This window comes from Rhodococcus sp. 24CO (assembly GCF_050586165.1).
Lineage (GTDB): Bacteria > Actinomycetota > Actinomycetes > Mycobacteriales > Mycobacteriaceae > Rhodococcus_F.
On the sequence record NZ_JAZFNF010000001.1, the window covers coordinates 1 to 115,343 of the forward strand.

108 protein-coding genes, 2 pseudogenes and 1 riboswitch (1 of these 111 running past the window's edge) are annotated in these 115,343 nt (G+C 62.3%); of the genes and pseudogenes, 75 read left to right on the forward strand and 35 right to left on the reverse strand.

What is annotated here, in order from left to right; genetic code table 11:
- The coding region (locus tag V2B23_RS00005; protein ID WP_430948467.1) for an alpha/beta fold hydrolase at positions 1-1,338 on the forward strand (1,338 nt) is incomplete at its 5' end.
- Here V2B23_RS00005 and V2B23_RS00010 read toward each other — a convergent pair.
- Both V2B23_RS00010 and V2B23_RS00015 read right to left on the reverse strand, forming a co-directional pair.
- A complete protein-coding gene (locus tag V2B23_RS00010) occupies positions 1,222-1,548 on the reverse strand; it encodes a DMT family transporter (RefSeq protein WP_430948468.1) in 327 nt (108 codons plus the stop codon). The genes V2B23_RS00005 and V2B23_RS00010 overlap by 117 nt on opposite strands.
- Entirely contained in the window at positions 1,545-1,895 is a 351-nt protein-coding gene (locus V2B23_RS00015) for a DMT family transporter (RefSeq protein ID WP_430948469.1), read from the reverse strand. Before V2B23_RS00015 ends, V2B23_RS00010 begins: the two co-directional genes overlap by 4 nt.
- A 38-nt stretch (positions 1,896-1,933) precedes the next feature.
- Between V2B23_RS00015 and V2B23_RS00020 the strand changes: the two genes are divergently transcribed.
- From V2B23_RS00020 to V2B23_RS00030, 3 genes are read left to right on the forward strand one after another with little or no spacing between them, the layout of a single operon-like run.
- A complete protein-coding gene (locus tag V2B23_RS00020) occupies positions 1,934-2,128 on the forward strand; it encodes a hypothetical protein (protein WP_430948470.1) in 195 nt (64 codons plus the stop codon).
- Between the two features lie 29 nt (positions 2,129-2,157).
- Positions 2,158-3,015: a type I methionyl aminopeptidase gene (gene map / locus V2B23_RS00025; protein WP_430948471.1), complete on the forward strand. Its 858-nt coding sequence runs from the start codon at positions 2,158-2,160 to the stop codon at positions 3,013-3,015.
- A 2-nt stretch (positions 3,016-3,017) separates the two neighbouring features.
- Positions 3,018-4,532 (forward strand): cobyric acid synthase, encoded by a 1,515-nt coding sequence (locus V2B23_RS00030; RefSeq protein WP_430949139.1) that lies wholly within the window; start codon positions 3,018-3,020, stop codon positions 4,530-4,532.
- 14 nt (positions 4,533-4,546) lie between these two features.
- Here V2B23_RS00030 and V2B23_RS00035 read toward each other — a convergent pair whose 3' ends face one another.
- The 4 genes from V2B23_RS00035 to V2B23_RS00050 form a co-directional block, all read right to left on the reverse strand.
- Entirely contained in the window at positions 4,547-5,407 is an 861-nt protein-coding gene (locus V2B23_RS00035) for a PhzF family phenazine biosynthesis protein (RefSeq protein WP_430948472.1), read from the reverse strand.
- A gap of 74 nt (positions 5,408-5,481) precedes the next feature.
- Positions 5,482-5,862, reverse strand: coding sequence for a hypothetical protein (locus tag V2B23_RS00040; RefSeq protein WP_430948473.1), 381 nt, complete (start codon positions 5,860-5,862; stop codon positions 5,482-5,484).
- A 99-nt stretch (positions 5,863-5,961) separates the two neighbouring features.
- Positions 5,962-6,459, reverse strand: coding sequence for a hypothetical protein (locus V2B23_RS00045; RefSeq protein WP_430948474.1), 498 nt, complete (start codon positions 6,457-6,459; stop codon positions 5,962-5,964).
- Between the two features lie 116 nt (positions 6,460-6,575).
- A complete protein-coding gene (locus tag V2B23_RS00050) occupies positions 6,576-7,379 on the reverse strand; it encodes a hypothetical protein (protein WP_430948475.1) in 804 nt (267 codons plus the stop codon).
- A gap of 153 nt (positions 7,380-7,532) precedes the next feature.
- Here V2B23_RS00050 and V2B23_RS00055 point away from each other — a divergent pair, with 153 nt between their 5' ends.
- Positions 7,533-8,288: a tryptophan-rich sensory protein gene (locus V2B23_RS00055; RefSeq protein ID WP_430948476.1), complete on the forward strand. Its 756-nt coding sequence runs from the start codon at positions 7,533-7,535 to the stop codon at positions 8,286-8,288.
- A gap of 119 nt (positions 8,289-8,407) precedes the next feature.
- Complete coding sequence (locus tag V2B23_RS00060; protein ID WP_430948477.1) at positions 8,408-9,328, forward strand: NAD-dependent epimerase/dehydratase family protein; 921 nt, start codon at positions 8,408-8,410, stop codon at positions 9,326-9,328.
- A 142-nt stretch (positions 9,329-9,470) separates the two neighbouring features.
- Here the strand turns inward: V2B23_RS00060 and V2B23_RS00065 are convergent, their stop codons facing one another.
- From V2B23_RS00065 to ctaD, 3 genes are all read right to left on the reverse strand, one after another.
- A complete protein-coding gene (locus V2B23_RS00065) occupies positions 9,471-9,773 on the reverse strand; it encodes a hypothetical protein (protein ID WP_430948478.1) in 303 nt (100 codons plus the stop codon).
- A gap of 106 nt (positions 9,774-9,879) precedes the next feature.
- Positions 9,880-10,284 (reverse strand): YtxH domain-containing protein, encoded by a 405-nt coding sequence (locus V2B23_RS00070; protein ID WP_430948479.1) that lies wholly within the window; start codon positions 10,282-10,284, stop codon positions 9,880-9,882.
- A gap of 122 nt (positions 10,285-10,406) precedes the next feature.
- The gene (gene ctaD / locus V2B23_RS00075; RefSeq protein WP_430948480.1) at positions 10,407-12,137 is read right to left on the reverse strand and encodes an aa3-type cytochrome oxidase subunit I; all 1,731 of its coding nucleotides are present in this window, start codon (positions 12,135-12,137) and stop codon (positions 10,407-10,409) included.
- A 152-nt stretch (positions 12,138-12,289) separates the two neighbouring features.
- Here ctaD and V2B23_RS00080 point away from each other — a divergent pair, with 152 nt between their 5' ends.
- The 4 genes from V2B23_RS00080 to V2B23_RS00095 are packed head-to-tail and all read left to right on the forward strand — an operon-like array spanning position 12,290 to position 15,201.
- Positions 12,290-12,736, forward strand: coding sequence for a PPOX class F420-dependent oxidoreductase (locus V2B23_RS00080; protein WP_430948481.1), 447 nt, complete (start codon positions 12,290-12,292; stop codon positions 12,734-12,736).
- Positions 12,737-12,761: 25 nt separating this feature from the next.
- Positions 12,762-13,379 (forward strand): TetR/AcrR family transcriptional regulator, encoded by a 618-nt coding sequence (locus V2B23_RS00085; protein ID WP_430948482.1) that lies wholly within the window; start codon positions 12,762-12,764, stop codon positions 13,377-13,379.
- Complete coding sequence (locus V2B23_RS00090) at positions 13,376-14,389, forward strand: TIGR03617 family F420-dependent LLM class oxidoreductase (protein ID WP_430948483.1); 1,014 nt, start codon at positions 13,376-13,378, stop codon at positions 14,387-14,389. Before V2B23_RS00085 ends, V2B23_RS00090 begins: the two co-directional genes overlap by 4 nt.
- Positions 14,386-15,201 carry an enoyl-CoA hydratase/isomerase family protein gene (locus V2B23_RS00095; protein WP_430948484.1) on the forward strand — a complete coding sequence of 272 codons (816 nt, stop codon included), beginning with the start codon at positions 14,386-14,388 and terminating at the stop codon, positions 15,199-15,201. Before V2B23_RS00090 ends, V2B23_RS00095 begins: the two co-directional genes overlap by 4 nt.
- A gap of 22 nt (positions 15,202-15,223) precedes the next feature.
- Here the strand turns inward: V2B23_RS00095 and V2B23_RS00100 are convergent, their stop codons facing one another.
- Together V2B23_RS00100 and V2B23_RS00105 are read right to left on the reverse strand one after the other, a co-directional pair.
- Entirely contained in the window at positions 15,224-16,255 is a 1,032-nt protein-coding gene (locus V2B23_RS00100; protein WP_430948485.1) for a phosphotransferase family protein, read from the reverse strand.
- The gene (locus tag V2B23_RS00105; RefSeq protein WP_430948486.1) at positions 16,248-17,393 is read right to left on the reverse strand and encodes a hypothetical protein; all 1,146 of its coding nucleotides are present in this window, start codon (positions 17,391-17,393) and stop codon (positions 16,248-16,250) included. The genes V2B23_RS00100 and V2B23_RS00105 overlap by 8 nt, the downstream gene beginning before the upstream one ends.
- A gap of 99 nt (positions 17,394-17,492) precedes the next feature.
- Here V2B23_RS00105 and V2B23_RS00110 point away from each other — a divergent pair, with 99 nt between their 5' ends.
- From V2B23_RS00110 to katG, 3 genes are all read left to right on the forward strand, one after another.
- Positions 17,493-18,122 (forward strand): TetR/AcrR family transcriptional regulator, encoded by a 630-nt coding sequence (locus V2B23_RS00110; RefSeq protein WP_430948487.1) that lies wholly within the window; start codon positions 17,493-17,495, stop codon positions 18,120-18,122.
- Between the two features lie 201 nt (positions 18,123-18,323).
- Positions 18,324-18,767 carry a Fur family transcriptional regulator gene (locus tag V2B23_RS00115; protein ID WP_430948488.1) on the forward strand — a complete coding sequence of 148 codons (444 nt, stop codon included), beginning with the start codon at positions 18,324-18,326 and terminating at the stop codon, positions 18,765-18,767.
- A gap of 36 nt (positions 18,768-18,803) precedes the next feature.
- Positions 18,804-21,029 carry a catalase/peroxidase HPI gene (katG, locus tag V2B23_RS00120; protein WP_430948489.1) on the forward strand — a complete coding sequence of 742 codons (2,226 nt, stop codon included), beginning with the start codon at positions 18,804-18,806 and terminating at the stop codon, positions 21,027-21,029.
- Between the two features lie 84 nt (positions 21,030-21,113).
- Here katG and V2B23_RS00125 read toward each other — a convergent pair whose 3' ends face one another.
- Both V2B23_RS00125 and V2B23_RS00130 read right to left on the reverse strand, forming a co-directional pair.
- Positions 21,114-22,919 (reverse strand): alkyl/aryl-sulfatase, encoded by a 1,806-nt coding sequence (locus tag V2B23_RS00125; RefSeq protein ID WP_430948490.1) that lies wholly within the window; start codon positions 22,917-22,919, stop codon positions 21,114-21,116.
- A gap of 130 nt (positions 22,920-23,049) precedes the next feature.
- Entirely contained in the window at positions 23,050-23,631 is a 582-nt protein-coding gene (locus tag V2B23_RS00130; protein WP_430948491.1) for a helix-turn-helix domain-containing protein, read from the reverse strand.
- Between the two features lie 96 nt (positions 23,632-23,727).
- Here V2B23_RS00130 and V2B23_RS00135 point away from each other — a divergent pair, with 96 nt between their 5' ends.
- From V2B23_RS00135 to V2B23_RS00150, 4 genes and pseudogenes are all read left to right on the forward strand, one after another.
- Positions 23,728-25,182: an MFS transporter gene (locus tag V2B23_RS00135; protein WP_430948492.1), complete on the forward strand. Its 1,455-nt coding sequence runs from the start codon at positions 23,728-23,730 to the stop codon at positions 25,180-25,182.
- A gap of 43 nt (positions 25,183-25,225) precedes the next feature.
- The gene (locus V2B23_RS00140) at positions 25,226-27,133 is read left to right on the forward strand and encodes an alkyl/aryl-sulfatase (protein ID WP_430948493.1); all 1,908 of its coding nucleotides are present in this window, start codon (positions 25,226-25,228) and stop codon (positions 27,131-27,133) included.
- A gap of 26 nt (positions 27,134-27,159) precedes the next feature.
- Positions 27,160-28,139 (forward strand): annotated as a pseudogene (locus tag V2B23_RS00145) (linear amide C-N hydrolase).
- 81 nt (positions 28,140-28,220) lie between these two features.
- Positions 28,221-30,524, forward strand: a complete 2,304-nt coding sequence (locus tag V2B23_RS00150) for a serine/threonine-protein kinase (protein ID WP_430948494.1) — start codon at positions 28,221-28,223, stop codon at positions 30,522-30,524.
- Positions 30,525-30,545: 21 nt separating this feature from the next.
- Here V2B23_RS00150 and V2B23_RS00155 read toward each other — a convergent pair whose 3' ends face one another.
- Positions 30,546-30,854: an amphi-Trp domain-containing protein gene (locus V2B23_RS00155; protein WP_430948495.1), complete on the reverse strand. Its 309-nt coding sequence runs from the start codon at positions 30,852-30,854 to the stop codon at positions 30,546-30,548.
- A gap of 161 nt (positions 30,855-31,015) precedes the next feature.
- Here V2B23_RS00155 and V2B23_RS00160 point away from each other — a divergent pair, with 161 nt between their 5' ends.
- A complete protein-coding gene (locus V2B23_RS00160; protein WP_430948496.1) occupies positions 31,016-31,561 on the forward strand; it encodes an alpha/beta fold hydrolase in 546 nt (181 codons plus the stop codon).
- Positions 31,562-31,656: 95 nt separating this feature from the next.
- On the opposite strand, the gene mtr is transcribed toward V2B23_RS00160, so the two are convergent.
- Positions 31,657-33,033, reverse strand: coding sequence for a mycothione reductase (gene mtr / locus V2B23_RS00165; RefSeq protein WP_430948497.1), 1,377 nt, complete (start codon positions 33,031-33,033; stop codon positions 31,657-31,659).
- Positions 33,030-34,061, reverse strand: coding sequence for an alpha/beta hydrolase (locus V2B23_RS00170; RefSeq protein ID WP_430948498.1), 1,032 nt, complete (start codon positions 34,059-34,061; stop codon positions 33,030-33,032). The genes mtr and V2B23_RS00170 overlap by 4 nt, the downstream gene beginning before the upstream one ends.
- Before the next feature lie 146 nt (positions 34,062-34,207).
- Here V2B23_RS00170 and mqo point away from each other — a divergent pair, with 146 nt between their 5' ends.
- From mqo to V2B23_RS00220, 10 genes are all read left to right on the forward strand, one after another.
- Positions 34,208-35,746, forward strand: a complete 1,539-nt coding sequence (mqo, locus tag V2B23_RS00175) for a malate dehydrogenase (quinone) (RefSeq protein WP_430948499.1) — start codon at positions 34,208-34,210, stop codon at positions 35,744-35,746.
- Between the two features lie 11 nt (positions 35,747-35,757).
- A complete protein-coding gene (locus tag V2B23_RS00180) occupies positions 35,758-36,234 on the forward strand; it encodes a GNAT family N-acetyltransferase (RefSeq protein ID WP_430948500.1) in 477 nt (158 codons plus the stop codon).
- Positions 36,235-36,286: 52 nt separating this feature from the next.
- Positions 36,287-36,433, forward strand: a riboswitch (adenosylcobalamin (AdoCbl) riboswitch).
- A 36-nt stretch (positions 36,434-36,469) separates the two neighbouring features.
- A complete protein-coding gene (locus tag V2B23_RS00185) occupies positions 36,470-38,386 on the forward strand; it encodes a magnesium chelatase subunit D family protein (protein WP_430949140.1) in 1,917 nt (638 codons plus the stop codon).
- Positions 38,387-38,409: 23 nt separating this feature from the next.
- Positions 38,410-39,024: a cob(I)yrinic acid a,c-diamide adenosyltransferase gene (gene cobO / locus V2B23_RS00190; RefSeq protein WP_430948501.1), complete on the forward strand. Its 615-nt coding sequence runs from the start codon at positions 38,410-38,412 to the stop codon at positions 39,022-39,024.
- Complete coding sequence (locus V2B23_RS00195; protein ID WP_430948502.1) at positions 39,018-40,394, forward strand: cobyrinate a,c-diamide synthase; 1,377 nt, start codon at positions 39,018-39,020, stop codon at positions 40,392-40,394. The genes cobO and V2B23_RS00195 overlap by 7 nt, the downstream gene beginning before the upstream one ends.
- Positions 40,387-40,827, forward strand: coding sequence for a cobalamin biosynthesis protein (locus V2B23_RS00200; RefSeq protein WP_430948503.1), 441 nt, complete (start codon positions 40,387-40,389; stop codon positions 40,825-40,827). Before V2B23_RS00195 ends, V2B23_RS00200 begins: the two co-directional genes overlap by 8 nt.
- Positions 40,824-42,050: a uroporphyrinogen-III C-methyltransferase gene (gene cobA / locus V2B23_RS00205; RefSeq protein WP_430948504.1), complete on the forward strand. Its 1,227-nt coding sequence runs from the start codon at positions 40,824-40,826 to the stop codon at positions 42,048-42,050. The genes V2B23_RS00200 and cobA overlap by 4 nt, the downstream gene beginning before the upstream one ends.
- 11 nt (positions 42,051-42,061) lie before the next feature.
- Positions 42,062-43,573, forward strand: coding sequence for an MFS transporter (locus V2B23_RS00210; protein ID WP_430948505.1), 1,512 nt, complete (start codon positions 42,062-42,064; stop codon positions 43,571-43,573).
- Positions 43,574-43,652: 79 nt separating this feature from the next.
- Complete coding sequence (locus V2B23_RS00215) at positions 43,653-44,081, forward strand: CBS domain-containing protein (protein ID WP_033234926.1); 429 nt, start codon at positions 43,653-43,655, stop codon at positions 44,079-44,081.
- A 38-nt stretch (positions 44,082-44,119) separates the two neighbouring features.
- Entirely contained in the window at positions 44,120-45,628 is a 1,509-nt protein-coding gene (locus tag V2B23_RS00220) for a protein adenylyltransferase SelO (RefSeq protein WP_430948506.1), read from the forward strand.
- Between the two features lie 73 nt (positions 45,629-45,701).
- Here V2B23_RS00220 and V2B23_RS00225 read toward each other — a convergent pair whose 3' ends face one another.
- Both V2B23_RS00225 and yaaA read right to left on the reverse strand, forming a co-directional pair.
- Positions 45,702-46,568 (reverse strand): AraC family transcriptional regulator, encoded by an 867-nt coding sequence (locus tag V2B23_RS00225; protein ID WP_430948507.1) that lies wholly within the window; start codon positions 46,566-46,568, stop codon positions 45,702-45,704.
- Between the two features lie 417 nt (positions 46,569-46,985).
- Positions 46,986-47,729: a peroxide stress protein YaaA gene (gene yaaA, locus V2B23_RS00230; protein WP_033234924.1), complete on the reverse strand. Its 744-nt coding sequence runs from the start codon at positions 47,727-47,729 to the stop codon at positions 46,986-46,988.
- A 55-nt stretch (positions 47,730-47,784) separates the two neighbouring features.
- Between yaaA and V2B23_RS00235 the strand changes: the two genes are divergently transcribed.
- The 5 genes from V2B23_RS00235 (at position 47,785) to V2B23_RS00255 (ending at position 53,462) form a co-directional block, all read left to right on the forward strand.
- Positions 47,785-49,530, forward strand: coding sequence for a proline--tRNA ligase (locus V2B23_RS00235; protein WP_033234923.1), 1,746 nt, complete (start codon positions 47,785-47,787; stop codon positions 49,528-49,530).
- A gap of 79 nt (positions 49,531-49,609) precedes the next feature.
- Positions 49,610-50,281, forward strand: coding sequence for an O-methyltransferase (locus V2B23_RS00240; RefSeq protein WP_033234922.1), 672 nt, complete (start codon positions 49,610-49,612; stop codon positions 50,279-50,281).
- A gap of 22 nt (positions 50,282-50,303) precedes the next feature.
- Positions 50,304-50,954, forward strand: a complete 651-nt coding sequence (locus V2B23_RS00245; RefSeq protein ID WP_430949141.1) for a rhomboid-like protein — start codon at positions 50,304-50,306, stop codon at positions 50,952-50,954.
- A gap of 1 nt (position 50,955) precedes the next feature.
- Positions 50,956-52,686: an acyl-CoA dehydrogenase family protein gene (locus V2B23_RS00250; RefSeq protein WP_430948508.1), complete on the forward strand. Its 1,731-nt coding sequence runs from the start codon at positions 50,956-50,958 to the stop codon at positions 52,684-52,686.
- Positions 52,683-53,462 carry a nuclear transport factor 2 family protein gene (locus V2B23_RS00255; protein ID WP_430948509.1) on the forward strand — a complete coding sequence of 260 codons (780 nt, stop codon included), beginning with the start codon at positions 52,683-52,685 and terminating at the stop codon, positions 53,460-53,462. The genes V2B23_RS00250 and V2B23_RS00255 overlap by 4 nt, the downstream gene beginning before the upstream one ends.
- Positions 53,463-53,517: 55 nt before the next feature.
- On the opposite strand, the pseudogene V2B23_RS00260 reads toward V2B23_RS00255, so the two are convergent.
- Together V2B23_RS00260 and V2B23_RS00265 are read right to left on the reverse strand one after the other, a co-directional pair.
- Positions 53,518-53,950 (reverse strand): annotated as a pseudogene (locus V2B23_RS00260) (pyridoxamine 5'-phosphate oxidase family protein).
- A gap of 50 nt (positions 53,951-54,000) precedes the next feature.
- The gene (locus V2B23_RS00265) at positions 54,001-55,401 is read right to left on the reverse strand and encodes a PLP-dependent aminotransferase family protein (protein ID WP_430948510.1); all 1,401 of its coding nucleotides are present in this window, start codon (positions 55,399-55,401) and stop codon (positions 54,001-54,003) included.
- Here V2B23_RS00265 and V2B23_RS00270 point away from each other — a divergent pair.
- Positions 55,400-56,413: a DMT family transporter gene (locus V2B23_RS00270; protein WP_430948511.1), complete on the forward strand. Its 1,014-nt coding sequence runs from the start codon at positions 55,400-55,402 to the stop codon at positions 56,411-56,413. The genes V2B23_RS00265 and V2B23_RS00270 overlap by 2 nt on opposite strands.
- On the opposite strand, the gene V2B23_RS00275 is transcribed toward V2B23_RS00270, so the two are convergent.
- The 3 genes from V2B23_RS00275 to V2B23_RS00285 form a co-directional block, all read right to left on the reverse strand.
- Complete coding sequence (locus V2B23_RS00275; protein ID WP_430948512.1) at positions 56,375-57,205, reverse strand: SDR family NAD(P)-dependent oxidoreductase; 831 nt, start codon at positions 57,203-57,205, stop codon at positions 56,375-56,377. The two genes, V2B23_RS00270 and V2B23_RS00275, sit on opposite strands and share 39 nt — an antisense overlap.
- Positions 57,202-57,699, reverse strand: coding sequence for a nuclear transport factor 2 family protein (locus V2B23_RS00280; RefSeq protein WP_430948513.1), 498 nt, complete (start codon positions 57,697-57,699; stop codon positions 57,202-57,204). The genes V2B23_RS00275 and V2B23_RS00280 overlap by 4 nt, the downstream gene beginning before the upstream one ends.
- Positions 57,700-57,792: 93 nt before the next feature.
- Complete coding sequence (locus V2B23_RS00285) at positions 57,793-58,428, reverse strand: TetR/AcrR family transcriptional regulator (RefSeq protein ID WP_430948514.1); 636 nt, start codon at positions 58,426-58,428, stop codon at positions 57,793-57,795.
- Positions 58,429-58,498: 70 nt separating this feature from the next.
- Between V2B23_RS00285 and V2B23_RS00290 the strand changes: the two genes are divergently transcribed.
- Positions 58,499-59,911: a DHA2 family efflux MFS transporter permease subunit gene (locus V2B23_RS00290; RefSeq protein ID WP_430948515.1), complete on the forward strand. Its 1,413-nt coding sequence runs from the start codon at positions 58,499-58,501 to the stop codon at positions 59,909-59,911.
- 12 nt (positions 59,912-59,923) lie between these two features.
- Here the strand turns inward: V2B23_RS00290 and V2B23_RS00295 are convergent, their stop codons facing one another.
- Entirely contained in the window at positions 59,924-60,370 is a 447-nt protein-coding gene (locus tag V2B23_RS00295) for a ferritin-like domain-containing protein (protein WP_430948516.1), read from the reverse strand.
- Positions 60,367-60,867, reverse strand: coding sequence for a hypothetical protein (locus V2B23_RS00300; protein WP_430949142.1), 501 nt, complete (start codon positions 60,865-60,867; stop codon positions 60,367-60,369). Before V2B23_RS00300 ends, V2B23_RS00295 begins: the two co-directional genes overlap by 4 nt.
- A 271-nt stretch (positions 60,868-61,138) precedes the next feature.
- On the opposite strand from V2B23_RS00300, the gene rimP reads away from it, so the two are divergent.
- The 11 genes from rimP to truB all read left to right on the forward strand — a co-directional run bounded on the left by rimP (position 61,139) and on the right by truB (position 72,316).
- The gene (rimP, locus tag V2B23_RS00305; protein WP_430948517.1) at positions 61,139-61,744 is read left to right on the forward strand and encodes a ribosome maturation factor RimP; all 606 of its coding nucleotides are present in this window, start codon (positions 61,139-61,141) and stop codon (positions 61,742-61,744) included.
- Positions 61,741-62,772, forward strand: a complete 1,032-nt coding sequence (gene nusA / locus V2B23_RS00310) for a transcription termination factor NusA (RefSeq protein WP_430948518.1) — start codon at positions 61,741-61,743, stop codon at positions 62,770-62,772. Before rimP ends, nusA begins: the two co-directional genes overlap by 4 nt.
- Positions 62,773-62,816: 44 nt before the next feature.
- Positions 62,817-63,167: a YlxR family protein gene (locus V2B23_RS00315; RefSeq protein ID WP_045067292.1), complete on the forward strand. Its 351-nt coding sequence runs from the start codon at positions 62,817-62,819 to the stop codon at positions 63,165-63,167.
- Positions 63,168-63,275: 108 nt separating this feature from the next.
- Positions 63,276-66,278 (forward strand): translation initiation factor IF-2, encoded by a 3,003-nt coding sequence (infB, locus tag V2B23_RS00320; protein ID WP_430948519.1) that lies wholly within the window; start codon positions 63,276-63,278, stop codon positions 66,276-66,278.
- Positions 66,279-66,417: 139 nt separating this feature from the next.
- Positions 66,418-66,708, forward strand: a complete 291-nt coding sequence (locus V2B23_RS00325) for a DUF503 domain-containing protein (RefSeq protein WP_033234909.1) — start codon at positions 66,418-66,420, stop codon at positions 66,706-66,708.
- A 149-nt stretch (positions 66,709-66,857) separates the two neighbouring features.
- Positions 66,858-67,346 (forward strand): 30S ribosome-binding factor RbfA, encoded by a 489-nt coding sequence (gene rbfA, locus V2B23_RS00330; protein ID WP_430948520.1) that lies wholly within the window; start codon positions 66,858-66,860, stop codon positions 67,344-67,346.
- Between the two features lie 12 nt (positions 67,347-67,358).
- Positions 67,359-68,363 carry a DHH family phosphoesterase gene (locus V2B23_RS00335; protein ID WP_430948521.1) on the forward strand — a complete coding sequence of 335 codons (1,005 nt, stop codon included), beginning with the start codon at positions 67,359-67,361 and terminating at the stop codon, positions 68,361-68,363.
- Positions 68,364-68,373: 10 nt separating this feature from the next.
- Positions 68,374-69,786 (forward strand): MATE family efflux transporter, encoded by a 1,413-nt coding sequence (locus V2B23_RS00340; protein WP_430948522.1) that lies wholly within the window; start codon positions 68,374-68,376, stop codon positions 69,784-69,786.
- Positions 69,771-70,694 (forward strand): metallophosphoesterase family protein, encoded by a 924-nt coding sequence (locus V2B23_RS00345; RefSeq protein ID WP_430948523.1) that lies wholly within the window; start codon positions 69,771-69,773, stop codon positions 70,692-70,694. The genes V2B23_RS00340 and V2B23_RS00345 overlap by 16 nt, the downstream gene beginning before the upstream one ends.
- Before the next feature lie 14 nt (positions 70,695-70,708).
- A complete protein-coding gene (locus tag V2B23_RS00350) occupies positions 70,709-71,368 on the forward strand; it encodes a 4'-phosphopantetheinyl transferase family protein (RefSeq protein ID WP_430948524.1) in 660 nt (219 codons plus the stop codon).
- 24 nt (positions 71,369-71,392) lie between these two features.
- On the forward strand, positions 71,393-72,316 hold the full coding sequence (truB, locus tag V2B23_RS00355) for a tRNA pseudouridine(55) synthase TruB (RefSeq protein ID WP_430948525.1): 924 nt from the start codon (positions 71,393-71,395) through the stop codon (positions 72,314-72,316).
- 22 nt (positions 72,317-72,338) lie between these two features.
- Here the strand turns inward: truB and V2B23_RS00360 are convergent, their stop codons facing one another.
- Complete coding sequence (locus V2B23_RS00360; protein WP_430948526.1) at positions 72,339-73,100, reverse strand: metal-dependent transcriptional regulator; 762 nt, start codon at positions 73,098-73,100, stop codon at positions 72,339-72,341.
- Between the two features lie 140 nt (positions 73,101-73,240).
- Between V2B23_RS00360 and V2B23_RS00365 the strand changes: the two genes are divergently transcribed.
- The 22 genes from V2B23_RS00365 to V2B23_RS00470 all read left to right on the forward strand — a co-directional run bounded on the left by V2B23_RS00365 (position 73,241) and on the right by V2B23_RS00470 (position 96,356).
- Positions 73,241-74,221 (forward strand): bifunctional riboflavin kinase/FAD synthetase, encoded by a 981-nt coding sequence (locus tag V2B23_RS00365; RefSeq protein ID WP_045067300.1) that lies wholly within the window; start codon positions 73,241-73,243, stop codon positions 74,219-74,221.
- 157 nt (positions 74,222-74,378) lie between these two features.
- The gene (gene rpsO, locus V2B23_RS00370) at positions 74,379-74,648 is read left to right on the forward strand and encodes a 30S ribosomal protein S15 (RefSeq protein WP_283303849.1); all 270 of its coding nucleotides are present in this window, start codon (positions 74,379-74,381) and stop codon (positions 74,646-74,648) included.
- Positions 74,649-75,075: 427 nt separating this feature from the next.
- On the forward strand, positions 75,076-77,346 hold the full coding sequence (locus V2B23_RS00375) for a polyribonucleotide nucleotidyltransferase (protein ID WP_430948527.1): 2,271 nt from the start codon (positions 75,076-75,078) through the stop codon (positions 77,344-77,346).
- 127 nt (positions 77,347-77,473) lie between these two features.
- Positions 77,474-78,877 (forward strand): M16 family metallopeptidase, encoded by a 1,404-nt coding sequence (locus V2B23_RS00380; protein WP_430948528.1) that lies wholly within the window; start codon positions 77,474-77,476, stop codon positions 78,875-78,877.
- Between the two features lie 29 nt (positions 78,878-78,906).
- Positions 78,907-80,019: an alcohol dehydrogenase catalytic domain-containing protein gene (locus tag V2B23_RS00385; protein WP_430948529.1), complete on the forward strand. Its 1,113-nt coding sequence runs from the start codon at positions 78,907-78,909 to the stop codon at positions 80,017-80,019.
- Positions 80,020-80,200: 181 nt separating this feature from the next.
- The gene (locus V2B23_RS00390; RefSeq protein WP_430948530.1) at positions 80,201-81,901 is read left to right on the forward strand and encodes a cutinase family protein; all 1,701 of its coding nucleotides are present in this window, start codon (positions 80,201-80,203) and stop codon (positions 81,899-81,901) included.
- Between the two features lie 140 nt (positions 81,902-82,041).
- Positions 82,042-82,371: a hydrogenase maturation nickel metallochaperone HypA gene (gene hypA, locus V2B23_RS00395; protein ID WP_430948531.1), complete on the forward strand. Its 330-nt coding sequence runs from the start codon at positions 82,042-82,044 to the stop codon at positions 82,369-82,371.
- Positions 82,372-82,373: 2 nt separating this feature from the next.
- A complete protein-coding gene (hypB, locus tag V2B23_RS00400; RefSeq protein WP_430948532.1) occupies positions 82,374-83,174 on the forward strand; it encodes a hydrogenase nickel incorporation protein HypB in 801 nt (266 codons plus the stop codon).
- Positions 83,175-83,338: 164 nt separating this feature from the next.
- Complete coding sequence (locus V2B23_RS00405) at positions 83,339-84,412, forward strand: hydrogenase expression protein HypE (RefSeq protein ID WP_430948533.1); 1,074 nt, start codon at positions 83,339-83,341, stop codon at positions 84,410-84,412.
- A 52-nt stretch (positions 84,413-84,464) separates the two neighbouring features.
- Positions 84,465-86,258, forward strand: a complete 1,794-nt coding sequence (locus tag V2B23_RS00410; RefSeq protein ID WP_430948534.1) for a nickel-dependent hydrogenase large subunit — start codon at positions 84,465-84,467, stop codon at positions 86,256-86,258.
- Positions 86,259-86,369: 111 nt separating this feature from the next.
- Positions 86,370-87,254 (forward strand): NifU family protein, encoded by an 885-nt coding sequence (locus tag V2B23_RS00415; RefSeq protein WP_430949143.1) that lies wholly within the window; start codon positions 86,370-86,372, stop codon positions 87,252-87,254.
- A gap of 14 nt (positions 87,255-87,268) precedes the next feature.
- Positions 87,269-87,871 (forward strand): DUF5947 family protein, encoded by a 603-nt coding sequence (locus V2B23_RS00420; protein ID WP_430949144.1) that lies wholly within the window; start codon positions 87,269-87,271, stop codon positions 87,869-87,871.
- Positions 87,868-88,506, forward strand: coding sequence for a DUF6084 family protein (locus V2B23_RS00425; RefSeq protein ID WP_430948535.1), 639 nt, complete (start codon positions 87,868-87,870; stop codon positions 88,504-88,506). The genes V2B23_RS00420 and V2B23_RS00425 overlap by 4 nt, the downstream gene beginning before the upstream one ends.
- Complete coding sequence (locus V2B23_RS00430; protein WP_430948536.1) at positions 88,503-89,918, forward strand: hypothetical protein; 1,416 nt, start codon at positions 88,503-88,505, stop codon at positions 89,916-89,918. The genes V2B23_RS00425 and V2B23_RS00430 overlap by 4 nt, the downstream gene beginning before the upstream one ends.
- Positions 89,915-90,034, forward strand: coding sequence for a DUF6893 family small protein (locus V2B23_RS00435; RefSeq protein ID WP_430948537.1), 120 nt, complete (start codon positions 89,915-89,917; stop codon positions 90,032-90,034). The genes V2B23_RS00430 and V2B23_RS00435 overlap by 4 nt, the downstream gene beginning before the upstream one ends.
- Before the next feature lie 6 nt (positions 90,035-90,040).
- Positions 90,041-90,544 carry a hydrogenase maturation protease gene (locus V2B23_RS00440; protein ID WP_430948538.1) on the forward strand — a complete coding sequence of 168 codons (504 nt, stop codon included), beginning with the start codon at positions 90,041-90,043 and terminating at the stop codon, positions 90,542-90,544.
- Positions 90,545-90,546: 2 nt separating this feature from the next.
- Positions 90,547-90,822, forward strand: coding sequence for a HypC/HybG/HupF family hydrogenase formation chaperone (locus tag V2B23_RS00445; protein WP_430949145.1), 276 nt, complete (start codon positions 90,547-90,549; stop codon positions 90,820-90,822).
- Positions 90,819-93,119 (forward strand): carbamoyltransferase HypF, encoded by a 2,301-nt coding sequence (hypF, locus tag V2B23_RS00450; RefSeq protein ID WP_430948539.1) that lies wholly within the window; start codon positions 90,819-90,821, stop codon positions 93,117-93,119. Before V2B23_RS00445 ends, hypF begins: the two co-directional genes overlap by 4 nt.
- A gap of 16 nt (positions 93,120-93,135) precedes the next feature.
- A complete protein-coding gene (locus V2B23_RS00455) occupies positions 93,136-93,435 on the forward strand; it encodes a HypC/HybG/HupF family hydrogenase formation chaperone (RefSeq protein ID WP_033234887.1) in 300 nt (99 codons plus the stop codon).
- Positions 93,432-94,544 (forward strand): hydrogenase formation protein HypD, encoded by a 1,113-nt coding sequence (hypD, locus tag V2B23_RS00460; RefSeq protein WP_430948540.1) that lies wholly within the window; start codon positions 93,432-93,434, stop codon positions 94,542-94,544. The genes V2B23_RS00455 and hypD overlap by 4 nt, the downstream gene beginning before the upstream one ends.
- The gene (gene hypE, locus V2B23_RS00465; protein ID WP_430948541.1) at positions 94,534-95,604 is read left to right on the forward strand and encodes a hydrogenase expression/formation protein HypE; all 1,071 of its coding nucleotides are present in this window, start codon (positions 94,534-94,536) and stop codon (positions 95,602-95,604) included. Before hypD ends, hypE begins: the two co-directional genes overlap by 11 nt.
- Positions 95,604-96,356: a DUF6390 family protein gene (locus V2B23_RS00470; protein WP_430948542.1), complete on the forward strand. Its 753-nt coding sequence runs from the start codon at positions 95,604-95,606 to the stop codon at positions 96,354-96,356. Before hypE ends, V2B23_RS00470 begins: the two co-directional genes overlap by 1 nt.
- A gap of 53 nt (positions 96,357-96,409) precedes the next feature.
- On the opposite strand, the gene V2B23_RS00475 is transcribed toward V2B23_RS00470, so the two are convergent.
- Positions 96,410-96,565 carry a hypothetical protein gene (locus V2B23_RS00475; RefSeq protein ID WP_430948543.1) on the reverse strand — a complete coding sequence of 52 codons (156 nt, stop codon included), beginning with the start codon at positions 96,563-96,565 and terminating at the stop codon, positions 96,410-96,412.
- A gap of 268 nt (positions 96,566-96,833) precedes the next feature.
- On the opposite strand from V2B23_RS00475, the gene V2B23_RS00480 reads away from it, so the two are divergent.
- Positions 96,834-97,883 (forward strand): lipoate--protein ligase family protein, encoded by a 1,050-nt coding sequence (locus V2B23_RS00480; RefSeq protein WP_430948544.1) that lies wholly within the window; start codon positions 96,834-96,836, stop codon positions 97,881-97,883.
- Positions 97,884-97,915: 32 nt separating this feature from the next.
- Here V2B23_RS00480 and V2B23_RS00485 read toward each other — a convergent pair whose 3' ends face one another.
- A complete protein-coding gene (locus tag V2B23_RS00485; RefSeq protein ID WP_430948545.1) occupies positions 97,916-99,076 on the reverse strand; it encodes a hypothetical protein in 1,161 nt (386 codons plus the stop codon).
- Positions 99,069-100,028: a metal-dependent hydrolase gene (locus tag V2B23_RS00490; protein ID WP_430948546.1), complete on the reverse strand. Its 960-nt coding sequence runs from the start codon at positions 100,026-100,028 to the stop codon at positions 99,069-99,071. The genes V2B23_RS00485 and V2B23_RS00490 overlap by 8 nt, the downstream gene beginning before the upstream one ends.
- A 188-nt stretch (positions 100,029-100,216) precedes the next feature.
- Between V2B23_RS00490 and V2B23_RS00495 the strand changes: the two genes are divergently transcribed.
- On the forward strand, positions 100,217-100,840 hold the full coding sequence (locus V2B23_RS00495; RefSeq protein WP_430948547.1) for a TetR/AcrR family transcriptional regulator: 624 nt from the start codon (positions 100,217-100,219) through the stop codon (positions 100,838-100,840).
- Positions 100,841-100,913: 73 nt separating this feature from the next.
- Here V2B23_RS00495 and V2B23_RS00500 read toward each other — a convergent pair whose 3' ends face one another.
- The 3 genes from V2B23_RS00500 to V2B23_RS00510 form a co-directional block, all read right to left on the reverse strand.
- Positions 100,914-103,046: a hypothetical protein gene (locus V2B23_RS00500; RefSeq protein WP_430948548.1), complete on the reverse strand. Its 2,133-nt coding sequence runs from the start codon at positions 103,044-103,046 to the stop codon at positions 100,914-100,916.
- 78 nt (positions 103,047-103,124) lie between these two features.
- Positions 103,125-103,859 (reverse strand): energy-coupling factor transporter transmembrane component T family protein, encoded by a 735-nt coding sequence (locus tag V2B23_RS00505; protein ID WP_430948549.1) that lies wholly within the window; start codon positions 103,857-103,859, stop codon positions 103,125-103,127.
- Entirely contained in the window at positions 103,856-105,889 is a 2,034-nt protein-coding gene (locus V2B23_RS00510; protein WP_430948550.1) for an ATP-binding cassette domain-containing protein, read from the reverse strand. Before V2B23_RS00510 ends, V2B23_RS00505 begins: the two co-directional genes overlap by 4 nt.
- A gap of 103 nt (positions 105,890-105,992) precedes the next feature.
- On the opposite strand from V2B23_RS00510, the gene dapB reads away from it, so the two are divergent.
- Both dapB and V2B23_RS00520 read left to right on the forward strand, forming a co-directional pair.
- Positions 105,993-106,757, forward strand: coding sequence for a 4-hydroxy-tetrahydrodipicolinate reductase (dapB, locus tag V2B23_RS00515; RefSeq protein WP_430948551.1), 765 nt, complete (start codon positions 105,993-105,995; stop codon positions 106,755-106,757).
- A gap of 28 nt (positions 106,758-106,785) precedes the next feature.
- Positions 106,786-107,253, forward strand: a complete 468-nt coding sequence (locus tag V2B23_RS00520; protein WP_430949146.1) for a hypothetical protein — start codon at positions 106,786-106,788, stop codon at positions 107,251-107,253.
- A gap of 6 nt (positions 107,254-107,259) precedes the next feature.
- Here V2B23_RS00520 and V2B23_RS00525 read toward each other — a convergent pair whose 3' ends face one another.
- The 3 genes from V2B23_RS00525 to V2B23_RS00535 all read right to left on the reverse strand — a co-directional run bounded on the left by V2B23_RS00525 (position 107,260) and on the right by V2B23_RS00535 (position 110,195).
- Positions 107,260-107,910 (reverse strand): DUF3105 domain-containing protein, encoded by a 651-nt coding sequence (locus tag V2B23_RS00525; RefSeq protein WP_430949147.1) that lies wholly within the window; start codon positions 107,908-107,910, stop codon positions 107,260-107,262.
- A gap of 55 nt (positions 107,911-107,965) precedes the next feature.
- Complete coding sequence (locus V2B23_RS00530; protein ID WP_430949148.1) at positions 107,966-108,913, reverse strand: hypothetical protein; 948 nt, start codon at positions 108,911-108,913, stop codon at positions 107,966-107,968.
- Between the two features lie 121 nt (positions 108,914-109,034).
- Positions 109,035-110,195 (reverse strand): isochorismate synthase, encoded by a 1,161-nt coding sequence (locus tag V2B23_RS00535; protein WP_430948552.1) that lies wholly within the window; start codon positions 110,193-110,195, stop codon positions 109,035-109,037.
- Between the two features lie 154 nt (positions 110,196-110,349).
- Here V2B23_RS00535 and V2B23_RS00540 point away from each other — a divergent pair, with 154 nt between their 5' ends.
- From V2B23_RS00540 to V2B23_RS00550, 3 genes are all read left to right on the forward strand, one after another.
- Entirely contained in the window at positions 110,350-110,580 is a 231-nt protein-coding gene (locus V2B23_RS00540) for a phosphopantetheine-binding protein (protein WP_430948553.1), read from the forward strand.
- Between the two features lie 40 nt (positions 110,581-110,620).
- Entirely contained in the window at positions 110,621-111,073 is a 453-nt protein-coding gene (locus tag V2B23_RS00545; protein ID WP_430948554.1) for a flavodoxin family protein, read from the forward strand.
- 243 nt (positions 111,074-111,316) lie between these two features.
- Positions 111,317-115,343, forward strand: the beginning of a protein-coding gene (locus V2B23_RS00550; RefSeq protein ID WP_430948555.1) for an amino acid adenylation domain-containing protein. The gene runs 8,432 nt beyond the window's last position; the window shows 4,027 of its 12,459 coding nt (coding positions 1-4,027); its start codon is at positions 111,317-111,319; its stop codon lies off the right edge, out of view.

A 115,343-nucleotide genomic window follows, 5' to 3' on the forward strand; every position in this document is an offset into this window, starting at 1 on the left:
GAACCGTCTGTGAGCCTGGATGCTTCGGAGATTGTGGATTGTATGGCGGAGCGTGTGGTTCGGCAGATGGTGCCGGCTGCGGTGGTGGTGGTTGACGAGTTGCCGGTGACGCCGAATGGGAAGATCGATCGGGATGCGTTGCCCACACCCGACTTCGAAGCCCAGCGCGCAGAATATCGTCCGCCTCGAGAAGGCGCGGAAACCGCCGTTGCCGCGGCGTTTGCGGATGCACTGGGTATATCGCGAGTGGGTGCCGACGACAATTTCTTTGCGCTGGGGGGCAATTCGTTGACAGCCACCGCCGTGGCTGCACGATTGCAACAATCGATTGAGGTCGCGGTGCCGGTTCACTGGATTTTCACCGAGTCGACCCCCGCGGCCTTGGCACACCGAATTTCGACGGGCACAGCGGAGGCGAACGACGCGGTCGGGGTACTGCTTCCCCTGCGGGCCACGGGGAATCGTGATCCGCTGTTCTGTATCCATCCCGCGATCGGGCTGGCGTGGTGTTTCAGCGGACTGGTGCAGTATGTGGACAGTGACCGCCCGATCTACGGAATCCAATCACCCGCACTGACAGATTCATCCGCGCAGTTCGATTCGCTCGACGATCTTGCGGCCCGCTACGTCCATGAGATTCGATCCGTACAGCCACACGGGCCCTATCATCTGCTCGGATATTCGGTCGGTGGCCAGATTGCACACGCAATGGCGGCCAAGCTTCGCCATGACGGTGACGAGGTTGCAACGCTCGCGATGATGGACAGTCGCCTGATGACCGAGATCGACGCTCCGATGCCGTCTGTGGCGCGATTGGTCGCCGAGTTCGCCGAGGTTGATTTCCCCGACGCGTTCGAGGAAGTCCCCACATTCGATCAGGTCGCGGAGTTCCTGCGCCGCAAGGGCGGATTTTTTGCGACGCTGACGGCAGATCACCTCGAGACGTTGTACGGGCAGTACTGCAAGCTGGTCGATGACGCCGTGGCGCACAATCCGTCGAACCTTGATCTCTCCGAACTTCTCTACTTCAGCTCCGTGGAATCGCGCGAAGCCGACAGAAACGGAAGACCCGAAGGCTCGATCGGGGCGTCGGACTGGAAGGCCTACATTGTGGGCGACATCCGCGAGTACAAGATCCCCACGACGCATGAGCAGATGACGAGCCCTCCAGGTCTGGCAGTCATCGGTCCGATCCTGAATCGCCACCTTGCTTCGGCTGACCTAGTGGCCGGCGCCGAGTTCGATGAGGACAACACCGGCGGCAATCAGCGCAATGCTCGCCGCCATGAGCTTCGTCAAGGCTTCGCGAAACAGGATTCGGGACGCAAGGGCAGTTAGCGCCACCCCGCAGGCCGTCCAGATTCCGTACGCCACTCCGAGGGCAAGGCCGGCGTCGAGCGCGAGTGTCAGGAACGCGAAGGAGGCCACGTAGCCCACGCCCACCATGACGAACCACTTCTTGTTGCTTCCCTGTTGTGAAGCCATGCGCAGCGCCAGGGTGGCGGAAACTTCGCACAGGATCGCCGCGATCAGAAATATCCATGTCACGCGGGGTCACCCGATTCTCGGGTGGCGGCCGCTTGCGAGCCGAGTTCGACACAGAGGACTCCACCGATGACCAAGGCGATACCCAGTCCCATCGTCGCAGTCAAGGGATCGCCGAAGAGGATCGTCGCGAGTATTGCCGTCAGGACAACTCCGGTCGCTCCCCAGATTCCGTATGCAACACCAAGTCCCATACCTGCGCGGAGAACGAACGACAGGGCGGTGAAGGCTGCGACGTATCCCACAGCGACCACTACGTACCAGGCAGGATGATCGAGAGCGGCGCGCAACGAGAGCGTGGCGGAGACCTCGGTCACGATCGCAGCAATCAGTAGTAGCCATTTCTTCACAAGCCGTGATTCTGTCAGAGCTATGGCCGGGCGGTGACGTGGACGCGGATCGTGCAGCCAACGACTTGCCGTCCGATACTGCTCCGATCGAGCCGTTGACCAACTCGGGAACCGAGACGCTCTTCGACGCAGTAGCTCGGGCGCCGATCACATGGACAGGTGCGGGTTCGATGTGTTGGCCGACCAGAACGGTTGTCGATCCCGTGTTCCGGAACTGGAGTGCGTCCGGCTAGTGCCATGCTCGGGGGCTAGGCTGTTCGGCATGTCTGTGCGTACACCGTTGGTCCCCGGAACCGTCTCACCTGTCCTTGCTGTGCCCTCGAAGATCGAGCGGCCCGAGTACGCGTGGAAGCCGACAGCCAAGGAAGGCAACGAGCCTTGGGTCCAGTCGCCGGAGACCATCGAGGCGATGCGCGTCGCGAGCAAGATCGCCGCGCGGGCGTTGCAGGAAGCGGGCAAGGCTGTTGCTCCCGGCGTCACCACCGACGAGCTGGACCGCATTGCTCACGAGTACATGATCGATCACGGCGCATACCCGTCGACGTTGGGCTACAAGAGCTTTCCGAAGTCCTGCTGCACCTCACTGAACGAGGTGATCTGCCACGGAATCCCCGATTCCACGGTCATCCAGGACGGTGACATCGTCAACATCGACGTCACCGCATACATCGGCGGCGTGCACGGCGACACCAACGCCACCTTCCTCGCCGGTGACGTATCCGAGGAGCATCGCCTTCTTGTCGAGCGCACCCACGAAGCCACGATGCGGGCAATCAAGGCCGTCAAGCCGGGCCGCGCGCTCAACGTGATCGGTCGGGTCATCGAGTCTTATGCTCACCGATTCGGATACGGCGTCGTGCGTGATTTCACGGGCCACGGCATCGGCGAGACCTTCCATAACGGCCTCGTGATCCTGCACTACGACGAGCCCGGCGTCGAAACGATCATCGAACCCGGAATGGTCTTCACCATCGAACCGATGATCAACCTCGGTGGCATCGACTACGAGATCTGGGAAGACGACTGGACCGTGGTCACCAAGGACCGCAAGTGGACGGCTCAGTTCGAGCACACCCTGGTTGTCACCGACACCGGTGCCGAGATCCTGACGCTGCCTTGACCCTGCGCGGTGCCCTGCTCGTAGCGGGTACGACCTCCGACGCGGGCAAGAGTGTCCTTGTCGCCGGGTTGTGCCGGATGCTGGCGCGTCGCGGTGTACGTGTCGCGCCCTTCAAGGCGCAGAACATGTCCAACAATTCCGTCGTCACGCTCGACGGCGGGGAGATCGGCCGCGCGCAGGCACTTCAAGCCCGCGCCTGTGGTTTGGAACCGAGTGTGCGGTTCAACCCGGTGCTGCTCAAGCCGGGAAGTGATCGGACGTCTCAATTGGTCGTTCGTGGCAAGGCGATGACAACTGTCGGTGCGCGGGATTACATGCAGCACCGTGCGTGGTTACGCGGGGTCGTCGCGGAGGATCTGGCGTCGTTGCGCGGCGACTTCGACGTCGTGATTTGTGAGGGTGCCGGGTCACCGGCCGAAATCAATTTGCGGGCAACCGATCTCGCGAACATGGGATTGGCGGAAGCCGCTTCCATTCCGGTGATCGTGGTCGGCGACATCGATCGCGGTGGTGTGCTGGCTCATCTGTTCGGAACGGTTGCGGTCCTCTCGCCGAGCGATCAGGCCTTGATCGCCGGCTTTGTGATCAACAAATTCCGCGGTGACGTCGGGTTGCTCGAGCCAGGCCTCGAACAACTCCGCGAACTGACCGGACGCCCTACGCTTGGCGTCATCCCGTTTGCCGACGATCTGTGGCTCGACGCGGAGGACTCGCTGGGCGTAACCGGTAATGCACCGGTGGGTCGCCCCGGACAACCCGTCGGTTCGGCGTGGTTGACGGTGGCAGCAGTTCGGTTGCCGCGCATTTCCAATTCGACGGACGTCGAAGCGCTCGCCTGCGAACCGGGGGTTGCGGTTTCGTGGATCACCGACCCGGCCCGTATTCGTGACGCGGATCTCGTGGTGATTCCGGGCAGTAAGTCCACGGTGAGTGATCTCGAGTGGTTGCGCAGCACGGGCCTGGCCGACGAGATCATCGCTCGAGCAGGTCGTGGCCAGGCTGTCCTGGGAATCTGCGGCGGCTATCAGATGCTGGGCAAGTCCATCGTCGACGACGTCGAATCAGGATCGGGCACTACTGCCGGACTAGGATTGCTCGACCTCGACATCGAATTCGCCGCGGACAAAGTGCTGGCTCAGGTCGACGGTCATCACGACGGTATTCCGTTGTCCGGGTACGAGATTCATCACGGCCGGGTTGTACGCAACAACGATCTACCGTTGCTCACCGCTGCCGACGGTTCGCCGGAGGGAAGTGTTCGAGGGTCGGTCCGCGGCACTCACTGGCATGGACTTCTGGAAAGCGACGCCTATCGCCGCACCTTCCTGACGGACATTGCCGGTGCGGGGTTTGTCGTGGCGCCGGATACCTCGGTGGCTGCCGTCCGTGAACAGCAACTCGACCTCCTGGCCGACCTCGTCGAGAAGTACCTCGATCAGGACGCACTCGAGGAACTGATCGGCGGCGGAGTCCCGAATGGATTGCCCGTCATCACCTCTCACCTGAATCGCGTCTGACGCTCGCTAGCTTCTTACGCGGTGATCGGGACAGCTGTTCCCGTTACCGCGATGCCTCCCTGTGTCGGAATATCGACGAGGAGGACGCTCGGACGGCCGACGTGTCTGCCCTGGTGGATCGTGATGCGCCGGGGAGTGTCATCGGGATTGAGTGCCCGCAGATATCCGCCAGTAGAAGCCGCTGCAGATCCCGTTGCCGGGTCTTCGGTGATGTTGCCCACCGGGAAGAGGTTGCGGGCTTCGAAAGTGTTGGCGTCCAATTGATGGAGGAAGGTCACGGTTCCGGCCCAGCCCTGTGCGTCCATGAGTGTGCGCATTGCCGGGGGGTCGAAGGTGAACTGGTCGAAGGTCGATTTGTCGCCGAGGACCACGACGGGGTGGGTGTTTCCGGCATACGACAGCTGCGGCGGAAAGTTGGTGTCGATTGCCGACGAGTCGATGCCCACGAGTCCGAGCAGTGCAGTGAGCACGGCATGGTCGATGGGCGAGGTTGCAGGTTCCACGCTGGTGAAGGTTGCGAGAATGCCTGATGAGTCTGTTGTGGTCGCGATCGACACCGGTCCTACCGATGTCTCGAAGGTGAAGGTTCCGGCGCCGTCTCGTTCGGTGAGCGCCACCGCAGTGGCAATGGTGGCGTGACCGCAGAACGGAATCTCCGCAATGGGGGAGAAGTATCGAATAACGTTGTGCTGCTTGTCCTCCTCGGATCCAGGTTTGGTGACAAATGCAGTCTCCGCGTATCCGATGTCCGTTGCGATGACCTGCAAATCCGCGTCGCTTATGCCTCGCGCGTCCAGTAACACTCCTGCCGGGTTGCCGCCGGCGGGATCGGAACTGAACGCGGTGTAGCGCAGGATATCGGGTGCGAGGGCCATGAAGCGATCATCCCTCGTGGACGTGCCGGCACGAAAGAGCCGGATGGTCCGCACTGGACCGGACGGCGTTTCGATCAGCCTGCGTAGCGGCCGCTGTAGGCACACAGCAAGCCCCAGGCGGCGGCGAATCCAGCGACCTTGAGCCGCGTTGCCGCGTCGGGAAGCGTCGATCCGAAGATTGCGGCGTCACCGAGATCGGCTGCGGCTCGGAACGCGACAGCGCCGCGACGCGCAGGCCCGTACGGTGCCATGGCCATCAGAAGTCCGCTCGCGGCATCGCGTGCTCCAACCGCCCTGATCACGGTCGCTACCTCAGGCGCGACGCTGCCGTCAGCCTTGGTGAGTTTGCACGGCTTCGCAAGAATGCGGGGTGAGAGGACCAGAGCGGCGCTGTAAGCGGCGGTCAGGACACCCAGAGCTTGAGGGAGTAGGCGCGCGGTGGGGATTGACGTCATGATGTCTGTGTACCCACAATCCGTTGTCCTACCTCCGTCGCACATACCGTCTGTTTGTGCTGAGGACTCCAGCTGGACGCTCGTCGTCCGTGGATGGAATCAGGGGTCGGCCTTCAGTGTCATGTCCATGGTGACGGTCACAGCCCACATCTGGGTAGGGCCTGCGACTGCGGACGGACACTGCTCCAGAGCGACGCTGTCCACCAGCGTTTGCAGAACGAACCAACTGAATGAGGTTGTGCTGGTGTCGACCATTGCCGACGTCGTCCCGGTGAGGATCACCGACACGCCGCCCGTATCGGCTCCGACGGTGCACGTGAGAGTGCTGCAGGTGAGCGTGTGGCGCAGAAGAGTGCTCGCTGCTTCGTCGACCGCGAGAACAAGATCTGCCACCGTGTCGGCCGACAGATCGTGGTGCATGCCCCTCGACCGGACGAGAGCCCGCAGGATGCGGAGCTGATCAGCGGAGGCGGCTACGGAAAGTGAAGGTATGGAGAAAAACTCGTCGACAACCATGGAGGCTCCTACGATGCGGTTACCGTGTCTGGTCAGGAAGTAGCGGCGGCGGACCGTCCTGATGACTACCAGTGCGCGCATCAAAGGTGCTCTTTCCAGTGGCCGCCCGCCGAAACGATTCGGCAGGGTCAGGCCAGATGCCGTCTGTAGTGCATTCGTAGCCGGATCGAATGCGGATGGGTCGGACTCGAGAAAGATCAGGTGTCGAACTCGGCAGCGAGATCCCTGGCCTGTGTCAGCGTCGTCGCCGCCCGCTCCGCGGCTTCCTCGGCGGTGCGCCGAGCTGACTCGGCAAATCGGGACTCCTGCTCGGCTCGTGACAAAGCCTCTCGGAGTTCGGAGACCTTCTGTGCCGCGTCGTTCACCCTCGCCGTAGCTGCTTCGAGTTCCGAAGTAGCCCGATGCGCAGCAGTTTCGGCGTCGCTGACGCGAGCCTCAGCCTGTTTCCGCGCGGCCTCACTCGGCTGTTTTTTCGGCTCGGTCTCGGAAGGCATTGGTGCCGCCGGCTCGGGTACCGACGCGAGCGCGGCAGGGCCGAAGCCGCTGTACGACACTGAGCCGAGCATCCGACCGCGACGTAGATCGGCACCGATATCGGGTTCGGCGAGCGCCGCCGACAGTGACTGGCCGATCTCGCGCAGCACGCTCTCCGGTAGTTGGCGCCCGCGGTCCCTTGCCGCGGATGCGGCTCGGTCGGTCAGTGCTGACAGTACGGCCGCTCGCCGGGTGGCAAGGGAGCGCAACTCATCACCGTGCAGGGCCTGCTGTGCCGATCGTAGTGCGGCCCCGAGTTCGAGCAGTCGATCGACGCTTTCCGGCTCGACCCGGACGAGCAGGTTGAGAGCCCATCCCGTTGTCGTGGGTTTGCGCAGGGCATTCAGATTTTTCGCCAGGACCGTATCGCCAGACTCCTTGGCGTGCGAGACCGCGGCGCGTCGCGCGGCAATGAATTCGGACGGGTCGACTTCGTAGAGGTCGTCGGCCGTGCTGTCGAAGTCCACACATCATTGTGGCACCGCGAACGCCGTGACACCGCTGCACCGCGAATACCGCTGCACCGCGAATACCGCTGCACCGCGAATACCGTGGCACCGCGATCACCAACGTGAGTCGTACGTCGCCTCGCTGGGCATACGTCAGGTATGGGTCAGGCTATGAAACTCGTCGTCGTTGTCAGCGCCGTGGTTGCGGTCGTCGGAGCCTTCGTGGGCTCGGGAGCCTGGATCGGAACGCCTATCGCGGAGGCTGCGGGAGGCGCACTGAGCGCGACGTCGACGCTGGTGGCACCGGCGGGGACTGCGTTCTCGATCTGGTCGGTCGTCTACGGCGGGTTTCTCGCATACGCGATCTGGCAGTTCCTGCCAGAGCGGACCGTGCGCCATGAGTCCTTGCGTCCCGCGATAGCGGTGTCGATGCTCCTCAATGCTGCCTGGATTCTGTCGGTCCAGGCCGGATTGTTGTGGCTGAGCGTCGTGATTATCGCGAGTCTGCTGGCTGTGCTTGCGCGAGTGTTCGTGCTGCTTCAGCGACAGCGCCCGGAGAACGGGATCGACGCGGTGATCACGGACGGCACCATGGGCTTGTATCTCGGCTGGGTGTGTGTCGCAACGATCGCCAACGTCACCGCCTGGCTCGTCGACCTGGGTATCACGAGCGCAGCGACGACGTGGGCAGTCATTGTTCTCGCCGTCGCTGCCGTGGTCGGCGTTGGCCTTGCCACCGGTTCACGCGGCGCGATCGCGCCGTCGATCGGCATTGTGTGGGGACTGGCGTGGGTGGCGCAGGGCCGACTGGGCGGCGACCTGGCGAACACGGTAGTCGGTATCTCGGCAGTGGTCGCAGCCATGATGGTTGGTGTCTATACCGCCGGCGTCAGGCTCGACCTGACCGGCGCGCAGCCGACGAAATAGATTTTCGATCCCGGTCGGTGAGAGAAGTCGTTCCGAAGTGATTCCGGTTTACCTAGATTCATGAATCGAAGTGATTCTCCACCTAGAAGAAATTCTCTACGTTAAAGAAGAGGCACCCTGTGAAAATTCTGATTGTTGGCGGAACCGGCATGATCGGCGCCAACACGGCACTTCATTTGCGCGAGGTCGGAAATGACGTGACCGTCGCAGCACGCAACCCGCTCGCCGACGACTCGCCCGTGCGAGGTTTCCCGGTCCTGCTCGGTGACTACACGGAGCAAACTTTCACAGCGGAGCAACTTGCGCCGTTCGACGCCATCGTCTTTGCTGCCGGGCAAGACGTGCGACACATGGGCCGCGGCGTCGATGAGGCGGAATTCTGGGAGAAGACGCAGTCCGGTGGGGTGCCACGGTTCGCGGCGCTGGCCAAAGAGGCTGGTGTTGCCCGGTTCGTCCAGGTGGGAAGCTACTACCACCATCTGCGTCCAGAATTGGCAGAGACGATGCCGTACATCGCTGCGCGAAAGGCTGCCGACGAGGGAGCACGGGCGTTGGCCGACGAGACCTTCAATGTGTCGACACTGAACCCTCCCTCAATTCTCGGCGTCATCAGTGGAGCGTCTGCCAAGCGTTACCGCAAGATGTTCTCGTGGGCTGCGGGTAACGAGCCGCAGATTCCTGATTTCGCTCCGGCCGGTGGCACCAATTTCATGTCGGTGCGGTCGTTGGCGGAAGCGATCTGGGGCGCGCTGCAACACGCGGAATCGGGCAAGGCATATCTGATCGGCGACCAGAATCTCACGTACCAGCAATATTTCGAGTTGCTTGTTGCTGCCACGGGCGGCGATCGGGTCATCGAGGAACGCAATGAGGAGCACCCGATCCTTCCGGACAGCTTCATCGTCCAGGGACGCGGCAACGTCATCTCTTACGAGCCGTCTGACGCCGACACCGCGCTGCTCGGCTACACCCGGAACGACTGTGCGCGTGCACTTGCAGAGATGCACGAGACAGTGAAGGAAGCCGTCGACGCACGCTGACGCACCAGGCCCGCTGTCCCTACTGTGGTCTTGTTCCGGTGTGTCGCCAAGCCCACGCCAGTGTGGACAGCGGGTCGGCCGGCCCAGCGAGCCAGGCCGCAGGTTTCGGCCGCGCTACGCGCCGCTACTGCGGTCCTCGACCTCATTCCTCGTCTGGGTAGCTCCAGTCGAATACAACCCTCGCGGGCGGAACCGCCTCCGCGACGCGAAGCTGCAACGACTTCTCGAAGGTGGGACGCCACTTGTAGAAACCGCTGAAAATTACGGGATGCTGTGACACGACGTGCAGGTCACGGGTCCCCTCGGGGTTTTCTCGCCGTGAGATGACCACCTCACGTTCGAGCCGATTTTCCTCAACTACCTGCTCGAACACTGTGTAGATCGCGTCGGCGTCTGCCGGCGCCAGGCCGTACACGCCGAAACGGACATCGATATTCACAGACATCCGACAACTGTAGGTTGAGGTTCACCCGACAGTTGCATTGAGGTGACGGATGTTCGGCTCGGGTGCACGCGATTCCGTTGTCCCGCACACCAACGCCTCTGTCAGGTCAGGCTTTCGGATCCGGGTTTTGGTTGCGGCTGGTGTGCCCTTGGCCGGAATCGCTTGGTGCGACATCGTCCGGCGGGGCCGGGGTGCCGGGCGAGTTGCCTTCCGCTGTCGGAGTTGGGGTCGCAACCTTATCGGGTGTTTCTCCGATGGCTGGACCGCCCGCGGTGCTTGTCTCGGCGTTGTGGTGGCTAGCTTTTTTGGCAAGGTCGCCGACCTTGTGTTGTACCTGCGGTGCCTTCTCCTTGACGGTTTCCGCCACTTCGCTTACTTTTTCCTGGACAGTCGGGTTGTGCCACAGTTCGAGGGACTGGTCCCTCATCTTTTCGTAGGTTTGTCGTCCGGATCTGGTGCCCACGACGAATCCCGCAGCGGCGCCCGCTATGAAGATCAGTGCTTTCTGCATGACGTCTCCTGTTGTCGTCCGGCGTGGAACGAGGTGGACGAGTTGTCACTGATCGCTCGTCCACCCACGAATACCCGTCACCAAGCCTGCTAACCGCGCGAGCGGCGGTATGACGGAGCGTCTTAACGATCAGCGGTGTCTTCCAAGGACATTGCGCGCGCGGAGTGGCCATCGCTGGTGATGTGAGCTTCGGCGCGCATCCGGTCGACCATGTGTGGGTAGTGAAGTTCGAACGCGGGGCGTTCTGAGCGAATTCTGGGAAGTTCGGTGAAATTGTGCCGGGGCGGGGGACAACTGGTTGCCCACTCGAGCGAGTTTCCGAATCCCCACGGATCGTCGACCGTGACCACTTCGCCATATCGGTAGCTCTTGAAGACGTTCCACACGAACGGCAACGTGGACGCGCCCAAAACGAAAGCGAAGATCGTGGAGACGGAATTGAGCATCGTGAACCCGTCGGAAGGTAGGTAGTCGGCGTACCTGCGAGGCATACCTTCGGCGCCCAGCCAGTGCTGAACGAGGAATGTGCCGTGGAATCCGACAAACGTGGTCCAGAAATGCCAGACCCCGAGTCGGTCGTCCAGCATCCGGCCGGTCATCTTCGGGAACCAGAAGTAGATGCCGGCAAATGTCGCGAACACGATTGTGCCGAACAGAACGTAGTGGAAGTGCGCGACGACAAAATAGCTGTCCGTGACGTGGAAGTCGAGTGGTGGGCTCGCGAGGATGATGCCAGTCAATCCGCCGAACAGAAACGTGACCAAGAAGCCGAGAGAAAACAGCATGGGTGACTCGAAAGTCAACTGTCCCTTCCACATTGTGCCGATCCAGTTGAAGAACTTGACTCCGGTGGGCACCGCGATCAGGAAGGTCATGAAGGAGAAGAAGGGCAATAGAACGGCGCCGGTGGCAAACATGTGGTGTGCCCAGACGGCGATGGACAGCGCCGCAATGGCAAGAGTGGCGTAGACCAGGCCGTTGTAGCCGAAGATCGGTTTGCGGCTGAAGACCGGCAATATCTCCGAAATGATGCCGAAGAAGGGGAGGGCCACGATATAGACCTCAGGGTGGCCGAAGAACCAGAACAAATGCTGCCACAGGATGGCTCCGCCGTTGCTCGCGTCGTAGACATGTGCGCCGAGGTTTCGGTCGGCGAGGAGTGCCATCAGTGCTGCAGTCAGGATCGGAAAGGCGATCAGGATCAGTATCGACGTGATGAAGATGTTCCAGGTGAAGATCGGCATGCGGAACATCGTCATTCCCGGCGCGCGGAGGCAGACCACGGTGGTGATCATGTTGACCGCTCCGAGAATGGTTCCGACTCCGGCCAATGTAAGTCCGGTAATCCAGAGGTTGGCTCCGGCCCCCGGTGAGAAGGTGTCGGTGGACAACGGTGCGTACGCAGTCCACCCGAAATCAGCCGCGCCGCCAGGAGTGATGAACCCACTGATCGTAGTAATTGCGCCGAACAAGTAGAGCCAGTAACTGAGGGCGTTCAATCGGGGAAACGCGACGTCGGGCGCTCCGATCTGCAACGGCAGGATGTAGTTCGCGAAGCCGAAGAGGATCGGTGTTGCGTACAGCAGAAGCATGATGGTGCCATGCATGGTGAACAGTTGGTTGTACTGCTCGTTGGACAGGAACTGCATTCCTGGAACAGCTGTCTCGGCACGCATCATCAACGCCATCACGCCGCCGATCAAGAAGTAGGCGAACGACGTGAACAGGTACATCAAGCCGAGTTTCTTCGGATCTGTGGTCGTCAACGTGTCGAGAAGCGCCTGGCCCTTCCGCAAGCGGCGTGGGGGATACGGCCGTCGGCCAACGAGGGCGCGGACTGGTACTGCGGTCATGAGGTCTCCCATCGCACGTATGGAAGCGCGACTGCAAGAGTTGTTACCCGTACTCGAAGCTGGCGAAACAGCACTGAACTATCTCGGATGGTGTGGATTCTCAGCGGATCCCGGTGCGGAACAATATCCATTTCTGCGTCGTTGTCCGGGCTATGAGCGACGATACGGAAGTCCGGGACGCAGTCTTCGAGCTTGTTGCCGATGGGAAACAGGGTGTTTTGGCAACAATCAAGCGGGACGGTAGGCCGCAGCTGTCCAACATCATCTACCGTTGGGATTCCGAGTCGCGCACAGCGTCGATCTCGATTACGGCTGACCGGGTCAAGAGTAAGAATGCCGAGCGTGATCCCAGGGTGTCACTGCATGTGAGTGCTCCGGATTTCTGGAGCTATGCAGTGATCGAAGGCATTGCGGAGTCGACCCCACCAGCTTCCGATCCACACGACGAGGTGGTCGACGCGCTGGTTGAACTCTATCGAGACATCAGCGGCAATGATCATCCTGATTGGGACGACTACCGCCGCGCGATGGTGGCTGAACGACGCCAGATCCTGAGCTTGCGAGCAGACCGCGTGTACGGCATGTCGAGCGCCGGCTAATAACGTTACGAGCTACTATGTAATGGTGAATTCCGAGACTCCTGCACGCGCCGGCAGGCCGCGCGACCCGGGCAAGGACCAGGCAGTGCTCGCTGCAGCGCGCCGCCTCCTGGCAGAAGTTGGCTACCAACAGACGACGATTGCCGCTATCGCCCGACTGGCCGAAGTGAATACGCCGGCTATTTACCGCCGATGGCCGACCCGTGAAGCGTTGATCGAAGAAGCTGTGCACGGGACCGGAGGCCATCCGCTGCCCGAGGTATCCGGAGACCTCCGAACGGACCTTGCGACGTGGGTCCGAATCTTCCTGGTTCGAGCCGCGCGACCTGCGGCCAGGGCCGGTGTTCCCGGACTGCTCGCGGATCCTCAAAGTGAGGACGCCCGGCAGCGTTTGCTGGCTATAGGTGCTCCGGTTCGCAAGGCCTTTCAAGACATGTTGGACAACGCCGTCGTTCGGGGAGAAATCCCGGTCGAGGTAGACGCGACTTTCTTGTTCGACTTACTCTCGGGCGCCACCACGATGCGTGGTCTCACGCGTGGCACAGAGGACGAGGACCGTTTCGTCGATTCACTCGCAGGTTCACTGTTCGTGTTGGCAGTGCATGCCAGCGAGACTATCGGTCTGAAAGCAGGGCACGAATGAAGGTCGACCTCCAGTTGGATTCACGTCCCGAAGATTCGGCGGCGCGCGCCAAGGAACTTGTAGCCCTCGGTGCCGACGGACTTTTCACGTTCGAGGGCGCGCACGATGTTTTTGTCCCTCTTGTCGCCGCGTCAGGTGTGGTCGAGGCCGACCTCATGACTAATGTGGCAATCGCGCTACCGCGCAGTCCGTTGCACCTCGCTCATGTCGCGAACGACTTACAGACGTTGAGCCGCGGTCGATTCCGGCTCGGTTTGGGTTCGCAGGTTCGTCCGCACATCGAGCGACGCTATGGCAGCGACTGGTCGCGGCCCGCCGCCCGAATGCGTGAATCGGTTCTTGCGATCAAGGCGATATTCACTGCGTGGGAGGAGCGTTCGCCCCTGGATTTTGTTGGCGAGTTCACTTCGCACACGTTCATGCCGCCCACGTTCGACCCCGGACCTAATCCGTATGGTCCACCGGAAATCTGTCTCGGAGCGTTGGGGCCCTTGATGACTCGGGCCGCCGCGGAAGTCGCCGACGGGTTGCTTGTCATGCCCTTCAACAGCGCCCGTCATTTCCGGGAGCGGACCATGGCCGCAATCGAGGAGGGGCTCGAACTCGGCGGTCGCACCAAAGCAGACCTTGCGATCTACCCGCAGGTGCTCGTCGGAGTCGGCCGTACCGCAGGTGAACTCGCTGACGCCGAGCGTGGCGTACGAAGCCTGCTCGCGTTCTACGGTTCCACGCCGGCCTACCGACCGGTGTTGGAGGTCGATGGCTGGGAAGATGTTCAGCCCGAACTCAACTCGCTCTCCAAGCGCCGCGAGTTTGCTGTAATGACCGACCTGATAGATCGAGACATGATGAACACACTCGCAGTAGTGGGCACCCCCGAGGAATGTGCGGCAAAGATCATCGAGCGATTCGGTGACCACGCTGAGCGCGTGTGCTGCTACTTTCCTGGATACCCGGTATCTGATTCCCATGTTGCGGAAATGATCTCGGCGCTCGGGACAGTGCAATGACAAGCGGGGTGCTGGTGCAGGTGGACGGCGGTGTTGCCGTAGTCACCCTTGACCGCCCGGAACGACGCAACGCGTTCACAGGGGCGATGGGTCGAGCACTGGGTGAGGCGTACCGGAATCTTGACGCGGATGACGGCGTTCGTGCCATCGTGCTGACCGGTGCGCCGCCGGCATTCTGTGCGGGCGCCGATCTTGCGGGAGGCGCGGACACGTTCGATGTGCCTGCCGGTGAAGGCTTTTCGGCATCGCCGATCAATCCACCGGCTTTCGATTTGCGTAAGCCCGTGATCGCGGCGGTGAACGGACACGCGATAGGAATCGGACTGACTATCGCGATGCAAACAGACATACGGATTTTTGCCACGGATGCCAAGTATGCGATTCCGCAGGTTCGCCGGGGAGTGTTGCCCGACGCGATGTCACATTGGACCGTTCCGCGTATCGCCGGTATGGCGGTTGCCGCGGATATCCTGTTGACCGGTCGCACATTTGACGGTGCGGAGGCTGTTCGGCTGGGACTCGCGAGCCGTTGCCTACCCGCCGGCGACGTGTTGCCCGCCGCCCTGGAGATCGCTCGGGATATCGCGGTGAACGTTGCACCCATGTCTGTTTCGCTGTCCAAACGTCTCCTGTGGCAGTCTGCAAGATATGGGTACGGTCCCGAGCGGGTTGCGGACCTCGAGACAGAGTTGCACTTGCGTGTGATGGGTGAGCCCGACTCTTCCGAGGGAGTTCGTGCCTATCTGGAACGGCGTGACCCACACTGGGTCTCACGGCTGTCGACCGACTGGCGGGAGATTGCGCCGGAGTGACCCAGTGTGGTGTCCGGCCGCTCTAGGCGTGTGCCAACAATTGTCCGAGGCGGTGGCTACAGAATGCGGTGATATCGGCGTGCTCGCCGAGTTGCAGGTGCGTGGACAGTCGCAGTAGCGGAACCGACAACAGCACCGCTGCGAGCACCTCATTGAACAGCAGGTTCCGGACCGGCCATCCTGTCAGTTCCTCGTAGCGGGCGATCGTCTGCTCCCGGGTCGGTGTGCCCGGCAGTGATGGGTGCCCCTCGAACTCGCTACAAGCCCAGTCGAGGAACAGCATCCACGCCAGGTCGGCTTCGTGATCACCCAGATAGGCCATTTCCCAGTCGAGTACCCCGGCGACGGAATGGTCCGGGCTGTAAAGGATGTTCGACATGCGCGCATCGCCCCAACACAACGTGACATGTTCGGGTTCGTAGATGTTCGCCCGGAGCCACGACAGGGCCTTCTCCATTACCGGCGGCAGGCTCGGCGCTGCCCACCGCACGGCCCAGTCGAGGTAGTTCACCGCCTGCTCGATCGGTTTCTCCCCGAACTTCGGCATGGAGAGAAAGTCGAGGCGAAGCTCACCGGGGTCGAGTTGATGGATGTGGGCCATCGTCTCGACGCAGCCCCACCACATCCGTGCCCGACTCTGCTCGTCGGCTTCGAAGTAGTTTCCGGCGGTGTGATACGACGGAAAGTCGCTGGGAGCCTCGGCATTTCCGATGCGTTCCATGACGTAGTACGGCCCGCCGAGAGCATTGTCGTCGTTGTCTATCCAGAGCATCCGGGGGACAGGCAGATCGGTGCCCGCAAGTCGCTTCGACACCACATACTGGCGTCGTAGGTCGTAGTCGGGAAACAGGGAGATCTCGGGTGGGCGTCGGAACACGAAGCCCGCCCCCGAATTTTCGGACCCTTCCAGCTCGAACAGGTAGGTCTCGGTGGAGAACCCGCGTTCGGTGCGTTGCCAGGCGACGATCTTCGCTTCCTGTGCGCCTGGAATCTGTTCGCGAACAATGGGTTCCAGGGTCGATGCCAGGGCTTCCGCTGCGACACGTTCAGTCATCGTGTGCGTCCGTCCGGTTTGCCGACCAGTCTGTGTACCCGTACCGGGGGTTCACACCCATGAAAACCATCTCGACAAGTCCGTGCCCGATCTTGTCGCCCATCCGAACCTCGCACAGTGTTTCGCTGAGCATGCTCACTTGGCGGATCTCGTCGAGGTTGGTGATGTCCACCGTGAAGCTGTCGCTGAAGTCCTTGCCGCGGTACATACCCGAGGCGTAGCCGCGGTATTCGTCGTAACCGGCGAGTCCCGGCCAGAAATCACACACCGGATTCACTTCGATGACGTCGGTGGTTCGGTCGGCACGATGCACGGTGAAGGTACCGGATTTCACGACGCGCAGATCGTCACGGAACTTCAGGTCGTGTTCGACGTCGATGATGGGTAATGGGTCCTTGTCGCTGTCGATCGGGAAGAGCACCTCGCCCTCGAACTGCCAACGCGCTCCCGTGCTCGTCTCGCGCTGCGCGAAATGCACTACCTCGTCGTCGAATTGGAAGATCCCCATGTAGTACAGGACTCCCTCCGGAACCTCCGACGGTTGCAGGTTCGCGCCCTCGGACAGGCTGCCGCCCCCGCCGCCGTGGCGAACACCCCACGAGTGGTCACGGCCGAACCACCAGTTGTCCGGATCGATCTCGATGCGCTCGCCGTCGATCTCGATCCAGCCGGTGATCGTGCCGTTCTGGTAGAAGCGACGGGCGTCCTCGCGCACTCTGCCACGGGTGCGGTGGAATGCTGCCGTCTGCTCGTAGACCGGAAAGTCGCCGGAGAAGTCGAGTTGCAGGCTCAGTCCGTGCTCGTTCGACTCGACGGTCGAGCGAACCTTGCGCAGCGGTTCGACGATCTCGTAGGTGTACGGCCCGACGCTCCAGGCCGCAAGGGCGCCGGTCTGCGGGTTCAGTTCGGTCGACAGACGAACCACGCGAGCCTCTTCGCCCTTGCGTGTGACCATGGCGTAGGCGTCGAGGACGTTTCGGTTCGGGTATTTGGCCAGGCCTGTCATGATCGAGATCTCGCCGGTTTTGTCGAAGCCGTACATCACGATGCGTTCGGTCCAACGGAGGTCGCTTTGCGAGACGTGGTCGAGTGTCGTGGGAAGTTGGTGGATGAGCAGTTCGTCGTGCGGAGTGATCACTGCCTGACCTTTCGTGGTGGATGGATGTCTTCAATCTATTACGGAGCGCCTCGCAACGTATTAATTTCGGCCAATTTATCTCCGGTAATGTCCGCGGATGTGGATGAACGCAGAGATCGTCGAACCGGTACCGCTGGAGTGGGGAGGCCCCGCGATCCTCAGGTAGACCTGGCCGTTCTCGCCGCCACCCGGGAGTTGCTCGTAGAGCTCGGCTACCAGAAAACCACCATCACGGCGATCGCCCGACGAGCGAACCTGGGCACGGCGGCGATCTATCGGCGCTGGGCAACCCGGGAATCGATCATCGAAGAAGCGGTATTCGGCATGCAGAATGGTGCATTGCCCGCGACTACCTCGAACTTGCGCAAGGACCTACTGATCTGGACGCGATGGTTCCTGACTCAGGTGGCGGAACCGGCAACTCGCGCAGCCATTCCGGGCTTGCTCTCTGCGTATCAGCAAGAGGAAGGCGCGTACGAGCGACTGGTTCTCAGTTCCGAGTATCCCGCCCGACTGGCTCTCCTCGAGCGGGTGCGCGCCGAGTATCCGGACCGGTCGGACACCGACGTTGCCGCCGCCACCGATGTCGCCTTCGACTTCCTCGTAGCCGCAACCATTGTCCGCGGGCTCACCAGTGGACTCACCGACGCCGACGCTTTCTGCACGCGAACAGCCGCATCGTTGGCCTTGCTGATCACCTCTACTCGCAGCGATATCGACGGGGAGTGACTGCAGCCGGATGAGGCTCAGGGACTCGACCCTTTGCGTCGGTCGGCTCGCCGCTGTTGCTCGCGGAGGATAGCGGCCACAGTGACATCTGTGGCAACAATCCGGAATCAATTCCAGCTCGAAACGATCCGGTAAGCGTCAATTCCAACTATTTTCGCGAAAGTCTTGGATCAGTCCAGAAATCCGCGTCATAGTAGTGAGGTGTCCTCGACGCCGGACTTTCCAGCACAACTGCGTGAAGCGGAGCTCCGTGTGACCCGACCACGGGTTGCGGTGCTCGAAGCCCTGCGTGCGCGTCCACATGCCCCGACGGATTCGATTTTCGATGCTGTTCGGGCGGTTTTACCGGGAGTGTCTCGACAAGCTGTATACGACGTACTGCATGCGTTGACCTCCGTCGGAATCGTGCGCCGGATTCAGCCTTCCGGTTCAGTGGCTCTCTACGAGTTGAGGGTTGATGACAACCATCATCACGTCGTCTGCCGATCGTGCCGGACGGTGTCGGACGTCGACTGCGCAGTTGGCGAGGCGCCTTGTCTGACGCCACCGGATTACGACGGCTTCGAGTTCGTCGAAGTCGAAGTTGTCTTCTGGGGGATGTGCCCCGACTGCGTGGCATCACAGAGTTCGCGATCACACCCGTGATCGGAGTCGGATCTATTTGCTCATGGAGGGATTAACGTGTCCGATAGTTGCCCGATGGCCCCTGAAGGAAAGTCGCAGGGGGGAAGCGAAAGTGAAAACCCCGCGATCTCGGCTCCGACGCCCACGGCGCATCGCCCGATGACAAACCAGGACTGGTGGCCCAACCAGCCGAATCTCTCGGTGTTGCGCGTTCATTCGCCCAAGTCCAATCCGCTGGGCTCGGACTTCGATTACGCGGCGGAGTTCGCCAAACTCGACGTCGAGGCTCTCAAGCGAGACGTCATCGACTTGATGACAACGTCGCAGGACTGGTGGCCCGCCGACTACGGTCACTACGGCGGTCTGTTCGTTCGGATGAGTTGGCACGCCGCGGGCACCTACCGCATCGCTGACGGTCGTGGCGGCGGAGGTCAAGGCGCACAACGGTTTGCGCCGCTGAACAGTTGGCCGGACAACGCCAGCCTCGACAAGGCCCGTCGCTTGCTCTGGCCCGTCAAACAGAAATACGGCAAGCAGATCTCGTGGGCAGACCTTCTGGTCTTTGCCGGTAACTGCGCCCTGGAGTCCATGGGATTCAAGACCTTCGGTTTCGGTTTCGGTCGCGAGGACATCTGGGAACCGGAGGAAATGTTCTGGGGTCCGGAGGACACGTGGCTCGGAGACGAGCGGTACAGCGGCGATCGGGAGCTGTCCGGTCCGCTCGGCGCAGTGCAGATGGGTTTGATCTACGTGAATCCGGAGGGCCCGAACGGCCAGCCCGATCCGGTGGCCGCCGCCCGGGATATCCGCGAAACCTTTGCTCGCATGGCGATGAACGACGTCGAGACAGCGGCGTTGATCGCCGGTGGACACACCTTCGGTAAGACTCACGGGGCCGGCCCCGCCGATCTCGTCGGGCCCGAACCCGAAGGCGCTCCGATCGAACAGCAAGGCTTGGGCTGGAAGAGTTCCTTCGGCACTGGCGTGGGTAAGGACGCGATCACCAGCGGCCTCGAAGTTGTGTGGACGAATACGCCGACGCAATGGGACAACTCGTTCCTGGAAATTCTCTACGGCTACGAGTGGGAACTGACCAAGAGCCCCGCGGACGCGTGGCAGTGGACGCCCAAGGACGGCGCCGGTGCCGGCACGATTCCGGACCCGTTCGATTCGTCGGTGAAGCGTTCTCCGACCATGCTGACCACGGACCTCTCGCTGCGGCTCGATCCCGCGTACGAGAAGATCACGCGCCGTTGGCTCGATCACCCGGACGAATTTGCCGAGGAGTTCGCCAAGGCCTGGTACAAGCTGTTGCACCGCGACATGGGACCGGTGACTCGCTATCTCGGTCCATGGATTCCGGAACCGCAGCTGTGGCAGGATCCTGTTCCCAACGCCGCTACCCCTCTGATCGGGGACGCGGATATCGCTGCTCTCAAGGCCAAGGTACTGGGGTCCGGGCTGTCGATCTCGCAGCTGGTGTCCACTGCCTGGGCGTCGGCGGCGAGTTTCCGTGGCACCGATATGCGCGGCGGCGCAAACGGAGCCCGGATTCGTCTCGAGCCGCAGAAGAGTTGGGAGGCAAATAATCGCGCTGAGCTGTCGACGGTACTGAGTGCTCTCGAGCAGATCCAGCAGGACTTCAATTCCCAGTCCGGTGGAGCGAAGGTTTCGCTTGCCGATCTGATTGTTCTGGCGGGAACCGCGGCGGTCGAGAAGGCCGCCAAGGATGCCGGCCACGAAGTCTCCGTCTCGTTCACACCCGGACGGGCGGACGCGTCGCAGGAACAGACGGACGTGGAGTCCTTTGCGGTTCTCGAACCTCGGGCAGACGGATTCCGGAACTACCTGCGCGGCGGGGAGAAGATTCCGGCCGAAATCCTGCTTGTCGACCGGGCATACATGTTGACGTTGACCCCACCGGAGATGACGGTGCTCGTCGGTGGCCTTCGCGGGCTGAATGCCAACGTCGGGGGTACCGCCCACGGTGTGCTGACCGATCGGCCGCAGACGTTGACCAACGACTTCTTCGTCAATCTCCTCGACATGGGCACGGAGTGGAAGCCGTCCACGTCGTCGGAGAACGTCTACGAGGGTCGTGACCGGGCCACCGGTGACGTCAAATACTCTGCCACTGCCGTCGACCTTGTCTTCGGGTCGAACTCGGAACTGCGTGCTCTCGCAGAGGTATACGCAAGTGCGGACGCACAGCAGAAGTTCGTGGAGGACTTCGCGAGCGCGTGGACCAAGGTGATGGAGCTCGATCGGTTCGACCTCGACTGATCGCCGCACCGCGCAATGCGTAAGGCCCACCCGGCAAGCAACGCCGGGTGGGCCTTACGCATTTGGTCAGGGAGTAACAATCATTCAGGGCGTAACAATGGCAAATGCCGGATCGGGACTGTCGAGTAGCCCGAGGAGCCGCTGTATCGTCGCGGGGTCGCCGGAATGCTCGATACCGTCCAGTCCGCCGCCGGCCAGCAACCCGAGCAACTGGGTTTTGGTCAACGTGAGGGTGAGATCGGTGGTTGCCTTGGTCCGCGGGTTGGGTGTCTGGATCAGCGCGCCGTTGGAGAGAGTCAAGCGGACTTTTGTGTCGAGATCGGTGAAAATCCATTCGATGCAGAGCTTTTCACCCCCGGCGCGGGGCCCGTTGACGCGGATGGCGAGTGTGTCGAAGAGTTGCTCCACCGTCAGTGCCGCGGCCATTCCGGTGCCGAGATCGATGGGCGGTGGCGTGATTTCGCCGCGTAGTTCCTTCGCTCCGGTGAGGTAGAAACCGCGCCAGGTCGGGTTTTCGGCGCCGTAGCCGAGAGTGGTGTAGAGATCTGCGAGAGCGTTTCTCGCTTCAGTGTTGTCTGGTTCGGCAAATACCGCGTGCTTGAGCAGTTCGGCCGCGAACCGCGTGTCACCGGCATCGATGTAGCCGCGTGCCTTGTCGAGAACTGCAGGTACGCCGCCGATCACGTCGACGTAGCGGGCCGCCAACTGCTCCGGTGGGTGCTGCCAGAGTGAGCTGGGATGACCGTCGAACCAGCCCATGTAGCGCTGGTAGATCGCTTTGACGTTGTGACTGACCGATCCGTAGTAGCCGCGCACATGCCAGGCGTCGTCGAGTGACGCGGGAAGCGTGATCGCCTCGGCGATTTCGCTGCCGGTGAGTCCGATGTTGACCATCCGCAACGTCTGATCGTGCAAGTACGCGTACATGTCTCGCTGCTCGGTCAGGAACTGCACGATGTTCTCGGATCCCCATGTGGGCCAATGATGTGACGCGAATACGACGTCGGAATCCGGCGCGAACAATTCGACAGCCTCGTCGAGGTAGTGGGACCAGATACGCGGGTCGCGGACCAGCGCACCTCGAAGCGTGAGGATATTGTGCAGGTTGTGCGTGGCATTTTCGGCGACGCACAGCGCGCGGCTGTCGGGAAAGTGGAAGTTCATCTCCGACGGCGCTTCGGTGCCCGGCGTGATCTGGAAGACGATCCGCACTCCGTCAACGGTTTCTTCCTGCCCCGTACGGGTGATGTCGACAGTGGGGGGGATCAGGCCCACGGATCCACCGGATGTCTGGATGCCCAGCCCGAGGCTGGCTTGGCCCTCTGGTCCGACGTCCAAGGTGTAGCCGTACTGGTAGTTCGCGCGACGGTTCATTGCTGTTCCCGCATAGACGTTTTCCGATACCGCGTGTTCGAGAAATCCTTCGGGCGCGATGATCGGCACATCGCCGGCGCCGTCCGGCAGAACTCCCATCACGCCGCCGAAATGGTCTGCGTGCGAATGGGTGTAGATCAACCCGGTGACCGGACGGTCTCCGCGGTGCTCGCGGTAGAGCGCAAGACCTGCGGCAGCGCACTCGGCGGAGATCATCGGGTCGATGACGATGACGCCGGTATCGCCCTCGACGATCGTCATGTTGGAAATATCGAACCCGCGGATCTGATAGATCCCGTCCGTGACCTCGAAGAGTCCGTTCTTGACGCAGAGCTGCGCCTGACGAAACAGGCTCGGATGAACCGTTTCCGGGCACGGTTCGTCGAGATAGCTGTAGCCGGACAGATCGAAAACGACTCGTCCGTCGGCGTTCTTGATGGTGAGCGGTTCGAGCGTGGCGATGAAGCCCCGCTCGGCGTTGTCGAAATCCGTGCGATCGGAGTAGTCCAGCGCCATGTTGATGCAGCTCCCTCGATGAGTCGGTTATCCCGTCCTCACATGGTCGAATCCCGCGCTGCTCTGCGCATCATCCGTGGGGGGTGAATCGAGGGGCACTGAATGTGGACGGATTTTTCCTACTGACGACCTATCCAGATTCGTGATTCGAGTTCGTGCGTACCCGAGCCTTCTCGCCGCTGGGGCCGAACAGGTGCAAGATCTCGACAACCTGGTCATGTGCCGGTCCGAACCAATGGGGCTCCGCGGTGTCGAACTCCGCGACTTCTCCTGGCCGGAGGACAACCTCGTTCTCGCCGAGAATCAGTCGTAGGTCGCCGGCGAGAACGTAGAGCCACTCGTACCCGGCATGAGTGACGAGTTTCGGTGGACGGGGCCCAATCACCTGCTTGAAGACCTGAACCCGGCCCGGGTAGCGCGTCAACGGCACGACAGCGCTCCCGTTCCGGCGCCGGGTCGGAGTGAGGTGGACTCGGGGGTCCCCGGTGGCGGGCGCCCCAACCAGTTGGTCGAGTGCCACACGGTGGGTTCGGGCAAGAGGCACAAGCAAATCGAGGGTAGGGCGACGCTTACCTGACTCGAGTCGTGACAGTGCGCTGACGGAGATACCGGTGGCGTCGGACAGAGCTTCGAGGGTCATGTTGCGATCGCGACGAAGTGCCCGCAATCTCGGTCCGATATCGCTGAGCATCGTCTCCAGTTCGGCATCCATGTGCTCATCTTTGCAGTTTCCGCAAAATTCCTACCGAATTTGCCGGCTCGGTTGCGACGATTCTTCCAACGGTGACCACGGCATAGGAGTCCAACCATGAAACCTTCGAGCGGAATCGACAGACACTCGGCGACCGGAATGCATGCCCGTCGGCGGTGGGGCGTCCTGGCAATCTGCTGCACGAGTTTGTTCGTGGTCGGATTGGACACGACCATCGTCAATGTCGCCCTGCCGACGATCGGGGTGGGTTTCCACGTCGGAATTCCTGGTCTCGAATGGGTCGTCAACGCATACACACTCGTTCTGGCGAGCTTGCTGATCTCGTCCGGAGCCCTGGCCGACAGGTTCGGCCGCAGACGCGTATTCCAGATCGGACTGGTCGTCTTCGGAGTGGCGTCGATAGCGTGCGCACTCGCGCCGTCAGTAGGCGTGCTGATCGCCGCGAGAATTGCACAGGGCGTTGGCGGTTCGATGTTGAGTCCGGTTGCGCTGGCAATTGTGGTCAACGTGATGACCGATCCGAAGGAGCGTGCCAAGGCGATCGGAGTGTGGGCAGCGGTGTTCGGTCTCAGTATGGCCGTCGGGCCCATAGTCGGTGGAGTGCTCATCGACAGCTTCGGTTGGCGATCCGTGTTCTGGGTCAACGTTCCGGTGATCGTGATTGTTCTGGTGTTGACTGCCGTGTTCGTGCCGGAATCGCGTGCTCCGCAGGCGCGAAGGCTCGACCCGGCGGGACAGATGCTGTTGGTCGCTGTGGTGGGCGGCGCAGTGGGACTGCTCATCGAGGGCCCACGAATCGGATGGACGTCACCCGGTGCGGTGGTCGGTTACGTCGCGCTCGCGCTAGCTCTGGCTTCGTTTATTGCTGTCGAATCGAGGAAAGCCGAACCACTCGTCGACCTTGCATTGTTTCGGCACAGGCCGTTTTCTGCGGCGGTTCTCGGCGCAGTCGTGGTGTTTGTGGCATTGAACGCGACGCTGCTGCTCGGCACGCTGTACCTGCAACAAGCGCGCGGCATGACTCCGGCCGCCGCGGGCGTCGTGATTCTCCCGATGGCTGCTGCAGCAACCGTGTGCGCACCGCTGTCGGGGATTCTGGTCGGACGCGTCGGGCCGCGGTTACCGCTGCTGATCGCCGGAAGCTTCACCGCGTTGGGTGGCCTGTGTCTCGTATCGCTCGACAACAACACCGGACTTTCGACTGTACTTGTCGCCTACCTGTTCCTGGGGATCGGTTTCGGTTTCTCGAATGCCCCGATCACCAACACCGCCGTCAACGGACTGCCGAAATCACAAGCCGGACTTGCCGGTGGAATCACATCCAGTGCACGACAGTTCGGCGCTGCTCTCGGCGTCGCATTGGCCGGTGGCGTAGTCGCGAACAGCGTCGAGTCGGATGTGGCACAGGCGTCACACGCGGGGTGGATGCTTGTTGTCGGATGTGGGTTGGTGGTACTTGTCATCGCCTGCGCATCGGTTCAGTCGGCCTCGGTTCAGCAGACATCGGTTCACCCAGCACGGGTGATTCCAACGACCCCGCTCGCCAGATAGAGATGTGGGGGTAACCGATTGTCGTAACCGAACGGGGAATGCCATGTGCCAGACGCCCAAGGACGCAACACCTGCCACTGCGACGGTGAATCGAGACGCCCTCGCGCGGTACGCCATGGAGGACCGGCAAGACTTCGTGGATGTGGATCGCGGCTTGATCGCTCCGTTGCCGGGCAATGTGCTCGGCGACGACGGACATGTGATCTTCGATCCGGAGGCGATGGAATACATCGGCGATGACGTTCCCGCGCCCGACACCGTCAATCCCAGTCTGTGGCGCCAGAGTCAGCTGATTCGCCGGGGCGGGCTCTACCAGGTGACCGATCGCCTCTACCAGGTGAGGAACAACGACATAGCGAACCTGACGGTCGTCGAAGGTGACGAAGGACTGATCATCATCGACTGCATGGCGGGTGTGGAGTCGGCCCGCCAGGGTATGAAGATGATTCGCGAGCACGTCAGCGACAAGCCGGTGGCGGCAATTATCTACACGCACACGCACATCGACCACTACGGCGGCGTCAAGGGGATCGTCGACGCCGAGGACGTTGCGTCGGGAAAGGTGCCGATCATTGCGCCGGGCACGATTGCGTCGTTCGACAAGTTTGCAATCGGTGAGAACGTTGTTGCCGGCAATGCCATGGCCAGGCGGTCGTTCTACGCCTTCGGTGGATTGCTCGACCTCGGTCCGAAGGGGGCGGTCTCCTGCGGGATCGGTGTGCTCAGCACGAAAGGCCCTCAGATCTCATATATTTCTCCCACTGACGGCATCACCGAGACCGGCACGAAACGAGAAATTGCGGGTCTGGAGTTCGAATTCCTCTACGCCCCGGATACGGAGGCTCCTGAGGAGATGCACATCTGGATCCCCGAACTCGCCGCGCTGACCTGTGCGGAGAACGCCAATCATTCGCTCCACAACATCCAGACATTGCGTGGGGCCCGCACTCGCGACGCCCGGAACTTCGCCCGATATCTGGATGAGACCCTCGAACGATGGGGAGACGACGCGGCGGTTCACTACGGACCGCACACCTGGCCCGTGTGGGGTAACGAAAATCTGGTGCCGTTCATCGAATCGCAAAGAGACACATACAAATACATTCACGACCAGGCGCTGCGGCTGGCGAACAAGGGATACACACCGCTCGAAGCTGCCGAGGTGATCGAGCTACCGGACGAACTCGGACGCAAGTGGTACAACCGCGGATATCACGGAACCCTGCACCACGACGTTCGCGCCGTGTACACCAAGGAATTGGGAATGTGGGACGGCGATCCGGTGTCGCTTCATCCGCATCCGCCGGTGGAGTCGGCCAGACGTTTTGTCGATCTCCTTGGCGCACAGAAGATTCTGGACGAGGGCAAGCGGGCCTTCGATGCGGGGGACTACCGCTGGGCTGCTGAGATCCTGCACAAGTTGGTGTTCGCGCAACCGGAGAACACCGAGGCGAAGAACCTCCAGGCCGATGTCTACGAGCAGATGGGGTATCAGGCCGAAGGGCCGCAGTGGCGCGGGATCTATCTGACGGCGGCCCTGGAATTGCGTGAAGGCTCGCAACCCCCGCCCTACATCACGGCGAGCCAGGACAGTGTCCTCGCGATGCCGATCGACATTCTGTTCGACTTCGTCGCAATTCACCTCATCGGCGACAAGGCAACGGACGCCGATCTCCGCATCGATTTCGTGTTCACCGATCACGACAACGAAACCTGGACTGTGTGGGTCAATCGCGGCGTCCTCAATGCCAGGCGGGGAGCGGCGTCGAACACGCAGCTGACGGTGTCCGGACCGAAACCTGCGCTGATCGGCGCACTTCTGCAACCAGGCGCAGCACCCGAATTGGCTCGGGCCGGGAAGATCTCGCTCGACGGTGACGATTCGGCATTGAAGACGCTCGAAGGGTTGTTGGATACCTTCGATCCCAGCTTCAACATCGTCACGCCGTAGCTCAGAGACGAAGGGAGAGTTTCTCGATGTGCACGCGATTGGTTTATCTGGGGCCGAACGACACCGTGATCACTGCCCGGTCGATGGACTGGAAGCTCGATCTCGGTACCAACCTGTGGGCATTTCCCCGTGGCATGGAGCGTGAGGGCTGCGCCGGGGCGAGTTCGATAACGTGGACGTCGTTGTACGGCAGTGTTGTCGCCTCCGCCTACGACATGTGCACGACGGACGGAGTGAACGAGGCGGGACTGTCCGCAAATCTGTTGTGGCTGGTCGAATCCGAGTATCCCGCCTACGACGGATCGACGCCCGGCTTGTCTATCGCGGCGTGGGCGCAGTACGTGTTGGACCGTTGTGCGAGCGTCGAGGAAGCCGTCGAGGTGCTGGCGGCGGAGCCCTTCACCATCGTGACTGCAGCAGTTCCCGGAGAAGACCGTCTGGCGACACTGCACATGTCGCTCTCGGACGCTCGCGGTGACAGTGCCATCATCGAGTACATCGGTGGCCGACAGAGCATTCACCACAGTCGTGACTATCAGGTGATGACAAATTCTCCGATCTTCGACAAACAACTCGCCGTCAACGAGTACTGGAAGCAGATCAACGGAACCGTCATGTTGCCCGGTACCAATCGCGCTGCGGATCGTTTTGCCCGTGCCTCGTTCTACGTCGACGCAGTCCCGAAGACCGACGATCCGCGGACCGCGTTGGCCGCGACGTTCAGTGTCATCCGGAACGTATCAGTGCCCCTGGGTATTTCGACTCCAGACGAGCCGAACATCTCCTCGACTCGGTGGCGCACCGTCGTCGATCACAAACGCGGACTCTACTTCTTCGAATCGGCGATGACGCCGAATACTTTTTGGGTGGATGTGTCGTCGATCGATTTGAGTGAGGGATCAACAGTGCGGAAGCTCGAACTCGGGCCGGACGAGAGCACCGTATTTTCGGAGATTCCACTGATCAGTTCAAACCGGCTGAACCGTTCACCTTTGCCGGGTTGTAGGGGTTGAGCGTCCTCCGGGGATAGGCTGGAGCGGTCACCTCGAACGCACCGGACGCGGTCGAGGGGCAGAGCTGATGTGCCATGACCAAGCGTGATGCCCAGAGCAACGATGCGACCGTTGCAAGCGGGCCCCTGACCCGCCGGGGCCCGGAGACGGAAGTGCGCCGTGGTACCGAAAGATTCTCTCCGACAAGCTCACCCGCGCAGCTTGGCGGTGACGGACGTGAACAGCTCGTGGACGATTGGGAAGCCGGGCGAGCGCCCACCGACCTGCTCGGATATCTCCCCGATCCCGCGGCGATCAGACGTGCGTCGTTGATCGATTTGGTGCGCGCCGACATGGAATGTCGGTGGCTGAGGGAGAACCGGCCGAAACGACTTTCGGAGTATTGCGTCGAGTATCCCGAACTGCTCGACGAGCCACTGCCGGCAGAACTTCTCTACGAGGAATTCCGGTTCCGTAGGCAGCGTGGTGAGAAGGTTGCGGTGCCCGAGTATCTCACCGAGTTTCCGGCGCAAGCAGAAGCACTCGAGAATCTGATCGAACGTGATGCCGCAGCAGGTCCGCCGGCAATCGTGACGCTGGAAAGCTCGGGCTTCGATCGATTCGAGGTCGGGCAACGCTTCGACGATTTCGAATTGATGATGGAAATCGGCCAGGGCGCCTTCGCTCGAGTCTTTCTTGCCCGCCAACTCTCCATGCAGCGTTGGGTGGCGTTGAAGATCTCGCAAAATGTCGGGGTGGAGCCGCAGACCCTCGCACGACTCGATCACCCTCACATCGTTCGGGTCTTCGACCAGCGGGTGCTCGAGGATCAAGCACTTCGGGTACTGATCATGGAGTACGTGCCTGGCGGGACCCTGCTCGAGGTGGTGAGACTCGTGCGTCGGACGCCGCCGGAGCTTCGATGCGGTCGCCTGCTGCTGGACTCGATCGACCAGAATCTGGCGCGAAAAGGGGAGATGCAACCCAGCGAGACCAGCCTGCGACGCGAAGTTGCCGGGTTGTCGTGGCCCGAGACCGTCGCCTGGATAGGGATGCGACTGGCCGACGCGCTGGAATACGCGCGCGAGCACGGGGTGCTGCATCGCGATATCAAGCCCGCAAACGTGCTGCTCACCGTGGAAGGAATACCAAAACTTGCGGACTTCAACGTCAGTTCCAGTGACGTCGAATCCGAGGACGCTGCGTGCCTGGTCGGTGGGTCGGTCGCATATATGTCACCGGAGCAACTGGAGGCATGTTCGCTCGGGGTTCCTGGAAACCTCGATACCCGCAGCGATATCTACTCGCTCGGAGTCATGCTGTGGGAGCTTCTGACCGGTAGTCGTCCGTTTGCCGACGACGGAACACGGGAGTCGGCACCGTCACCGGCAGCAGCGCTCGCGATCCGGCGCCGCGGCGTCGACCCCGCGGCGCAGGAGCATCTTCCCGAAGACTGTCCGGCCGCCCTGCGGCGAGTCCTGGTCAAGTCTCTCGCGCTCGAGCGAGACGCGCGATGGTCAGGTGGCCGGAAGTTGGCCCGTCAGTTTGCGCTGTGTTTGGATCGGCATGCTCGCGATTTGGTCGACCCTGCGCCGAGTAGCCCGCGATCGGTACTGTGGCGATGGGCGCCACTGATCTTGTTGGCTGCCATCTGGATTCCGAATCCCCTTGCGGCAGGATACAACTACTACTACAACAAGATGCTGATCCTCTCCACCTTGTCACCGCAGGTGCAGCAGCATCTCGAACAGGTTCATCTGGCAATCGGTGCGGTAACTCTGGCGATGGGCACAACACTGATTCTCTTCTGGTGCCGGCGTGCGCTCACCGTGCCACGCGGTCTGCATCTGGGACAGACGTACAGTGCCGATGTTCTGTCCACGGCACGCAGTGCGACCCTGTACATGGGGCACCGCGCCGTCGTGATCTGCTTCGGATTGTGGGTACTCGCCGGAATCGCGTACCCGATTGCGCTGCAGGTGCTGGCCGGCGGCATCCCGCCGCGGGCGTACGTGCACTTGATGTCGTCGCTGGCTGTGTGCGGCGCGGTTGCGGTCGCCTATCCGTTCTTCCTTCTGACGTTCTACTCCGTGCGATGCCTGTACCCGATTCTGTTGTCACACGGAGAATTACGAAGCGGCGACGGCCGGGACCTCCGCAAGCTCGGACGCATCAGCACGCGGTACCTCGCCGTGGCAGCGTCGGTTCCCTTGGTGGGAATCGCAGGACTCAGTTTGGTCGGTGGGGGAGCGGGCGAGGACATCAACGCCACCGTTCGGCTTCTGTGCCTGTTCGGAATTTTCGGATTCGTCGGCATCTATCAACTGTTCCGGTGGATCGAAAGTGACTTGCGCGCGCTGTCCCGTGTGGTGACGCTGGAGGCGTCGGCGTCTCCCTGATCAGATCGAATGCGAGTGGGGTTACTTGGCAGCACTCTTGCGAGGCCGACCACGGCGAACTGCCTTTGCCGGAACCGCGGACTTTGCCTCCGGTTCGGCCGGGGGATCGTCGCGCCAGTGAATCTCGATTTCGATCTCTATTTCGTCGCCGTCTACCTCGATCTCGAGTTCCCACCGAACCTGTTCAGGGACAGCGATTTCGATCGAGTCGCCGCCCGATCCCAGTTCCACTTCCGAGCCGCTGGCGAGAGCTTGCCCGAGCGCGATCAGGCGCTCGGCGACTTCCGCTCGCGAGAGTGTGGATTTACTTTTGATCTCCAATTTGGGCACGATCACTCCTGACCTCGGCGGATTCATTGTTCACGGTAATTGGACAATCGAAAGATTGTGGGAGTTTCGCGCGACGGCCGGTTACCCCACTCCTGTGTGAGTCGTCATTTTCAGTCCGCTGCTCGCCAACCTGGGGATTGGATCGCGTACCGTTGCCTTTCATGGAACTGACTCGAGTAGCGGTGGGCAAGGGGTCGTGCACCGTTCGGATCGACGGACCGGTCAGTAAGCACGCGGTCCTCCTTCTCCCGGGCAAAGGCGACCCTGTCGACGTATACGACAAAGTGTGTGAACGCCTCCACAATTCGGATTTGCGCACGGTTGCGGTCGAATCGATCGACAATCTCGACGAGAAGACGGCAGTGGTTCTGCTGGACGAGTTGAACATCGCCTGGGTGAACCTGGTGGGACACCGCGAAGGGGCGGACCTTGCATGGCTGTTGGCCGCGCGCCAGTTCGGCCGCTTCGCGAGCTTGATTTCGGTGGATCGTGGCCATCCGTCGGCAGCCGACATCGCCGGAGTTCCGCCGGTGGAGGTGCCGACAACCATCGTCGTCGGTAGTGCTGGGCGGGCGATTGCCGACGCCAGTGGGCGGTTCGTGTACTCCGATTTCCGGGTGGCCGAAGTGCCTGGAGTCGATGACATCGTGAAGTCCGCGGCGGCTGAACTTGCCACCGAGATCGTGCTGCGCACCAGTCCCTGGTAGTCCCGAGAACTACAAAGGCGGGCATCCCCGAGGGGAGTGCCCGCCTTGTGCGTTCTTCCGAAACAGATGCCGAGCGTTCCAGATGTCGAGCGCTATTAGATGTCCAGGCCGAGCAATGCGTTCTCGACGACCTCTGCCAGGGCCGGGTGGATCCAGTACTGCCCACGGGCCATGTCCTGCGCGGACAACCCGAAACTCATGGCCTGGATAAGAGGCTGGATCACGGTCGGAGCGTGGGTTCCCATGACGTGAGCGCCCAGAAGACGGCCGGTGCCGCGCTCCGCGATGACCTTGCAGAGACCTTCCTGATCTTCCATCGCCCAGCCGTAGGCGACGTCGCCGTACGCCTGGACCTTGACGGTGATGTCGAGTCCGGCGTCACGCGCTTGCTTCTCCGTCATTCCGACGTCGGCGATCTGCGGATCGGTGAACACAGCGGCCGGGACGAACCGGTGATCGGTTGCGCGCAGCCCGGAAGTGTCGTTCCACGCGTCCTGGAGCAGGTTGTGCTGAACAACGCGCGCCTCGTGGTTGGCCACGTGCTTGAGCTGATAGGGGGAGGAGACGTCGCCGAGTGCAAAGACTCCCTCCGCTGTGGTGCGTTGGTACTCGTCGACAACGATGGAGCCGTTGTCGTCGAGTTCGATGCCGGCCTTGTCGAGGTCCAGGAGGTCTCCGTTGGGCTTGCGGCCCACCGCAACCAGCAGAACGTCGCCGGAAACGACTGTGCCATTTGCCAGTTCGACGGCGATGTTCTCCCCGTCTGCGCGGACCGACTGCATCGGTGATCCGAGGTGCACGTCCCACTTCTTGACGGCGAGTTCGGTGAAGCGTTCCGAGATCTCGTCGTCGAGATGACGCAGGAGGCGGCCACTGCGGCCGATGATCGACACGCGAGAACCCAACGCGGAGAACACATGTGCAAACTCAGTGGCAATGAAACCCGAGCCGACGATCACGAGGTGCTCGGGGAGTTCCGGCAGACGCATGATGTCTTCGTTGGTGTAGTACTTCACACCGCTGGAGGAAATCTCCTCGGGAATGATCGGGCGTGAACCGGCCGCGATCACAACCTGGTCGGCAGTGATGGTCTCACCCGTGCCGGTGTTGACGGTCTTCGGTCCGGTGAAGGTGGCGTGGCCGCGGTAGACGGTGGTGTTGGGGCTGTCCTCGCTGCGGAAGCGTTCGCCGCCCGCGGAGATGGGATCGATACGGCCGAACACGCGCTTGACGATGTCGGACCAGCGGACGCCGTCCAGGGTGGCGTCGACGCCGAATTTCTCCGCGTGCGACACCGTGTTTGCGACCTCCGCCGCGTAGACGAACATCTTGGTCGGGATGCATCCGACGTTGAGGCACGTGCCGCCGAAGGTGCCTTCCTCGAGGATCGCGATTTTCTTGCCGTCGAATCGCTCGTCGGGCAACGAATTCCCCGAACCGCTTCCGATGATGGCAAGGTCGTAATGCGTCACTGCGCGTTCTCCTGTGTGGTGGTGTCTGCGTCTGCGGTCAGGTGGCGCTCGAGCCACTCCAGCCACTGATCGAGTTCGGAAAAGGCTGTGGCCAACGGCTTCTGAGTCGAGAGGAAGACGTCGTGGCGCGCGCCGTCGATGGGAACGATGGTAGTCCGATCACCGAGGCAACCTGCCCACCGTGCGATCTGCCTCACATCCAGGACGGAATCGGCCAGGTCGACGCCGGGGTGGTACGCCTTGGCGAACTCCGACTTCTTCGAACGAAGGATCAGCGCTGGTACACCGATGTCCAGGCCGCGGTGCAGTTGCGCGTGTCCGCCGCGCACGGCACGCATCCACCCGAATGTGACCGGACAGCCCGCGAGCGGCTTCCAGTCGAGGTTGTAGTCCCACTCGCCGTTGGCGGAAACGTGCAGGCTCGAGCCGTACGTCGGCAAGCCCGTGCCGGGGATGACAGTCTTCCCGGACACCCGTCCCAGTACGTCGATGGCGGCGGTACCGACGTTGCGCACCATGGGCGGACCCTGCAAGTCGAACCACGGACTGTTGAGCACCAGGCCGGCGATGCCGTGTCCGGAGCTGCCGCCCGGCTTGCGCTGGAGTCGGTCAAGCCACAGAGGAACGATGAGCCCACCGGTCGAGTGCGCCATCAAGAGGAGTTCGCTGCCGTCGGTTTCGGAGTTCACGATGCGCAGGGCCTCGTTGAGTTCGGCGTCGTACAGGGCGAGATCCGACACATAGTGAGCGGTATGGCCCGGTTTCAGTGAACGCCCGCACTTGCGCAGATCCAGCGCGAAGAAGGCGTAACCCTGCTCGGCGAAGTGTTCCGCAAGATGCTTCTGGAAGAAGTAATCGGTGAACCCGTGTACATACAGAACTGCACGGTTCGCCCGGACTGCCTCGCCAGGCGGCTGATAGCGGACGAGTGTGGCGTCGACCTCACCCTCACCGTCCGGATCGGTTCCGAGAGGAATGGTCAGCTGCTGATATCCGTCTCCGAGGACGTCTGGAACCCATGTAGTCACAGATCACAATCTAATCCTCGTTTCCGGACGGCGTTGTAGAGCACAATTGGGGGTGGTAAACGGCGCACTTACGCCCAGGTAACCTATTCGGCGTAACACAGCAGGCGGATGCGCGCACGGCTAATGACAAGGAAGTCGATTCTCCAGTGTCGAATCAGAACGCGGTAGAGACGAAGACGGATGTAGTGCTCGTAGGTGCGGGCATCATGAGTGCCACGCTTGGTGCATTGTTGCGCCAGCTGCAGCCGGACTGGTCGATCTCGACCTTCGAGAGGCTCGACGCCGTCGCAGCCGAGAGCAGCGACCCGTGGAACAACGCGGGAACCGGTCACTCCGCGCTCTGTGAGCTCAACTACACCCCCGAGAACTCGGACGGGACGGTCGATATCAAGAAGGCCGTCAACGTCAACGAGCAGTTCCAGGTGTCCCGGCAGTTCTGGGCACACGCTGTCGAGCAGGGCGTGTTGACGCAGCCCAAGGAATTCATCAACCCCATCGCGCACGTGAGCTTCGTTCACGGCGAGGCCAACGCCAAGTACCTGCGTGCTCGCTACGACGCACTTGCCGGCCACCCGCTCTTCCGCGGCATGGAGTACATCGACGATCCGGCCGAGTTCACCAAGCGCCTGCCGCTGATGGCAAAGGGCCGCGACTTCTCGGACCCCATCGCCCTCAACTGGAGCCAGGACGGCACCGACGTCGACTTCGGAGCGCTCACCAAGCAGCTCGTCGGCTACATCGGCAAGACCGGCGGCAACATGTACTTCGGTCACGAGGTCACCAACCTCACCCAGAACTCGGACAAGACGTGGACCGTCAAGGTCACCAACCGCCGCACCGGTGAAAAGCGCGTCGTGCGTTCACGATTCGTCTTCGTCGGAGCCGGTGGTGGCGCTCTTCACCTGCTGCAGAAGTCGGGCATCAAGGAAGCCAAGGGCTTCGGCGGCTTCCCCGTCAGCGGCGCGTTCCTGCGATGCACCAACCCTGAGCTGATCGACCAGCACAGCGCCAAGGTCTACGGCAAAGCGGCCGTCGGCGCACCGCCCATGTCGGTTCCGCACCTCGACACTCGTGTCATCGGCAACAAGCCCGGCCTGCTGTTCGGACCGTACGCCGGCTGGTCACCCAAGTTCCTCAAGCAGGGCCGGGTCACGGACCTGCCCGGTTCGGTCAAGCCCAATAACATCCTCTCGATGCTCGGCGTCGGCGTCAGCGAACTCGGCCTGGTCAAGTACCTGGTCAGTGAGCTCACCAAGAGCGAAACCGGACGTATCTGGGACCTGCGTGAATTTGCGCCCAAGGCCGAGACCAAGGACTGGGAGCTCATCACCGCAGGCCAGCGCGTTCAGGTGATTCGCCGGGCCAAGGGCAAGGGTGGCGTCCTCGAATTCGGTACCGCCGTGGTGGCTGCCGAAGACGGAAGCATCGCCGGTCTGCTCGGTGCGTCCCCCGGCGCGTCGACGGCTGTTCCCGCGATGCTCGACGTGCTAGAGCGCTGCTTCCCGACCGAATTCCAGGGTTGGAAGGGCAAGCTGCGTGAGATGGTTCCGTCCATCGGCGTCAAGCTCACCGACAACGAAGGACTTTTCAACCAGGTCTGGGATTGGTCCTCGAAGGTCCTCGAGCTCGATTCCGCGACGTCAACCGAATCTCTTCCGGTCGCGGAGACCGCTGCAACTGTGTGATAGTCGCAACCATGACGGCAACAGCAGCATTGAAGCGTTCATGGGCACTCGACCTCGACAACAAGACTTTCTACGAGTTGTTGAAGCTTCGGGTAGAAGTATTTGTCGTCGAGCAGGCCTGCCCGTACCCCGAATTGGACGGGCGGGACCTGCTGACGGAAACCCGCCATTTCTGGCTGGAGCAGGATGGCGAAGTGGTGTGCACTCTCCGGCTCCTCGAAGAGCATGACGACGGCACGAAGAGCTTCCGTATCGGTCGGCTCTGCACGTCACGTGAAGCACGCGGACAGGGCCATACGACGCGATTGCTGCAAGCTGCGCTGGCCGAAGTGGGCGAAGCGCCGTGCCGCATCAACGCTCAGACCTATCTGGTCGACATGTACAGCAAGCACGGCTTCAAAGCTGACGGCGAAGAATTTATCGAGGACGGTATTCCGCACACCCCGATGCGCCGCGGTGGCGGCGAGCCGTTTGAGCTCGCCAGCTGAAACGCAGTCATACACCCGACCCAGTCGGCTCACGGAATTGTGGGCCGACTAGGGTTTTTTCGATACCGAATGCTCGCGGGGAAGTCCTGTTCGATTCAGGTGCGGTCCCGCCACTGTAAAGATCTCACGAGATCCCAGCCAGATTGCCGCGACATTCGGATGAAGCCAAGTTCTCGGCGAGGAAACCGAGAGGTGGAGGGATGTCGACGTGCGTATAGAAGGCGATCAGGCGGCGGTGGCGGGTTTCCCGTTCAGCGCGGTAGTGGGCCAGGACCAACTTCGTTTGGCGCTGATCCTGTGTGCCGTACACCCCGGAATCGGTGGTGTGCTGGTTCGCGGCGAAAAGGGCACGGCTAAATCCACCGTTGTGCGCGCTTTGACGGCTTTGCTACCGGCTGTCGACGACGGCGGTGTGACGCGTCCGGCCAGGTTGGTCGAACTGCCCGTCGGGGCAACGGAAGACCGCGTGATCGGCTCGATCGACCTCGAGAAGGTATTGCGCGACGGTGAGCGCGCCTTCCAGCCAGGACTACTGGCCGCGGCGCATCAGGGTGTTCTGTACGTCGACGAGGTGAACCTGCTGCACGATCACCTGGTGGACGTACTGCTCGACGCGGCGGCGATGGGCCGAGTGCATGTGGAGCGGGACGGAATTTCGCACTCGCACGCCGCGAAGTTCGTCCTCGTCGGAACGATGAATCCCGAAGAGGGAGAATTGCGTCCACAGCTGCTGGATCGTTTTGGCCTTGCAGTGGACGTGTCGGCGTCTCGGGACGTGGATGTGCGCATGGAGGTAGTTCGACGACGCCTCGACTACGAACGCGATCCACAGGCGTTTGCCCACAGCTACGCATCGGCCGATCAGGAACTCGCCGCCGAAATCCTCTCTGCGCGTAGCCGACTCGATGACGTCGAGCTGAGCAACCGCGAACTTCGGCGCATCGCGTCGCTGTGCGCGTCCTTCGACGTCGACGGAATGCGCGCCGATCTTGTTCTCGCCCGTACCGCCACCGCTCACGCTGCGTGGCGCGGTGGCAGTGAAGTCACCGAGGAAGACGTACGAGTCGCGGCGGAACTGACACTGCCGCATCGCCGCCGACGCGATCCCTTCGACGAGCCGGGCCTCGATCAGCAGCAACTCGACGACGCGATGGATCGTGCAGACGAGGATGCTCGGGCCGGCGAGCCTGAACCGCCCCAGAATCCAGAAGGTGGGGAATCCGACGGCGGGGAACCCGAGGGTGGGGAACCCGATGACGGGGGCCCTGATGACGGGGGACCTGATGATGACGGGCCTCATGACGATCCGGACGGTCCGGGCGGGGGAGTTCGCTCTACCGATCGACCGTCTGCCCCACCGAGTAGTCAATTCAAGGCGAAACTTCTCGAAGTTCCCGGTGTCGGTGAGGGTGCGCCCGGTCGGCGTTCACGATCCACGTCGACGCGCGGACGCGTCGTGCGGTCCACCACCGACCGTGGGCACGGCCTGCACCTGACGAGCACGGTGTTTGCCGCAGCGGAATCGCAGATTGCGCGGGGCCGCACGGTGGGCCGTCTACGGTTGGCGCCGGCCGATCTGCGCGGCGCGATTCGCGAAGGGCGCGAAGGCAATCTGATCGTGTTCGTGGTGGACGCGTCGGGGTCGATGGCGGCACGTGACCGGCTTTCCGCTGTGACGGGCGCCGTTGTCTCACTGTTGCGCGACGCTTACCAGCGCCGCGACAAGGTAGCCGTCATCACCGTCCGGGGCCGCGAAGCTGAGCTGGTTCTGCCGCCGACGTCGTCCGTGGACATCGCTGTTCGCCGATTGCAGTCCATGCGAACAGGTGGCAAATCACCACTCGCAGAAGGTTTCTTGCGTGCCCGTGAGGTGATTCTGCGTGAGCGGCTCAGGGATCCGCAGCGCCGCGCGCTCATGGTTGCGCTCACAGACGGGCGAGCCACCGGCGGCAAGGACGCGCTGCACCGCGCTCGTGTTGCCGCGCACCTGCTCGCCGATGCATCGGTTGCTTCGATCGTCGTGGACTGCGAAACCGGGCTTGTCCGTTTGGGATTGGCCGCCGAATTGGCCCGAGAACTACGAGGTGGATGCGTCCGCCTTGCCGAATTGTCAGCTCAGCAGGTCGCGGGTGTCGTCCGCGCCGCCGCCTAACGTTTTCATTTCAGGAGATCACCATGCCTAAAGGCGTTCCCGACACAGTCCCCGACGACGGCTTGACCACACGTCAGCGTCGTAACGCACCGGTGCTTGCTGTCCATACCGGACCGGGAAAGGGTAAGTCCACCGCAGCCTTCGGGATGGCGCTGCGTGCCTGGAACCAGGGATTCGACATCGGCGTCTTCCAGTTCGTGAAGAGCGCAAAGTGGAAGGTCGGCGAGGAAGCCGCGTTCCGCGCACTCGGAAACCTGCACGACGAGAGTGGCGTCGGTGGGCCGGTGCAGTGGCACAAGATGGGTGAGGGCTGGTCCTGGACCCGTAAGGCCGGCAGCGAGGAAGACCACGCGGCTGCAGCAGCGGAGGGATGGCAGGAGATCGCCCGTCGCCTGGCAAACGAAACGCACCGCTTCTACGTCCTCGACGAGTTCACCTATCCGCTCAAATGGGGATGGGTCGACGTCGAGGAGGTTGTGCAGACCCTGCGCGATCGACCGGGAAATCAGCATGTGGTGATCACCGGACGTGACGCGCCGCAGGCGTTGATCGATGCGGCCGACCTCGTGACCGAGATGACCAAGATCAAGCACCCGATGGACGCCGGCCGAAAGGGCCAGCGAGGCATCGAATGGTGAGTTCGTCCACCCCCGCGGTTGTTATCGCCGCACCCGCATCAGGTAGCGGAAAGACCACGGTGGCAACGGGATTGATCGGCGCTCTCCGCCGAGCCGGCAGCAGTGTGGCACCGTTCAAGGTGGGTCCGGATTACATCGACCCCGGCTACCACGGGCTTGCGGCGGGACGGCCAGGTCGCAACCTCGACACCGTGCTCGTCGGCGAAGAGCGCATTGCGCCGCTCTATCAGCATGGCACCTCAGGCTGCGATATCGCGGTGGTCGAGGGCGTCATGGGCCTGTTCGACGGCAAGATCGACGAAGCCAATGCGCAGGCGTCGGCGGAAGGGTCGACGGCACAGGTGGCCGCGGTTCTGGGTGCACCGGTTGTTCTGGTCATCGATGCTCGCGGGCACAGCCAGAGCCTAGCCGCTGTGTTGCACGGCTTTGCCACCTACGACGCCAGTGTGCGGATCGGCGGCGTCATCCTCAACCGCGTCGGCAGCGCCCGGCACGAGCAAGTTCTGCGCCACGCGTGCGACAAGGTGGGGATACCGGTACTCGGGGTTGTTCCGCGTTTGGCTGAACTGGAGGTGCCGTCGCGTCATCTGGGTTTGATTCCGGCTGCCGAGCACGGCACCGCGGCAGTTGCCGCGGTGGACGCGATGTCGGAGTTGATCGCAACTCACGTCGATCTCGGCGCGGTGCGCGCGCTGGCCACATCGAATGTTGTTGCACCTGAGTGGGATCCAGCGCAGGAAGTGGGGGAGCTTCGCGGCTCGCGGCCCGTGGTGGCGATGGCGGGCGGACCTGCCTTCACCTTCGGGTACGCCGAGCATCGTGAACTTCTCACTGCCGCGGGCGCTGACGTGCAGGTCTTCGATCCTCTGCGCGACGAATTGCCGTCCGGTACTGCCGCCTTGGTTCTTCCCGGCGGATTTCCGGAGGAGCATGCTGTCGACCTCGCGTCGAATACTGTTCTGCTGAAACAGGTTCGAGAATTGGCCGACGGCGGAGCGCCGATCCACGCCGAGTGCGCCGGCCTGCTCTACCTCGCCCGCAGCCTCGACGGTCATGCGATGGCCGGAGTTGTCGGCGTCGACGCGGTTTTCGGTAAACGACTCACACTCGGGTATCGGGAGGCGGTGGCGTTGACCGACTCGAGTCTTTTCGCGGCGGGTTCGCGTGTCGCCGGGCACGAATTTCACCGCACGTCGCTCGTCAGCGCCGACGCCGACGGGTGCGCAAGCGCGTGGGGTTGGCGACCGTGGGACGGCGGCGCAGTGCGCGAGGGATTTGTTCGCGGTGGGGTTCACGCGTCGTATCTCCACACACATCCGGCGGGTCAACCAGGGTCGATCGCCAGTTTTGTCGAGGCTGCTCGTGGTTGAGGTACATGTCGGACTCGGGTTCACGACATCTGCCACTACTACCGAGATCGTCGACGCCGTGCGAGGGATACTGCCGCAGGGCTCGGCGCTCGTCGGCCTTGCCACCGCCGCGGTCAAAGCCTTTGCCCCGGCTCTGATCGACGCCGCGCAGATCCTGTCAGTCGATGTCGCTGCGTTCACGTCGGAAGAACTTGCAGCCGTGCCCGTTCCGTCACCGTCAGGGCGCGTCCATCAGGCTGTGGGTACCGCCAGCGTCGCCGAGGCGGCAGCGATCCTGGCTACCGGTCACGGGCAGTTGATCGTGGGTAAGACCTCGACCGGTGCGGTGACGGTCGCCGTGGCCAGTAAAGTTTCCCCAGCGAGCACAGGTTTTCCAGCGAGCACAGCTTTTCCAGCGAGCATAAAGATCGACGATGAAATGGAGTGCGAGTGAGCGAGCCCACCGCAGACGAGACCAACTACCTGGTCGGACTCAACCTGACCGATCGACGCGTTGTCGTATTCGGCGGCGGGACGGTCGCTCAGCGCCGCCTCGGCCTGCTGGTCGCGTCGGGCGCAGCAGTTCACGTCATCAGCCGCGAGCTCACGCCGGCGGTCGAGGGCATGGCAACGGCAGGGCAGATCACAGTCGAACTGCGCCCGTACCAGGATGGTGACCTCGAGGGTGCCTGGTACGCAATCGCGTCGACGGACGAACCGGAGACCAATGCGGCAATCGTCGCAGAGGCCGAGCGTCATCGAATCTTCTGCGTGCGCGCCGACAACGCCAAGCGCGGCACCGCCGTCACACCCGCAAGTGCCGAGTACGACGGTATGAGCATCGGCGTCCTGGCCGGCGGCGATCATCGTCGTTCGGCGGCCGTCCGTACCGCTGTGGTCGAAGGTCTGCAGTCCGGTGTCCTCGCGGATACGGCCGAACCGGCAGCGCCCGGCGTTGCACTGGTCGGCGGTGGGCCAGGCGACCCGGATCTGATCACCGTGCGCGGTCGGCGGTTGCTGGCCCGCGCCGACGTTGTGGTTGCCGACCGACTGGCACCGCCGGAGTTGCTGGCAGAACTCGGCCCCGACGTCGAGGTCATCGACGCCGCGAAGATTCCGTACGGCCGGGCCATGGCGCAGGAAGCCATCAACGCGGCGCTGATCGACAACGCGAAGGCCGGAAAGTTCGTCGTGCGGCTCAAGGGCGGCGACCCCTACGTCTTCGGTCGTGGCTACGAAGAACTCGAAGCGTGTGCCGCAGCCGGTGTTCCGGTGACCGTAGTGCCCGGAATCACGAGCGCGATTTCCGTACCGTCGGCAGCCGGTATCCCTGTCACGCATCGCGGCGTCACCCACGAGTTTGTCGTCGTGAGTGGGCACGTTGCTCCGGACCATCCTGATTCACTGGTCGACTGGTCGGCTTTGGCGAAGCTGCGCGGCACGATCGTGCTGCTCATGGCCGTCGAACGCATCGATCAGTTCGCGACTGCACTCATCGAGGGCGGGCGTGCCGCGAACACTCCGGTCATGGTGATTCAGGAGGGCACATTGCGTACGCAGCGTGAGTTGCGGGCCGATCTGGCAACGGTTGCTCAGCGCGTCAAGGACGAAGAGATCAAGCCCCCGGCCATCATCGTGATCGGACCGGTGGCGGGCTTTTCCGTCAACGCTGGGTAACGTGAAGTCTTGTGTCTGATTCCCCAAAATCTGAAACCGCTCAATCCGCGGCCCCAGCGGTCAATGCGCCGGTAGCGACCCGAGTCATCGGACTCGCCATCATCGTCCTGAGCGGTTTGCAGATGATGGTGGTGCTCGACGGCACCGTCGCCAACCTTGCGCTTGCGCCGCTTCAGGCTGATCTCGGCCTCAGTGACAGCGGCCGAAATTGGGTGCTGACGTCGTATGCCCTCGCATTCGGCGGGCTGATGTTGCTCGGTGGGCGACTCGGTGACGCGTACGGGCGCAAGAAAATGTTCATCGCGGGCGTTGCGCTGTTCACGGTGGCGTCGTTGCTGTGTGGTTTGGCGTTGAACGAAGGCATGCTGATCGCGGCGCGGGCCCTGCAAGGCGTCGGAGCGGCCGTAGCGTCGCCGACGGCCTTCGCTCTTGTGGCGACTACATTCGCCGCGGGTCCGGCTCGTAATCAGGCCATCGCGATTTTTGCCGCCATGACCGGCGTCGGTTCGATTGCCGGACTGATCATCGGCGGCGCGTTGACCGAGGTGTCATGGCGACTGATCTTCCTCATCAACGTTCCCATCGGCATCGTGCTCGTGGGGATGGCGTTTCGGGCTCTGCGCGAAACAACGCAGACTCGGCTCGCCCTGGATGTGCCGGGCGCGATTCTTGCGACGCTCGGCTGCACCGGCATCGTCTTCGCGTTGACCGAGGGTCCGGAAATGGGCTGGGGGAGCGTCGCCGTTATCGGCGCGTTGGTCGCCGGGTTGATCGCTCTCGGAGCATTCCTGTTCGTCGAACGCACCGCCAAGAATCCGTTGCTCCCGTTCTCGTTGTTCGCCGACCGGAACCGCGTTGCGACCTTCCTGGCGATCTTCTTCGTCGGTGGCGCGATGTTCAGCATGACCGCGTTTGTTGCTCTCTTCGTGCAGGACATCATGGAGTACTCGCCGCTGCGCGCGGGCTTGGCGTTCATCCCGTTTGCCATCGGACTAGGTGCCGCAGCAACGGTCGCGTCGAAGTTGGCGGTGCGTGTCCAACCTCGCTGGCTTGTTCTGACCGGTGTGCTGATCATGATCGTCGGGCTTCTCTACGGCTCCACCCTCGACTCCAGTTCCACCTACCTTGCCAATCTTTTTGTCCCCGTCATCGGGATCGGATTCGGTATCGGACTGGCGATGGTGCCGCTGCCACTGTGCGCGATCGCCGGTGTTCCCGAGACGGAGATCGGCCCGTTGACCGCCATTTCCCAGGTTGCCCAGACGCTTGGCGGCCCACTCGCGCTGTCGGTCATCGGTGCGATGGCGACGTCGAAAACTCTCTCGCTCGGCGGCATCTCGGGCAAGGCCGCCGAGATGAATCCGGCCCAACTGATCGCCCTCGGAGAGGGATACACCTTTGCACTTGTCGGCTGTGCGATCTGCGCGGTACTTGCCGGCATTGCGGCCGCGTGCATCAGATTCACCCCGGCCCAGGTAGCTCAGGCGCAGGCAGCGGAGAAGGCAGCCCAGGGAATCAGCTGATCAGCCCTGTTTTTGTACGTCGCAACTGGATACGATCGTTTCAAGAGGGCCGAGATTCCCGAAGGATCGGAGTGCCGTGATGCGGATCGCGGATATCTTGCGCAACAAGGGCAACAGCATTGTCACCATCGACGCCCACACCACCGTCAACGCGCTACTGTGCGATCTTGCTCGCCACAACATCGGTGCCATGGTCGTCCTGGACGGCGACGCTGTTGTCGGAATCATCTCCGAGCGCGACGTGGTGCGGCGATTGCACGAGCGGGGTCCGGAATTGCTGGCCACCGAAGTGTCCGAGGTGATGACAGCGTTGATGTACACGTGCGTGCCTGCTGATTCCGTGGACAGCATTGCCGCGATCATGACCGATCGCCGAATCCGCCATCTACCGGTCATCGAAGACGGCGAATTGCTCGGAATCGTCAGCATCGGTGACGTGGTCAAGAGCCGGATCGACGAGTTGCAGAGCGAGCGCGATCACCTCGAGTCGTACATCGACCAGGGCTGAGACGCTGACCGGTCTCGCGCGGTAGCTACGCTCGTGTGATGGCTGCAATCCAGGATTCCACAGCAGGCACGGCCACCACCGTGGCCGGCCTCGAGAGCACTTTCGCTGACGAGCTTGGCGCTTTGACCGTGCCATGGCAAGGTACCGCTGCCCCTGACCCGCAGTTGCTCGTTGTCAACGAGCAACTGGCTGCGTCGTTGCGCTTGGATGTGGAAGCGCTGCGAAGTGCGGACGGGGTTGGCGTCCTGTCCGGGTCGACGGTGCCGGTCGGGGCCAAACCGGTGGCGATGGCGTATGCGGGTCATCAGTTCGGTGGATACGCACCCATCCTCGGGGACGGTCGGGCGTTGTTACTCGGTGAACTGATGAACAGTGACGGTCAGCGAGTGGATCTGCATCTCAAGGGTTCGGGGCGCACGCCGTTCTCGCGGGGCGGTGACGGGTATGCGGTTGTCGGGCCGATGCTGCGCGAATATCTGGTCAGTGAGGCGATGTATGCCCTCGGTACCCCCACGACACGCGCGCTGTCGGTGGTGGCGACGGGCCGGGACGTTCGCCGCAGCGGCGCAGAACCCGGTGCCGTGCTTGCACGGGTCGCATCGAGTCACCTTCGGGTGGGGACCTTCGAGTTCGCGGCCCGGCAGGGCGACGTCTTGCAGCCGCTCGCCGACTACGCGATCGCCCGCCACTGCCCGGAGCTGACCGAACTGCCGGCAACGGGTGCACACAATCGGTACCTGAGGTTCCTCGACGCGGTGGTCGAGGCGCAGGCGTCACTGGTGGCGCGGTGGATGCTCATCGGTTTTGTACACGGGGTGATGAACACCGACAACACGACAATTTCGGGGGAGACCATCGATTACGGTCCGTGCGCCTTCCTCGACGCGTTCGATCCGGCGGCAGTGTTCAGCTCGATCGACAGCGGCGGCCGCTATGCGTTCGGCAATCAGCCCGGTGTCTTGAAGTGGAATCTGGCGCGCTTCGCGGAAACACTCTTGCCACTGATCGATTCCACACCCGATGATGCGATTTCCGCGGCGTCAGCAGTTCTCGACACGTTCGACGAGCGCTACGAGGGCCACTATGCGGCCGGTATGGCGGCAAAGCTCGGTCTGGCTCATCCGATTGTCGATCGAGCGCTTGTCGACGATGTGCTGACAGTGTTGGCGGAACACGGTGCTGATTGGACGGGCAGTTTCCGTGCGCTCGCGGACGAACTGCGCGGAAATTCGGCGCCCCTGGACACTCTCGTGCCACGGGATCACATCGCGCCCTGGTTGCAGCGGTGGCACGAGGCACTGACGGAACAGGGGCGCGGGGGCGCGGAGACCGCGAGCGCAATGGACCGCGTCAACCCGCTCTACATTCCGCGCAATCATCAGCTCGATGCTGCCCTGCGCGCCGCGACCGACGGCGACCTCGTTCCCTTCGAGAAACTGCTCGAGGTTGTCACCCATCCCTTCGACCGACGCGACGAGTGGTCCGACTTCACCGCACCTGCCCCGCAGATTTTCAGTGAAACGTTCCAAACCTTCTGTGGCACTTGATTTATGATCGAGTGCCGCCAGCACAAGGTGAAATGCGGGCCCGCCAGCACCTCAATGCCGGCGGGCCGCTTGATCATGCGCGTTCCACTGGGAGCCACAGTTCGCACGTGGCCGTGCTGAAGTCATCGGCGCGGTCGAGAACTGCGACGATCGACGGACCCGGCCGGAGCCGCCACGGGTTCGATGGAAACCAGTCCGTCGCGGTCGCCGCCCAGGTTGTCTGCAACGCAGTCGGATACTCGCCCTCGGTGCGGAACACCGCCCACCTACCGGCGAGAACCTCGATCGTGTCGAGATCGTCGGGCGCCGGTGTCGTGTCGGTGACGGCGACGCCGTGCAGGTAGGTCAGCTCGCTTCCTTCGGTGTAATCCGGGTCGACGTCGGCGCTCACTTGGAGCAGACCGGCCGGTTCGGTGTCGCCCAGCTTTTTGAGGCGTGCGTGCTCTGCAGCCGGCAGAGAAGCGATATGCGCTTGGATGTGGGGGTTGATGCTCTCGTGGATGAGGGGCACGCGGGTGGCGTGGCCGACGAGTCGGAACGCCGGTCGATCGGTGATGCGGGTGTCCATGGTGATGTTCCCTTCTACGGTCAGGCGGAACCTGAGCTGCGGTTGCGTCCGAAGGGGGCCGCCGTCTCGCTTGACGTCGCCGGGGCTGACGCCGTGCACGGATCGGAAGGCTCGGCCGAAGGCTTCGGTCGACCCGTAGCCGTAGCGGACCGCGATGCTCAGCAGGTTCCCGTTTCCGAGAACGTCTGCCGCTGCGACCGACATGCGGCGACGCCGGATGTACTCCGACAGGGGCATGCCCGCCAGCGACGAGAACATCCGTCGGAGGTGGTATTCCGTCGTGCCGAGCTCAGTCGCCAACAAAGCGACATCGAGGTCATCGTTCAGACGATCCTCGACCAGCTCGACCAGTTTGTTCAGCTCCGCGATCATGGCGCCTCCTTCGACACCCACACTTCCGGGTCGTCCCGATCGGCACCCTACTATCGCGGTCCGATCGGATCGTCTTTGTCCCTCGAGGACGTGCCCGTAAGGCGGTCGATCGCCGCGCGCCTCGCGACCCGAATAGGTGGCTGTCAGTATCAGAGGAGACTGCACTATGACCTGCGAGGGTGCGGCGTTTATGTGCTGTGGCCCGGGGTGACGACATATCCCGCACCGACGTCGCAGACGCGAACCCTGACTCCCCGAAAGCCATCTGTGCGAACGACGTTCGAGTAACTGCCTTCTGTGACTTGCCTGCGCAGTTTCGGGGTGTGTCCGGGGCTCACCGCCGACGAAATACCGGCTTCTTTGCGATCTTCAGATCGCCGCCGTGAGAACCCACCGCCGCGTGCTGAGAGGAAGCCATCAATCCGTCAGGATGATCAATTCACGCTCCGATGCGATTTCCACGCGCAGGCCCGCCTTCGATGCGACTCTGGCGACTCCCTTGATGTCGCTGGGTTCGGCGCGCGAGACCACTAGGGCGCGCGCCAGCAGCCCCTTGTGATGCTTGTTGAAGTGACTGACCACAGTGCGGGTGCCGTCCGGCTTCTCGGTGAGGACCGTTGCGATCAACGCGTCCGGAACGGGGCCGAGGTCCTGGTAGGTGCCGGACCGTAGATCGATGACAAGGCCGTCGGCTTCGGCGGCCAAAGCTTTCGGTAGTTCCGGCTTCCACAGGGAGCGGAGCGTACCCATCCCCGGCAGCTTGGACCCGCCCGAGAGGCGGTAGGCGGGAATCAGATCGCCTGCCCGGACGGCGCCGAACAGGGCGGAACCGATCGCGATCCGATCGAGTGCCTTGGCCTTCTGGGCCCGCGTGAACGACTTCGCGTCAAGGGCGTCGAACAGCACACCGGTGTAGCGCTGCAGTGCGGGGCGGGTTGCCGAGACCCACAATTTCGCGTTGCGTTCCACCTCGTCCGCCTGGGTCGGCCCGAGCCCCAGCGCCTGGCACGAGGCATCGACGTCGGCGGCCAGATCGACGAGCGTCTGTACCAGCAATTCGCGCGTTTCGGTCAACTGGGGCATCGACAGTTCAGCCAGATCGAGGGGCGCGTCCTTGCCGCCGTCGGACTTGGTTTCTGAGGGAGGCAGCAATACAAGCACCCCGATACCGTACCGACGCCCGCGGACGGCACAGCGCCGACTATCCTTGTACCTCGTGATTACCCGTCTGTCCCACCTGTTCCTGCGTACCCTGCGTGACGATCCCTCGGACGCCGAAGTTGCCAGCCACAAACTGCTGGTTCGCGCCGGCTACGTGCGCCGTATCGCTCCAGGCGTCTACTCGTGGTTGCCACTGGGATTGCGGGTGCTGCGCGAGGTCGAGCGCGTTGTCCGCGAAGAGATGAATGCCATGGGCGGCCAGGAAATTCTGCTCCCCGCACTGCTGCCGCGTGAGCCCTACGAGGCGTCAAACCGGTGGACCGAATACGGCGCCGGACTGTTCCGCCTCAAGGACCGCAAGGGCAACGACTACATGCTCGGCCCGACCCACGAAGAGCTTTTTGCTCTGACGGTCAAGGGTGAGTACAACTCCTACAAGGACTTCCCGGTCACCCTGTACCAGGTGCAGACCAAGTACCGCGACGAAGAGCGTCCGCGCGCCGGCATTCTGCGTGGCCGCGAGTTCGTCATGAAGGACTCGTACTCCTTCGACCTCACCGACGAGGGTCTGACAGCGTCGTACCAGGCGCACCGCGACGCGTACGAGAAGATCTTCACGCGGTTGGGCGTCAAATACGTCATCGTCTCGGCTACGTCGGGTGCAATGGGCGGCAGTGCTTCCGAGGAGTTCCTCGCCGAGAGCGAGATCGGCGAAGACACCTACGTGCGCTGCCTCGAATCCGGTTACGCCGCAAACGTCGAGGCCGTCAAGACGGTTGTGCCCGAGGCCATTCCGTTCGACGGACTGCCTGAGGCCAAGGTCTACGACACCGCGAACACCCCCACCATCGACACCCTGGTGGACTGGGCGAACGGTGCTGACCTCGGCCGCACGATCACCGCTGCCGACACCCTCAAGAACATCATGGTCAAGACCCGCCTGCCCGGCGGCGAATGGGAACTTCTCGGCATCGGCATCCCCGGCGACCGCGAGGTCGACGAAAAGCGCCTGGAGGCTTCGCTCGAGCCCGCCGAGTTCGTGATGATCACCGAGACCGACTTCAAGAACAACCCGTTCCTGGCCAAGGGTTACATCGGCCCGAAGGCGCTGCAGGCCAACGGTGTTCGCTACCTTGTCGATCCGCGCGTCGTCGACGGCACCAGCTGGATCACCGGCGCCGACGAAGACGGCAAGCACGTTGTCGGCCTCGTTGCCGGTCGCGATTTCACGCCCGACGGAACCATCGAAGCCGCTGAGGTTCGCGACGGCGACGCCTCTCCCGACGGAGCCGGCACGCTGGTCTCGGCCCGCGGCATCGAAATCGGTCACGTCTTCCAGCTCGGCCGCAAGTACACCGACGTGTTCAACGTCGACGTCCTCGCCGAGAACGGCAAGCCGGTTCGCCCGACCATGGGTTCGTACGGCGTCGGCGTCTCGCGCCTCGTTGCCGTCATCGCCGAGCAGCACCACGACGAGAAGGGCTTGCGCTGGCCCGCGGAGGTCTCACCGGCCGACGTCTACCTCGTCATCGCGAACAAGGACGAGACAGCTCGCGAAGGTGCCGAAGGCCTCGCAGCGCAGCTCGACCGCGCCGGACTCGAAGTGATCCTCGACGACCGCAAGGCATCGCCCGGCGTGAAGTTCAAGGACTCCGAGCTGATCGGTGTTCCGCTGATCGTCGTCGTCGGCCGTGGTTGGGCTGACGGTAAGGTCGAAATCCGCGACCGCTTCACCGGCGAAAGCCGCGAAATCGACGCCGATTCGGCAATCGAGGAGATCATCGCCGCAGTTCGCGGCTGATCCGAGAAGATGTGCGGGCCGCCGCAGACACTGTTCGAGGTGTCTGCGGCGGCCCTTCTTTTCTGCCACAATCGACCCTATGGAACGCGAACCGGATTGGGCAGAAGTCGACGGTTACCTTGTCTCCACGTTGGTGGGTGAAGATCCCGTCCTCGACGCGGCACTCGCCGCCAACACCGCGGCCGGCCTGCCGCCTATCGACGTAGCGCCGAACCAAGGCAAGTTGCTGCATCTGTTTGCTCGAATGTGCTTGGCGCGCAACGTCCTCGAAATCGGAACCCTCGGCGGGTACAGCACCATCTGGTTGGCCCGCGCCGTCGGACCGTCGGGGCGCGTCATCAGTCTCGAATTCGAACCGGCGCACGCCGAGGTCGCGCGCGCCAACATCGAACGCGCCGAACTTGCCGATCGGGTCGACATCCGCGTCGGCGCTGCCCTCGACAGCCTGCCGTTGATCGCGAAGGAAGAACTCGGTCCCTTCGACCTGGTGTTCATCGACGCGGACAAGGAAAACAACAGCGAATACGTGCGGTGGGCCCTTGCCCTGTCGCACCCGGGAACAGTCATCGTCGTCGACAACGTCGTGCGTGGGGGACACGTCTCGAATCCGGATATCGACGACGAGCGAGTCAAGGCCAGTCGTGCCGTCCTCGAGATGATCGCGGCCGAACCTCGACTCGACGGCACCGCGATCCAGACCGTCGGATCGAAGGGGTGGGACGGGTTCGCCGTTGCAGTAGTCAACGAGTGAGCGCACACTCGAAGCGGTGAGGATGCTGGGCGCAGCAAAGGCGGCATGGTTGTGGGTGCGGAGCGCACCCGGTACGTATATCTGGTTGTTGGCCCTGCTCTTCACCACACTGTTCCTGCGACATCTTCCCGACAATGTTCAGGAACACTTTCTCGGTAAGCGCTCCACCAATCTGCATCACCTCTCCGAGGACCCGATCCGCGTCCTGTTCTCGAGTGCGTTCTGGCTCGAAGGTGGTGGCTGGCTGGGGTATCTGGTTCTGTTCACTGTTTTTCATGCCACGGCAGAGCGCTGGCTCGGGACGTGGCGGTGGTTGTGCGTTGTCGTGATCGCGCACGTCGGCGCCACCTACATCAGTGAAGGTGTTCTCTACGAAGGCATTCGGCACGGATATGTCGCGGAGTCGGCGGTCAACACTCTCGACGTCGGGGTCAGTTACGGGTTGGCCGGGGTCGTCGGTGTTCTCGTGTACCGGATTTCAAAGCCCTGGCGCTACGTCTACCTCGGCGCAGCGGTGGTTTTCTATGCGGTGCCGTTGATCTTTGCCACCACTTTCACTGCGGTCGGGCACATGTCGGCGTTACTGCTCGGAGTGGCGTGTTATCCGCTGACTCGCACCCTTCCCAACCTAAGTTACTCACTGGTAGGTTTACGGCATCGACGAAAGGTATGACGTGTCTGACACCGACGGATTGCTGTTCAACCCCCACACCGAAGATTTTGCCCGTTTTGATCCCGAGACTCGCAGGCTGCTGTTGGCAACAGTGGAATGGTTCGAAAGCCGGGGCAAGAAGCAGCTCCTGCACGACGATCTCGAAGCTGTCTGGGTGTCGGACTTCCTCGACTTCGTCAAGAAGGAGAAGTTGTTCGCGACGTTCCAGACTCCGGCGGCCTATGCCGACGGCGATGAGGACCGTCGCTGGGACGGTGCCCGCAATGCGGCACTGAGTGAGGTCTTCGGCTTCTACGGACTGGCGTACTGGTACGCGTGGCAGGTCACGATCCTCGGACTCGGACCGATCTGGATGAGTGACAACGACTCCGCGAAGAAGCGTGCGGCACAGGAACTCGCCGATGGTGGAGTCATGGCGTTCGGACTCTCCGAGCGCGACCACGGCGCCGACGTCTACTCCACCGACATGCTTCTTACCCCGGCCGACGGTGACGTCGCATTCCGAGCGAGCGGCGAGAAGTACTACATCGGCAACGGCAACGTCGCGGGAATGGTGTCTGTATTCGGCCGTCGCACCGATGTCGACGGGCCCGAGGGGTACGTGTTCTTCGTTGCGGACAGCGCGCACCCGAACTACCACCTCGTCGACAACGTCCTCCGCGGTCAGATGTACGTCAGCAACTTCCGGTTGGAGGACTACCCGGTCCGGGAGGAAGACATCCTGCACACCGGCGTCGCGGCATTCGAAGCAGCGCTCAACACCGTAAACGTCGGAAAGTTCAACCTCTGCACCGGTTCGATCGGGATCAGTGAGCACGCGTTCTTCGAGGCAATCACCCACGCGCAGAACCGAATTCTGTACGGAAATCCCGTCACCGACTTCGCTCACGTCCGAGCAGCGTTTGTCGACGCGTACTCCCGCCTGGTTGCGATGAAGCAGTTCAGCGCGCGGGCCGTCGACTACTTCCGCAGTGCGAGCCTCGATGACCGTCGCTACCTGCTGTTCAACCCGATGACCAAGGCCAAGGTCACCTCCGAAGGTGAACGTGTTGTCGGACTTCTGCACGACGTGATCGCTGCCAAGGGTTACGAGAAGTCCACCTACTTCCGCGAAGCCGCGCAGGTGATCGGCACACTGCCCAAGCTCGAGGGCACCGTTCACGTCAATGTCGGCTTGATCCTCAAGTTCTTGCCGAACTACCTCTTCAATCCGGCAGAGTTTCCGGAGATTGTCACGCGCGGCGACGCTGCGGACGACGAGTTCTTCTGGAATCAAGGACCGACTCGTGGTGCGGCAAAGATCCAGTTCCACGAGTGGAAGCCGGTGTACGAGAAGCATTCCTCGATCCCGAACGTCGCCCGTTTCTACGAGCAAGCGATCGCGTTGACTGAATTGCTGACATCGGCGGCGCCGGACGCAGCGCAGCAGAAGGATCTCGATTTCATGCTCAACGTCGGGCATCTGTTCTCGCTCGTCGTGTACGGCCATCTGATCCTCGAGCAGGCCGAAATCGCGGGACTCGACGCCGACATCGTGGATCAGATCTTCGACTTCCAGATTCGCGATTTCTCCGGCTATGCGATTGCGCTGCACGGGAAACCGTCGTCGACGCCGGAGCAACAGGCCTGGGCACTCGCAGCTGTGCGCAAACCCGTCGTCGACGGTGAGCGCTTCGACCGCGTATGGCAGCAGGTCAAGGCATACGACGGCGCGTACGAGATGCGCGCATGAGTGCGGTGGCAACCCGCGACCAGCTGATGGCGGTGGTCGAAGGATCTCCCAAAGCTGTCGGCGCACATGATCGTTCGGCGTGGGTATCGCTGTTCAGTTCGGACGGTCAGGTCAACGATCCTGTTGGTTCGCGTCCGCACAACGGGCGGGCGTCGATCGAGCGTTTCTACGACACGTTCATCGCCCCGAACACCATCACGTTCCAGGTCGAGCGCGACATAGTGTGTGGCCGAACAGTGTGGCGCGATCTCAGTCTCGCCACCGAAATGTCGACCGGCGTCGTCCTGAACGTGCCGATGCATCTGCGCTACGACCTGGTCGGTGAGCCGGACTCGTTGCGGATCGGAACCCTGTACGCCCATTGGGAATTGGCGACCATGCTGAGCCAGCTTGCCACCGCGGGTGCGGCCGGCGTCAAGGCTGCGGCCAAGCTGACACCACAGTTGCTGTCCAACCAGGGGATCGGCGGAGCGATTGGCTTCTCCCGCGGCATCCTCGGGGTCGGGTCGAAGGGAAAGCAGGCGGCAACACGATTCCTCGACGCCGCAAAGGTCGGCCGGATTCCGCCCATACCGGTCGAGCTTCCGACGGGTACGTACCTGTCCACCGCTGACGCCAACGACCTTCTGGCCGGGGTGAGCCGAAGCAAGGTCCTCGCTGCGGGCCGGACCGTCACGGCAAGCGTCGTCGTCTGCGGTGAACCGGCCATCGCGCTCTTCCGATTCGAGGGCTCGGGGCATCGAATCAACCGGGTGCGGTTCTTCACCGAGAGCTGACGTGATCGGCTCGGCGCACCGATACCGGCGCGCCGAGCCTGGCGTCGTCCTTTGTTTAGAGTGCGCCGAGATCGGCGGACAGCCAGGTGTGCGGTTTCATGTAAATTGCGACCTGCTCGCCCAGTTGAGAGCGGGCAAAGTCGAGATAACCGTCAACCTTGTCCGGGGTCAAATATCGCCGCGATACTTCGACCAGCATCTCGTCGGTTCCTGGCACGATTTTGTCGACGGAACCTTCGACGCTCACATAGCGGATGGTCGGCTCGAGTCGTTGAGCCATGAGGGAGAAGTGCCCAGCAGACTCGATGAGCTGGGCCTTTTTCGACCCTTTTCCCGTGAGAATCCAAGGGCTGCCGCCTGGTGAATAGAGATACCAGATACCAGATGGGGACTGTCAACGGACCGCGCTCGGAGTTGTTCGCCACCGACAGCGCTGCAACGTGCGGCTCGGCCAGAAACTGTTCACGCTCATTCTCGGAGAGTGCCATCACCTGAGACTACAGCGGTGTTCGACAGGCTGGCCAGCGTTGTGGCGCCCTCATTTCGGGACGAGTTGATCGGCCAGGATCCGGGCGGCTTCCTCGAAACGATCCGGATGTGAACCGCCGAAGTTCAGGCGAATGTATGCGGCGGTTGGTTCCGCCGGAAACCACTCGGCCCCAGGGGAAATCGAGAGGCCGTGCGAGAGGCACCTGGTTGCCAACGCGTCGGAATCTGAACCTTCAGGCATGCGAAGCCATAAGTTGAGACCACCGGCGGGCTTGTGCGTGAGCGTGAGTTCCGGTGCATGAGTATCTAATTCGCGGATCAGGTGGTCACGCCGTTCGCGCAGTAGTTCGCGAACGCTTCGCCGATGTGAAATCCACGAAGGTTGGGTGAGGACATCGACCGCCGCAGCTTGCAGAATCCCGGAAACGTACAGATCATCGATGGTGCGATCGGTTTCGATTCGTCGTCGCGCCGGACCGCGTGCAACAACGGCCGCGACCCGTAGCGCCGGCGACGTGCTCTTGGTGAGCGACCGGACGTAGATCACGTGGCCGTCGGGGTCGTTCGCAGCCAGGGGAGTGACGTCTTGGTCGATTCCGAAATCGTGCGCCCAGTCGTCTTCGATCACGAATACACCGTGATCGCGCACGACCTTCATGATCGATTGCCTCTCAGCGTCCGACCAGAGTGCTCCGGTTGGATTGGCAAAATGCGGTTGCGCGTAGAACAGACGCGCCCCGGAGAGTTCGAACGCGGTGGCAAGATCATCCGGATCCGGAGCCTGGGTCCCGCGGGCGACGGGCACAACGGTCAACCCCGCCTGTTTGGCTGCCGCGATGGCGCCCCAGTACGTCGGCGACTCCATGACGATGGCATCACCGGGACCTGCAAGCGCCCGGAACGTCGAAGACAGTGCGCTCTGCCCGCCGGGTGTGATCAGGACGTCGGAATCACGAACCGTGGTAGCGCCGCCCGCGGTGAGCTCGTGGGCGAACCACTCACGGAGTTCTCCGAGCCCTGCGGTGTGCGGTCGACGTGCCGCATGTGAGCTTCGCGCCGCTCTCGACAGTGCTCCGCGGATCTGGCGAAGGGGAAGCAACTCGTCCGTTGGGTAGCCGCTGTGCAGCGAGATCGTGTCTGCCGTGACCGTGAGCATGCTTGATCCGATGGGATTGGCGTCTACGCGGCTCGGACCGAGACTGGTTGTCTGCCAAGAAAAATCGGATATCTGAGGCGTTCGTGTTCGGGCCACGAAATTTCCCGAACCCGGGCGGGTGTCAACCAGGCCTTCACTCACGAGTTGCCGTATTGCGTGCTGCACGGTGACCGGCCCGACGCCGTGCGTTGCGGCCAGCGCCCGAGTGGAGGGGAGTTGCATTCCGGCGGTCGACGACGCGATCAGCGTGCGCAAGCCGTCGACAACCCGTCGACTACTGCTATCGTGGGACATGAAGGACAATAGTAGCGCTATCGCTAACGAATCGGCACCGCTATCGGGTCTGTGGTGGGGGCTCCTGGGAGTTCTGGCGTTTTCGTTCACGGTTCCACTGACCAGAATCGCAGTTGGTGACCTCGATCCGTTATTCATCGGCGCCGGCCGCGCGGTAGTGGCGGGAGCGTTGGCGACGATAGCCCTGCTGGCTTCGCGCGCCACCATTCCCAGCCTGCGGCAATGGGCGCGGATTGCACTGGTCACCATCGGAGTTGTTCTCGGGTTCCCGTTGCTCACCACGTTTGCGGTGCAAACATCGCCGGCCAGTCATGCCGCCGTCGTCATCGGGCTATTACCGGCCGCGACAGCCGTATTTGCCGTCCTTCGGGGGAAAGAACGGCCGAGTCGGGCATTTTGGTGGGCGAGTGCGGCCGGCGCGATATCGGTGGCAGTGTTCGTCGCATGTGCAGGCGGCGGACTCGGTTCGTTCCACCTTGCGGATCTTCTGCTGGTCGGGGCTGTGATCTGCGCTGCGCTCGGGTACTCCGAAGGAGCTTTGCTGGCTCGCGAAATCGGATCATGGCAGACAATCGCCTGGGCGTTGATTCTTGCGCTGCCCGTCACCGCCACCATGACCGTTGTGTCGATGGTGAATACGCCCGTCCACGCCGACGCCAGTTCATGGTTTGCGTTTGCCTACCTGGGTGCCATCAGCATGTTTCTCGGATTCTTCCCCTGGTACCGAGGCCTAGCCATGGGACCGATCTCCACGGTCAGTCAGACGCAGCTGGTTCAACCGGTTCTCAGCATTGCGTGGTCGGCCTTGATCCTGGGAGAGGTGCTGTCGCTGACCATCGTCGCGGGCGGCATCGTGGTGATCGGTTGCGCGTGGCTAGCTCTCAAGGCGCGCGTAGCGGCGCCGCGTGTTGACAGTGCGCGCGTAGCGGCGCCGCGTGTTGACAGCGCCGCTACGGCGTCCGGTGTGCGCGGCTCAGAAGAGCGGGCCGCCACCGAATGCAGCACGATGTGATGCCGGCTGCTTGCCGTTGGCGTCGGTGATTCCGTAGTCGAGTGCAGTTTCCGCGGTGATCAGGGTGTGCCCGCTGCGGGAGTTGACCTCGGGGTCGTTGGCCAGTGCCGTGATGACCTGCCCGACAAACTCCGGGGTCTCTGCTTCGGCGAGGGAGAAGCCCTCGAAGCTCTCCATTCCGCTGGCTTCCATTCGCTCGTTGCGGATCAGGCCGAGCCAGAAGGACAGTGCGGTGACTCCGGTTCCCTTCAACTCGACGGCCATGTCCGCGGCCATCTTGTCGAGGCCGGTCTTCGACATCCCGTACAGCACCGAGTGCAAGTATCCGCGGCTGCCGAATGACGAGATATGGCCGATGACACCGCTTCCGTGGGGAACCATCAATTTGGCCGCTTCCACGGATGCGACGTAATGCGCGCGCAAACCGATTCCGATCAGAGAGTCCCAGTCTGCGACGGGGCGCTTCCAGAACGGATCCGTGAAACCTGCGTAGCCGGCGGGGTTGGCCCACACGTTGTTGACGAGGAGATCGAGACGGCCGGACTGCTCGTCGGCGATGCGGGCAAAGAGGTCGACGATCTGCTGATCATCGCTGTGATCACACTGCACAGCGATTCCCCGGCCACCACGCTCGGTGATCTCCGCAGCGGCGGCGTCGAGCGGGCCGTTGGTGCCGACTTCACCGCGCGCGGTCACGTACACGGTCCAGCCGTCGCTGCCCAACGCCAACGCAATTCCCTTGCCGACACTGCGACTCGCGCCGGTTACCAGCGCAACTTTTGATGCAGTCATTGTCGGCTCCCCACTGATCCCTCGGCGAGGACTGCCTCGGCTGGCAGGGGAGTGGTCATCGACCACGTCTCCGTGAAGTGGCAGCGACTCATCTTCCACTCTCCGTCCTCGATCACATACGCGTCGTCGTATTCGCCCGTCATCAATTTCTGAGTCCGAGCGACCGTGTCGATCTGGCGGAACTGCAGCGTCCACCGTCCGGTCGCGGAAGTCTCCGAAGTTATTTCGATATCGGGGTGAAGTCCGTGATGCATGTCGAGCACCGCGTAACGGCCGTCGACTTTGCGCAGGGCGACGGCCGTGAAGATGTCGGCCATCGGGCCCGCGTCGTCGAATGCTCCTAGTTGGCCGTAGTCGATGGACGCGCCGCTCTTGATGAAACTGTTGCGGAACGCGACCGGGTCCTTGGCATCACAGGCGCGCCAGTAGTCGTACTTGAGCTTTTTGATCTCTTCGATCTGCTCGAGGGCGTCGATGCGTTGTGCAAGATCCAACGTCGGTCCTTTTCGTCCGGTTTTCCGTGATGTGTCGGAACCCGACTCTATGGTGTGCTCCGTCACGAATGTGACGTAAATCCCAGTAGCCGGTCAGGTGTCCGAGTTGGATGCGGGCGGGGTACTGGTGGCTGAGAGCGATGTCGCCGCGGATTCACTGAAGACGCTGTCGCATAGTTCTCCCAGTGCGGGATCCTGCCCTGAATGTTCCGGAGCCTTCATTGCAAGCAGGTTGTTGATGAGCATGCCGTTGGCGATGAACATTCGGGCCTGCTCGGGGGTGCAGCCGGTCCGGTCGCGCACCAGGCTGTAGATCTTCGACATCGCGAATCGTGACACGGTGGCGATGTCGTCTGTGCCGGTGGCGAACCCGTGCAGCATGACGAGCAGTAGGTCGCGGTCCAGGATCAGTTCGCCGTAGGTGGAACCGAGTTCGGCCCAGAACTCCGGTTTGTCGGGGTCGATATCGAGCGTGTCCAGCTTTTCGGTGAAGGTGCGGACGATCTCGTCGAGCGCTCGGGCGAACACGGCGCGGAACAGTTCTGCTTTCGTTCCGAACATGCGCACGATGTACGGCTGCGAGACGCCGGCCTCTTTTGCGACGGCATCGGTGCTGGTGCCGGAGTATCCGCCGCGGGCGAAGGCCCTGGTGGCTGCTGCAAGGACAAGTGCCCGGCGTTGCGGCGCGCTCATCCTTCGCTTGGGGGAGGCGGAATCTTCACTCGACATATTGACAGGTTATCAGTTGATAACTTAGCTTCAATTAAGTAATCAACCGATACCTACGCGAAGGCGTGCAATGACTGTTTTGGCGAATCCCGGTGCCGCACCCGGTTCGGAGGGGACCCGCAGGCGATCAGTACCGGTCGCGACAGCGATCGTTGCTGCGTCTCTGCCGATGTTCATGGCGACACTCGACAATCTTGTGATGACCAGCGCATTGCCGGTGATCGAGAAGGATCTGAACGCGTCCGTGAGCCAGTTGCAGTGGTTCATGAACGCGTACACGCTTGCGTTTGCGACGCTGATGTTGTCGGCGACGACGCTCGGCGATCGGTGGGGTAGGCGACGCATGTTCGTCGGCGGGATCGGACTGTTCACCGCAGCGTCGATTGCCTCCGCGCTCTCGACGTCGGCTGGACTGTTGATCGCGGCACGCGCCGTTCAAGGCGTCGGCGCTGCTGCCATCCTGCCGTTGTCGCTGACACTGCTCGTGGCTGCGGTTCCGGAAGCCAAGCGCGCCATGGCAATCGGCATCTGGGGTGGAGTATCGGGGCTCGGTATCGCGATGGGTCCGGTGGTGGGCGGCGCTGTGGTCGACGGCTTCTCGTGGCAAGGGATCTTCTGGATCAACGTGCCGGTGGCAATCGTCGCTGTTCCTCTCGCGCTGTATGCACTGCGCGAATCGACCGGGCGGAAACAGCCGTTGGACGTCGCCGGTGTCGCGCTGGCCGGCCTCGGAGTGTTCCTTGCGGTCTGGGGCATCGTTCACGGCAACGACGACGGTTGGAGTACTTTCGGTGTTGTCGCATCACTGGTGGGTGCCGTAGTTGCCTTGGGGCTGTTCATCGTTCGCGAACGAACCACGTCGCACCCTGTGATGCCGTTGCGTCTGTTCCGATCCAGAAGCTTCTCGATGGCAAACGTGATCGGCTTGACCTTCTCGATCGGCATCTTCGGTGCGGTGTTCCTGCTCTCGCAGTATCTTCAGATTGCGATGGGGTTCACACCGTTCGAAGCCGGACTGCGGACGCTTCCGTGGACAGCGGCGCCGATGGTCTTCGCGCCGCTCGCGGGCTTCCTCGCCCCGAAAGTGGGATTGCGGCCGCTGCTGCTCACCGGTCTCGGTCTGCAAGCCGGCGCGTTGTTCTGGTTGGCTGCTCGCATCGGTCCGGACGCCACGCACGCGTCACTCGTCCCCGCACTTCTCATGGCTGGAATAGGTATGGGGCTGACTTTCGCGCCCAACGCCACCGCGGTACTCGTCGACATGGATGCGCCGGATCACGGCACGGCCAGTTCGACCAACGCAACACTTCGCGAGATCGGCGTCGCATTGGGAATCGCAGTCCTGACAGCGGTGTTCCTGGCCGCAGGTGGAGCCTTGACGCCGCTGGGATACAGCGAAGCACTGACGCCGGCCCTGCGCGTCGGGGGATGCTTTGTGCTGGTAGCAGTAGTTGCGGCGTGGTTCGTGCCGACTCGAAAGTGAGTTTGCACAGCACTATTCGCCGGGAAACGCCGATGTTGCCGGAGTTGTCCCGAGTGCGAGATTCCATCCAGCGCCGCGGATCGAGGCGTCTGTGAGTGCCTCGACTCCGAAAGTGCGGAGATCGTCGGAATCGGCCTGCTCGATCAACGCGCGGTACGCAGTTGCGGTGTCGGCTTCGATCTGTGCCGCCAACTGCGCCGCCGTGATCGCGTCGGTGACCGGGAACGGGATGTCGTAACCGGCAGCGGCGATCGGGGGAGTAAGGCCCGCGTCGACGGCAATGACGGACAACGCGTCACGGCGCGCCCGGTGGGTTGCCATGTGGGTGGCAACCTCGTTGACCCGAGCCGGGTTGGAGAACGCGGCGACGACGCCGTAAGCGAAAATTGCGGCGTTCTCGGATTCGATGGCATCGAGCAGTGCTGAATCACTGGTTGTCGATGTGTGCAGAATGCTCATGACAGCAGCACCGCCGTCTGGGTGGCGCACGCCGCGCTGATCGAACCGAGCAGTCCGGCGCGATAGCCCGTTGTCGTCCGGGCGAGGTCCGCGGCGGCGCGAGCGGACTCCGCCAACGACGTGCGCACCGAGTCGATCCCTGCTGGCGCTGCGGGCGCGGTCGACGACGCTGACGGCGTTGTCGTGGTGCCGGCACCCCCGCCTGCTGCTCGCGCGATCTCGGCGTCGAGGGCGTCGGCGTGAGCGGTGCGCTCAGCGCTGATCGTCGTGAGCGCGGCAACACGTTCCGGTGCCAGCGCGATCGAGTTGCTCGCAGCGGCGGCGTCCGCTCGTGCGCGATCGGCCTGCGAGGTCAGCTGGTCGACTTCGACGGCGGCTTGGGCAGAGCCGTTGTCGGTACACGCTGCGGCCGCGAAGGCGATGGCGCCGATCGATGCCGCACCTGCGATCTTCAGCGCACTCCGGCGGGAGTGGGAGGTGGTGGGTAGGGGCGTCAGCACTCGTCCATGGTGCCAGGTACCGCACGATTCGTTCGAATCAGGCGAACGTGTTCACGTGTGATGTGTAACGGTCGGTCTGGTCGCAGGCATCCCGAAGGAGCGGTACTCTTGGATGCTTGGCCGGACAGTGCGGCGAATGGTGTCTTTGGCATGCCCACAAACTGGGTACCTGCTACTTCTAGACCTATCGCCGCACAGCCTAGGTCACACAGACTGACAACACCGAGTCGATTCGAGTCGACGACAACTGAAACGAGGAGTTCGCGAGATGCCGGTGCCATCCAAGGACAGGGTTATCGAGCTGGTCTCCGAACTCGTGCAGTCCAAAGGTTACGACGTCGAGGACGTCGTGGTCACGAACGCAGGTAAGCACAGTGCCGTTCGCATCATGGTCGACAGTGACGCCGGGATCGAACTGGATGCCGCTGCCGAGATCAGTCGGCTCGTCTCCGAGTTGTTCGACAGCCTCGAGGAAATCGGGGAAGCGCCGTACACGCTCGAGGTCACGTCGCCCGGGATCGATCGGCCGCTGACGGCCGAGCGGCACTGGCGCAGGGCACGTGGGCGCAAAGCGCGCATCGATCTTGCCGACGAGACCGTCGTCGGTCGAATCGGTGTTCTCGGCGAGGATTCGGTTGCGGTGGTCATGAACGGTCGCGGCGGTCTGACTGTCCGCGAAATACCACTGGCGGACGTGCAGAAAGCTGTTGTGCAGGTCGAGTTTTCGAAGCCGAGTGACGCAGAGCTGGAACTTGCCGGAGGAATTCCGGAGGGTCGGGCGGTGCATACGGACCTCGACGAGTCCGATGCACAGGTGGTCGATTCCGAAGAAGACGTAGAAGACGTAGATAACGAAGAAGGGTTCGACAAGTGAATATCGACATTGCAGCGTTGCGAGCGATCGAGGCCGAAAAAGGCGTCCCGATCGAAACGGTGATCGCCACGATCCAGACCGCGCTGCTGACGGCGTACCGACACACCGAGGGCCACAAGCAGAACGCTCGGATCGACGTCAATCTCAAGACCGGTTCGGTGCGAGTCATGGCCCACGACACCGATTCCGACGGAAACATGGTGGGCGCGGAGTGGGACGACACTCCCGAGGGCTTCGGCCGGATCGCGGCGACCACCGCGCGTCAGGTAATTCTTCAGCGTCTGCGTGATGCCGAGCACGAGCGCAGCTTCGGCGAGTACGCGACGCACGAAGGCGAAATCGTCGGCGGTGTGATCCAGCGGGACACCCGCGCGAACTCGCGTGGCATGGTCGTCGTGCGAATCGGCAGCGACGCACATGGCACCGAAGGTCTTCTCCCACCCGCCGAGCAGGTTCCGGGTGAAAGCTACGAGCACGGTGAGCGCATCAAGTGCTACGTCGTCGGTGTCGCCCGCGGCGCCCGCGGCCCGCAGATCACGCTGTCGCGCACCCACCCGAACCTGGTTCGGAAGCTCTTTGCACTCGAGGTTCCCGAAATTGCCGACGGCAGCGTCGAGATCATCAACGTTGCCCGCGAAGCCGGCCACCGTTCCAAGATCGCGGTTGCGTCGCGAGTTCACGGGCTCAACGCGAAGGGTGCATGCATCGGTCCCATGGGGCAGCGCGTGCGCAACGTCATGAGCGAACTCGCCGGTGAGAAGATCGACATCATCGACTACGACGAGGACCCCGCGACATTTGTGGGCAACGCACTCTCGCCGTCGAAAGTGGTCTCCGTCACTGTTGTCGACCTCGATGCCCGTGCAGCACGGGTTATCGTGCCTGATTTCCAGCTGTCGCTGGCCATCGGCAAGGAGGGCCAAAATGCCCGCCTTGCTGCACGGTTGACCGGTTGGCGTATCGATATTCGAAGCGATGCAGCACCGGTCGACGACGCGTCTGATCGCTCCGGCGCGTCAAACGGATAACGGTGGAATGCAGTGTTCGTGACGGTTCGACGGTAGAGTAGACGATGGTTCGACGTGAGTCCTCGGATTTTGCGCGCGCGACGCCCGGTTCACCGGTCAGAACGTGTGTGGGATGCAGGGAACAAGGGTCGGCTGCCGATCTGTTGAGGGTCGTGGTTGGTGGGCAGGGGCCGGAGGGTTCCCTGCTTGTCCCCGACGTATTGCGAAGGCTCCACGGTCGAGGTGCATGGCTGCACCTGGATCCGAGTTGCCTGAGCCTGGCAGAGCGGCGCCGAGCATTCAGCAGAGCACTGCGAGTGTCCGGAAATCTGGACACGTCCGCTGTCGACCAGCTGGTCGACGCAGTTCACACAAAAGCAGTACCTCTCGAGAAGAACAGGCACAAGCACTCATGAGCACACCGTGAAGCACCAACGATGAACGTCCATCGGCTATAACCCGAGGTCGTGTGGGACCCACATCTGTGGGATGCCTCCTGCTCGACCTCATCAGTGAGGAGAGCAGTGGCAGGCAAGGCCCGCGTACACGAGTTGGCTAAAGAACTCGGTGTTACCAGCAAGGAACTACTCGCAACGCTCAAAGAGCAGGGCGAGTTCGTAAAGTCTGCGTCATCCACAGTGGAGGCGCCCGTCGCACGTCGTCTGCGGGAATCATTCCCGTCTGCCGGTGGTGCAGAAACCAAGCCCGCGTCCGGCGACGCAGCGGCTAAGCCCGCAGCAAAGCCCGGCGCACCGTCGGCAGCAAAGCCAGGCGCACCGCGTCCCGGCCAGCGTCCCGGCCCCAAGCCGGCAGCACCGGCTCCCGCAGCACCGGCAGCCCCGGCTGCTGCAGCTCCGGCACCGGCCGCTCCCGCAGCACCGGCCGCTCCCGCAGCACCGGCTCCTACGACGCCGGCAGTTCCCACGCCGACGTTCAACGCGCCCGCTGCATCCAGCAACGCCCCGAAGCCGGCTCGTCCGACTCCGGCTGCTCCCGCGGCACCGGCAGCTCCCGCTGCAGCTGCTCCGGCAGCACCGTCGACCGGTGCAAAGCCCGGTGGACCTCGTCCGATGCCCAAGGCTCCGCGCGTCGGCAACAACCCGTACTCCTCGGCTCCGGCTGAGCGTCCGGCACCTCGTCCGGCTCCGGGTCAGAGCGGTCCTCGTCCGGGTGCTCCGCGTCCCGCGGCGCAGGGCGGATCTCGTCCGGCTCCCGGCCAGGGTGGACCTCGTCCGGCTCCCGGCCAGGGCGGTCCTCGTCCGGCTCCCGGCCAGGGTGGACCTCGTCCGGCTCCCGGCCAGGGTGGACCCCGTCCGCCCGCAGGTCAGGGTGGACCTCGTCCGAGCCCCGGCTCCATGCCTCCTCGCCCGAACCCGGGTGCAATGCCTGCTCGTTCCGCTCGTCCCGCGCCCGGTGGCGGCGCTGGTCGTCCGGGCCGTCCCGGTGGCGCTCCCGGCGGTCGTCCCGGTGGCGGCGGCGGTGGGTACCGCGGTGGCGGTGCTCCCGGCGGCGGCGCAGGTGCCGGTGCAGGTGCTCCCGGTGGCGGAGCTCCCGCAGGTGGTTTCCGCGGTCGTCCCGGCGGCGGTGGCCGTCCCGGTCAGCGCGGCGCAGCAGCAGGTGCATTCGGTCGTCCCGGCGGAGCAGTTCGTCGTGGCCGTAAGTCGAAGCGGGCAAAGCGCGCCGAGTACGAGAGCATGCAGGCTCCCGCAGTCGGTGGCGTCAGGCTGCCTCGCGGCAACGGCGAGACCATCCGTCTCGCTCGCGGCGCGTCGCTGTCCGACTTCGCAGACAAGATCGATGCGAACCCCGCAGCACTCGTGCAGGCACTGTTCAATCTCGGCGAGATGGTCACAGCAACGCAGTCGGTCAACGACGAGACGCTGGAGCTTCTCGGCGGCGAAATGAACTACGTCGTTCAGGTCGTCAGCCCTGAGGACGAAGACCGTGAGCTGCTCGAACACTTCGACCTCACCTACGGCGAGGACGCCGGCGGAGAAGAGGACCTCGAGTCCCGTCCGCCTGTGGTCACCGTCATGGGCCACGTCGACCACGGTAAGACCCGTCTGCTCGATGTGATCCGTAAGGCCAACGTCCGTGAGGGCGAAGCCGGCGGCATCACGCAGCACATCGGTGCTTACCAGGTGCTCACCGAGCTCGAGGGCAACGAGCGTCTCGTGACGTTCATCGACACCCCCGGTCACGAGGCCTTCACGGCCATGCGTGCTCGAGGTGCCAAGGCCACCGACCTCGCGATCCTTGTTGTCGCAGCCGACGACGGTGTCATGCCGCAGACGGTGGAAGCGATCAACCACGCCCAGGCGGCCGACGTGCCGATCGTGGTCGCGGTCAACAAGATCGACAAGGAAGGCGCCAACCCGGACAAGATCCGTCAGCAGCTGACCGAGTACGGACTGGTCGCCGAGGAATACGGCGGAGACACCATGTTCGTCGACATCTCGGCGAAGCAGGGTCTGCACATCGATCAGCTTCTCGAAGCTGTGCTGCTGACCGCGGATGCTTCCCTGGATCTGCGCGCAAACCCGGACATGGATGCACAGGGTGTTGCGATCGAGGCTCACCTCGACCGTGGCCGTGGCCCCGTTGCCACAGTGCTCATCCAGCGCGGAACGCTGCGCGTCGGCGATTCCATCGTCGCCGGTGATGCATACGGCCGCGTCCGCCGCATGGTGGACGAGCACGGCGAGGACGTCCACGAGGCACTGCCTTCGCGTCCGGTTCAGGTCATCGGCTTCACGTCCGTCCCCGGTGCAGGCGACAACCTGCTCGTGGTCGACGAGGACCGTATTGCCCGTCAGATCGCTGACCGTCGCAATGCACGTAAGCGCAACGCGTTGGCAGCGAAGAGCCGCAAGCGCATCAGCTTGGACGATCTCGATGCAGCTCTGAAGGAACATTCGCAGCTCAACTTGATCCTCAAGGGCGACAACTCGGGAACCGTCGAGGCTCTCGAAGAGGCACTGCTGGCCATCCCGATCGACGACGAGGTGCAGTTGCGCGTCATCGACCGCGGTGTCGGTGGCGTCACGGAGACCAACGTCAACTTGGCAGCGGCTTCCAACGCGATCATCATCGGCTTCAACGTCCGTGCCGAAGGCAAGGCGACCGAGCTGGCGAACCGCGAGGGTGTCGACATCCGGTACTACTCGGTGATCTACCAGGCCATCGACGAGGTCGAGAAGGCTCTCAAGGGTCTGCTCAAGCCGGTGTACGAAGAGGTCGAGCTGGGCAAGGCGGAGATCCGCGCGATGTTCCGTTCGTCCAAGATCGGCAACATTGCCGGTTGCTTGGTCACGTCGGGCAGCATCCGTCGCAACGCCAAGGCACGTCTCATCCGCGACAGCAAGGTTGTCGCCGAGACGGTCACCATCTCCTCGCTCAAGCGGGAGAAGGAAGACGCCACCGAGGTTCGCGAAGGCTACGAATGTGGTCTGACCGTCACCTACTCCGATATCAAGATCGGTGACGTTCTGGAGTGCTACGAGCTTCGTGAGAAGCCGCGCGACTAGTAGTCGCTGCGGGCGCTGGGGGCGCTCGTGAGTATTGACTGACATGGACTCTCCTGGACATTGACCACAATGTCCGGGAGAGTCCATTCGGCTATGCCGACGAGGAATCGGTCTGGGACGAGAAACGGTCTGGGGGAATATGTTCGTAGGTGCATTGGAGTTCGACATTCTTTTCGGAGATGTCCACTCCCTCAAGGAAAAGCGTTCGCTGGTGTCGCCGATTCTGACCGAGCTGCGACGGTTCGGTATCAGCGCGGCGGAAGCCGGGGAACAGGGGCGTCTTCGCCGCGCCTTGGTCGGTGTTGCTGCGGTCAGTTCGTCGATGGATCATCTGCACGACGTGCTCGATCGTTGTGAGCGAGCGGTTGCAGCGCGACCGGAAATGCAGTTACTTGCCGTACGTCGACGCGTCTTCGGTCCCGAGGACTGATTTGGTCGGTGGGCGGCGATGCACAAGACTGGTGTCGGTAATAATTCTTGTAAATCGAACATTGTGAACGATCGAGTTATCTCGTATCGGATGTGCGTGAAATCGAATGTCCGTGGAATCGAAAGTCCAGGGAGAAGGAGACAGAGATCATGGTGGATCCCGCCCGGGCCCGTAAGCTCGCAAAACGAATCGGCACGATTGTCGCGACCGCAATTGACCACGAGATCAAGGATCCGCGGCTTGCTTTTGTGACCATCACCGACACGAAGGTCACCAACGACCTGCACGATGCGACTGTGTACTACACCGTAATGGGTGAAAAGCTCGATTCCGCACCCGACGTCGAAGCTGCGGCAGCCGGTCTCGAGAAGGCCAAGGGTGTTCTCCGGTCGAAGGTGGGCGCAGGCACCGGTGTCCGTTTCACCCCGACGCTGACGTTTGTCGCGGACACCGTCCCCGATACTGCGCGCCACATGGAAGAGCTGTTGGCTCGTGCGCGTGCCGCCGACGGCGAGCTTGCCAAGGCTCGCGAGGGAGCTCAGCCTGCCGGTGACGCAGATCCGTACAAGGAGCCACGAGTAGCGGCTGACGACGACGATGATGACGTCGTTGCCTCGGATGCTCGAGATCTCGACTGACCCGCAGCGAGGATGACGATCACCGCACGCGCTGACGGAGACCCTTGCGAGGAACCCTGCCTGGCAGACTTCGCGCGGGCAATCGAAGTGCTGGATGCGGCTCGGACGGCAACGATTCTGTGCCACATCCAGCCTGACGCAGACACGATCGGTAGCGGTCTGGCACTGGGGTTGGTCCTCGAGCGCAGAGGAGTTTCGGTTCAGGTCGCGTTCAGTCGCCCGGCGCACTTGCCCGAGTCCATGCTCGGATTCCCGGCTCTGCACCTCTTGGTTCCTCCGGCAGCCGTGCGTTCCGAGGTGGACGTCCTGATCACCGTCGATGTGGGTAGCACCGGGCGCCTGGGCGCTCTTGCGGATCGGTTGGCGGGCGCGGCCAGTACCGTCGTCGTGGATCATCATCGATCCAATTCGGAATTCGGTGCGATCAACGTCGTTGACGAATCCGCAGCATCGACGACGGCTCTGCTGGCACGGCTGTTCGATTTTTGGGACGTGGAGATCGATCGCGACGTGGCCCATTGCCTGTATGCCGGTCTGGTGACCGATACCGGGTCCTTCCGTTGGGGCGGGCCGTCGACGCATGTTCTTGCAGCCCGGCTACTGGCCACCGGCATCGACGGTGACACCATCGCGCGGCAACTTCTCGATACGCATCCGTTCGGCTGGCTGCCGATGCTGTCGTCGGTGCTCGGTTCGGCGACGCTGGTGCGCAGCGCCGCGGGTGGTCGTGGTCTCGTGTACGCGGTGATCCGCCGCGACGACATCGGAGATCTGCGGTCCGAGGAAATCGAGAGCGTTGTCGACATTGTGCGGACAACGTCGGAAGCCGAGGTTGCCGCGGTACTCAAGGAATCGGAAACCGGCAGCTGGTCGATTTCGTTGCGCGCGAAGACCGATGTCGACGTCTCGGCTGTTGCGGAGAGTCTTGGTGGCGGTGGACATCGGCTCTCGGCCGGCTACACCTCGAGCGATTCGAGTGAGCAGACGGTTGCAGCGTTGATTGCCGCACTAGGGTGAGTGCCCGATCGTGACCGCATCCGACAGTTCTGCGGCGACAGCGCCGGCAAAGCCCGATGTCGACGTGACCGGCCGTCGTATCTTCGGGTTGGCGTTGCCCGCGCTGGGTGTACTGGCAGCAGAGCCGCTCTATCTCCTGTTCGACATTGCCGTCGTGGGACGGCTCGGAGCTCTTCCGTTGGCGGGTCTGGCGGTTGGCGGGCTCATCTTGTCGCTGGTGAGCACTCAGTTGACGTTCCTCTCGTACGGAACCACCGCTCGCGCGGCTCGACTGCACGGCGCCGGCCGCGATCGTGAGGCCGTCGGTGAAGGTGTTCAGGCAACCTGGTTGGCGTTGGTGATCGGGCTGTTGTTGGTGGCGGTGGTGCAGGCTATTGCCGGGCCGTTGACGTCGGCGGTGGCGGGCGGTTCCGATATCGCGGATGCGGCCGAGAGTTGGCTGCGCATCGCGGTGCTGGGTGTGCCGCTCATTCTGGTAGCCCTGGCCGGCAACGGTTGGATGCGCGGGCTGCAGAACACGATCCGTCCGCTGCGCTTCGTTCTTGTGGGACTGGGGATTTCGGCAGTCCTGTGCCCGATCCTCGTTCACGGATTATGGGGTGCGCCGCGCCTCGGACTCGAAGGTTCGGCAGTCGCGAATCTTGTCGGTCAGAGTATCTCCGGCATCTTGTTCGCGTCGGCGTTGTTCCGTGAACCCGTCTCGGTCAGACCACGTGTGTCGATCATGCGCGCGCAGATGGTGATGGGCCGCGATCTGATTCTTCGCAGTCTCGCTTTTCAAGCCTGTTTCGTATCGGCTGCGGCGGTCGCGTCGCGATTCGGAGCAGCTGTGGTGGGTGCGCATCAGGTGGTTCTGCAGTTGTGGAACCTGGTTGCGCTGCTTCTCGATTCACTGGCAATTGCCGCGCAGACGCTTATCGGTGCCGCGTTGGGTGGTGGATTTGCGGTTGCTGCCAAGAAAATGGCGTGGCGGATCACAGTGTGGTCGACAGTATTCGCAGTGCTGTTGGCCTTGGTGTTTGCCGCCGGGCACTCGGTGATCCCGCAACTGTTCACCGCAGACGACGAGGTGCTTGCGCAGATGTCGATCGCCTGGTGGTTCTTCGTCGCGATCATGCCGGTCGCGGGAGTCGTGTTTGCGCTCGACGGAGTTCTCCTCGGCGCCGGTGATGTCACCTTCATGAGAAATGCCACCATGGCGTGTGCGGTGGTCGGATTTTTGCCGGCAATCTGGCTGTCGCTGGCCTTCGACTGGGGGTTGGCCGGAATCTGGGCGGGCCTGACCGTGTTTGTCGTACTGCGGATGATTGCGGTGTCCTGGCGTGCGCTCTCAGGCAAGTGGGCTGTGACGGGAACCGAGACAACTGCACATGCAGTCGAGCGTTCGAGTGAGGAAGCTGAGGGATCGTGGCAGCAAAGCTGATGGCAGTGAGCGACATTCATGTCGGTCACAACGGCAACAAGCCGATGACGGAGGAACTGTTCCCGGACTCGCCGGACGACTGGTTGATCCTGGCCGGTGACGTGTCGGAGAAGACCGACGACATTCGCTGGGCGCTCACGCTCCTGCGCTCTCGCTTTGCGAAGGTCATCTGGATTCCCGGCAACCACGAACTGTGGACGACGGCCAAGGACCCGGTGCAGATTCACGGCGCTCCGCGGTACGAGTACCTGGTCAACATGTGCCGCGAGATCGACGTCATCACGCCGGAGGATCCGTTCCCGGTGTGGGAGGGCGAAGACGGTCCGGTGGCCCTCGTGCCGATGTTCCTGCTCTACGACTACTCGTTCCTGCCCGTCGGAGCGCGAGACAAGGAACACGGACTCGAGATCGCGCGCGACAAGAACGTCGTCGCGACCGATGAGTTCCTGTTGTCGTCGCAGCCGTACGCAACCCGCGACGCGTGGTGCCGTGCCCGCATCGCGTACACACAGGAGCGTCTGGACGCGTTGCCCGAAGGCACGAAGACCGTGCTGATCAATCACTTTCCGTTGGTTCGTCAACCAACCGACGTGCTCATCTATCCGGAATTCGCACTGTGGTGCGGGACGACGCTTACCGCGGACTGGCATGTGAAATACAACGCCGTGTGCTCGGTCTACGGGCACCTGCACATCCCGCGAACCACCTACTACGACGGCGTCCGCTTCGAGGAAGTGTCGCTCGGATACCCACGGGAGTGGCGTCGTCGGGGTCTGCCCGAGAAACTGTTGCGGCAGATTCTGCCGGTGCCGGAGTACCCGCCGGGAACGCTCAACAAATGGGGCGGCCACTTCAAGGTGACGCCGGAGCAGGAAGCCGAAGTCGAGCGTATGCGCTCGGGTCGTTAGAAAGGCACCGACACGTGATCGAACAGATCTTGCCCGGCGGCATCGCGATTGCCGAGGCGTTCGAGGATCCGCCCGGACTTGTCCCGCATCCCAGCGAAGAGGCGCTGATCGGCCGCGCGGTGGAGAAGCGTCGTCGCGAATTTGTGACGACGCGCAATCTCGCCCGCACCGCCATGGGGAAACTGGGTGTCCCGGCGGCGCCCGTCATGCGGGGGGAGCGGGGAGCGCCGTTGTGGCCGAAAGGTGTTGTCGGCAGCCTCGCGCACTGCGACGGATATCGCGGCGCGGTGCTGGCGTACTCGATGCAGGTTCGTTCGCTCGGGATCGACGCCGAACCGCACGGACCGTTGCCGGACGGGGTGCTTCCGGCCGTCAGCATCGAGGACGAGCGAACCTGGCTGGGCGAGCAGGCCGGCGACGGCCCCGTCCATTGGGATCGAATCCTGTTCTGCGCCAAGGAAGCCACGTACAAGGCGTGGTTCCCGCTGACACAGCGGTGGTTGGGGTTCGAGGACGCACACATCACGTTCGAATCCGAGTCCGATACGTCTGGCACGTTCCGCTCCAAGTTGTTGGTCCCGGGGGAGGCGACGTCCGGTGCGCCGCTCACCGAATTCGACGGCAGGTGGATGGTGTCCGACGGACTGATCCTGACGGCAATTTCGGTGCAGTGAGTTCGGCTGGCAGAATCGATACCCGTGTCAGCTCGCGAAAAGCCTTCCTCCGGACTTGTCGGCGCCGGAATCCTGATCGTCGACAAAGAAGCAGGCCTTACCAGCCATGACGTAGTGGCCCGGTGCCGCAAGCTGTTGAATACCCGCAAGGTCGGCCATGCGGGAACGCTTGATCCGATGGCAACGGGTGTGCTGGTGCTCGGCGTGGAGCGTGCCACCAAACTGCTCGGCCTGCTGGCACTGACCACCAAGGCGTATTCGGCGACCATCCGGTTGGGCGCGTCGACCACCACCGATGACGCGGAAGGTGAAGTACTCACTTCCGCGGATGCGTCGGCCGTGACGGACGAGGAGATCGCCGCTGTCGTGGCGACGCTGACCGGTGATATCGAACAGATCCCGGCCAGTGTCAGCGCGATCAAGGTGGACGGTCAGCGGGCTCACGCTCTGGTGCGAGCGGGTGAAACCGTCGAACTTGCCGCGCGTCCGGTGACGGTGTCGACGTTCGAGATTCTTGCCCGCCGCGACATCGAGGGCGGATTTGTCGACCTCGACGTCGATGTGGAGTGCACGTCCGGAACCTACATTCGCTCGCTGGCGCGTGATCTCGGGCGAACGTTGGGTGTCGGTGGGCATCTGACGTCACTGCGTCGCACGCGCGTCGGACCGTTCACTCTCGAACACGCGCGCACGCTCGAAGATCTCGCCGACGCTCCCGGTGTGAGTCTCGATATCGATCAGGCCGCTCAGACTGCGTTCCCGCACCGTCAGATCACGGTGGCCGAGGCCGAAGCTATTAGTCAGGGACGGTGGCTCGAGCCGATCGGACTCAAAGGCGTCTACGCGGCCATCGATCCCAGCGGCCATACCATTGCCCTGCTGCAGGAAAAGGGAAAGCGTGCCAGTTCGGTCATGGTCGTGCGCCCGGCGACACTGCGTCAGGATTAGTCACGCGTCAGGACCAGGCTGATCAGACCAGCCAGATGGCTTGGGCGACAGGGCTTCCCAGATCTATACAGTCGGGGTTGTCGCCCAAGCGTACGGACACGGTGCCGGCAAAATCGCGGCGCTCCTCCACGGTGATCTCGACGTCGAGTGTGACGCCGACGGAATCGAAGTAGCGAAGCATCTCCGGATCGGAGTCGGAAATCCGCGCAACCCGTCCGCGCTCACCGTTGGTGAAGTCGCTGAGCTGGCGCGCCGGGGGAGTAGGAATCGTCCCGTCGGCGGCGGGGATGGGGTCGCCGTGCGGATCGCGTTCGGGGAAGCCGAGTTTGGCGTCGATGCGCGAGATCATGAGGTCGGAGACGGCGTGCTCGAGAATCTCGGCTTCGTCGTGAACTTCGTCCCAGCCGTAGCCGAGTTCGTGAACGAGATACGTTTCGAGCAGCCGGTGGCGTCGCACCATGGAGACGGCTGCCGCTCGGCCCGTGTCCGTCAACGCGATCGATCCGTACCGGGCGTGATCGACCAGGCCCTGATCGGACAGCTTGCGGATGGCTTCGGACACCGTGGAGGCGGAGACGCCCATCTTCTCGGACAGCAACTTCGTGGAGATGCGTTCGAGTGACCACTCCTGAATGGTCCAGATCACCTTCAGGTAGTCCTGCGCGACCGAGGACAGTGCAAGCGTGTCGATCGATCCGTCCGGGTGGGAATCCGCGTCGCCGGATTCGGCGGCACCTTCCGGTGCGGAGGGTGTATCGGAGGGTCCAGTCTTGTGAGCTGCCACGACACTTAGCTTAGGCTACGAATTCGGGAAGTTCCGTACCTGCGACGTAGTGCAGCGGCAACGGCACTCGGGGTCCGGCCGTCGTGTGGTGTCGGGGTCCAACCGAAACTACTGACGGTGCGCCCCGTAGGCTGCCTTTCGTGCTGAGGTGGCGTGGTCTCGACGAAGTTCCGGCCGATTGGGGTCGTTGTGTACTCACTATCGGTGTGTTCGACGGTGTGCACCGTGGGCATGCCCAATTAATTGCCCGGGCAGTAGCCGCGGCGCGAAAGCGCGGGGTTCCGAGTGTGCTCATGACGTTCGATCCGCACCCCATGGAGGTTGTGCGACCGGGCAGTCATCCGGCTCAGTTGACGACGCTTGCGCGTCGCGCGGAGTTGGCCGAAGAGTTGGGCATCGACGTCTTCTGCGTCATGCCGTTCACCGCGGATTTCATGAAGCTGACTCCGGAGCGGTACGTCCACGAAATTCTGGTGGAGCGCCTGCACGTTGCCGAGGTTGTCGTGGGCGACAACTTCACGTTCGGCAAGAAAGCCCTGGGTAACGTCGATCTGCTTCGCGAAATGGGCGATCGATTCGGATTTGCCGTCGACGGTGTGCAATTGCTTGCCGAGCATGCGGTGACGTTCTCGTCGACCTACATTCGCTCGTGCGTCGACGCCGGCGACATGGCCGCGGCAACCGAGGCGCTCGGTCGACCGCATCGCGTCGAAGGTGTTGTGGTGCACGGCGACAAGCGTGGCCGTGAGCTCGGATTTCCGACGGCCAACGTTGCGCCTCCGGTGTTCTCGGCTATTCCGGCCGACGGTGTCTACGCGGCCTGGTTCAGCGTTCTGGGGGCCGATGAGGAGTTGGGAACCCTCGTACCGGGAAAGCGGTACAAGTCGGCAGTGTCCGTCGGCACCAATCCGACATTCTCCGGTCGCGCTCGCACCGTCGAGGCTTTTGTTCTCGACGCCGACGCAGATCTGTACGGACAACATGTCGCCGTCGACCTGGTGGCGCGGATCCGCGGGATGGAGAAGTTCGATTCCATCGAGTCGTTGATCGCGGAAATGAATCGCGATGTCGAGCGCGCTCGTGAAATTCTGGATCACGACTCGGAACAGAGTGTCGGCTGACGCCTGGGAACAGAGTGTCGGCTGACACACTTGCCGTCGAGCGGTAAATCGATCGCAACGGTCCTGGTAGAATCTTCTCACGGTGTGTGCTGCGGTTTGCGGCGGCCACGTCCGATCTAGTTCCTTTCACGCAAACGTCATCACAGGAGTGAATCAAGTGGCATTGACCACGGAAGAAAAGAAGGTCGTTCTCGGCGAGTACGGCTTGCACGAGACCGACACGGGATCGCCCGAAGCTCAGGTGGCAATGCTCACCAAGCGCATCACCGATCTCACCGAGCACCTCAAGACCCACAAGCATGACCACCACTCGCGTCGTGGACTGCTCTTGATGGTCGGTCGTCGTCGTCGTCTGCTCAAGTACGTGGCAAAGACGGACGTCGCTCGTTACCGTGCGCTCATCGAGCGCCTCGGCCTGCGTCGCTAGATTTTTGTCACGACGCTGATCGAAAGCAACACGGCAGGCTCCGGTTTGCCGAAGACTCCGTTAGCCGGCGAAGCCACGCATATAATGGGCTTCGCTGGCTTTCGGCGTTAGCTGCCGCAAGGCAGTTTCCGCTGTCGGCGCATATGCACAGTTGGTGCAGTGCGCAGCCAGCACACCGTATGCATCAGAGAACGTGGTGTCGGTTGTCGGTAGTGGTTCTCCGGACCGGGCGAATGCCCTGTGGTTCCGGCGGACTTCGATCGACGGCCGCCCCGAACGTCAGTGACGTCCCGAAGCAGAGACCAGTTCGCACGTAGGAACTTCTGCAATTCAAGAGGGGGACGTCCCTCGGTGCGCAGTTTCCACCAGGAGGGTGGGAACGCCCGCGCGGGTACGGCGAAGACGAGAGGGAAGTGAAGAGAAAAAGATGACAGAGAATTCCGTAGTAGAGGTCGACGAAGGTGTGTTCGAATCCACCGCCGTGATCGACAACGGGTCCTTCGGTACCCGCACCATCCGTTTCGAGACCGGACGCCTTGCTCAGCAGGCCGCCGGTGCCGTCGTTGCCTACCTGGACGACGAAACCATGCTGCTGTCCGCCACGAGCGCCAGCAAGCACCCCAAGGAGCATTTCGACTTCTTCCCCCTGACGGTGGACGTCGAAGAGCGCATGTACGCAGCGGGCCGCATCCCCGGCTCGTTCTTCCGTCGTGAGGGACGCCCCTCCACCGACGCGATCCTGACCTGCCGCCTCATCGACCGGCCGCTGCGCCCGTCGTTCGTCGACGGTCTGCGTAACGAGATCCAGGTCGTCGTTACGGTCATGAGCCTCAACCCGCAGGATTTGTACGACGTCGTGGCTATCAACGCCGCATCCGCGTCGACGCAGATCGCGGGCTTGCCGTTCTCCGGTCCTGTTGGTGGCGTGCGTGTTGCACTCATCGTCTCCGAGGACAACAAGGCCGGCCAGTGGGTTGCATTCCCGACGGTCGATCAGCTCGAGAACGCCGTCTTCGACATGGTCGTCGCCGGCCGCGTCGTTTCCGGCAGCGGTGACAATGCCGACGTCGCGATCATGATGGTCGAGGCCGAGGCCACCGACAACGTCATCGCGAAGATCGCCGACGGCGCTCAGGCTCCCACCGAGACCATCGTCGCCGAAGGTCTCGAGGCTGCCAAGCCGTTCATCGCACGCCTGTGCGCTGCGCAGGCAGCACTGGCATCCAAGGCTGCAAAGCCCACGGGTGACTACCCGGTCTTCCCGGCGTACCAGGACGACGTATTTGCTGCCGTCGAGGCTGCTGCGTCCGAAAAGCTCAATGCCGCACTGACAATCGCCGGCAAGCAGGAACGCGACGACAAGACCGACGAGGTCAAGGTCGAGGTTCTCGAGCAGGTTGCACCGAACTTCGAAGGCCGCGAGAAGGAATTGGGAGCAGCGTTCCGCTCGCTCACCAAGAAGCTGGTTCGCCAGCGCATCCTGCGCGATCAGTTCCGCATCGACGGCCGCGGCGTCACGGACATCCGTTCGCTGTCCGCCGAGGTTGCGATCATCCCGCGCGCACACGGTTCCGCACTGTTCGAGCGCGGCGAGACCCAGATCCTGGGTGTCACCACACTCGACATGGTGAAGATGGCTCAGCAGGTCGACTCGCTCGGCCCCGAGACCAGCAAGCGCTACATGCACCACTACAACTTCCCGCCGTACTCCACCGGTGAGACGGGTCGCGTCGGTTCGCCGAAGCGTCGCGAAATCGGTCACGGCGCACTCGCCGAGCGCGCTCTCATGCCGGTTCTGCCCAGCGTCGAAGAGTTCCCGTACGCGATTCGCCAGGTCTCCGAGGCTCTGAGCTCCAACGGTTCCACCTCGATGGGCTCGGTGTGTGCTTCCACGCTTGCACTGCTCAACGCCGGTGTGCCGCTGAAGGCTCCGGTTGCCGGTATCGCCATGGGCCTCGTCTCCGACCAGGTCGACGGCGAAACCCGTTACGTGGCACTGACCGACATCCTCGGCGCCGAAGATGCTTTCGGTGACATGGACTTCAAGGTTGCCGGTACCAAGGACTTCGTCACGGCTCTGCAGCTGGACACGAAGCTCGACGGCATCCCGTCCAAGGTCCTCGCCGGCGCACTCGCGCAGGCTAAGGATGCTCGTACCACGATCCTCGAGGTCATGGCCGAGGCCATCGACACCCCGGACGAGATGAGCCCGTTTGCGCCTCGCGTGACGGCCATCAAGGTCCCGGTCGACAAGATCGGCGAGGTCATCGGCCCCAAGGGCAAGATGATCAACTCCATCACCGAGCAGACCGGTGCCAACATCTCCATCGAAGACGACGGCACCGTGTTCGTCGGCGCCACCGATGGACCGTCTGCGCAGGCCGCGATCGACATGATCAACGCCATTGCCAACCCGCAGCTCCCCAAGGTCGGCGAGCGGTTCCTGGGCACGGTCGTCAAGACCACCGCCTTCGGTGCCTTCGTCTCGCTCCTGCCGGGTCGCGACGGATTGGTGCACATCTCCAAGCTGGGCAGTGGCAAGCGTATTGCCAAGGTCGAAGACGTGGTCAACGTCGGATCCAAGATCCGTGTCGAGATCGCCGATATCGATGCTCGCGGCAAGATCTCGCTGATCCCCGTGGAAGAGGGCAACGACGACGCTGCCGCTCCGGCTGTTGAAGAGGCTGCTTCCGAGTAGCACTTCTTCTCGGTTTGTTCGATGCGGCCCCGCGCGGATTTCCGTGCGGGGCCGCATCTGTACTGTCTGTAGACACATGCTTTCCGGACCCGATTATTCTCCGCACCGAGGACTGCTGAACTTTTTCATGGCCAAGACCCCAGGCAAGACCACTGCCAAGACGCCAGGCACGACAACTGCCAAGAATGCTGCGAAGAAGACGCGCAGCCGCAGTACTGCACTCGCAACTCCGATCGACGCTCTTCCCGAATCCGGAGTCCAGCGGACAGTTCTGCCTGGCGGACTCCGTGTCGTCACCGAGTTCATCCCTGGTGTGCGCAGTGCGTCGGTCGGCGTCTGGGTGGGCGTCGGATCGCGCGACGAGCAGCCCAGTGTTGCCGGCGCCGCCCATTTCCTCGAGCATCTTCTCTTCAAGTCGACGCCGTCGCGTACAGCGCTCGACATCGCGCAGGTCATGGACGGGGTGGGCGGAGAACTCAACGCGTTCACGTCCAAGGAGCACACGTGCTTCTACGCGCATGTGATCGACGAAGATCTGCCGATGGCTGTGGATCTTGTCGCCGATGTTGTTTTGCGCGGCCGGTGCCGATCCGCTGACGTCGATGTCGAGCGGCAAGTGGTCCTCGAAGAGATCGCGATGCGCGACGACGATCCGGAAGATCTCCTCGGCGACGCCTTTCTGACGGCTCTGTTCGGTGACCACCCGGTGGGTCGCCCCATCATCGGCAGCGTGGATTCCATCGAGTCGATGTCCCGCAATCAGTTGCATTCCTTCCACGTGCGCCGGTACACGCCGCAGCGGATGGTTCTTGCAGTCGCCGGAAACGTCGACCACAAGCAGGTGGTGACTTTGGCGAAGCGCGCATTTGCCGGTCACCTCGAGCGTGGTGTGAGGCCGGCACCGCGCCGTGAAGGAACTTTGCGTCTGCGCACGATGCCGGAACTGAGTTTGACGCATCGTGACAGCGAGCAGGTCCATCTTGCGCTCGGTGTGCGGGCTTTCGGCCGTCACGAGGGTCATCGTTGGGCGCTGTCGGTGCTCAATACCGCGGTGGGCGGCGGCTTGAGTTCGCGTCTGTTCCAAGAGATTCGGGAACAGCGTGGTTTGGCGTATTCCGTGTATTCCGGGGTGGACACCTTCGCGGACACTGGTGCGTTCTCGGTCTACGCGGGTTGCCAGCCGGAAAACCTCGGTGAGGTGACCACGGTGATCCGCGAGGTTCTCGCTCAGGTGGCCGCCGGTGGCATCACGGACGCGGAGATTGCGCGCTCCAAGGGCGCGCTTCGGGGCAGTCTTGTTCTGTCACTGGAAGATTCGGGTTCACGCATGAACCGTATCGGCCGTAGTGAACTGAATTACGGAAACCATCGCAGTGTCGCCCAGACCTTGGCGTCCATCGACGCCGTCACTGCGGAAGAAGTTCTCGAGGTGGCGCAGACTTTGCTGACACGGCCGTTTGCCTCCGCCGTCGTCGGTCCGTACAAGCGTGTCCGGGATCTGCCGGCGTCGGTGCGGGGGATTGTTCGTTAATCGGTAACCAGCGAAACCGGGGTGCGCAGTTGAAGATTCGTGGAGCAGTGCTCGAAGAAATCGGGCGGAGCCGCCCGTACGCGTCGTCGATGCCGATCACGGTGTCGGAACTCGAACTTGATGCTCCCGGTCCCGGTGAGATTCTCGTGAGGATCGAGGCGGCCGGACTGTGTCACTCGGATCTCTCCGTCGTGGACGGCAATCGTGTTCGCCCGGTGCCGATGCTGCTGGGGCACGAAGCAGCCGGCCGGATCGAGCAGATCGGTGACGGCGTCGGCGCTCTGCGGGTGGGGGATCGTGTTGTGATGACGTTCCTGCCTCGGTGCGGCGAGTGCGCCGGTTGCGCAACCGACGGCCGGATGCCGTGCACGGTGGGCAGCGCCGCAAACAACGACGGCAGTCTTCTCGGTGGTGCGCACCGACTGCAGCGCGACGGTGTGAGCGTCAACCATCACCTAGGAGTGTCCGGATTTGCGACGCACGCTGTCGTGAATGCCAAGTCGGTGGTGGCCGTGGACGACGACGTACCGCCGGATGTAGCAGCTGTGCTGGGCTGCGCGGTGCTGACCGGCGGCGGAGCGCTACTCAATGCGGCTAAGCCTCGTCCTACCGACACCGTGATGGTTGTCGGTTTGGGCGGCGTCGGTATGGCGGCAATTTTGACGGCCCGAGCGTTGGGTGTCGCGACGGTCATCGGCGTCGACGCGCTCGAGTCGAAGTTGGCTCAGGCCCTGGAACTGGGTGCGACCGAGGTCTTCACACCGTCCGGGTTGTCCGAGAGTGGTGTCCGCGCAGACATTGTGGTGGAGGCTGCCGGCAACGCTCGGGCGTTCGAGACCGCAGTGTCCGCCACGGCTGCGGGTGGCACAACTGTGACGGTGGGACTGCCCGCGCCGGACGCGCGTTCGTCGATTTCGCCGCTCGGACTGGTCGCGGAAGCTCGGACCGTCATCGGCAGCTATCTCGGCTCGGCAGTCCCGGCCCGTGACATCCCGATCTACGCGCAATTGTGGCGCGACGGAAAGCTGCCGGTCGAAAAGCTCATCTCCTCACGAATCGAGCTGAGCGACATCAATTCCGGGATGGACGAACTGGCGGATGGGAAAGCAATCCGGCAGGTCATTATTTTTCAGTCCGAGTAGGCCTACGCAGGGACTTTGTCGGTTGAGGGTATGCGCTCGCAGGCCGAATCGAGCATGCGTTGCCCCCGCAGATCGTTATCCGATGTAACGCTTGCCCTGAACTGGACGACTACTCGAATGACGTTGCGTGACGCCCCGGGGGTCGGTCGTACGTTTTCCGAAAGTGGATTGGGGAGAAAATATGCCGGTTCGTGGGTTCATTTCACGACATCGAATACTTGCGGGGGCACTGGCGCCTGCAGCGCTCGGCGTTGCAGCGCTGGTAGCTGTGGCGGTAGCCGTGGACTCACCGCAGTCCAGCACGATCGAGACGCAGTTGACGTCGTCGGTCACCGAATGCCACGACATGGTGAGCATCGCAGTTGCCGGTCGGCACGACACTCCGGACGCGAACACCGTGAAGATGCTGCTCGGTGCGGACGGTAAGCCGCTGCCTGCTGCGCTGTCAGGCGATTACACGAGTGACCGCGTCGATCAGGTGATCAATCCGGCCGGTTCGGTCAACGCGACCAAGCCTGGCTCCTACGCGGCTGTCTATATCGCGTACCCGGCAAACATGGCGTCCTACGAGGACGCAGTTGCCGCCGGTGCCGTAAACACCCAGTCCGTGATGAGTGCGATCGCGAAGGAATGCCCCAAGACGCAGTTCTCGATCGTCGGGTACAGCGAGGGTGCTGACGTCGTCCGCCGTGTTGCCATGGACATCGGAAATCAGGAAAGCAACGAGTTCGGGGTAGACCCGGACAAGGTTGTCGGCGTGGTAATGCTCGCGGATGCGGGACGTGTAGAGGGCGACGGCACATTCCTCGGCGCCCAGAATCCGTTCACGAACCCGGATAATTTCGACACGAAGTACCAGAACGGAACGTCGGCGACGCCAGGTCAGGGCGTTCTCCCCGACACGGCGGGCAGCTTCGGCAAGTTGAACGGCAAGGTCGCCTCGTTCTGTTCCGACGGTGACTTCACCTGCTCGGCTCCGAGCAATATTTCGCTCCTGCTCCTGGCCGCGAACGTCGGCCGCCAGTTGAACATCGACGATCTCGAATCCCAGGGACTCACCCCGACCACCGGTATCAATGTTGCGGTTGTGCTCGGCCAGATCGTCTTCGAGGCATTCAACGACATTTCAGCCAACCCTGATTGGATGCAGGGCGACGAGACCTTCCTCCAGGTGATGCTGAAGGTGTCGGATCCGGACTACAAGCCGGGTACCACCACCGAAGTGACCACCGTGGCCGACGAAGGCACGATCACTGCTGAGAAGGTGTCTCCGCTGGCGTACCTGCCGCAGAAGCTCTTCAAGGAGATCGTCGGACTGATCGCCACGAACCAGAACACGATCCCGGTGATCATGAGTGATCCGTACCAGATGACACTCGGTCCTGACGTCGGACATCACTTCGACTACTGGCGCGACGCCGATGCCGCGAACGGCAAGCCGTTGACTTCTGCGCAGTACGCAGCGGCGTGGCTCACGTATCTGGCTCAGCAGGCCAAGGACGGCAAGCCCGTCGATACGACGGCCAAGCCCACAGCTGTAGAGCTCGCCGCTGCCGTCGACGCGTACATGGCTGACGACGCCGCAGAAGGCGATGTCGCTGCAGCCGAAGGCGCCGATGATCAGGCTCCAGCCGGCACCACGGGTTCGACGGACTCCGCCACCGCGCCGGGAACGTCGCCGGACGCTCCTGTCGCAGGAAATGTTTCCGCGACCTCAGGTGCGGTCGTCACGCCGAGCGAATCGGTAGTGCCCACCACGGGCGCAGCAGTCACGAGTGCTCCGACATCCGAGACAGCGAGTTCGGATGTGGCCGCCGCTACGACCACCACCACGGTGACGTCCACGACGACCACAACCAAGGCGCCGACTCCGGGCCAGTAACCTTCCCCTGGCAAGCATCAGGCTGCGATCCGCATGTACATGCGGATCGCAGCCTTTTTCTATGCCACGGTTTTTCTACGCCACGGTTCTGCCCTATCGTGGAAAGTACGGTCCCTTCACACGCGAATTGCGGGTCTGCCGTGCATGAACTGTCAATTGCCCAGAGTGTGGTCGATGCCGTGTGCGAGAAGGCCGGGGCGCGACGCGTATGCGGCGTCCGACTCGAAGTGGGAAGACTGTGTGCGGTTGTGCCTGATTCGCTGCTCTTCTGCTTCGACGTCGTGACGGCGGGTACTCAGGCCGAAGGCGCGAGTCTGCGCATCGACGAGATTGCGACGCGTGTGCGTTGCCAAGAGTGCGGCGAGGTTTTCTCGCCGTCGGACATGATCCTGCTCTGCCCCTGTGGCAGCGCCGACGTCGAGATCCTCGCCGGGCGTGAACTACGGATATTGTCGATGGAAGTGAGCTGATCATGTGCGCGACGTGCGGCTGCGGCGAGAGCGCGGGAGTGAGAATCTCCGGTGAATCGGGGCACGGTCACGACCACGACCATGAGCACCCGCACGGCCATGAGCACCCGCACGACCATGAGCACCCGCACGGCGGCGATCATTCACCCAGCACGACCGTGGTTCTGGAACAGCAGGTGCTCGCCAAGAACGACGAAGTTGCCACCCGTAATCGCGAGTGGATGCGCCGGCGCCGGATTGCTGCACTCAATGTTATGAGTTCGCCGGGTGCGGGTAAGACAACGTTGCTGGTTCGCACGATCAACGACTTGCGCGGCCGATTTCCCGTTGCCGTTATCGAGGGGGACCAGGAGACTGCGCTCGATGCCGAGAGAATTCGGTCAACGGGATCTCCTGTCGTTCAGGTGAATACGGGAGCGGGCTGCCACCTGGACGCGGAAATGATCGATCGGGCGATAAGCGTGAACCGGCCGCTCGACGATTCTCTTCTCTTGATCGAAAATGTGGGAAATCTAGTGTGTCCCGCGCTTTTTGACCTCGGCGAGGAAGGCAAGGTTGTCCTAATTTCTACGCCGGAAGGTGCCGACAAGCCGATGAAGTATCCGCATATCTTTGCCGTCGCGGACCTTGTCATCGTCAACAAGATCGACTTGCTTCCCTACGTGGAATTTGACGTCGAGGAATGTATTCGCCAGGCTAAATCGCTGAATCCTGCTGTGCGCGTTGTTGTTTTATCGGCAACGACGGGTGAGGGTTTGTCGCAGTGGTATGACTGGATCGAATCTCGGATGCTGCTTTCCTGAGTTGTCGTTGACAACTGATCTGCTCGGGTACTTAATGAAATGAGTGGGTGCCACGTTGCGGGCCGAATATCGGCTCGGGTGGTGTTCGATACCGGCGGCAGGAATCCGGTGGAACCAGACCCGGTGTAGTAAGTGGTGCCGTCGCACACGTGAAAGCGGCTGATATGAATACTCAGAATGCGACTGCGGACACCGCAGCAGCGAAGGCGGAAGAAACCCTCATCCATGTTCTGTGGATCAACGCCGGGCTCAGTTGTGACGGCGATTCGGTGGCCTTGACCGCGGCCACGCAACCGAGCATCGAAGAGATTGCACTCGGTGCGCTGCCCGGCTTGCCACAGGTTGCCATGCATTGGCCACTGATCGACTTCGAGTGTGGGCCAGAGGGTGGCGCCGACGATTTCCTGGAATGGTTCTGGAAGGCGGATCGGGGTGAACTCGATCCGTTTGTCCTTGTTGTCGAAGGGTCGATCCCCAACGAGAAACTGCACGACGAGGGCTACTGGTGCGGTTTCGGCAACAACCGCGAGACGGGGCAACCGGTCACGACCAGCGAGTGGTTGGACAGGCTGACCCCCAAAGCGACTGCGGTTGTTGCTGTCGGCACGTGCGCGACGTACGGCGGAATTCACGCCATGGCCGGAAATCCGACCGGCGCGATGGGTGTGCCGGACTATCTGGGATGGACGTGGAAATCCAAGGCCGGTATCCCGATCGTGTGTGTGCCGGGATGTCCGATACAACCGGACAACCTGTCGGAGACCCTGACGTACCTGTTGTACATGGCAACCGATCAGGCGCCGATGATCCCGCTGGACGAATCGCTGCGGCCGCAATGGCTGTTCGGTGCAACGGTGCACGAGGGCTGTGATCGCGGTGGCTATTACGAGCAAGGAGAGTTTGCCACCGAATACGGTTCACCGAAGTGCATCGTGAAGCTGGGTTGTTGGGGTCCGGTCGTGAAATGCAATGTGCCCAAACGTGGTTGGATCAACGGAGTGGGTGGATGCCCCAACGTGGGCGGTATCTGCATTGGGTGCACCATGCCGGGGTTCCCGGACAAGTTCATGCCCTTCATGGACGAACCACCCGGCGGCAAACTCTCATCCACCGCTGTGGGTATGTACGGCAGCGTAATTCACAGTCTGCGCCGGATCACCGGTCACACCTTGGACAAGGAACCACATTGGCGCGAACGGGGTTCGAAGTTGCTCACCGGCGCCACGCGCACGTGGTGAACAACTCGAGGTACATCGACCTCGCGATACATCGAAACTGGGAGGCACTGACATGACGGCCATCGTTCCCGAACCCACCTCTACCGCAGATCGTGACGGTCTGGTGGAGATGGCGTGGGATCCCATCACACGCATCGTCGGAAGTCTGGGCATCTACACCAAGATCGACTTCGCGAACCGGGAAGTTGTGGAGTGCCACAGCACGTCGTCGATCTTCCGTGGCTATTCCCTGTTCATGAAGGGAAAGGATCCGCGCGACGCGCATTTCATCACCAGTCGTATCTGCGGCATTTGCGGCGACAACCACGCAACGTGCTCGTGTTACACGCAGAACATGGCGTATGGCGTCAAGCCGCCGCATCTGGGCGAGTGGATAGTCAATCTCGGCGAAGCCGCAGAATACATGTTCGACCACAACATCTTTCAGGAGAATCTTGTTGCGGTCGACTACTGCGAGAAGATGGTGTCCGAGACCAATCCCGGTGTCCTGGCGAAGGCGGAGAACACCCGGTGCCGGCACGAGGACCAGCACGGTTACCGCACCATCGCCGACATCATGCGCACCCTCAATCCGTTCACCGGTGAGTTCTACCGTGAGGCCCTTCATGTTTCACGTTCGACCCGTGAGATGTTCTGTCTGATGGAAGGCCGCCACGTCCACCCGTCGACGCTCTATCCGGGTGGCGTCGGAACAGCGGCCACCATCGAACTGATGACCGACTACATGACGCGGTTGATGCGCTACGTCGAGTTCATGAAGAAGGTCGTGCCCATGCACGACGATCTGTTCGATTTCTTCTACGAAGCCCTGCCCGGCTACGAGAAGGTAGGTTTGCGTCGAACTCTGCTTGGATGTTGGGGGTCGTTCCAGGACCCGGAATTCTGCAATTTCGAGTACAAGGACATGACCGAGTGGGGACGCAAGATGTTTGTCACCCCCGGCGTTGTGGTCGACGGCAAACTGATCACGACCGACCTGGTCGACATCAATCTCGGTATCCGAATCATGCTGGGCTCTTCGTATTACGAGGACTGGAAAGACCAGGAGATGTTCGTCGAAACCGACCCGCTCGGTAACGCGGTGGATCGGCGTCACCCGTGGAACCAGCACACCAACCCTCATCCTCAGAAGCGTGATCTGGAGGACAAGTACAGCTGGGTGATGTCGCCGCGATGGTTCGACGGCAAAGACAATCTTGCTCTCGACACCGGCGGCGGTGCGCTCGCCCGCATGTGGAGCACGGCGCTGGCGGGATTGGTCGACATCGGCTACGTCAAGTCCACCGGACACAGCGTGCAGATCAATCTGCCCAAGACAGCACTGAAGGGGCCGGTCACACTCGAGTGGAGCATCCCGGAACACGGGAGCAACACGCTCGAAAGGAACCGTGCACGTACGTATTTCCAGGCCTACGCGGCCGCAGCGGCGTTACATTTTGCGGAGAAGGCGTTGGTGGAGATTCGCGCCGGCCGGACCAAGACGTGGGAATCGTTCGAAGTTCCGGACGAGGGTATCGGCTGTGGCTTCACCGAAGCCGTCCGCGGAGTTCTCTCCCACCACATGGTGATTCGGGACGGCAAGATTGCGAACTATCACCCCTACCCGCCAACTCCGTGGAACGCGAGCCCCCGTGACAGCTACGGCACTCCGGGGCCGTACGAGGATGCGGTGCAAGGTCAGCCGATCTTCGAGGAGAATGATCGGGACAATTTCAAGGGTATCGACATCATGCGCACAGTCCGCAGTTTCGACCCGTGCCTGCCGTGCGGCGTTCACATGTATCTCGGTGGCGGTAAGACCATCGAGAAACTGCATTCGCCGACACAATCCGTGACGGGGGAGTAGTCCGTGGTGCACGGTGACAGGGCATACGGTGACGGGGAGCGCGGTGAGAACGCGAGTGGTGCACCGCCGGGTGACTACTGGCGTGGGGCGGGCGAACGAATCGAAACGCTGTTGCAAGCCAGCGCAGGCGGCGGACCGGTAGCACGTGATCGTGCTGAGCAACTGGTGCGTGAAGTAGTGCAGCTCTACGGCGCAGCTCTCGAACGCACTGTGCACCTGGCTGATTCCGCGATGGTGGATGCGATGTCCCGCGATGATCTGATCTCGAGCCTTCTGCTTGTACACGGCCTACATCCGCACGACGTGGAAACCCGCATACGTACCGCGCTGGACAGCGTGCGACCGTACCTCGGATCGCACGGCGGCGATGTCGAGTTGATCGAGGTGACCGGTGGTGTGGTGCGGTTGCGGTTGCTCGGTAGCTGCAACAGTTGTCCGTCGTCGTCCGTCACCCTCGAATCGGCCGTGCAGGACGCCGTGACGGCTGCGGCGCCCGAGACCAGCGGTATCGAGGTCGAAACCCCGACAGAACCTGAGCCCAATGCCGGTGTGATCTCAGCTGAGTCGCTGTTCTCGCACATCCACCACGACGCCTCCAGTCACTGGATCGGCGTGCCGGAGTTCGCCGAGGTCGGCGAAGGTGAGGTGGCAGGTTTTTGTGTCGAAGGCGCAGATCTGTTGGTATGCAGGCTCAGCGACACCCTGTACGCCTACCGCGATCACTGTCCGATCTGTGATCGCTCGATGGCGGGGGCGATGCTGGAGCGAATAATGGGGCGACCCGCACGTAGCGGCGTGGTGCTGACCTGTCCAACCTGCGGCACTCACTACGACGTCCGAACTGCAGGCGCGCGCGTCGATGCCGGTGTTGATGCCGGGGCGGAACATCTTGCGCCGCTGCCGCTCCTGCCGCGGGACGGGGTCCTGTCGGTGGCAGTGCCTGGTAGTGCTGCACCGGGAAGTCCAGTAGCTGACGTTCAGGTATCGGTGATGTAGTGGCAAAATCCACTGTGGGAGAGGTTCTCACGAGAATAGCGTCGGCGCGATCGGTGAAAACCGGTCCGCGATGCGAGATGTGCGCAGTCGACATCGGCGAGGACCACCAGCACGTCGTCGATGTCTCGGTGCGCGCCCTTTTGTGCGTCTGTCGACCGTGTTACCTGCTTTTTGCCCCGGTGGACGCTGATCTGCGTTACAAGGCAGTGCCGGATCGATACGAGGAACTCGACGATTTCGAGCTGGGTCCTGGTCGATGGGAATCACTGGAAATTCCGGTGAATCTGGCGTTCTTCTTCCGCAATTCCGTGTTGGACAAATTCATTGCGTTTTATCCCGGTCCGGCGGGGGCCACGGAATCCGAGCTACCCATCGATGCTTTCGCAGCGGTGATGCGGGAGAATCCGCGAACGAGCACCATGCGAGCCGATGTCGAGGCCTTGATCGTTCACGTTGTTCCGGGCGACCTGGTTCCCCGATGTTTCATCGTGCCGATCGACGCCTGTTACGAGTTGGTTGGCCGATTGCGGAAGGTGTGGCGCGGTTTCGACGGCGGCCAGGATGCACGCACCGAGATCGCGGAGTTCTTCCACAGAGTCGAGGAACGGTCGCGATGACCGCCTTGGAGTTCTCCGTCGTGGACATGGTGGTCGACCCGTACGCGGTGACCCCCAATCTCATAGTGAAACTGAAGATTTCGGAGTCCACCGGAACACCTGTGCGGGCGTTGGCCGTGCGAGCACAGGTTCGGATCGAACCACACCGACGGCCGTACTCCGCATCCGAAGAAGACGCGCTGCTCGATTTGTTCGGCCGGCGTGAACGTTGGTCGAGTACCCTACGAACCTTCCTCTGGATGGAATGCTCGACGGTGGTTCAGGGGTTCTCCGGAGTTACGGTCGCCGATCTTCCTATGCCGTGTACGTATGACGTAGCGGTGACCGCATCCAAGTACATGCATGCCCTGCAGGACGGCACGGTGCCCGTCGTCGTGCTGTTGAGCGGCACCGTCTTCACCGATGGCAGTCGCGGATTCTCGGTCGAGCAAATCCCGTGGGACAGGTCGGCGTCGTACGACATGCCGGTGGCCACGTGGAAGCACTTGATCGAGACGCATTACCCCGGTTCGGGTTGGGTACGCCTCGATCATGACACCATTGCGGAACTCACCCGGTTCAAAGCCGCACACGGTTACACCGACCTGGAATCCACGGTCGGCGCGCTCTTGGCGGGGAACGAGGTGCCGCAATGACACACGCGGGTGTCGACCATGACGTTCGGGCCGTTGCCGACGCGATCCTGTACGAGGGTTACCTGCTCTACCCGTACCGGGCGAATTCGGGGAAGAACCAGTCGCGCTGGCAGTTCGGTGTGCTCGGTCCACCGGGAGCGGCAGAGTTGGGTGTCGGTGAGGAATCAGGGATGTCGGCCCAAGCCGTCGTGGCCGCCGATGCCGGCGATCTGCGTGTCACATTGCGGTTTCTCCACCTTCAGCGCAGAACAGTCCAACGGCGTATCGATCCGGACGGCTGGGAGTCCGTGCATCACGTGATTTCCGGTGACCACGAATGGATTTCGTGGGACGAAGCAAGTGAATGTGAGATCGAGTCGGGTCCGTACCGGCTCACGGACCTCGGCGAAGTGCGAAGCCTGGCTTTCGAGGTTCCGGCCTTCTTTGAGATCGAACCGATCCTGGATGCGACCGGCGCATCTCTCGGTCGGATTGTGCGCACCCGGGCTGCGTTGTCCGGCCTCGTCGATCTTCAGGTTGCACCGGGTAGGTCGGATCAGGTTGTGTTGTCGATGAATGTTCGAAACACCACCGAGATCGTGGCGGTCGACAAACATTCGGCGCCGGCGTATTCACTGCTCGGGGCGCATGTGATCTTGGCGTGCGACACGCCGTCGTTCATCTCGCTCTTCAGCGTGAATGACGAGAAGGCTCACGAATACACGTTGATTCAGGATCGTTGTTATCCGGTGTTGGCCGGTACGCCCAATCCAGCGTTGCCGGACCGCTCGACCACGGTGCTGGTATCGCCGATCATTCTCTACGACTTTCCCGTGATCGCGGGGCAGAGTGAAGGATCGCTGTTCGATTCCACCGAAATCGACGAGATCCTGTCGCTGCGCATTCTGACGATGACAGACGAGGAGAAAGCGCAGGCACGGGCGACAGATCCGAAAGCCGCCGAGATCATCGATCGTTGTGAGGCCTTGACACCTGCAGGGTTTGCCGACCTCCACGGTGTGCTCCGTGATCCTCATGCCCCGCAGGAGAACGGGCAGGGAAACTCGGCACCGATGCTTCCCGAGGTGCCCGACGGAGTCGACTGGTGGTCGCCCGAGGCCGATACGACGGTGGCGCCCCGAATCGACGGCATCTTGGTGGGCGGTGTGCGGATAGCCGGGGGAAGTATTGTGCGCGTGCACCCGTCGCGGCGCGCCGACGCTCAGGACCTGTTTTTCGCCGGCAAACTCGCCCGTGTCGCCACCATCCACGAAGACGTGGACGGCGATATTCACGTGGGGGTGACGCTGCTCGACGATCCCGCCGCCGACCTGCACAACTGGTACGGCCGCTATCTGTATTTTGCTCCGGACGAGGTGGAACCGGTGCCCGGAGCGCAGGCGCAGAGCAATCGAGAGGAGAACACACTATGAGGGGCATGGGAATGCTGTCGACGGTACTTCTCGGCGCAGTAGCGATCGCTGCGGCAGTCGTGTTGGTGGTGTCGATGCCGGATATTCAACGGTATCTACGGATGCGAAAGATGTAGTCACGCATGCGTGTTCTGGTTGCGGGTGTCGGAAATATCTTTCTCGGCGACGACGGCTTCGGGTCCGAAGTCGTGCGAGCGCTGCAACAAGAGCAACTGCCGGCGGGAGTGCAGTTGGTGGACTACGGAATTCGCGGCGTGCACCTGGCATACGACCTTCTCGAATCGTGGGAGGCCTTGGTTCTGATCGACGCACTGCCACAAGGCGGGAAACCCGGCGCGGTCGAGGTATTCGAGCTGGAGTCCGAAACTGATGACGACACAGTTTCTTCCAGCACGGCAAGACTCGATGCGCATTCGTTGGATCCGAACTCCGTGTTCTCCAGTCTGCGGGCGCTCGGCGGAGCAGCGCCGAGAACGTTTGTCGTTGGTGCGCACGTCGAATCGGTGGACGAGGGGATGGGGTTGACACCCAAGGTTCAGGCTGCCGTGACCGGCGCCGTGTCGGTTGTTCTCGGCCTGGTCAGGTCGATGGCGGCGGACGCCGCAACCGCTGATCAAGGGGCATGACTATGTGCCTGGGTATCCCTGGACGCGTCGTGGCGCTGCTCGACGGATATGGCGGACAACTTGCGCTGGTCGATGTGGAAGGTGCGGCGCGCAAGGTGAACATCGGGATGCTCGACGAGAATACCGTCGGCGCTGGTGACTGGGTTGTCATCCACATGGGCTTTGCCGTCGAGAAGGTGGACGCGAACGGCGCTGCCGAGGCGCTTGCCGGTCTGGAGCTGATGGGTCGGTCGCGCCCCGAGGTCGAGGGCGAGGGCGTGAGTGGGGGCGAGCCATGATCACAGCCATCCGACTTCATGTTCAGGGGGTGGTTCAGGGAGTCGGATTCAGACCGTTCGTGTATTCACTCGCAACCGAATTGGGGCTGACGGGCACGGTGGGCAACTCGCCGCGAGGAGTGGTGATCGACCTCGAGGGGGAGGATCTATCGCTCGCGGAGTTCGCGACGGATCTGCGGGTGCGCCAGCCGCCGTTGGCCAGGATCGACTCGGTGGAATGCGAGCCTGCCCGGGCGTGCGGGCGGTCCGGGTTTCGGATCGTGGACACGGACACGACGACCGCAGGCCGGACGTTGGCACCACCTGATGTCGCGACCTGCGACGATTGCCTGCGCGAGATGGCCGATCCGGGGAACAGACGGTATCGGCATCCCTTCATCACGTGCACTAACTGTGGTCCGCGGTTCACGATCATCGAGGAACTTCCGTACGACCGGGCAGCGACGACGATGCACGGGTTTCCGATGTGCTCGAAATGCGCTGCCGAGTACGCCGATCCAGGTGATCGTCGCTTTCACGCGCAGCCGATTGCGTGTCCGCAGTGTGGTCCGACCCTGACCTTCGTCGATACAGACGCGGATGCTGCTGCCGTTTCGGTGAACGGTGAGAACGCCATGTGCCGGGCGCGAGAGTTGTTGCGTGACGGCAAGATTGTTGCCGTCAAAGGTATCGGGGGGTATCACCTGGCGTGCGATGCCCGAAACGAATCGGCAGTACAGGAATTGCGGCACCGTAAGCACCGCCGCGGTAAGCCGCTTGCCGTGATGGTGCGAGACATCAATGGTGCGTACGCGGTGGGACGGATCAACGAGATGCAGTCGCAGGCGCTGACCGAATGCTCGCGGCCGATCGTGTTGGTGGACAAGGCGTCGAAGTACGACCTTGCGCCTTCGGTGGCGCCGGGAATTCCGGATATCGGAATCATGCTGGCGTACAACCCGATCCAGAATCTCCTGCTCGGTCTTCCCGGTGATGCGGCAGCGCCGACAGCGTTGGTGATGACGTCGGCAAACCTTGGCGGTGAACCAATCCTGTTCCGAGGCACTGATCTGGAGCGAGTGTCCGCGCTCACCGACGGCGTACTGACCCACGATCGCCCGATTCGGGTGCCGTGCGACGATTCCGTCCTGCGTGTAGTCGACGGCCGCCGAGTGATGCTGCGCCGTTCCCGCGGGTATGCACCGTTACCGATCGACTTGCCGTTGGACGTCGACCCGACTCTGGCGGTGGGCGCAGATCTGAAGAACACTTTCGTGGTTGCCGACGGAATGTCGGCCTGGCCGAGTCAACACATCGGAGACATGGGTGATGTTGCCGTGCTGGACGGGTTCACCGCGTCGCAGACGCACTTCGAAGCGATCACCGGCGTCGCACCGAGTCAAGTTGTGTGCGACGAACATCCCCGATACCACTCGTCGGGGTGGGCGAGAAGGCATGCGGCGGGTCGGCCGGTGCGCACGGTGCGACATCATCACGCGCATATCGCCGCGGTGATGGGTGAGAACGGCTGTGACGGCTCCGAACCGGTGATCGGAATGGCCTTCGACGGAACGGGCTACGGAGCCGACGGAGCGGTGTGGGGCGGAGAAATGCTGCTCGCCACGTACAAAGGGTTCCGGCGTCTAGCGCATCTCGGGTACGTGGCCCTGCCGGGCGGTGACGCCGGAGTGGAACGTCCGTACCGCATGGCGATGTCGCACCTGCGTTCGGCGGGGATCGATTGGGACAGTGATCTTCCACCAGTTGCAGCGTGCTCGGCTCGCGAACGCTCCGTCCTCGGTCATCAGTTGGAGACGGGATTCGGCTGTGTGGAGACTTCCAGTATGGGGCGGCTTTTCGACGCAGTCGCCGCACTTGCCGGCGTCCGCCAAAATGTCGAATACGAGGCGCAGGCAGCCATCGAGTTGGAAGGTGTGGCCCGGGGAATCGACTGCGGCAGTGAGTACTACGTGTTCGGTGAACGCGAAGATGACGGCGGGTCGTGGATCGCCGATCCCGGTCCGGTCATACGTTCCGTGGTTGACGACCTACGGAACGGTGTGTCGGCAGGTGTGATCGGTGCGCGCTTCCACGAGAGTGTTGCCCGCTTGGTGGTGACCTGGGCGCGGGCAGCGCGCGCCGCGGCCGGCGTCGACGACGTTGCCTTGAGTGGCGGTGTCTTCCAGAATCCGTTACTCCTGGCACGGTCGCGGGTACTGCTGTCAGATGCTGGATTCCGCCCGCTGACGCACCACGAGTTACCACCGAACGACGGTGGTCTTGCGTACGGCCAAGTGCTGGTCGGGAGTTCGCTGTGAAGTCAGGAGGATAGCCATGTGTTTAGCCGTACCGGGACGTATCGAATCGCTCGAGGATCGTGACGGAACGACAATGTCCGTCGTCAACTTCGGGGGAGTCCGCAAGGAAGTGTGCCTCGAATATATTCCGGGCGCCGCAGTCGGCGAGTACGTCGTTGTCCACGTCGGCTTCGCGATTCAGCGCCTCGACGAGGAATCAGCACAACGCACACTTGCGGAGTTCGAGCACCTCGGAGTGCTCGACGAGGAGTTCGGCGACGGATTTGCTCGCGCAGCCAAGGCTCTGGGAGTCGATCAGAAGGAGAATCAATCATGAAGTACCTGGACGAATTCTCCGACCCCGAGTTGGCCGGCAAATTACTCGATCAGATTCGCACACTCGCTACCCGCCGATGGGCGATCATGGAAGTTTGTGGTGGTCAGACACATTCGATCATTCGTCATGGAATCGATCAACTGCTGCCCGAGCAGATCGAGATGATTCACGGGCCGGGGTGCCCGGTCTGTGTGACGCCGCTGGAGATCATCGACAAAGCGCTCGAGATCGCCGCGCGCCCGGACGTGATCTTCTGCTCTTTCGGCGACATGTTGCGGGTACCAGGTAGTGCGTCTGACCTCTTTCGGATCAAGAGCGCCGGCGGTGATGTGCGCGTGGTCTATTCGCCACTCGACGCGCTGACCATCGCGAAGGAGAATCCGGACCGGGAGGTCGTGTTCTTCGGGATCGGGTTCGAAACCACTGCGCCCGCAAACGCGATGACCGTGTATCAGGCACACCGACTCGGCATCAAGAACTTCTCGTTGCTTGTCTCCCACGTGCTCGTCCCGCCCGCGATGGCGGCGATCATGGACTCCCCGGAGTGTCGGGTGCAGGCGTTTCTCGCCGCGGGTCACGTGTGCAGTGTGATGGGGACGTCGGAGTACCCAGCTCTGGCAGAGAAGTACCGGGTTCCTATCGTCGTCACAGGGTTCGAACCCCTCGATTTGCTCGAGGGCATCAGAAAGACCGTGCTGCAGTTGGAAACCGGTAGGTACGAGGTGGAGAATGCCTATGCGCGGGCTGTGACGGCCCAGGGAAATGTTGCAGCCAAGGCGATGCTCGACGATGTGTTCGCGGTCTCCGACCGGACGTGGCGCGGCATCGGTCCCATTCCGGACAGCGGGTGGCAGTTGGCGCCGAAGTACGCGGAATTCGATGCGGAGCAACGATTCTCGGTAACCGACATTCACACCGACGAGTCATCGGTGTGCCGTTCCGGGGAAGTTCTCCAAGGCTTGATCAAGCCGAACGAGTGCGCTGCCTTCGGGAAGGAGTGCACGCCGCGTAATCCGTTGGGGGCCACTATGGTCTCGTCCGAAGGTGCGTGCGCCGCCTACTACCTGTACCGACGCTTGGAACTGCAGGAGGCGGGTCATGGGAGCTGACAACAGTGCGGTGGTAGACCCGGGGGCGTGGGTCTGCCCGCTGCCGCTCCGTGATTCGCCGAATATCGTCATGGGGCACGGCGGTGGCGGAGCGATGTCTGCCGAACTGATCGAGCACCTGTTCCTGCCGGCATTCGGTGACGCGGCTGACGCGGAACTCGGCGATTCCGCTGTGCTCGACATCGGCGGAGTTCGGGTGGCGTTCTCGACGGACTCGTATGTGGTCAAACCGATGGTGTTTCCGGGTGGAAACATCGGCGATCTGGCCGTGAACGGCACGGTCAACGACCTTGCCATGGCCGGTGCGCAGCCACTGGCCATGTCGACTGCCTTCATTCTCGAGGAGGGAACACCGCTCGCCGACATAGCCACGGTGGCGGCCACGCTTGGTGACGCGGCTCGCTTGGCCGGAGTGCGTCTGGTGACCGGCGACACCAAAGTGGTCGACGCTGGTCACGGCGACGGAGTCTTCGTCAACACTGCGGGCATCGGCATAGTGCCAGCCGGTGTCGACATACGGCCGACCCGGGCCGAGGTCGGTGATGCAGTGATCGTCAGTGGTGACATCGGAGTTCACGGCGTGGCGGTGATGAGTTGCCGCGAGGGCCTGGAGTTCGGAACCGAGGTGCGCAGCGACTGCGCCGCACTGAACGGCCTGGTTGCAGACATGATCGCCACCGGCGTGGACATCCACGTCCTTCGCGACCCGACGCGCGGCGGAGTTGCCGCCACGCTCAACGAAATTGCCCAGGCGTCGAATGTCGGTGTTGCGCTCGTGGAACGGAACCTGCCGATTCCCGACGCCGTACGGGATGCCTGCGGATTGTTGGGTCTGGATCCGCTGTATGTGGCTAACGAAGGCAAAATGGTTGCGTTTGTCGCACCCGCCGACGTCGACCTCGTGCTCGATGCCATGCGTGGACACTCGCTGGGAACCGGGGCAACGGTGATCGGGGAGTGCGTGAGCGCGCACTCGGGAATGGTGGTTGCTCGAACCGCACTTGGTGGCAATCGGGTAGTGGATCTCCCTGCTGGTGAACAGCTTCCGCGGATCTGTTGATGACCGGCGTTGATGTTAGCGGCCCGGCATTGTTTGCGAGGTACGCATATCCGCCGAACGAATTGGGGTATTGCGGAGCCGATGATCCGTCGGCACTCTTGCGTCAAGCGGCCGGAACGGTGACAGAGCAGGACCGGGGCCGAGCGCAACAGTTCGACGGTGCGTGGCCGTATCTCGAGGCACTGGCCCAGGCAGCGGGTGTCGACGACCCACTCGAACCACGCGTGATCGAGGCTTACTGGTTGGGTGGATCGCTGCTGGATTCGGTGAACTCGGAAGAGTTGGTTGCGCACCTACGGCATGAATTCGGGACGCGAAACGACGGGGGATTGCTCCCAGATCTGGATGGCCGAGATCGCGCTCTTGCGCATCACAGTTTCCATGTTCTTGCCGTGTATCCGTGGGTGCGGCTTCTTCGGAAACACGGTGCGGTGCCTCTGTCCGTCCTGCAGAACTGCCGAATCAGATGGGGCGAAGTACGTGAAGTGGGTGACGAGTATGCCGAGGTGGAGTCCTCGCCGCTCGCGTTCGACGGTAACCGACTGACCCGCGGTCCGAAGGCGATCGAACACGTGCGATGGAACGTCGACGGCATTCCTCTTGCTCCCGCTCCGGTGCAAGGGAACGTGGTGGCGCTGCACTGGGATTGGCTGTGCGACAGCATCTCGGTGAAGCAAGCTGATGCCTTGGATCATGCCGAAGAGGCGGCACTCGAGATCGTCAACCTGCGACTGCGGGAGCACAGAGTGTAGGCAGGGATTACGACGAATGATGTTGGCATTCAGACGTATCGGCAGAGAATCTGTTAGTCCAACGACGCGCACGCAGTGCACCACGGGCGACCGTCGACGCCGTCAATGCGATCCGAAGGATCGATGCGTGCGGCAAGGATGCAGCTCTCGTTGTCGTGGTAGACATCGAGATCGGAAGGAACCGTCGAGTGGAACGCCGGGACCTTCATGTGCACCTCCGTTGTGGCTCGTCAGGATACGAGCCGAATGGGCTAATGATCGCACCCTCGGCATCATTTCGCTCGGTGGCAGGCGCGACCCGGCGCGGTGCATTGCCTCACCAAGAATTCGATATGTGACTCTGCCCTCTGCTGTCGCAGGGCAATTGCGACGCCGCAGGGCAAACTACGCGCGCGAGTGCGTAATGGCCCTGCGCCGGACGACGGATGCTCCGACGGCGCGCGCCGTCGGCGGATCCCGCGGGGATAGGCTGAACACATGCGCGGAGAGTACAAGGTTCCTGGTGGCAAGCTCGTTGCAGTCGATGTCGAGGTCGAGGATGGGCAGCTGTCCCACGTCGCGGTCTCCGGCGATTTTTTCCTCGAGCCGGACAGCGCGCTGGATGACATCAACGGAGCGCTGACGGGTATGCCGGCGGACGCCAACGTCGAACAGCTCGCGGATGCGATCATCGCCACGCTCGACGAATCTGTGTCGATGATCGGGTTCACCGCGGAGTCGGTCGGCATCGCGATTCGCCGCGCGCTCGGTCACGCCACCAGTTGGGCGGACCACACATTCGACGTTATTCCGCCGGTGGTCCTCGATCCCGCGATGCACGTTGCGCTCGATGAGGTCATCGCGCGTGAGGTGGCGTCCGGTGAGCGTCCTCCGACTCTGCGTTTCTGGGACTGGGATTCGCCGCTGGTCGTGATCGGCTCGTTCCAATCCGTACGCAATGAAGTCGACTCGGAAGCTGCTGCGCGCCACGGTATCGGTGTTGTGCGCCGGATCTCAGGCGGCGGTGCGATGTTCATGGAACCGGGTAACTGCATCACGTACTCGTTGGTGGTACCCGCGTCATTGGTGGAGGGGCTGAGTTTCGAACGGTCGTACGCCTTCCTGGACCAGTGGGTGATGGGCGCACTTGCCGAAGTCGGAATCACCGCGCGCTACGTGCCGCTCAACGACATCGCTTCCGATAAGGGCAAGATCGCCGGTGCCGCACAGAAGCGGTTCGCCGGCGGCACAGTCGTTCATCACGTGACCATGGCCTACGACATCGATGCGGAGAAGATGACGCAGGTTCTGCGAATCGGCCGAGAGAAGATGTCCGACAAGGGAACCAAGAGTGCGGCCAAGCGAGTGGACCCGCTCCGCTCCCAGACCGGAATGACACGCGCCGCGATCTTGACCTCGTTCGAGGAATACTTCCGATCGCAGCACGACACTCGCACCAGTTCCTACACCGAAGCCGAGTTGCAACAGGCGCGTGAGCTGGTGGGGACCAAGTTCAGCACCGAGAAGTGGACGCACCGCGTGCCGTAAGGTGCGTCCACTCGAGCCGGTATGGAACTAAGTCATGCGGTGTGGGGAGTGGGTTGCTCCGCAGTGGATGGGGCGACACCTTCTGTAGCACTGCGACGCGTCACGGTGAATGTTGCAGCGACGCAGAGTATTGCGATGGCGAAGCACGCCAGCGTGTACCAGAGATTTCCGATCGGGTCTCCGTTGCTGGTGGAACCGTCGACGGCACCGAAGAAATCGGGTAGGGCGCTGGCCCAGAGAACGGCCATGATGCACAGGTACACCACGCTGTAGTACTGGACAAACCTGTTGAGGTACGGGGGTGTATCCGACGGCTCGCTGCGCAGCCGGGTCCACTGGCGGATCAACAGTGTTACCGCGACAACCGAGAGGATCACCAGTTCCGCTGCGTAGAGTACTCCTCGGACCGTGTCGCTGCCCGCGCCGAAGACTGTCGCGGGCAACGGCAGGATGAACGTGCCCACTGAGGCCAGGACACCGATGACGATTGTGCGCCAGACCAATTGGAGTCCGGTGAAGTGTTGGCCGTTGTCGACGTGGCGGCCCACGAAGAACTGGACGCAGAATGCCAGCGACATCGGCCACAAGGCCGCGAACACAACAACGCTCGGCAATGGGACGGCGTCGAACATCGGTTGGTTGATCGGGTTTGCCGTCGACCATTCCCACCACCGAAGCTGTGGTCCGAGATGGTCGAAGATCTCGTAGAACGCGTGGTGGACGAAGCCCACGCACACTGCGCCGGCGAGCACACCGTACCGGCGGAACACGCCCAGCATCTTGACAATTTCAAAGGCCAGCGTCGCCATCAGTGGATAGATAGCGATGATGTAGAGGGGGAGTCTGCCCCACAGGAAATCGACGCTGAACACGTTGTGCGCGAACATCGTATCCACGTGCTGTTCGATGCCGAAGGCCGCGGGAAAGTACAGCGGCGGTTCGATGATGAACAGGTAGGCGGTGGCGCCGAACCACAGTACGAGGTTGGTCGGATCGCCATTGCGACGCAAGCGCACGATCGCGAGAATCAGCGCGAGCACCGAGCCGATGATGATGGTCCATTCGAGAACCGGAAGAGTCCAGTTCTCCAGCCCGAAGGGGTTGCGGAGTTCGACCAGTCCGCCCGCTTCTGCGCAGGAGAAGCCGAGTTCCGTGGCGAGTTGGTCGAAGGTGGGGGAACAGAGGTCAGCCATTGTTCGACCGCCCTGTGCTCTTCGATCCTGTGCTGTTCGATTCAGCTGTATACCAGCGGGTTACGTCGTATCCGGCTTCGAAACGTTCGAACCACACGTCGGCCAGGGCAGGCAGGTTCTCGGTGGCGGGGTTGTGCTTGGGCAATTGACTGCGGATCACTCCCCGCAGTGCGGTGAGTTGCTCGCCGAGTGGAAGGACGTCGAACGCGCGAGACATCGGTCCGTTGTCCTGTGCCTCGAGCATCGGCAACCGCTTGCGAAGAAACTGCATGTTGCGATACGACGCGAACATTGCCATCGCGTCGACCTGCCGATCTTCGCGCGGCACATGCTTGTTGAAGCCCAAGGAGGCCAGCCTGATCACCTTCATGACGTGCCGGAAAATTGACGGTGCCATGCGCATCCGGTAGAGATCGCTGCCGACGACGGAGTCGAAGATGATGAGGGCGGAACTCCGGTGTTCGACCTCCTCGACGAAGTGCCAGATGAACAGCGACGCAACTCTGTCGTCGCCGGGGCGGAAAAGTGCTGATTCGTTGTCGAGCATCAGCTTGAACACCGAGGTGAAGGTTGCTTCGAGGTCGGCGGTGTACGCCAGTCGGTAGTTCACCGACGTCTCTGCAGTGAGCTTGTCGAACTCGCCGACCACGTCGTCGAGAGTTTCTTGCAGGCCGGGATATCGCCTGATCAAGCCCTTGACGTGTTGGCGATGCGCCGAAGAATGCTGTCCCTCTTGGCGCATGAACGCGTCGGCTTCCTCGGCGACTGCTCGATCCGTCAACAGCGGTTTGGTCTGCATGATGAGCTTGACGATCATCTTCTCGAAACCGATGGCCAGGAACGAGACGGCATTTGCCATGCTCGAGAAGGCCGGATTCTCCTCGTTCCACAGGAAGGGGACGTCGTAGTCCTCGAAAGCAAAATTCATTTTTCGGACGTGTAGATCAGTCACTTCTCGAAACCTCGTCTTTCCGGAGGGTCGGGTAGGTGGCTGCCCGGATGTCCCGAAAGCCACGCTCTGATTGTGACCATACACAAACTGATGATTGTGTATGGTCACAATTCCGTGATGCGCGCAGAATTCGTGTCGACGGACAGGTGTTAGCCTGGGTTTCTCGATTCGAGTGAGGAATACAGGTAGTGGCGCGAAGACGTGGGTGGGGCGGAAATCCGCCAGTCGACGATGACGACGCAGCTCGTCGAATCGTTTCCACGGCAGTCGATTTGATCGGGCAAACGGGCTCGGCGATCAGCATCGCCGATATCGCGGAGTCGTTGGGTGTGATCCGTCAGACGGTGTATCGGTATTTCCCCAACTCCGACGCTCTGATGCGAGCAGCGGCAATCGCATCGGTCGCCGGATTTCTCGATCGGCTCACTGTCCATGTAAGCGGCATCGAAGATCCCGTCGACGCTATGACCGAGGGTGTTGTCTACACGCTGACCGAGGTCCGCAGAATCCCGCATCTTGGCATTTTGCTGACGGGAACATACTCGAACCTTCACCCCGACGGTCTCACATCGGACGAGGCTCAGGCCTTCGGAATTGCGATGATCAACCGCTTCGACGTTGATTGGAAGAAGTACGGCTACGACGACGCTGCTCTTCGGGAACTCGTCGAATACGTCCTGCGCACGATGCAGTCGTTCTTCATTTCGCCGGGTAATCCACCTCGAAGCGACGACGAACTACGGCAATACCTGCGCCGTTGGATGGGCGCTGGGATCACTGCGCAAACGAAGCGTTCTACGGACCTTGGGTGACAAGGGACAATTGTTTGGAAACCACCGTGGTCAACTTTCGTGGACGACGGGTGTTTCACAGGGATCAAAGACGTTAACCAGGACATGCCCTCCTGTCGTCTGCGCACAGGATCGTGTCGAGTGATCGTCCGGACCCGGACCCGGACACCGGACCGGAGATAGTCATCCGTTTCGGGGTACCGCTGACTTTCACGTCGTAGGCAGAACCCGGCTGGAGCTCGTCGGACAGCGGGCTGTTCGAACTTGTTAGAGCACCGATGGTCACGCGGGCTTGTGCGGTACCTGATTTCTCCCATGTCACATTCCATGTCGCGTTGTCGATGGCCCCACTATTACGACGTAGCTGTCCAGTCCAGTTAGGGAGAAGGTTCAGGGACAGTCCCTTGATTGCCCATTCGTCGCTGTACAGACCGAGGTCAGCGTCCATCGGAGAATCATCGGGACGCATTTCTGCGTATCGGGTTGCATCCCCGCCCATCAACTTCACCGCGTCTCGGGAAATGACGAAACCACTTGCAGTCGAGTCCTCAATGCAGGTGATTCCAGAGGTGTAGTCGCTGGAGCACGTGAAACCGTTCCATTGCAACGATTTCCCATAGTCGAGTACTTCAGGGTTTCCGATTCCTGATCCGGAGAATGGTTGTCCGCCTGTACACAGTCCTCGCACCGGATTCTTAGATCGTCCGATGGCCGCGGCGCCCGAATATTTGGTGATGGTGGAACTGTCGCAATACGCGAGAATATTGTCTCCAGTGTATTCGTTAGCCAGGCACGCTACGTCCGGCCTACCGATACCACCCCCACCCCACTGTCCTGCCAGGTCGGAACCGCTCATCTGACACAAGATATTCCCGGTCGGGGACCTGAAATTTATTTGCGAGGAGCTCACGTCATTATCTGATGCGGATTGCTTGACTTCGATACCGAATCGATCTTCGCCCATAAATGTACGGACGACGCCGTCTATGCTGCTGTAGATGATTTGGAACGCGGTGCTGAAAACCGACATGACGAGTTGATACCCAAAGCTGCCCGCTTTGCCGGCGATCGTTGCCAAGCAGCCCGCATGTGATTTGAGAATGTCGGTCGAGCTCTGGGCGGCGATTGCAGCGCCTCCTTCATACGCGCAGTCGACAACGGATCGTGCCGTGTTGATTTTGTCGAGCTTTTTCGGCCAGCCCAAAGTAGGAACGTTGTCGAGTGTCCAGAAGAAAGCTTGAGTCAGTAGTGGACCCGGACTCGAAGACAGCGTGATGATGTGTGGAAGGTTTCTGGTGGGGTACTCGAGTTGCGTTGATTGACCGGGCTGAACGTAAGAGACGTTTGAACGCTCACCGAGCGCCATTGTTGCGGCGGCAGTTAGGGAATCAGTCGCTCCATTGAATATCGGGAAGGCCCTCGACCAACGAGGGTTCCCGGAGACTTCGAGAGAGGCGGCACCAGATGAGTTCAGAACGACGGCAACACCATTATCGATGGGCTTCAGGCACGGCCAGACAACGTCACGAATGTCGTCGCTGAATGAATTATCGGAGTTGAGGCGTCGAGGCATTTCTGCGACGAGCGTTACCCCGTTGACCGTTACCTCTTCGCCCATGCAGCCAGGAGCGTCGTACTTCTCGCCGGCAAGCGATTGCATGCCCTTTTCCAGCAACTTCAATAGGTTGGCCGGTGACAGGTTTGCAAAGGTGATCCCACTGAGGTGGGCCATCGTAGTGGTGTAGTTCATTCGCCCGTTGCTGCGCGTGGCCGTGACGGGCAATGGCTCGAGGTCGCCGTCGGTGCCGTCAGTGAATGCGAGAACTGTTTCGTCGTCGAGTGCATTGCCGTCCGGGACTTCAACGCTCACCACAATCGGGACTGACGGCTGGATCGAGCCGTTGCCGAGTGTGATGTCCATCGAATGACCCACCGGTTCAAATATTCCGAATTCTTGGCCTGGGAAGATGGTTTCTCGATTATGTGCGATATGCACGGCCACGGTCGTCCCCGCTGGGGCAACGCCCGCTGGACCAGTCACGCGAATGGACTGGCGCTTTCCCAGAAAGTTGATTTCTTTGTCGACGGTGAATCCGTCGGCAGTGACCGAGGTTGTGGCGGTCTCGTCTTGTAGCCGCGTTTGGAATTCGTCCATGATCCTATCGCGGTAGACATATCCCGCAACAGCGAGTGAAATGACCAGAATCAAGCAGAAAAGTTTCTTCACGAGCCGGTTTCCTCCCTACGGACGATGAATAGTATCCGTTCGGGTTGGTGCTCGCCATGTGTTCGAACTGGGCTCGTTTTATCCCAAGATTATTGTGGAAGTGATCGCTCCGGCGCACGAAAGCACGACAACGGTGATCGCCAGCAGATCAGCCCGACGCGGACGCTTCGGATAGGCGGCGATCAATCCCGTTCCACCGCGTGCGGAGATAGCTTCACCCATTTCGGCGGATCTCCGGATCGCCACCGACATCGTGGTGGTGACCAGATCGATAATCGTGTTGTCGGACGCGCTGTGCACCACGCCTTTCGGCCGGAGTCGGCGAGCTGCGGCCAGCGTGAGCATTTCCTCGATCAGGAGGGGGAGGGAGCGAATGCAGAGCGCTGCCGTTGTTGCCCACTCGTCTACCGGGAGTCGTAGGAACCGCAGCGGACGTCCGAGTGTCGCCAGTGCGGGAGCGACGTCGCTCATCGAGGTGGTCCACGCCAACATCAGTGACGCGCACAGCAATATGATTCCAAAGGTGACTGCCCGAAGGTAGAGGTACACGGCGTCGAGGCCGATCGGGAGGTTGACCAGGGCACCGCCCAGCAGTAGCAGCCATATCCACCATGGTGGGCGCGGGATTGCTGTCGGCGGAATGTGGCCGAGTGCGGCGGTGACGACCAGTAGTCCGGTGATCACGGCAATGGACGGCCACGACGGTGCGATCACCATGACGAGGCTGATGAGAACCACGGCGATGATCTTCGTGCCGGCCCACAGTCTGTGGATCGGTGAGGTGGTGGGTACTTCGCGCAGGAGTGTGGTCATCGCCGGGTCTCTTCCAGTGTGACGGGGTTTTCGGTCAGTACGCCGTCAGCGAGGTGAATTGTCCTGCTGCACACGCCATCCATGCCGTCGACGTCGTGTGAGATCACGACCAGCGCGGTGCCGTTGCGTCTGATCCAGGTCAGCACGTTCATGATGGCTGCTCGGCCAGGTGGGTCGAGACCTGCGAGTGGTTCGTCGAGAATAAGCATCTGAGGCTGGCGGACGAGCAAACCGGCGAGCACCACTCTGCGCATCTGCCCGCCGCTCAGTTGGTCGATGCTGCGGCTGGCGAGACGGCGATCGAGTCCGACAGCGTCGAGTGCCCAGGAAACCTGTGTGGACCCGATTTCGGGCCCACCCGCAGCCTCGATGTCCTCGGACACAGTTCGACGTTGCAGTTGCAGCCGCGAGTGCTGGAATGTCAGGCCAACCGAACCCACCTGGCGGGCAATCGGTTTGCCGTCGAACAAGGCCGTACCGGACGTGGGTACCGTCAATCCGGCCATGATCCAGGCCAGCGTGGATTTTCCGGAGCCGTTGCCGCCCAGGACCAATACGCCGTCGCCTGAGCCGATGGTGAGATTGACGTCGGACAACGCGGTGCGCGACCACGGAGTCCGATTGTTGTACGTGTGCGAGAGATTCCTGATCTCGAGGAGGGCCTTGGTGCTGCGCGGCCAGTAGGTGGGCGCCGCCGGCGCTCCGGTGCCGACCATCCAGCCCGGCTCATGTTCGATCTGGCGGCCGTTCTCCAGCTGGATGACCCGGTCTGCTTTGCGGGTGTCGGCCTGATGATGGGTGACAAGAACAACGGCCATATTGTGCCGGCGGGGGAGAGTCGCCAGCAGCTCCACCAGTTCTTCTCGGCCGGTGCGATCGACCATCGCGGTGGCTTCGTCGGCGATGAGTAATGCGGGCCGACGGGCGAGGGCGGCGGCGACAGCAAGGCGCTGCATCTCGCCACCCGAGAGTGACGACGTTTCACGCATCGCCATTCCGCCCAGTCCGACTTCGGTCAAGAGTGCCTCGATATCCGGAACATGCTCAGGCTGCAGGCCCCACACCACGTCGTCGGCGACGCGCGTCCCGAGGATCTGGCTTTCGGGTCGCTGCAGGACCACCGCCGTACCGTCGTGATGGCCGAGGCCCGCGGCGCCCGGTCGCACCAGGAGACCGGTGGACGGCGCCCGACCGGCGAGAAGGCGCGTCAGGGTCGATTTTCCGGAACCGTTGTGACCGACGACGGTGACAAATTCGCCGCGGTCGATCGAGAAGTTGATGTCCGTCAACGCCGGTGTCGAAGAACCCGGGTAGGTGAAGCCGACGTGTTCGAGCGTCAGCGGCAACGGATTGATCGCCCGGTCGTCGGGCGTCGTAGCCAGCGGATCGACTGTGGGAAGTGCAGCCAATCGATCGAGAACGGCACCGAGAACAAAGTAGGAGACAACGGTACTGATGATGATGCCCAGCGTGGCGGACGCGGCAATCCAGATCCACCAGTAATCGATGATGGCACCGATACTGCTTTCGATGACATCGGCCATCCCGATGAAGTACGGAAATCTTCTGAGAATTTCGGCGACACCACGAGCTGTGTTGTCGAGTGAATCCAACAACAGATTTCGTAGCGGTGAGAGAATGAGCAACAGAACTATGGAGAAGAGGGCCAGAACCGGTCCGACAACGCACGACGCCAGTAGCGCGGAAAAGAACCCGCGCCCCCGCCTTTTGACGTTGCCGATAATTCCGCCGAGCAGAGCGCACAGTGCAACCGCAGATGCAGAACCCGAGCCGGCGGCAACAAACGCAACTGCGGTGGCAGCGACCCCGGAGGCCACCACAGCGCGGATTCGGAACCGCTGAGCAACAATCCCCATCGGAACAGCCGCAACAAGATGGAGTGCACTCGCCAGCGGAATAACTGTCGCGATGACGGAAAGAGCGACCGTGAATCCGGCCATCACGGCACCGGTCGCTACCTCGAGTGGGCGCAAGTTGCCGGTTGGCTGAATTTCTGGGCGGATGCTCACCAACTCCAGTGTGCCAGTCGTGACGAAACTCCTGTTGCACTGATGGTGAGCCCATCTGCCCGGTTGCGTAGGCTTTACCTCACAACAATGCATCGGACGGAGCGTGGAAGACGTGAGTGCAGCACCCATCAGGGTTGGGGTTCTGGGAGCCAAGGGCAAGGTCGGCCAGGCAATCTGCGCAGCAGTCGAGGCTGCAGCTGATCTGGAACTGGTTGCGCAAGTAGATACCGGCGATCCGATCGAGACGTTTGTCGACACCCGCACTCAGGTCGTGGTCGACTTCACACATCCCGATGTCGTGATGGGAAACCTGGAGTTTCTCGTAGCCAATCGCATTCACGCCGTGGTCGGCACCACAGGGTTCGACGAGAGTCGCCTGGCGACGGTGCAGTCGTGGGTCGACGCCCAGCCCACCGCCGGTGTCCTGATCGCGCCCAACTTCGCGATCGGCGCAGTGCTGTCGATGCGCTTCGCGGCTGCCGCGGCGCGGTTCTTCGATTCCGTCGAAGTTATCGAACTGCACCATCCTTACAAGGCTGACGCGCCGTCCGGCACCGCGTACCGCACTGCGGCAATGATCGCCGCAGCGCGCGCCGAAGCTGGTGTTGGTCCAAGTCCTGACGCCACGACCACCGAACTCGACGGCGCTCGCGGCGCTGACGTGGACGGTGTGCGCGTGCATTCGGTGCGCATGGCCGGGATGGTCGCGCACCAGGAGGTCATCCTGGGCACACAGGGCGAGACGCTCACCATCCGTCACGATTCCATTGACCGAAACTCTTTTGCTCCGGGTGTCCTGCTTGGCGTTCGCCAGATCGCGTCTCGCCCCGGCCTTACCGTCGGTATCGATTCGTTCCTGGATTTGTGAGCACTACAGGCCTGTGAGTACAACGAAAATGAACAACAAAACCACCCGCACGCTCATCTTGATCACGGCGATCTGCATTGCTTTGGCGGTGTACTTCGTGCTGCTCGGCCAACGCGGAATTCAGCTCATCCAAGACGGCGGCGGCGTGGCCATCGGACTGGGAATCGGTGTTCTCATCCTGCCGTTCCTGGGACTGTGGCTGGTGATCGCAACACTGCGGGCCGGATTCACCCACCAGCGTCTGGCTCAGCAGATCCACGACGAAGGCCTGGCAGTCGACGCGTCCACGCTCCCGAAACTGCCGTCGGGCCGGATCGAGCGCGCTGCAGCCGACGAGTTGTTCGCGAAGGTCAAAGTTGACTGGGAAGCTGATCCCGACAACTGGAAGCAGAACTTCCGTCTCGCCCGCGCCTACGACTACGCGGGCGACCGAAGCCGTGCCCGCGAAACCATGCGCCGGGCAGTGGAATTGGAACGACGCGAGCGCGGCAAGTAGACGCGTCTACTCCGGAACGGTGGTGGGGGACGCCGGATCCGGAGTGGTGGGGTCGAACGGTGGCGGGTTGTCCGGGTCGAAGCTCAACGGTGGAATCGAACACGTCGCTCCCACTTCGGGATACGTCGTGGGATTGAGTCGAAGCGCCGAGATGAACTGATCGATTCGGACGTCGGATGCTTGGTCGACCGCGAGTTGATGTCCCCACGACTGCAACGAGATCGGTGCGTCGAGGGTCGGATAGGGCGACATCAGCATATGGCTATTTCCGCTGACTCGTTCGGCGAGGAGTTCGACGTCGCCGGCGGAGACAAGATCAGGGTTGTACGTGATCCAGACCGCGCCGTGTTCGAGTGAATGAACGGCATTTTCGGTTCGGATCGCCTGTGGATACACAATTCCGGTGCACTTTGCCCAAACCCCGTCGTGTCGACCACCGAACGGTGGTGAATGTGTGTATGCCACACGCTCATTGGGCTGGACGTGAAGTGCCGTTGGGTATTCGACAAACACAACCCCGTCGATGGCTTCCGACGGATCAGGGTTGTCGGCGCTCGGAACAAACGGATCGGGGAGCGGGGTGCCATTGACCGCGTGTGTGCATCCCGCTGCCGCGAGGGCAACGGTGCATGCCAGTGCAATGGCGGCGCCGCTCATCCGAATTCGTGTATTCACCCCGCGATGATAGCGGTCCCGCGGATTGACCCCGAGTCTATGAACCCGTTGATCCCAGGGGCCCGGCCGAGCCTCCTGCCACGGCAAGCGCGGTCGCTCCGCGAAGGACGAGGAGCGGCGGCAGTGGCCCTTGGTAGGCCTCGGATCCGCTGATCAGATCTCCGTCGTTGTTGAATGTGATTGCCTCGCCCTGGGGTTCGTTCGGGAGCGGAACCCGAATCGCTCGGGTGGACAGGGCTTTCGCTATGTCACCGTCGGGGGCTGAATACAGGTAGACGTCGGTGTACGTGCGCAGGGCGACCACCGTGCCGTCGGTGCTGACCGCGCCGCCGGTGACGGCCATTGTTCCCGCTCCGTCGACCGGGCCGCCCGGGGTGGTGGTCGGAGAGAATTGCAGGTGCCCGACCTTGGTCAGTTGTGTCGGAACGGTGGTGCTCAGGTCATGCACATTCTGGTTACCGACGGGTGCGTAGGCATTACTCGACCCGAGGTAGTCCTTCGTCACGATGACGGGCATTCCGTTGGTCGAGATGAGCAAGGTCTCGGCGTCATGTGCGCCGTCGGGATATGTCAGCACACGTGGCGTGGCCGCTTCCGCGCGGGACGGATCGAATCCGATCAGCGCTACGGACGTACGGAGCTTGTTGTTGTCCCCGATGTCGGCAAGCCACAGAGTGCCGTCGGGAGTGGAGTCGAGATCTTCGACATCGTAGGTCTCAGTTCCCACCGGTAGCCAGCGAGTGACCTGACAGGTCGAATCGATTTCGGCAATCCGGTCGTCTGCCCCGCTGTCGCCGAGTGCGTACATTCCGGCGGCAGTCTCTGCCAACCCGGACAGTTCGGTGAGGCCGGTGTCAGTCGGGGTGCACAACACCTCGAAGGTTGGGGATACCTGCTGCGCAGTTGCGGTTCCGAACTGAATTCCGGTGACGAGGACAGTCAATGCACCGGCGACCATCGCAGCGCGGCGGGTTGGCGCGTGCATTCGATTCACAGGGAACCCTCCAGGCGAGAAGCCAGAGACGAATTAAGATGTATCACCCAAAACGGTACTGGACGCTCGACCTGTTGGTATCAAAATGAGTGCATCGGCCGGAAGGAGGCCACTAATCGGCAAGACCTTCGGATAGATCGAATGCGCTGAGAATCGTTCGGAACTTGGTACTGGTTTCACGCAGTTCCGTATCGGGATCCGACGATGCAACAATTCCGCCACCGGCGTAGGCCTTCGCAGAGAGGCCGTCAGCCGCGATCTCAGCGCATCGGATGGCAACCATCCATTCTCCGTCGCCGGTCCGATCGCACCATCCGATTGCACCTGCGTAAAAGCCGCGATCGTCCTCGGTCTCGGTGATGTGATCGCGAGCGACATCGGTCGGTGTTCCGCAGATCGCCGGAGTGGGGTGCAGTGCAAGCGCGAGTTCGAGCGCCGTTGTGTTCGGGTCGGCCAGTACCCCTTCGATCTTGGTACCGAGGTGCCAGAGTTGAGGCGTGCGGAGCAGTTCGGGAGTGCTTGGCGCTGAGAATGATCGGCACAGTGGTCCGAGAACCGCGCTGATCGAATCGACGACAAATTTGTGCTCGGACAAATCCTTGGTGGACGCCAGGAGCTCCTGGGCGTGTGCTTCGTCCTGCTGCGAATCAGGGTGTCGTGCAATCGAACCTGCGAGCGGGTGGCAGGTGACTATGTCTCCGCGGCGTTCGATCAGGACTTCCGGCGTCGAACCGACCAAGGCTCGCCCGCGATATTTCCCGCCGGCCGGGGAGAGGTCGACGCAGAACCCGTTGTGCGAGTGATCGAGCGAGATCAATTTCCGCGTGAGTGCTGTGGGCGCGATCGGCGATTCGGTTGCGATTGCGAGCGTGCGTGCGAGAACGACCTTGTCCAATTCGCCCGCCTGCAGTCGCGTGATCGCACCGCGAACTCGTCGGGTGTGCTCGAGAGGGCTTGGTTCGCATCCGGCGACTGCCGCGGGGGGAAGAGCCACCGCGCCAGAGTGATATAAATCACCCCTCGTGCGGGTGAAACTCAGCGGTGCGGTGAGCGCGCACGGCGTTGACGGAGCGAAGGGGAGGGCGCCGACAACCGAGTCGATCCGCCCAGTCTTGAGTCCCTCGACAGCGTCGAACGCCGAGTCGAATTCTTCTACCACTCCGGAGGTCTGAACCGAGGTCTGCCTGCGGGAGAGCAGGAAAACTGAATCCGCTCCGTTGTCAGATCGGTTGGTGTGCAACGGGTATTCGGCGACTTCGGCCAGTGCAAACATGGACGCCCTTCCAGATTGTCCGGAACTATTGCTATGTTGAGGCTAGCCTTAGTTGTGCGAGATTTGTGGGTCCACTTTCGAGTTGGGTACCAACGTACCAATATGGTTAGGCTGGCCTAAAGTCATTCCGTATTCGTACTATACGAGGAGATCGATGAGCGCCACTGTGGACCGGGCCCGGATTGTGCGTGACGTCGCCGAAGTTCTGTCGATGAGGGCAGAACAACTCGGCGACGACACGGATCTGACCGATGAGGGCCTGGACTCGGTGCGGCTCATGATGCTGGTCGAACAGTGGCGCGCCGACGGAGCGGATGCGGATTTTGCCGAGTTGGCGGAAGAGCAGACCATCAATGCATGGGTTGAGGTCCTCTGCCCGCAGTAAGCGGCCATGCCTGCAGTAGGCGCGTCGTATTCTCGTGGGCGTGAAGACTTTGTTGGTGGTTCACCATTCGCCCTCGCCTGCAACGCATGAATTGCTTGATGCCGTGCTGGCAGGCGCCCGTGATCCGGAGATCGAGGGCGTCGAGGTTATTGCCGTCCCGGCATTGTCGGCGACAGTGCCCGACGTACTCGGTGCTGACGGCTATATTTTCGGAACCACCGCGAATTTCGGCTATATGTCCGGGGCATTGAAGTACTTTTTCGACACCACCTATTACCAGTGCTTGGGCGCCGTGTCGGAGCGTCCGTACGGATTGTGGGTGCACGGAAACAATGACACTGCCGGTGCTGTGTCGTCGGTGCGGGCACTTGCAACCGGCCTGGGTTTGGTTCCGGTGGCCGACCCACTCGAAGTGATTGTGCCCGTGGACAAATCCATCCGTGAGCAGTGCTACGAATTGGGTGGAACCGTCGCTGCCACCGTGATGGGCTAACGCATTCCATTTCTGATTCCATCCCACATTTTGATACAGCAGTGGTGTCGCCGGACATGAAGTAGTTGTTGGTTCAATAAGATTCGGTGTTTCACCTGCGGTAATTGTCGGAAATCATCGGCTTGTCGGCGGTTGCAGAAATTGCCCTGAGTGAGTCTTCCACTTTGCCGCATATTTAGTTTAGGCTGCCCAAAATGAGGTTAGGCCACCCTTGCGTGGCATGTCCACGGCGAAAGGATCAGTGTGAGCGTTCTTCCAGGTTCGAACTCCATCGAGGCAAGCGAGAATTCGCTTGCACTGACAGGAGCTCAGCTCGGAATCTGGAACGCGCAGAGACTTGATCCGGAATCGCGGAGTTATCTCGTCGGTGAGGTGCTCGAGATTACCGGCGACGACGCGATCGATACCGCACTTCTGGCCGATGCCATCAGGGCGACGATCGGCGAGGCCGAGACCATGCGGCTGCGAATGATCGAGGCGCCGGACGGTCCTCGTCAGATCATTTCCGACGCCCCCGTCGGCGATATCCCGGTTGTCGACCTGCGGGCGGAGAGTGACCCGGTTGCGGTTGCTCACGCCCTCGTCGACGCCGAACGTGGTCGGGCGTCGGAATACTGCCGGGCAATGGTGGAACGCCCGCTGTACACGTACTCCCTGATCAGGCTCACCGATCGCGAAGTCTGGTGCATCCAGCTCTATCACCACTTGATTGTCGACGGATACAGCGCGGCAATGATCTCGCGCCGCGTGGCCGACCATTACACAGCGCTCGCGCGTGGAAGTGACGTAGCACCAACACGATTCGGCTCGATCGAGCAGCTGATTGCCGAGGACGAGGAGTACCGCGGCGGTGAGCAGTTTGCCGAAGACCGCGACTACTGGCGTGACGCCCTTACCCCGTTGCCGGCGTTGGACGGTCGAGGCAAGCAGGTCGCGGGGCCCGCAGAGCGAACCATTGCTGTCCGCAGTGTGATGTCTGCCGACACCCTGACCAAGCTCAAGGCAGTGGCGGCCAGGACCGGGACGACTTGGGCCGAAGGACTCATCGCCTGCTACGGAGCATTTCTGCATCGTCTGCTGGGCGAGTCGGATGTTGTCATCGCGATGCCGCTCATGGCCCGGGTCGGGCGCACGGCGCTCCGGACTCCCGCGATGGCTGTCAATGTGCTGCCATTGCGCCTGACGGTCCGCAGCGGTGACCGACTCGGCGACCTGAGCAAGCAGGTCGCGGCGTCGATGAAGAGCATGCGTGCTCATCAGCGCTACCGTGGTGAGAACCTGGCCCGTGATCTCGCAGTAGCAGGCAGCGGCGCGTTGCTTCACGGAATCGGTATCAATCTCAAGGCATTCGACTTCGCTTTGGACTTCGCCGGCGCTGTGGGCGTGTTGCGCAACGTTGCAGGCGGGCCGCCGGAAGACCTCGGCTTGACTGTCACGCCTATTGCAGACGGTGAGGTGCTCCTCGGGTTCGAGGTGGACGCCCGCACCAATACTCGTGAATCGGTGGAACGACGACTCGCGGGATTTGTCAGCATCATCGACGCGATGGTCGGGGAGAACGACCCGGCCGTCGGGCAGGTGGACCTCCTCTCCGCCGCCGAGGCTGACCGAATTCTGGTCGACCGCGAGAGCGCGCCGAGCGCCGGCCGGATCGAGCACGTTGCAGATGTCTTCGATCGTGTTGTCGCCCAACAGTTGGAGGCCACTGTCCTGGTGTGCGGAGATGAACGTCTGACCGGCGGCGAGCTGGGCGCACGCGTCTACCGACTGGCACGCGCGTTGCGAGCCCGAAGCGTCGGACCCGACGACATCATCGGGATCGCTTTGCCGCGTACGACGGACATGGTTGTTGCACTGCTCGCGACGCTCGAAGCCGGTGCCGGCTACGTCGCGCTGGATCCCGAGCATCCGGTCGAGCGTCTGCGGGCTCTGATCGACGATGCTCAGCCAAAGGTCGTGCTCTCCACAGGTGCTCTGGCGGAGCAACTTTCGGGGGATTCCCGGCCGGATCCGGTGGTAGTGGAGTCCGAGGCGCTACTCGAGGAACTCACGCGTTACTCCGATCTGCCTCTCGCCGCGAGTGAATTGGCCGCCCCGCGTCACGCGGACCACCTCGCTTACGTCATCTATACGTCCGGATCGACGGGCACACCCAAAGGTGTTCTGGTGCGTAGCGGCGGACTCGCGCATTTGCTACACCACCACAGCGCGACGATCTACGGTGACGCTGCGAACCGAGTGGGCGGGCGACAACTGCACACCGCACATACGGCCTCGTTTGCCTTCGATGCATCCCTCGACCAGTTGCTGTGGCTGCTGTGTGGGCATCGAGTGCATGTGTACGACGAGGAGCTTCAGAAGGACGCAGACGCACTGGTTTCCGCGTTCGCGCGCGATCGGATCGACGTCGTCGACACCACCCCGTCGATGGCTACGGCACTGGTCGACAGTGGATTGCTCACGGGCGCTCATCCACTGGCGTTGCTGGTTGTCGGCGGTGAGGCCGCGCCGCCTGCGCTCTGGGATGCGATCATCGCTGCGAACGTGCCGGCCCAAAACCTGTACGGGCCAACGGAAGCGACCGTCGACGCGATTGCTACTGCCGTGCACGGCGCCGAACCCCGAATTGGCTACCCGCTCGCGGGAACCCGCGCGTATCTCCTCGACAGCGCGTTGAAGCCGGTTGCCGACGGAGAGCGCGGAGAGCTCTATCTGGCTGGTCCACAGTTGGCCAGGGGATATCTCGGGCGGGAAGCTGCGACAGCGGAACGATTTGTTGCCGACCCCTTCGGCGCTCCCGGTGAACGCATGTACCGCGCCGGCGACCTGGCTCGCTGGGTGCCTGGCCGCGGATACGAATTCATCGGCCGCGGTGACAAGCAGGTCAAGATCCGCGGTCATCGCATCGAACTCAATGAGGTCGAAGCGATTCTGGGTACCGCACCCGGCGTCGGCGCTGCCGCCGCCGTCATTCGCACCGACGGCGGACGCCCGAGTTTGGTCGGCTACGTCGTGGCAGTGGCCGGTGCGACTTTGCCGCAGCAGGACGAACTACGCCGTGATCTTGCGACGAAGGTACCGGATCACCTGGTGCCTTCGGTTGTTGTTGTCCTGCCCGAACTTCCTGTGACCGTCAACGGGAAACTCGATCGAGCCGCGCTACCCGCGCCGGTTGTGGAATCAGCAGGTCGTGCCGCATCCACGCCGCGCGAGCAGATTCTCTGCGCTGTGGTGGCGGAAGTTCTGGGACGGGACCGAGTTGGTGTCGACGAGGACTTCTTCGGCCTCGGTGGTGACAGCATCACCGCAATCAGCGTCAGTAGTCGGCTACGTGTCCGCGGAGTGATCATTGCTCCGAAAGAACTTCTGGCGCAGCGCGATTTGGGGACCATCGCAGCCGCGGCCCGCGAGGTGGCCGAAGACGACAACCGCGCAGCTACTGTAGTCGACGTTGCGACCGGCGCGGTCATCGCACCACCGATAGTGCGCGCACTGACCGACAAGAACCCCACCGACGAGTCCATATCCGGTTACGCACAGTGGACCGCTGTGCGTATCGACGAGGTGGTCGCGTTCGACGACATCCGATCAGGGGTCCAGACGATCCTCGATCGCCATGATGCTCTGCGTCTTTTGCTACGACGCGGAACCGGCGGCGGCACTACCGAATTGATCGTTCGCGATTCAGGTACGGTGCGCGCAGAGGGGATCGTGAGCGAGATCGCGGGAAGTGTCGACGCTCAACTGATCCAGCGCACCGCTGAAGAAGCTGCGGCGCAACTCGATCCGCGCGCAGGCAATCTCCTGCGGGTCGTGTTGCTGCGAACCTCAACCGGTCAACCGGATCAGTTGATCGTCATTGCGCACCACTTGATCGTCGACGGTGTTTCCTGGCGGATTCTGCTTCCCGATCTGCACGAGGCAACCGATGCTGCGCGCGAACACCGATCCGCCAAGCTCGGTGTCTCGGGTAGTTCGTGGCGTCGGCACGCGGGTGTGCTCGCGGAGTTCGGGGCTTCGGGCACACTGCGATCCGAACTCGACTACTGGAAGACGGCAGCCGGAATCACGGGAACGGGCAGCGCGGGCAATGCTCCGATCGGCGCTCGTCGACTCGACCCCACGACGGACACCGTGAGCACCGCGGCCCGCACCACAACCGTGGCGTCGGCAGCGGTGACCGAAGCAGTTCTGACAGCGCTTCCCGCGGCGTACCGAGCGCGGGTAGACGAGGTGTTGCTGGCAGCGTTGATGTTGGCGGTGCGTTCGT

Coding starts and splice junctions, on each gene's coding strand:
- map (WP_430948471.1), top strand. CDS start 2,158: ATGTCTGTGCGTACACCGTTGGTCCCCGGAACCGTCTCACCTGTCCTT.
- V2B23_RS00035 (WP_430948472.1), bottom strand. CDS start 5,407: ATGGCCCTCGCACCCGATATCCTGCGCTACACCGCGTTCAGTTCCGAT.
- V2B23_RS00040 (WP_430948473.1), bottom strand. CDS start 5,862: ATGACGTCAATCCCCACCGCGCGCCTACTCCCTCAAGCTCTGGGTGTC.
- V2B23_RS00045 (WP_430948474.1), bottom strand. CDS start 6,459: ATGCGCGCACTGGTAGTCATCAGGACGGTCCGCCGCCGCTACTTCCTG.
- V2B23_RS00055 (WP_430948476.1), top strand. CDS start 7,533: ATGAAACTCGTCGTCGTTGTCAGCGCCGTGGTTGCGGTCGTCGGAGCC.
- V2B23_RS00065 (WP_430948478.1), bottom strand. CDS start 9,773: ATGTCTGTGAATATCGATGTCCGTTTCGGCGTGTACGGCCTGGCGCCG.
- V2B23_RS00070 (WP_430948479.1), bottom strand. CDS start 10,284: ATGCAGAAAGCACTGATCTTCATAGCGGGCGCCGCTGCGGGATTCGTC.
- ctaD (WP_430948480.1), bottom strand. CDS start 12,137: ATGACCGCAGTACCAGTCCGCGCCCTCGTTGGCCGACGGCCGTATCCC.
- V2B23_RS00080 (WP_430948481.1), top strand. CDS start 12,290: ATGAGCGACGATACGGAAGTCCGGGACGCAGTCTTCGAGCTTGTTGCC.
- V2B23_RS00090 (WP_430948483.1), top strand. CDS start 13,376: ATGAAGGTCGACCTCCAGTTGGATTCACGTCCCGAAGATTCGGCGGCG.
- V2B23_RS00095 (WP_430948484.1), top strand. CDS start 14,386: ATGACAAGCGGGGTGCTGGTGCAGGTGGACGGCGGTGTTGCCGTAGTC.
- V2B23_RS00100 (WP_430948485.1), bottom strand. CDS start 16,255: ATGACTGAACGTGTCGCAGCGGAAGCCCTGGCATCGACCCTGGAACCC.
- V2B23_RS00125 (WP_430948490.1), bottom strand. CDS start 22,919: ATGGCGCTGGACTACTCCGATCGCACGGATTTCGACAACGCCGAGCGG.
- V2B23_RS00130 (WP_430948491.1), bottom strand. CDS start 23,631: ATGGATGCCGAACTGGAGACGATGCTCAGCGATATCGGACCGAGATTG.
- V2B23_RS00135 (WP_430948492.1), top strand. CDS start 23,728: ATGAAACCTTCGAGCGGAATCGACAGACACTCGGCGACCGGAATGCAT.
- V2B23_RS00140 (WP_430948493.1), top strand. CDS start 25,226: ATGTGCCAGACGCCCAAGGACGCAACACCTGCCACTGCGACGGTGAAT.
- V2B23_RS00150 (WP_430948494.1), top strand. CDS start 28,221: ATGACCAAGCGTGATGCCCAGAGCAACGATGCGACCGTTGCAAGCGGG.
- V2B23_RS00160 (WP_430948496.1), top strand. CDS start 31,016: ATGGAACTGACTCGAGTAGCGGTGGGCAAGGGGTCGTGCACCGTTCGG.
- V2B23_RS00180 (WP_430948500.1), top strand. CDS start 35,758: ATGACGGCAACAGCAGCATTGAAGCGTTCATGGGCACTCGACCTCGAC.
- cobO (WP_430948501.1), top strand. CDS start 38,410: ATGCCTAAAGGCGTTCCCGACACAGTCCCCGACGACGGCTTGACCACA.
- V2B23_RS00195 (WP_430948502.1), top strand. CDS start 39,018: ATGGTGAGTTCGTCCACCCCCGCGGTTGTTATCGCCGCACCCGCATCA.
- V2B23_RS00215 (WP_033234926.1), top strand. CDS start 43,653: ATGCGGATCGCGGATATCTTGCGCAACAAGGGCAACAGCATTGTCACC.
- V2B23_RS00220 (WP_430948506.1), top strand. CDS start 44,120: ATGGCTGCAATCCAGGATTCCACAGCAGGCACGGCCACCACCGTGGCC.
- V2B23_RS00225 (WP_430948507.1), bottom strand. CDS start 46,568: ATGATCGCGGAGCTGAACAAACTGGTCGAGCTGGTCGAGGATCGTCTG.
- V2B23_RS00240 (WP_033234922.1), top strand. CDS start 49,610: ATGGAACGCGAACCGGATTGGGCAGAAGTCGACGGTTACCTTGTCTCC.
- V2B23_RS00245 (WP_430949141.1), top strand. CDS start 50,304: ATGCTGGGCGCAGCAAAGGCGGCATGGTTGTGGGTGCGGAGCGCACCC.
- V2B23_RS00255 (WP_430948509.1), top strand. CDS start 52,683: ATGAGTGCGGTGGCAACCCGCGACCAGCTGATGGCGGTGGTCGAAGGA.
- V2B23_RS00270 (WP_430948511.1), top strand. CDS start 55,400: ATGAAGGACAATAGTAGCGCTATCGCTAACGAATCGGCACCGCTATCG.
- V2B23_RS00265 (WP_430948510.1), bottom strand. CDS start 55,401: ATGTCCCACGATAGCAGTAGTCGACGGGTTGTCGACGGCTTGCGCACG.
- V2B23_RS00275 (WP_430948512.1), bottom strand. CDS start 57,205: ATGACTGCATCAAAAGTTGCGCTGGTAACCGGCGCGAGTCGCAGTGTC.
- V2B23_RS00285 (WP_430948514.1), bottom strand. CDS start 58,428: ATGTCGAGTGAAGATTCCGCCTCCCCCAAGCGAAGGATGAGCGCGCCG.
- V2B23_RS00290 (WP_430948515.1), top strand. CDS start 58,499: ATGACTGTTTTGGCGAATCCCGGTGCCGCACCCGGTTCGGAGGGGACC.
- V2B23_RS00295 (WP_430948516.1), bottom strand. CDS start 60,370: ATGAGCATTCTGCACACATCGACAACCAGTGATTCAGCACTGCTCGAT.
- rimP (WP_430948517.1), top strand. CDS start 61,139: ATGCCGGTGCCATCCAAGGACAGGGTTATCGAGCTGGTCTCCGAACTC.
- V2B23_RS00315 (WP_045067292.1), top strand. CDS start 62,817: ATGGTTCGACGTGAGTCCTCGGATTTTGCGCGCGCGACGCCCGGTTCA.
- V2B23_RS00325 (WP_033234909.1), top strand. CDS start 66,418: ATGTTCGTAGGTGCATTGGAGTTCGACATTCTTTTCGGAGATGTCCAC.
- rbfA (WP_430948520.1), top strand. CDS start 66,858: ATGGTGGATCCCGCCCGGGCCCGTAAGCTCGCAAAACGAATCGGCACG.
- V2B23_RS00335 (WP_430948521.1), top strand. CDS start 67,359: ATGACGATCACCGCACGCGCTGACGGAGACCCTTGCGAGGAACCCTGC.
- V2B23_RS00375 (WP_430948527.1), top strand. CDS start 75,076: ATGACAGAGAATTCCGTAGTAGAGGTCGACGAAGGTGTGTTCGAATCC.
- V2B23_RS00380 (WP_430948528.1), top strand. CDS start 77,474: ATGGCCAAGACCCCAGGCAAGACCACTGCCAAGACGCCAGGCACGACA.
- V2B23_RS00390 (WP_430948530.1), top strand. CDS start 80,201: ATGCCGGTTCGTGGGTTCATTTCACGACATCGAATACTTGCGGGGGCA.
- hypB (WP_430948532.1), top strand. CDS start 82,374: ATGTGCGCGACGTGCGGCTGCGGCGAGAGCGCGGGAGTGAGAATCTCC.
- V2B23_RS00405 (WP_430948533.1), top strand. CDS start 83,339: ATGAATACTCAGAATGCGACTGCGGACACCGCAGCAGCGAAGGCGGAA.
- V2B23_RS00410 (WP_430948534.1), top strand. CDS start 84,465: ATGACGGCCATCGTTCCCGAACCCACCTCTACCGCAGATCGTGACGGT.
- V2B23_RS00425 (WP_430948535.1), top strand. CDS start 87,868: ATGACCGCCTTGGAGTTCTCCGTCGTGGACATGGTGGTCGACCCGTAC.
- V2B23_RS00430 (WP_430948536.1), top strand. CDS start 88,503: ATGACACACGCGGGTGTCGACCATGACGTTCGGGCCGTTGCCGACGCG.
- V2B23_RS00435 (WP_430948537.1), top strand. CDS start 89,915: ATGAGGGGCATGGGAATGCTGTCGACGGTACTTCTCGGCGCAGTAGCG.
- V2B23_RS00440 (WP_430948538.1), top strand. CDS start 90,041: ATGCGTGTTCTGGTTGCGGGTGTCGGAAATATCTTTCTCGGCGACGAC.
- V2B23_RS00445 (WP_430949145.1), top strand. CDS start 90,547: ATGTGCCTGGGTATCCCTGGACGCGTCGTGGCGCTGCTCGACGGATAT.
- hypF (WP_430948539.1), top strand. CDS start 90,819: ATGATCACAGCCATCCGACTTCATGTTCAGGGGGTGGTTCAGGGAGTC.
- V2B23_RS00455 (WP_033234887.1), top strand. CDS start 93,136: ATGTGTTTAGCCGTACCGGGACGTATCGAATCGCTCGAGGATCGTGAC.
- hypD (WP_430948540.1), top strand. CDS start 93,432: ATGAAGTACCTGGACGAATTCTCCGACCCCGAGTTGGCCGGCAAATTA.
- hypE (WP_430948541.1), top strand. CDS start 94,534: ATGGGAGCTGACAACAGTGCGGTGGTAGACCCGGGGGCGTGGGTCTGC.
- V2B23_RS00470 (WP_430948542.1), top strand. CDS start 95,604: ATGACCGGCGTTGATGTTAGCGGCCCGGCATTGTTTGCGAGGTACGCA.
- V2B23_RS00475 (WP_430948543.1), bottom strand. CDS start 96,565: ATGAAGGTCCCGGCGTTCCACTCGACGGTTCCTTCCGATCTCGATGTC.
- V2B23_RS00480 (WP_430948544.1), top strand. CDS start 96,834: ATGCGCGGAGAGTACAAGGTTCCTGGTGGCAAGCTCGTTGCAGTCGAT.
- V2B23_RS00485 (WP_430948545.1), bottom strand. CDS start 99,076: ATGGCTGACCTCTGTTCCCCCACCTTCGACCAACTCGCCACGGAACTC.
- V2B23_RS00505 (WP_430948549.1), bottom strand. CDS start 103,859: ATGACCACACTCCTGCGCGAAGTACCCACCACCTCACCGATCCACAGA.
- V2B23_RS00520 (WP_430949146.1), top strand. CDS start 106,786: ATGAACAACAAAACCACCCGCACGCTCATCTTGATCACGGCGATCTGC.
- V2B23_RS00525 (WP_430949147.1), bottom strand. CDS start 107,910: ATGAGCGGCGCCGCCATTGCACTGGCATGCACCGTTGCCCTCGCGGCA.
- V2B23_RS00530 (WP_430949148.1), bottom strand. CDS start 108,913: ATGCACGCGCCAACCCGCCGCGCTGCGATGGTCGCCGGTGCATTGACT.
- V2B23_RS00535 (WP_430948552.1), bottom strand. CDS start 110,195: ATGTTTGCACTGGCCGAAGTCGCCGAATACCCGTTGCACACCAACCGA.
- V2B23_RS00540 (WP_430948553.1), top strand. CDS start 110,350: ATGAGCGCCACTGTGGACCGGGCCCGGATTGTGCGTGACGTCGCCGAA.